Annotated in this window: 77 protein-coding genes and 2 pseudogenes (2 of these 79 cut by a window edge); 35 read left to right on the forward strand and 44 right to left on the reverse strand. The window is 73.9% G+C overall.

Going from position 1 to position 115343, the window contains the following annotated elements; all coding sequences use genetic code 11:
- Together ACZ63J_RS20825 and ACZ63J_RS20830 are read left to right on the forward strand one after the other, a co-directional pair.
- Window positions 1–4303 carry the 3' portion of a type I polyketide synthase gene (locus ACZ63J_RS20825; protein WP_465402400.1) on the forward strand. It extends 15272 nt beyond the left edge of the window, so the window shows 4303 of its 19575 coding nt (coding positions 15273–19575); the start codon falls outside the window, past its left edge; it ends in the stop codon at window positions 4301–4303.
- A gap of 9 nt (window positions 4304–4312) precedes the next feature.
- Window positions 4313–10432, forward strand: a pseudogene (locus tag ACZ63J_RS20830) (SDR family NAD(P)-dependent oxidoreductase); the annotation flags it as partial.
- Between the two features lie 158 nt (window positions 10433–10590).
- Here the strand turns inward: ACZ63J_RS20830 and ACZ63J_RS20835 are convergent.
- On the reverse strand, window positions 10591–11409 hold the full coding sequence (locus tag ACZ63J_RS20835; RefSeq protein ID WP_465402398.1) for a DUF2306 domain-containing protein: 819 nt from the start codon (window positions 11407–11409) through the stop codon (window positions 10591–10593).
- Window positions 11410–11834: 425 nt separating this feature from the next.
- Here ACZ63J_RS20835 and ACZ63J_RS20840 point away from each other — a divergent pair, with 425 nt between their 5' ends.
- Window positions 11835–39185 carry an SDR family NAD(P)-dependent oxidoreductase gene (locus ACZ63J_RS20840; protein ID WP_465439561.1) on the forward strand — a complete coding sequence of 9117 codons (27351 nt, stop codon included), beginning with the start codon at window positions 11835–11837 and terminating at the stop codon, window positions 39183–39185.
- A gap of 412 nt (window positions 39186–39597) precedes the next feature.
- Here the strand turns inward: ACZ63J_RS20840 and ACZ63J_RS20845 are convergent, their stop codons facing one another.
- The gene (locus ACZ63J_RS20845; protein WP_465402396.1) at window positions 39598–42246 is read right to left on the reverse strand and encodes an AAA family ATPase; all 2649 of its coding nucleotides are present in this window, start codon (window positions 42244–42246) and stop codon (window positions 39598–39600) included.
- Between the two features lie 4 nt (window positions 42247–42250).
- On the reverse strand, window positions 42251–43888 hold the full coding sequence (locus tag ACZ63J_RS20850) for a LuxR C-terminal-related transcriptional regulator (protein WP_465402420.1): 1638 nt from the start codon (window positions 43886–43888) through the stop codon (window positions 42251–42253).
- Window positions 43889–44060: 172 nt separating this feature from the next.
- Between ACZ63J_RS20850 and ACZ63J_RS20855 the strand changes: the two genes are divergently transcribed.
- Window positions 44061–44588 carry a hypothetical protein gene (locus ACZ63J_RS20855; protein WP_465402422.1) on the forward strand — a complete coding sequence of 176 codons (528 nt, stop codon included), beginning with the start codon at window positions 44061–44063 and terminating at the stop codon, window positions 44586–44588.
- Between the two features lie 44 nt (window positions 44589–44632).
- Here ACZ63J_RS20855 and ACZ63J_RS20860 read toward each other — a convergent pair.
- Window positions 44633–44992 (reverse strand): annotated as a pseudogene (locus ACZ63J_RS20860) (ATP-binding protein); the annotation flags it as partial.
- A gap of 162 nt (window positions 44993–45154) precedes the next feature.
- Window positions 45155–47977 (reverse strand): ATP-binding protein, encoded by a 2823-nt coding sequence (locus ACZ63J_RS20865; RefSeq protein ID WP_465402394.1) that lies wholly within the window; start codon window positions 47975–47977, stop codon window positions 45155–45157.
- 326 nt (window positions 47978–48303) lie between these two features.
- Between ACZ63J_RS20865 and ACZ63J_RS20870 the strand changes: the two genes are divergently transcribed.
- The gene (locus ACZ63J_RS20870) at window positions 48304–48744 is read left to right on the forward strand and encodes a PTS mannitol transporter subunit IIA (RefSeq protein ID WP_465402392.1); all 441 of its coding nucleotides are present in this window, start codon (window positions 48304–48306) and stop codon (window positions 48742–48744) included.
- A 6-nt stretch (window positions 48745–48750) separates the two neighbouring features.
- Here ACZ63J_RS20870 and fbaA read toward each other — a convergent pair whose 3' ends face one another.
- Window positions 48751–49782: a class II fructose-bisphosphate aldolase gene (fbaA, locus tag ACZ63J_RS20875; protein ID WP_465402390.1), complete on the reverse strand. Its 1032-nt coding sequence runs from the start codon at window positions 49780–49782 to the stop codon at window positions 48751–48753.
- Window positions 49783–50017: 235 nt separating this feature from the next.
- On the opposite strand from fbaA, the gene eno reads away from it, so the two are divergent.
- Entirely contained in the window at window positions 50018–51301 is a 1284-nt protein-coding gene (eno, locus tag ACZ63J_RS20880) for a phosphopyruvate hydratase (RefSeq protein ID WP_465402389.1), read from the forward strand.
- A gap of 33 nt (window positions 51302–51334) precedes the next feature.
- Here eno and ACZ63J_RS20885 read toward each other — a convergent pair whose 3' ends face one another.
- Entirely contained in the window at window positions 51335–51940 is a 606-nt protein-coding gene (locus ACZ63J_RS20885; RefSeq protein WP_465339846.1) for a MerR family transcriptional regulator, read from the reverse strand.
- Window positions 51941–52142: 202 nt separating this feature from the next.
- Between ACZ63J_RS20885 and ACZ63J_RS20890 the strand changes: the two genes are divergently transcribed.
- On the forward strand, window positions 52143–52823 hold the full coding sequence (locus ACZ63J_RS20890; protein WP_465402387.1) for a hypothetical protein: 681 nt from the start codon (window positions 52143–52145) through the stop codon (window positions 52821–52823).
- Here ACZ63J_RS20890 and ACZ63J_RS20895 read toward each other — a convergent pair.
- From ACZ63J_RS20895 to ACZ63J_RS20915, 5 genes are read right to left on the reverse strand one after another with little or no spacing between them, the layout of a single operon-like run.
- Window positions 52799–53890 carry an ATP-binding protein gene (locus ACZ63J_RS20895; RefSeq protein ID WP_465402385.1) on the reverse strand — a complete coding sequence of 364 codons (1092 nt, stop codon included), beginning with the start codon at window positions 53888–53890 and terminating at the stop codon, window positions 52799–52801. The genes ACZ63J_RS20890 and ACZ63J_RS20895 overlap by 25 nt on opposite strands.
- A 28-nt stretch (window positions 53891–53918) precedes the next feature.
- Window positions 53919–54221 carry a hypothetical protein gene (locus ACZ63J_RS20900; protein WP_465339849.1) on the reverse strand — a complete coding sequence of 101 codons (303 nt, stop codon included), beginning with the start codon at window positions 54219–54221 and terminating at the stop codon, window positions 53919–53921.
- A gap of 13 nt (window positions 54222–54234) precedes the next feature.
- The gene (locus ACZ63J_RS20905) at window positions 54235–54600 is read right to left on the reverse strand and encodes a hypothetical protein (RefSeq protein ID WP_465402383.1); all 366 of its coding nucleotides are present in this window, start codon (window positions 54598–54600) and stop codon (window positions 54235–54237) included.
- Window positions 54597–54752 carry a hypothetical protein gene (locus ACZ63J_RS20910; RefSeq protein WP_465402381.1) on the reverse strand — a complete coding sequence of 52 codons (156 nt, stop codon included), beginning with the start codon at window positions 54750–54752 and terminating at the stop codon, window positions 54597–54599. The genes ACZ63J_RS20905 and ACZ63J_RS20910 overlap by 4 nt, the downstream gene beginning before the upstream one ends.
- Window positions 54753–54759: 7 nt before the next feature.
- Window positions 54760–55131 (reverse strand): hypothetical protein, encoded by a 372-nt coding sequence (locus tag ACZ63J_RS20915; protein ID WP_465402379.1) that lies wholly within the window; start codon window positions 55129–55131, stop codon window positions 54760–54762.
- Between the two features lie 163 nt (window positions 55132–55294).
- Here ACZ63J_RS20915 and ACZ63J_RS20920 point away from each other — a divergent pair, with 163 nt between their 5' ends.
- Window positions 55295–56788 carry a LodA/GoxA family CTQ-dependent oxidase gene (locus tag ACZ63J_RS20920; RefSeq protein WP_465439563.1) on the forward strand — a complete coding sequence of 498 codons (1494 nt, stop codon included), beginning with the start codon at window positions 55295–55297 and terminating at the stop codon, window positions 56786–56788.
- A complete protein-coding gene (locus ACZ63J_RS20925) occupies window positions 56785–57846 on the forward strand; it encodes an NAD(P)/FAD-dependent oxidoreductase (protein WP_465402375.1) in 1062 nt (353 codons plus the stop codon). Before ACZ63J_RS20920 ends, ACZ63J_RS20925 begins: the two co-directional genes overlap by 4 nt.
- Here ACZ63J_RS20925 and ACZ63J_RS20930 read toward each other — a convergent pair.
- Window positions 57828–58595, reverse strand: coding sequence for an SDR family oxidoreductase (locus ACZ63J_RS20930; protein WP_465402374.1), 768 nt, complete (start codon window positions 58593–58595; stop codon window positions 57828–57830). The genes ACZ63J_RS20925 and ACZ63J_RS20930 overlap by 19 nt on opposite strands.
- A gap of 72 nt (window positions 58596–58667) precedes the next feature.
- Window positions 58668–59249 carry a TetR/AcrR family transcriptional regulator gene (locus ACZ63J_RS20935; protein WP_465402372.1) on the reverse strand — a complete coding sequence of 194 codons (582 nt, stop codon included), beginning with the start codon at window positions 59247–59249 and terminating at the stop codon, window positions 58668–58670.
- Window positions 59250–59271: 22 nt separating this feature from the next.
- Between ACZ63J_RS20935 and ACZ63J_RS20940 the strand changes: the two genes are divergently transcribed.
- The 3 genes from ACZ63J_RS20940 (at window position 59272) to ACZ63J_RS20950 (ending at window position 62451) form a co-directional block, all read left to right on the forward strand.
- Complete coding sequence (locus ACZ63J_RS20940; RefSeq protein WP_465402371.1) at window positions 59272–60201, forward strand: patatin-like phospholipase family protein; 930 nt, start codon at window positions 59272–59274, stop codon at window positions 60199–60201.
- A 114-nt stretch (window positions 60202–60315) separates the two neighbouring features.
- Entirely contained in the window at window positions 60316–61884 is a 1569-nt protein-coding gene (locus tag ACZ63J_RS20945) for a cytochrome c biogenesis protein CcdA (protein ID WP_465402418.1), read from the forward strand.
- A 15-nt stretch (window positions 61885–61899) separates the two neighbouring features.
- Window positions 61900–62451 (forward strand): cysteine hydrolase family protein, encoded by a 552-nt coding sequence (locus ACZ63J_RS20950; RefSeq protein WP_465402369.1) that lies wholly within the window; start codon window positions 61900–61902, stop codon window positions 62449–62451.
- A 1-nt stretch (window position 62452) separates the two neighbouring features.
- On the opposite strand, the gene ACZ63J_RS20955 is transcribed toward ACZ63J_RS20950, so the two are convergent.
- Window positions 62453–63550 carry an ROK family protein gene (locus ACZ63J_RS20955; RefSeq protein ID WP_465402367.1) on the reverse strand — a complete coding sequence of 366 codons (1098 nt, stop codon included), beginning with the start codon at window positions 63548–63550 and terminating at the stop codon, window positions 62453–62455.
- A gap of 59 nt (window positions 63551–63609) precedes the next feature.
- Between ACZ63J_RS20955 and ACZ63J_RS20960 the strand changes: the two genes are divergently transcribed.
- Both ACZ63J_RS20960 and ACZ63J_RS20965 read left to right on the forward strand, forming a co-directional pair.
- Entirely contained in the window at window positions 63610–64827 is a 1218-nt protein-coding gene (locus tag ACZ63J_RS20960) for an MFS transporter (RefSeq protein WP_465402365.1), read from the forward strand.
- Window positions 64828–64911: 84 nt separating this feature from the next.
- Window positions 64912–65349: an SRPBCC family protein gene (locus tag ACZ63J_RS20965; RefSeq protein WP_465314364.1), complete on the forward strand. Its 438-nt coding sequence runs from the start codon at window positions 64912–64914 to the stop codon at window positions 65347–65349.
- 212 nt (window positions 65350–65561) lie between these two features.
- Here the strand turns inward: ACZ63J_RS20965 and ACZ63J_RS20970 are convergent, their stop codons facing one another.
- On the reverse strand, window positions 65562–66266 hold the full coding sequence (locus ACZ63J_RS20970; RefSeq protein ID WP_465402363.1) for an LLM class flavin-dependent oxidoreductase: 705 nt from the start codon (window positions 66264–66266) through the stop codon (window positions 65562–65564).
- Between the two features lies 1 nt (window position 66267).
- On the reverse strand, window positions 66268–68211 hold the full coding sequence (locus tag ACZ63J_RS20975) for an acetoacetate--CoA ligase (RefSeq protein WP_465402361.1): 1944 nt from the start codon (window positions 68209–68211) through the stop codon (window positions 66268–66270).
- Between the two features lie 130 nt (window positions 68212–68341).
- On the opposite strand from ACZ63J_RS20975, the gene ACZ63J_RS20980 reads away from it, so the two are divergent.
- Window positions 68342–69328, forward strand: coding sequence for an LLM class flavin-dependent oxidoreductase (locus ACZ63J_RS20980; protein ID WP_465402359.1), 987 nt, complete (start codon window positions 68342–68344; stop codon window positions 69326–69328).
- Here the strand turns inward: ACZ63J_RS20980 and ACZ63J_RS20985 are convergent.
- The 3 genes from ACZ63J_RS20985 to ACZ63J_RS20995 all read right to left on the reverse strand — a co-directional run bounded on the left by ACZ63J_RS20985 (window position 69325) and on the right by ACZ63J_RS20995 (window position 72243).
- Complete coding sequence (locus tag ACZ63J_RS20985; protein WP_465402357.1) at window positions 69325–70905, reverse strand: sensor histidine kinase; 1581 nt, start codon at window positions 70903–70905, stop codon at window positions 69325–69327. The genes ACZ63J_RS20980 and ACZ63J_RS20985 overlap by 4 nt on opposite strands.
- On the reverse strand, window positions 70902–71603 hold the full coding sequence (locus tag ACZ63J_RS20990; protein WP_465402355.1) for a response regulator transcription factor: 702 nt from the start codon (window positions 71601–71603) through the stop codon (window positions 70902–70904). The genes ACZ63J_RS20985 and ACZ63J_RS20990 overlap by 4 nt, the downstream gene beginning before the upstream one ends.
- Window positions 71604–71682: 79 nt before the next feature.
- Complete coding sequence (locus tag ACZ63J_RS20995; protein WP_465402352.1) at window positions 71683–72243, reverse strand: TetR/AcrR family transcriptional regulator; 561 nt, start codon at window positions 72241–72243, stop codon at window positions 71683–71685.
- An 81-nt stretch (window positions 72244–72324) separates the two neighbouring features.
- Here ACZ63J_RS20995 and ACZ63J_RS21000 point away from each other — a divergent pair, with 81 nt between their 5' ends.
- Complete coding sequence (locus ACZ63J_RS21000) at window positions 72325–73347, forward strand: NAD-dependent epimerase/dehydratase family protein (protein WP_465402348.1); 1023 nt, start codon at window positions 72325–72327, stop codon at window positions 73345–73347.
- A 47-nt stretch (window positions 73348–73394) separates the two neighbouring features.
- Window positions 73395–74411, forward strand: coding sequence for an SDR family oxidoreductase (locus ACZ63J_RS21005; RefSeq protein WP_465402346.1), 1017 nt, complete (start codon window positions 73395–73397; stop codon window positions 74409–74411).
- A 3-nt stretch (window positions 74412–74414) separates the two neighbouring features.
- Here the strand turns inward: ACZ63J_RS21005 and ACZ63J_RS21010 are convergent, their stop codons facing one another.
- The 7 genes from ACZ63J_RS21010 to efeU all read right to left on the reverse strand — a co-directional run bounded on the left by ACZ63J_RS21010 (window position 74415) and on the right by efeU (window position 80451).
- A complete protein-coding gene (locus ACZ63J_RS21010; protein WP_465402344.1) occupies window positions 74415–75110 on the reverse strand; it encodes a polysaccharide deacetylase family protein in 696 nt (231 codons plus the stop codon).
- On the reverse strand, window positions 75107–76141 hold the full coding sequence (locus tag ACZ63J_RS21015; RefSeq protein ID WP_465402343.1) for a glycosyltransferase: 1035 nt from the start codon (window positions 76139–76141) through the stop codon (window positions 75107–75109). The genes ACZ63J_RS21010 and ACZ63J_RS21015 overlap by 4 nt, the downstream gene beginning before the upstream one ends.
- Before the next feature lie 60 nt (window positions 76142–76201).
- Window positions 76202–77125 carry a M56 family metallopeptidase gene (locus ACZ63J_RS21020; protein ID WP_465402341.1) on the reverse strand — a complete coding sequence of 308 codons (924 nt, stop codon included), beginning with the start codon at window positions 77123–77125 and terminating at the stop codon, window positions 76202–76204.
- Window positions 77122–77487 carry a BlaI/MecI/CopY family transcriptional regulator gene (locus ACZ63J_RS21025; RefSeq protein ID WP_465339867.1) on the reverse strand — a complete coding sequence of 122 codons (366 nt, stop codon included), beginning with the start codon at window positions 77485–77487 and terminating at the stop codon, window positions 77122–77124. Before ACZ63J_RS21025 ends, ACZ63J_RS21020 begins: the two co-directional genes overlap by 4 nt.
- Window positions 77488–77512: 25 nt before the next feature.
- The gene (locus ACZ63J_RS21030; protein WP_465402339.1) at window positions 77513–78418 is read right to left on the reverse strand and encodes an undecaprenyl-diphosphate phosphatase; all 906 of its coding nucleotides are present in this window, start codon (window positions 78416–78418) and stop codon (window positions 77513–77515) included.
- A gap of 63 nt (window positions 78419–78481) precedes the next feature.
- Window positions 78482–79606 carry an iron uptake system protein EfeO gene (gene efeO / locus ACZ63J_RS21035; protein WP_465402338.1) on the reverse strand — a complete coding sequence of 375 codons (1125 nt, stop codon included), beginning with the start codon at window positions 79604–79606 and terminating at the stop codon, window positions 78482–78484.
- Between the two features lie 2 nt (window positions 79607–79608).
- Window positions 79609–80451 (reverse strand): iron uptake transporter permease EfeU, encoded by an 843-nt coding sequence (efeU, locus tag ACZ63J_RS21040; protein ID WP_465402336.1) that lies wholly within the window; start codon window positions 80449–80451, stop codon window positions 79609–79611.
- Window positions 80452–80685: 234 nt separating this feature from the next.
- Here efeU and ACZ63J_RS21045 point away from each other — a divergent pair, with 234 nt between their 5' ends.
- The 3 genes from ACZ63J_RS21045 (at window position 80686) to ACZ63J_RS21055 (ending at window position 83195) form a co-directional block, all read left to right on the forward strand.
- Window positions 80686–81285, forward strand: coding sequence for an Rv1733c family protein (locus ACZ63J_RS21045; RefSeq protein ID WP_465402334.1), 600 nt, complete (start codon window positions 80686–80688; stop codon window positions 81283–81285).
- Between the two features lie 39 nt (window positions 81286–81324).
- Entirely contained in the window at window positions 81325–81957 is a 633-nt protein-coding gene (locus ACZ63J_RS21050) for a DedA family protein (RefSeq protein WP_465402332.1), read from the forward strand.
- A 107-nt stretch (window positions 81958–82064) separates the two neighbouring features.
- Entirely contained in the window at window positions 82065–83195 is a 1131-nt protein-coding gene (locus tag ACZ63J_RS21055) for a phosphodiester glycosidase family protein (RefSeq protein ID WP_465402331.1), read from the forward strand.
- Here the strand turns inward: ACZ63J_RS21055 and ACZ63J_RS21060 are convergent.
- Window positions 83146–84441, reverse strand: a complete 1296-nt coding sequence (locus tag ACZ63J_RS21060) for a sensor histidine kinase (RefSeq protein ID WP_465402329.1) — start codon at window positions 84439–84441, stop codon at window positions 83146–83148. The genes ACZ63J_RS21055 and ACZ63J_RS21060 overlap by 50 nt on opposite strands.
- 97 nt (window positions 84442–84538) lie before the next feature.
- Here ACZ63J_RS21060 and ACZ63J_RS21065 point away from each other — a divergent pair, with 97 nt between their 5' ends.
- Window positions 84539–85216, forward strand: a complete 678-nt coding sequence (locus ACZ63J_RS21065) for a response regulator transcription factor (protein ID WP_465339875.1) — start codon at window positions 84539–84541, stop codon at window positions 85214–85216.
- 73 nt (window positions 85217–85289) lie between these two features.
- Here ACZ63J_RS21065 and ACZ63J_RS21070 read toward each other — a convergent pair whose 3' ends face one another.
- The 5 genes from ACZ63J_RS21070 to ACZ63J_RS21090 form a co-directional block, all read right to left on the reverse strand.
- On the reverse strand, window positions 85290–86348 hold the full coding sequence (locus tag ACZ63J_RS21070) for a YaaC family protein (protein WP_465402327.1): 1059 nt from the start codon (window positions 86346–86348) through the stop codon (window positions 85290–85292).
- Between the two features lie 353 nt (window positions 86349–86701).
- Entirely contained in the window at window positions 86702–88681 is a 1980-nt protein-coding gene (locus ACZ63J_RS21075) for a glycosyltransferase family 4 protein (RefSeq protein ID WP_465402325.1), read from the reverse strand.
- Entirely contained in the window at window positions 88678–89310 is a 633-nt protein-coding gene (locus ACZ63J_RS21080; protein ID WP_465402323.1) for a DUF998 domain-containing protein, read from the reverse strand. The genes ACZ63J_RS21075 and ACZ63J_RS21080 overlap by 4 nt, the downstream gene beginning before the upstream one ends.
- A 56-nt stretch (window positions 89311–89366) precedes the next feature.
- The gene (locus ACZ63J_RS21085) at window positions 89367–90761 is read right to left on the reverse strand and encodes an ATP-binding protein (protein WP_465402321.1); all 1395 of its coding nucleotides are present in this window, start codon (window positions 90759–90761) and stop codon (window positions 89367–89369) included.
- On the reverse strand, window positions 90758–91453 hold the full coding sequence (locus ACZ63J_RS21090) for a response regulator transcription factor (protein WP_465339879.1): 696 nt from the start codon (window positions 91451–91453) through the stop codon (window positions 90758–90760). The genes ACZ63J_RS21085 and ACZ63J_RS21090 overlap by 4 nt, the downstream gene beginning before the upstream one ends.
- Window positions 91454–91604: 151 nt before the next feature.
- Between ACZ63J_RS21090 and ACZ63J_RS21095 the strand changes: the two genes are divergently transcribed.
- On the forward strand, window positions 91605–92060 hold the full coding sequence (locus ACZ63J_RS21095) for a DUF1707 SHOCT-like domain-containing protein (RefSeq protein WP_465402319.1): 456 nt from the start codon (window positions 91605–91607) through the stop codon (window positions 92058–92060).
- Here ACZ63J_RS21095 and ACZ63J_RS21100 read toward each other — a convergent pair.
- On the reverse strand, window positions 91975–92790 hold the full coding sequence (locus tag ACZ63J_RS21100; RefSeq protein WP_465402317.1) for an ABC transporter permease: 816 nt from the start codon (window positions 92788–92790) through the stop codon (window positions 91975–91977). The two genes, ACZ63J_RS21095 and ACZ63J_RS21100, sit on opposite strands and share 86 nt — an antisense overlap.
- Window positions 92791–92840: 50 nt before the next feature.
- Window positions 92841–93515: a phosphatase PAP2 family protein gene (locus ACZ63J_RS21105; RefSeq protein ID WP_465402315.1), complete on the reverse strand. Its 675-nt coding sequence runs from the start codon at window positions 93513–93515 to the stop codon at window positions 92841–92843.
- Between the two features lie 299 nt (window positions 93516–93814).
- On the opposite strand from ACZ63J_RS21105, the gene ACZ63J_RS21110 reads away from it, so the two are divergent.
- Window positions 93815–94459, forward strand: coding sequence for a phosphate signaling complex PhoU family protein (locus ACZ63J_RS21110; protein WP_465314339.1), 645 nt, complete (start codon window positions 93815–93817; stop codon window positions 94457–94459).
- 19 nt (window positions 94460–94478) lie between these two features.
- Here ACZ63J_RS21110 and ACZ63J_RS21115 read toward each other — a convergent pair whose 3' ends face one another.
- Window positions 94479–96137 (reverse strand): AMP-binding protein, encoded by a 1659-nt coding sequence (locus ACZ63J_RS21115; RefSeq protein WP_465402313.1) that lies wholly within the window; start codon window positions 96135–96137, stop codon window positions 94479–94481.
- 68 nt (window positions 96138–96205) lie between these two features.
- Window positions 96206–96826 (reverse strand): TetR/AcrR family transcriptional regulator, encoded by a 621-nt coding sequence (locus ACZ63J_RS21120; protein ID WP_465402311.1) that lies wholly within the window; start codon window positions 96824–96826, stop codon window positions 96206–96208.
- A gap of 69 nt (window positions 96827–96895) precedes the next feature.
- Between ACZ63J_RS21120 and ACZ63J_RS21125 the strand changes: the two genes are divergently transcribed.
- From ACZ63J_RS21125 to ACZ63J_RS21160, 8 genes are read left to right on the forward strand one after another with little or no spacing between them, the layout of a single operon-like run.
- Window positions 96896–98047 (forward strand): acyl-CoA dehydrogenase family protein, encoded by a 1152-nt coding sequence (locus ACZ63J_RS21125; RefSeq protein ID WP_465402309.1) that lies wholly within the window; start codon window positions 96896–96898, stop codon window positions 98045–98047.
- Between the two features lie 8 nt (window positions 98048–98055).
- The gene (locus ACZ63J_RS21130) at window positions 98056–99621 is read left to right on the forward strand and encodes an AMP-binding protein (RefSeq protein ID WP_465402307.1); all 1566 of its coding nucleotides are present in this window, start codon (window positions 98056–98058) and stop codon (window positions 99619–99621) included.
- The gene (locus ACZ63J_RS21135) at window positions 99618–101216 is read left to right on the forward strand and encodes an acyl-CoA carboxylase subunit beta (RefSeq protein WP_465402305.1); all 1599 of its coding nucleotides are present in this window, start codon (window positions 99618–99620) and stop codon (window positions 101214–101216) included. Before ACZ63J_RS21130 ends, ACZ63J_RS21135 begins: the two co-directional genes overlap by 4 nt.
- 4 nt (window positions 101217–101220) lie before the next feature.
- On the forward strand, window positions 101221–103173 hold the full coding sequence (locus ACZ63J_RS21140) for an acetyl/propionyl/methylcrotonyl-CoA carboxylase subunit alpha (protein WP_465402303.1): 1953 nt from the start codon (window positions 101221–101223) through the stop codon (window positions 103171–103173).
- Window positions 103170–103916 carry an enoyl-CoA hydratase/isomerase family protein gene (locus ACZ63J_RS21145; RefSeq protein WP_465402301.1) on the forward strand — a complete coding sequence of 249 codons (747 nt, stop codon included), beginning with the start codon at window positions 103170–103172 and terminating at the stop codon, window positions 103914–103916. Before ACZ63J_RS21140 ends, ACZ63J_RS21145 begins: the two co-directional genes overlap by 4 nt.
- Window position 103917: 1 nt before the next feature.
- On the forward strand, window positions 103918–104697 hold the full coding sequence (locus ACZ63J_RS21150) for a TIGR03084 family metal-binding protein (protein WP_465402299.1): 780 nt from the start codon (window positions 103918–103920) through the stop codon (window positions 104695–104697).
- Complete coding sequence (locus ACZ63J_RS21155) at window positions 104694–106448, forward strand: acyclic terpene utilization AtuA family protein (RefSeq protein WP_465402297.1); 1755 nt, start codon at window positions 104694–104696, stop codon at window positions 106446–106448. The genes ACZ63J_RS21150 and ACZ63J_RS21155 overlap by 4 nt, the downstream gene beginning before the upstream one ends.
- A gap of 10 nt (window positions 106449–106458) precedes the next feature.
- On the forward strand, window positions 106459–107310 hold the full coding sequence (locus ACZ63J_RS21160) for an alpha/beta fold hydrolase (protein WP_465402295.1): 852 nt from the start codon (window positions 106459–106461) through the stop codon (window positions 107308–107310).
- Here ACZ63J_RS21160 and ACZ63J_RS21165 read toward each other — a convergent pair.
- Complete coding sequence (locus tag ACZ63J_RS21165; RefSeq protein ID WP_465402293.1) at window positions 107297–107884, reverse strand: TetR/AcrR family transcriptional regulator; 588 nt, start codon at window positions 107882–107884, stop codon at window positions 107297–107299. The two genes, ACZ63J_RS21160 and ACZ63J_RS21165, sit on opposite strands and share 14 nt — an antisense overlap.
- Window positions 107885–107976: 92 nt before the next feature.
- Here ACZ63J_RS21165 and ACZ63J_RS21170 point away from each other — a divergent pair, with 92 nt between their 5' ends.
- Entirely contained in the window at window positions 107977–108912 is a 936-nt protein-coding gene (locus ACZ63J_RS21170) for an NADP-dependent oxidoreductase (RefSeq protein WP_465402291.1), read from the forward strand.
- Here ACZ63J_RS21170 and ACZ63J_RS21175 read toward each other — a convergent pair.
- A complete protein-coding gene (locus ACZ63J_RS21175) occupies window positions 108909–109043 on the reverse strand; it encodes a hypothetical protein (RefSeq protein ID WP_465402289.1) in 135 nt (44 codons plus the stop codon). The two genes, ACZ63J_RS21170 and ACZ63J_RS21175, sit on opposite strands and share 4 nt — an antisense overlap.
- A 158-nt stretch (window positions 109044–109201) precedes the next feature.
- On the opposite strand from ACZ63J_RS21175, the gene ACZ63J_RS21180 reads away from it, so the two are divergent.
- On the forward strand, window positions 109202–109714 hold the full coding sequence (locus tag ACZ63J_RS21180) for a hypothetical protein (protein ID WP_465402287.1): 513 nt from the start codon (window positions 109202–109204) through the stop codon (window positions 109712–109714).
- Here the strand turns inward: ACZ63J_RS21180 and ACZ63J_RS21185 are convergent.
- Together ACZ63J_RS21185 and ACZ63J_RS21190 are read right to left on the reverse strand one after the other, a co-directional pair.
- Entirely contained in the window at window positions 109633–110133 is a 501-nt protein-coding gene (locus ACZ63J_RS21185; protein WP_465402285.1) for a GNAT family N-acetyltransferase, read from the reverse strand. The two genes, ACZ63J_RS21180 and ACZ63J_RS21185, sit on opposite strands and share 82 nt — an antisense overlap.
- The gene (locus ACZ63J_RS21190) at window positions 110133–110681 is read right to left on the reverse strand and encodes a dihydrofolate reductase family protein (RefSeq protein WP_465402284.1); all 549 of its coding nucleotides are present in this window, start codon (window positions 110679–110681) and stop codon (window positions 110133–110135) included. The genes ACZ63J_RS21185 and ACZ63J_RS21190 overlap by 1 nt, the downstream gene beginning before the upstream one ends.
- A gap of 95 nt (window positions 110682–110776) precedes the next feature.
- Here ACZ63J_RS21190 and ACZ63J_RS21195 point away from each other — a divergent pair, with 95 nt between their 5' ends.
- Window positions 110777–113419 (forward strand): ATP-binding protein, encoded by a 2643-nt coding sequence (locus tag ACZ63J_RS21195; protein ID WP_465402282.1) that lies wholly within the window; start codon window positions 110777–110779, stop codon window positions 113417–113419.
- Window positions 113420–113444: 25 nt separating this feature from the next.
- Here ACZ63J_RS21195 and ACZ63J_RS21200 read toward each other — a convergent pair whose 3' ends face one another.
- Window positions 113445–113864: a MarR family winged helix-turn-helix transcriptional regulator gene (locus ACZ63J_RS21200; RefSeq protein WP_465402281.1), complete on the reverse strand. Its 420-nt coding sequence runs from the start codon at window positions 113862–113864 to the stop codon at window positions 113445–113447.
- Between the two features lie 56 nt (window positions 113865–113920).
- On the opposite strand from ACZ63J_RS21200, the gene ACZ63J_RS21205 reads away from it, so the two are divergent.
- The gene (locus tag ACZ63J_RS21205) at window positions 113921–114430 is read left to right on the forward strand and encodes a DUF6790 family protein (protein WP_465402279.1); all 510 of its coding nucleotides are present in this window, start codon (window positions 113921–113923) and stop codon (window positions 114428–114430) included.
- A gap of 200 nt (window positions 114431–114630) precedes the next feature.
- Here the strand turns inward: ACZ63J_RS21205 and ACZ63J_RS21210 are convergent, their stop codons facing one another.
- Together ACZ63J_RS21210 and ACZ63J_RS21215 are read right to left on the reverse strand one after the other, a co-directional pair.
- The gene (locus ACZ63J_RS21210; protein ID WP_465402278.1) at window positions 114631–114807 is read right to left on the reverse strand and encodes a hypothetical protein; all 177 of its coding nucleotides are present in this window, start codon (window positions 114805–114807) and stop codon (window positions 114631–114633) included.
- A gap of 73 nt (window positions 114808–114880) precedes the next feature.
- On the reverse strand, window positions 114881–115343 hold the 3' portion of the coding sequence (locus tag ACZ63J_RS21215; RefSeq protein ID WP_465402276.1) for an RHS repeat-associated core domain-containing protein. Its footprint extends 2684 nt past the window's final position; only the last 463 of its 3147 coding nucleotides appear in the window; its start codon lies beyond the right edge, outside the window; it ends in the stop codon at window positions 114881–114883.

The following is a 115343-nucleotide window of genomic DNA, read 5'->3' on the forward strand; positions in this document are numbered from 1 at the left end:
CGGACTGTCCACTTCGGACGTCGACGTCGTCGAGGCGCACGGGACCGGCACGACCCTGGGCGACCCGATCGAGGCGCAGGCGCTGCTGGCCACCTACGGCAGTGACCGTGAAGAGCCCCTGCTGCTGGGTTCGATCAAATCGAACCTGGGCCACACGCAGGCCGCGTCCGGGGTCGCCGGGATCATCAAGATGGTGCAGGCCATGCGGGCCGGCTCGCTGCCGCGCACGCTGCACGTCGCCGAGCCGTCCTCGCACGTCGACTGGTCGAGCGGCGCGATCGAGCTGCTCACCGAGGCGCGCGCCTGGCCCGAGCGCGGCCGCCCGCGCCGGGCCGCCGTGTCGTCGTTCGGCATCAGCGGCACCAACGCCCACACCGTGCTCGAAGCGCCACCGGCCTTCGCGGTGCCGCCGCGGCCCGAACCGGCGCCGTCGGTGGTGGCCTGGCCGCTGTCCGGCCGGACCCCGGAAGCGGTGCGGGCGCAGGCTTCCCGGCTGCTCACGCACCTCGCCGGCCAGCCGGGCGACGCGGCGGACGTCGGGTTCGCGCTGGCCACCACCCGGACGCACTTCGCCGAGCGCGCGGTCGTCGTGGGGGAGAGCCGCGAGGACCTCGAGAACCGCCTGTCCGTGCTGGCCCGCGGTGGCACCACCACCGGCCTGGTCACCGGGACGGCGGGGGAGCAGGTGCCCGCGTTCCTCTTCGCCGGGCAGGGCAGCCAGCGGCCGGGCATGGGCCGTGACCTCTGTGCGCGCTTCCCGGTGTTCGCCGAGGCGCTCGACACCGTGCTCGCGCGGCTGGACCGGGAGCTGGACCGGCCCCTGCGCGAGGTGCTGTTCGCCGAGGAGCCAGGCGTGCTCGACGAGACGCAGTACGCGCAGCCCGCGCTCTTCGCCTTCGAAGTGGCGCTGTACCACCTGGTCCGCTCGTGGGGGATCACCCCGGAGTACCTGGCCGGGCACTCGATCGGCGAGCTCGCCGCCGCGCACGTCGCCGGGGTGTTCGACCTCGACGACGCGTGCACGCTGGTCGCCGCGCGCGGCCGGCTCATGCGGCAGCTGCCCGCCGGCGGCGCGATGGTCGCCGTGCAGGCCACCGCCGACGAGGTCCGGCCGCTGCTGGCCGGGCACGAGGACGAGGTCGCGCTGGCCGCGGTCAACGGGCCGTCGTCGGTCGTGGTGTCCGGGGCCGCCGGCCGCGTCGAGGAGATCGCCGCGCACTTCGCCGCCGACGGCCGCAAGACCCGGCGGCTGCGCGTCAGCCACGCGTTCCACTCCCCGCTGATGACCCCGATGCTCGACGACTTCCGCAAGGTCGTCGCCGGGCTGAACCCGGCCGCGCCCCGGATCCCGATCGTCTCGACGGTCACCGGCGACCAGGTCTCCGCCGCGACGCTGGCCTCGGCCGAGCACTGGGTCGAGCAGGTGTGGCGGCCGGTGCTCTTCGGCCCGGCCGTGCGCCGGCTGACCGAGCTGGGCGTCACCGCGTTCGCCGAGCTCGGGCCGGACACCACCCTGTCCGCCATGGCGGCGGAGTCCCTCGGCGCGAACCACGTCGCCGTCCCGTTCCTGCGCCGCGACCGGCCCGAAGCCGAAGCGGTCACCGACGCGCTCGGCCGGCTGCACGTCGCCGGGGTCACCCTCGACTGGGCGGCGGTCTCCGGGCCGGGCGCGCGGGCCGTGCCGCTGCCCACCTACGCCTTCCAGCACCAGTGGATCTGGCCGGGTGGCGGCCTTTCCCAGGCCGGTGACGTGTCCGCGGCCGGGCTCTGGGCCGCCGGGCACCCCCTGGTCGGCGCCGCGGTCGAGCTGCCGGACTCCGGCGGCCTGCTGTTCACCGGACGGCTGTCGCTGGCCGCGCAGCCGTGGCTGGCCGGGCACACCGTCGGCGGAGCCGTCGTGGTCCCGGGCACGGCGCTGCTGGAGCTGGCCGTGCGGGCCGGTGACCAGGCCGGCTGCCCGCGGGTCGAGGAGCTCACCCTGGAAGCGCCGCTGGTCGTCCCGGACGGCGGCCGCGTCGTCGTCCAGGTCGCCGTCAGCGGCGCCGGGGACGACGGCGCCCGCACCCTGCGCGTCTACTCGCGCGACGACGGCGAGCCCGGCGACGCCTGGACCCGGCACGCGAGCGGCACCCTCGTGCCCGCCCTCGACGAGCCGGTCGCGGGCTGGGCCGAGTGGCCTCCCGCCGGCGCGGAAGCCGTTGCGCTGGAAGGCTTCTACGACACGATGGCCGACCGCGGCCTCGGGTACGGCCCGATGTTCCAGGGCCTGACCCGGGCGTGGCGGCACGGCGACGACGTCTACGCCGAGGTCGCGCTGGCCGAGGAGGACCACGAGTCCGCCGCGCGGTTCGTCGTCCACCCGGCCCTGCTGGACTCGGCGCTGCACGCCGCGTCGCTGCTGCCGGTCGGCGGCGGCCTGCCGTTCAGCTGGACCGGCGCGGCGTTCCTGGCCTCCGGCGCGACCGCGCTGCGGGTCCGGCTCAGGCCGATCGACGGTTCGGTCGAGGTCACCGCGACCACGCCGGACGGCACCCCGGCCGTCGCCGTCCGTTCCCTGGCCCTGCGTGCGGTGCCCACCTCGGCCGCCCCGGCGCCGACCGGCTACCGGCTCACCTGGCCGTTGCTGCCCGAAGGCCCGGCGATCCCGGCTGCGCCGCCGGTCGTCCTGCTCCGGGTGCCCGCCGCCGACGGGCCGGTCCCGGCCGCCGTCCGCACGGTGACCGCCCAGGTGCTCGCCGACGTCCAGCGCGCGCTCGACGGTGAACCGACCCTGGTCGTGGTCACCCGAAACGGTGTCGCGGTCGAACCGGCCGAGCACGTCGACCTGGCGCACGCCGCCGTCTGGGGCCTGCTCCGCGCGGCCCAGCTGGAGAACCCCGGCCGCATCGTCCTCGTGGACTCCGACGGTGACGACGTCCCGGCGGAAGCCGTCGCGGGCGCGCTCGCCGCGGGCGAACCCCAGGTGGCCCTGCGCGCCGGTCGGCTCCACACCGCCCGCCTGACTCCCGAGCTTTCCCGGGAAAGCGCCTGGGAGCCCGGCGGGACGGTGCTCGTCACCGGTGGGCTCGGCGGGCTGGGCGCGACCTTCGCCCGGCACCTCGCCGAACGCGGTGTGCGGCACCTGGTGCTGCTCGGCCGCCGCGGCGAGGACACGCCCGGGGCCGGTGAGCTCGTCGCCGAGCTGGCGAAGCTGGGTGCGGACGCCCAGGTCGTCGCGTGCGACGTCGGCGACCGAGATGCCCTCGCGAAGGTCCTCGAAGCGGCCGAACCGACCGCGGTCGTGCACGCCGCCGGCGTCCTCGACGACGGCGTCTTCGACACGCTGACCCCCGACCGGTTCGACACCGTGTTCGCGCCCAAGGTCGACGCCGCCTGGCACCTGCACGAGCTCACCGCACCCGGCACCCGGCTCGTCTTCTTCTCCTCGATCGCCGGGACGCTCGGCGCGGCCGGCCAGGCGAACTACGCCGCCGCCAACGCCTTCCTCGACGCGCTCGCCCACCGGCGGGCCGCCGGCGGCGAGCCCGGCGTCTCGATCGCCTGGGGTGCCTGGAACTCCGGCAGCGGCATGACCGGCGCGCTCACCGACGCCGAACTGGCCCGGCTGAACCGCTCGGGCTTCCCGCCATTGTCCACTGAGGACGGTGTCGCGCTGTTCGACGCCGCGCTCGCGTCCGGCCTGCCCGCGGTCGCGGCCCTGCGCCTCGACCTCGCCACGCTGCGCGGCCAGGACCCGCTCCTGCCCGCCCTGCGCGGCCTGGTGACCGCGACGCCCCGCCGCGCGGCCGCCGTCGAACCCGGCGGTGACCTGGCCGCCCGGCTGGCGCCGCTGCCCGCCGAGGACCGGCTCCCGGTCACGATCGGGCTGGTCGGCAAGCAGGTCGAGGCCGTGCTCGGCCACGACGGCGCGGTCGGCGCCGACGTCGGCTTCACCGACCTCGGCTTCGACTCCCTGACGTCGGTGGAGCTGCGCAACCGCCTGGAGGCCCGCACCGGGCTGCGGCTGCCCGCGACGCTGGTCTTCGACCACCCGACGATCACCCGGGTCGCCGAGTTCCTCGTCGCGACCGCGCTCGGCGACGGCGCGGCCGCCCGCCCGGCGCTGGCCGAGATCGAAAAGCTGGAAGACCTGCTGGCCGCCGTCGCCACCGACGACGACGCCCGCGCCGCGATCACCGTGCGGCTGCAGGCCCTGCTCGTCAAGTGGACCGGCCCCGGCGACACGGGGGAGACCCCGGCCGCCGGCGCGCTGGGCGCCGACGAGCTCCTCGCGTTCATCGACAACGACTTGGGGGTGAAGTGACCCGTGGCGACCGAAGCCGAGCTGCTCGACTACCTCCGCCGGGTGACCGCCGACCTGCAACGCACCCGTGAGCGCCTGGTCGCCGCGGAGTCCGCGGGTGACGAGCCGATCGCCGTGGTCGGCATGAGCTGCCGCTACCCCGGCGACGTCGACACCCCCGAAGCCCTGTGGCGGCTGGTCGACGACGGCGCCGACGCGATCGGCGGTTTCCCGGACGACCGCGGCTGGCCGCTGGCCGACCTGCTCGGCGACACCGGCGGCCCCGGCACCTCCGCCACCGCCGAGGGCGGGTTCCTGCACGGCGCCGGCGGGTTCGACGCGGCGTTCTTCGGGATGAGCCCGCGCGAGGCGCTGGCCACCGACCCGCAGCAGCGGCTGCTGCTGGAAACCGCTTGGGAGGCCTGCGAAAGCGCGGGCATCGACCCGCTTTCCCTGCGCGGCAGCGCGACCGGTGTGTTCGTCGGCGTGATGTACAACGACTACGCGATCGCGCTGCAGGGCGTCACCGAGGACCTCGAGGGGTACCAGAGCAACGGCAGCGCCGGCAGTGTCGCTTCCGGGCGCATCTCCTACACCTTCGGCTTCGAAGGCCCGACCGTCAGCGTCGACACCGCGTGCTCGTCGTCGCTGGTCACCCTGCACCTCGCCGCGCAGGCCCTGCGCCGCGGTGAATGCTCGCTCGCGCTGGCGGGCGGCGTCGCGATCATGTCGACGCCGATGGTGTTCATCGAGTACAGCCGCCAGGGCGCGCTTTCGCCGACCGGCCGCTCCCGCGCGTTCGCCGAGGGCGCCGACGGCACCGGCTGGTCCGAAGGCGTCGGCATGCTGGCGCTGGAAAAGCTGTCCGACGCGCGGCGCAACGGCCACGAGGTCCTCGCCGTGCTGCGCGGTTCGGCCGTGAACTCCGACGGCGCGTCCAACGGCCTCACCGCGCCCAACGGCCCGTCGCAGCAACGCGTGATCCGCGCCGCGCTGGCCGACGCGAAGCTGTCACCGTCCGATGTGGACGTCGTCGAGGCGCACGGCACCGGCACCGCGCTGGGCGACCCGATCGAGGCGCAGGCGCTGATCTCGGTGTACGGCCAGGACCGGCCCGAAGGCCGCCCGCTGTGGCTCGGCTCGCTGAAGTCGAACATCGGGCACACGCAGGCCGCGGCCGGCGTCGGCGGGGTGCTGAAGATGATCCTCGCCATGCGCAACGGCGTCCTGCCGCGCACCCTGCACGCCGAAGAGCCGTCCACCAAGATCGACTGGACCGCGGGCGCCGTCGAGCTGCTGACCGAACCGCGGCCGTGGCCGCGGACCGGGGCGCCGCGCCGGGCCGCCGTCTCGTCGTTCGGGGTCAGCGGCACCAACGCGCACGTCGTCCTCGAACAGGCCCCGCCCGCCGAACCCGCCACGGCCGCCGCGGAGCCGGTCGCGATCCCGTGGGTGCTCTCGGCGAAGTCGCCGGAAGCCCTGGCCGGGCAGGCCGCCCGGCTGCTGGCGCACCTCGACGAGCACCCCGCCCAGCCGCTGTCCGGGATCGCCCGCACGCTGCTGGCCCGCAGCCGCTTCGACCACCGCGCCGTCGTGGCCGGGACCGGCCACGCCACCCTTCGCGAAGGCCTGTCCGCGCTCGCGGCCGGGGTCCCGGCGCCGACCGTGGCCACCGGCACGGTGACGGCGGCGCCCGGCCCGGTGTTCGTGTTCCCGGGCCAGGGTTCGCAGTGGCCGGAGATGGCGATCGCGTTGCTGGACACCGAACCGGCCTTCCGCGCCCGCATCGAGGAGTGCGCCGAAGCGCTCACGCCGTACGTGGACTGGTCGCTGCTGGACGTCCTGCGCGGGGTCGAGGGCGCGCCCTCGGTCGACCGGGTCGACGTCGTGCAGCCGGTGCTGTTCTCCGTGATGGTCTCGCTCGCCCACCTTTGGCGCTCCTACGGCGTCCGGCCGGCGGCCGTGCTCGGGCATTCGCAGGGTGAGATCGCGGCCGCGTGCTTCGCCGGGATCCTGTCGCTGCCCGAAGCCGCGCGGATCGTGACGCTGCGCAGCCGCCTGATCGGCGACCGGCTGGCCGGGCACGGCGGGCTGCTGTCGGTGATGGCGTCCGAGGCCGAAGTCGGCGAGCTGCTCGGCGACTTCGAGGGAAAGCTGTCGATCGCGGCGGTCAACGGGCCGCGCACGGTCACCGTCGCCGGTGAGCCGGAAGCCCTGACCGCGCTGGAAAAGCGGCTGTCCTCGGCCGGGCTGATGCGCTGGCGCGTCGAGGGGGTCGACTTCGCCGCGCACAGCCCCCAGGTGCGCGTGCTGCACGACGAGCTCCTCGACGTCCTGGGCGAGCTGCACCCGGGCGAGACCTCGATCCCGTTCTTCTCCACCGCCGACCGGCGCTGGCTCGACGGCCCGGAGCTGGACGGCGAGTACTGGTACCGCAACCTGGAACACACCGTGCGGTTCGACGCCGGGGTCCTCGCCGCCCTCGACCGGGGCGCGCGCCACTTCGTCGAGATCAGCCCGCAGCCGGTGCTCAGCCTCGGCCTGCAGGCGCTGCTGGAGCAGTCCGGCACCGGCGCGACGGCGTCGGCGACCCTGCTGCTCGGCCACGGCGGGCCGGACCGGTTCCTGGCCGCGCTCGGCGCCGCCTTCGCCCGCGGCGCCGACGTCGGCTGGCGCGTCCCCGACGGCGACCGCGTCGCACTGCCGACGTATCCCTTCCAGCGCACGGACTTCTGGCCCCGCGGCAGCATGCAGGCGACCGGCGACATCACCGCGCTGGGCCTCGCCGCGGCGGAGCACCCGCTGCTCGGCGCCGTGACGGCGTTGCCGGACACCGAAGGCTTCCTGTTCACCTCGCGGCTCTCGGTCGCGACGCACCCGTGGCTCGCCGAACACACCTTCGGCGGCGCGGTCCTGCTGCCCGGCACCGCGTTCCTGGAGCTGGCCGTCCGCGCCGGCGACGAGGCCGGCTGCCCGGTCGTCGACGAGCTGACCCTGACCGTGCCGCTGGTCGTCCCGCCGGGGCAGGCCGTGCGCACCCAGGTGGTGCTCGGCCCGCCGACCCCGGCCGGCCGGCGCACACTGTCGGTCTACGCCCGGCCCGACGCCGGCGACGAGCCGTGGACCTGCCACGCCACCGGCGTGCTGCGGGCGGGCGAGGTCCCGGAGGCGGGGGAGTTCCCGGCCGAGTGGCCGCCCGCCGGGGCCGAGCCGATCGACCTGACCGGCTTCTACGAGCAGGCCGCCGAAAACGGGTTCGGCTACGGCTCGCTCTTCCGCGGGCTCGAAAAGGCTTGGCGGCACGGCGAAGACGTCTACGCCGAGGTCGCGCTGCCGGCGGCCAACCGGCCCGAAGCGGCCGCGTGTGCCCTGCACCCGGCGCTGCTCGACGCGGCGCTGCACGCGGCGTCGTTCACCGGCGAAGGCCGCAGCCGGCTCCCGTTCTCGTGGACCGACGTCGAGCTGTACGCGGTCGGCGCGTCCCGGGCCCGCGTGCGCGTCAGCCCCACCGGCCCCGACGGTGTCCGCGTCGACCTCGCCGACACCACCGGCACGCCGATCGTCTCCGTCGGCTCGCTGCTGCTGCGCGACGCCGGGACGATCGAAAGCGCGCCGGCCCACGGCGACAGCCTCTTCCGCTGGGAGTGGCAGCCGGTGCCGGCCCCGGAACCCGGCCGGCTCGAAGACGGCACCTGGGTCGTGGCCGGGGCCGACGAGTTCGGGCTGACCGGCGCCGTCTACACCCTCGGCCGCGCGGTCGAGACGTTCCTCGGCCTCGGCGCGCTGACCGCCGCGCTCGACGAGGGCCTGCCCGCGCCCCAGGTGATCCTCATGCCGCTGGTGCCGGTGCGGCCGGAGAACGACCGCGAAGCGGCCCGCGACCTGACGAAGTGGGTGCTCGGCGAGGTCCAGGCGTTCCTCGAAGAGGACCGGCTGCGCACCACGCGGCTGGTGTTCGTCACCCGGGGCGCCACCGAAGACGCCCTCGCCGGCGCGACCGCGTGGGGCCTGCTGCGCTCGGCGCAGACGGAGAACCCCGGCCGGATCGTGCTGGCCGACCTCGAACGCGAAGCCGACCAGTCCATCCGTGACCTGCTGCCGTTGCTGCCGGGCCTGCTCGCCTCGGGCGAGCCGCAGGTCGTGCTGCGCGACGGCGTCCCGCACGTCGGCCGCCTCACCCGCGTGCGCGGCGAAGAGTCCACTGTGGACTGGTCGGCGGCGGGAAAGGTGCTCGTCACCGGCGGCACCGGCGCGCTGGCCCGGACGGTCGCCCGGCACCTGGTCACCGAGCACGGCGTCCGCGAGCTGCTGCTGGTCAGCCGCAGCGGCCCGGACGCGCCGGGCGCCGCGGAGTTCGCGGCCGAGCTCGACGCCACTGTGGACGTTCGCGCCTGTGATGTGTCCGATCGGGACGCGCTCGCCCGGCTGCTCGACTCGGAGCCCTCGGTGCGGGCGGTCGTCCACACCGCCGGCGCCCTGGAGGACGGCGTCCTCGGCTCGCTGACCCCGAAGAAGCTCGACACGGTGTTCGCGCCGAAGCTCGACGCGGCCTGGCACCTGCACGAGCTGACCCGCGACCGCGAGCTGACGGCGTTCGTGCTGTTCTCGTCGTTCGCCGGGCTGGCGGGCAACGCGGGCCAGGGCAACTACGCCGCCGCAAACGCTTTCCTCGACGGCCTCGCCCGGTACCGCCGCGGCCTCGGCCTCCCGGCGACGTCGATCGCGTGGGGCACCTGGGCGGGCGAGCGCAGCGTGATGGCGGCCCGGCTCGACGAGACGAGCCGCCGCCGTCAGGAGCGCGGGGGAGCGCTGGCGCTGTCCGCCGAACAGGGGGTAGCCCTGTTCGACGCCGCGCTGGCCCACCCGGCCGAGCCGGTGCTCGCCGCGATCCGGCTCGACCTGGCCGCGATGCGCGCGGCCGGCGAGGTGCCGCGGCTGATGTACGCGCTCGTCCCGCCGCCGTCGCGCCGCTCGGCGGCCACGGCGGAGCAGGACGCGGGTTCGTTCGCCCGGACGTACGCGCAGCTGCCCGCCGGCGACCGGCCGGGCGCGGTGCTGGAGCTGGTCCGCGGCCTGGCCGCCGCCGTGCTCGGCCACCCGGGCGCGGCCGCGGTCCCGGCCGACGGCAGCTTCCCGGAGCTGGGCTTCGACTCGCTGACCGCGATGGACCTGCGCAACCGCCTCCAGACGGCGACGGACCTGATCCTGCAGGTCGGGGTCGTGTTCGACCACCCGACGCCGGAGGAGCTGGCCGCGCACCTGGCGGGCGAGCTGGCCACCGGAACGACGGCCGAAGTCACGAGCACGGTGTCCGTACAGGCCCCGGAGACGATCGCGGGCCTGTTCACCGACGCGCTGAAGGCCGGGCAGCAGGCGGACGCGATCGCGTTCCTGCGCGCGGCGGCGACGTTGCGCCCGAAGTTCCGCACGTCCGAAGAGCTGACCCGGCCGATCCGCCCGCTGCGGCTGGCCCGCCGGTCCCCGGACGCCGAGCCCGGCCCGCACCTGATCTGCGTCCCGGCGCTGGTGGCGATGGCGGGGGTGCAGCAGTACTCGCTGTTCGCGGCGTCCTGCCGCGGCCGCCACGACGTCTCGGCGGTCCCGATCCCGGGCTTCACCGACGGTGAAGCGCTCCCGGCCGACCGCCAGGCCCTGGTCGCGGCGGAGGCCGACGCGATCTCCGCGTACACGGACGGCGAGCCGGCGATCGTGCTCGGCGTGTCCACCGGCGGCCTGCTGGTGCACGCGATCGCGACGGAGCTGTGCCGCCGCGGCACACCCCCGGCCGGCGTCGCGCTGCTGGACCCGTACGCGGTCGACAGCGAGTTCGTCTCGAGTGCCGGCGGCGGGCTGATGCAGGGCCTGTACAAGCGCAACCAGCAGTACACCGAGGTGACGAGCGCGGGGCTGTCGGCGATGGCCTGGTGCTTCGACCTGATGGAGGGCTGGGAGCTGGGCCCGCTGCCGTGCCCGACGCTGCTGGTGCGCGCGTCGGAGCCGATCGTGGCGGCGCAGGAGTCGGTGGACTGGCGCTCGGCGTGGGCGCACGCGGACACGGTGACCGACGTCCCGGGCAACCACTTCACGATCGTGGAGGAGCACATCGCGGAAGCGGTGGCGGCGGTCCAGGACTGGCTGCCGCGGGTGTGAGGGCTCAGCCCCGGGTCGGCCGTCCGGGCTCGTCCACATCCGGATGATCTCCTCGGCCGGCTCGCCCTCGGACAGCCAAGCCGATCGGTGAACGCGAAGAACCCCGGCACCTGGGGGAGTGTGCCGGGGTTCTTCGCCGCGGGAAGGCAGCCGCGAGACTAGGGGACGGGGTCGGGGGCCGGGCGCTCCAGGACCGGCGTCTTCGTGTTCGGCGCCAGCGCCGGCGTGTGGTGCGCGGGCTGGGCGGCCGTGTTCGGCGCCGGATCCTGGGGCACGACCACCTTCGCCGCCGCGCGCTTGGCCGCCTGGCGGCCCAGCGCCTTGTAGCGGGCGCGGTGGTTGAACCACTCCGCGATCAGCAGGTTGACCACCCACGGCACCCACGACGTCAGCGTGGACACCTGGTCCTGCACCGCCGGCGGGCCGTCGACGCCCATCGTGAACACCTCGGGCTCCAGCCACAGGATGGCCGGGCCCAGCCAGAAGCGGGACGCGAGGATCGAGAAGCACAACGCGAAGCTGCGCAGCATCCACTCGCGGTGCTCGACGATCCGGCCCTGGCGCGCCCGGCGGAAGCCGATGATCGTCGTGGCCAGCCAGAGCAGGCCCAGCAGCGCGTTGCCCGCCTTCTGGCCTGGGCCGTGGGTCAGGAACGGCGTGATCGTCAGGATCGCGAGCCCGGCCGGCAGCGCGCCGCCCAGGACGTAGACGCGGCCCGAGATCCGGTGCAGCTTCGGCTTCCGGTTGCGCAGCCACGGCCAGATCTGGATCGACGCCGTCACGAACGCGACCGAGCCGAAGACGATGTGCGCCACCAGCAACGGGTAGTAGAAGGGCAGGTCCAGGCGCGTCGCCGCGGTCGACTTGCTCGGGTCGAAGCCGAGGTAGTTGGGCAACCGGAACGCGAGGAACCCGAACACCAGGAAGTAGAAGGGGATGATCCAGGGGCGTCTCAACGCCCTTCCGATGCGTGTCATGGTCGGCCTTCCTTCGGGGCATCCGGCGCGAAGAGCATGCCTCCGCCGAACCACGGAAAACCGCAGACTTCACGCGCGTTGAGCCCCGCTGCGCCGGCGCCGCTCGGCCGCCGGGCCCGCCGCCCGCGGGATGGGGAGCCCCAGTTCGCCCGGCTGCGCCGCCGAGCTTGGCGCGGGCCATCTCGTCGGACCGCCGACCTGGCCGGGGCTGCTTCAGCAAAACGTCACCTCGCCCCGGCACGCCGACCTGGCCGCAAGCGTGGCGAACATCCGTGCATAGCGTCCGCCCGGACGCCCGGCGCGATCTCTGGGGAAAAACCGGCCCGCGCGGCGGCATAGTCGCCTTCGACCTGAACCCCGGCGGTGGCTCCGGCGTCGTGAGGCGGCCGGGCGCCCGCCCGAACCGGATCACTGGGAGCGCCGCGGTGGATCGAGCCGAGCACGTTGCCCGCGAAGGTGCCGTCGCGATCGTGGGGCTGGCCTGCCGGCTGCCCGCGGCGCCCGCGCCCGGCGCGTTCTGGACCCTGGTGCGCGACGGCGCCGACGGCACCACCGAGGTCCCGCCCGCGCGTCGCGCCTCCGTCCCGCCCGAGACCCGCCGCGGCGGGTTCCTGTCCGAAGTGGACACTTTCGACGCCGCGTTCTTCGGCATCCCGGCCCGGGAAGCCGCGACGATGGACCCGCAGCAGCGCCTCGCCCTCGAACTGGGCTGGGAAGCCCTCGAGGACGCGCGGATCGTCCCGTCGCGGCTGGCCGGCTCGCCGACCGGCGTCTTCGTCGGCGCGAGCGCGGACGACTACGCGACGCTGCTCAAGCGCGGCGGCGCGAACGCGATCGGGCACCACACGCTCACCGGGCAGAGCCGCGCCGTCGTCGCCAACCGCATCTCCTACACCTTCGGCTTGCGCGGGCCGAGCCTGTCGGTGGACACCGGGCAGTCGTCGTCGCTGGTCGCCGTGCACCTCGCCTGCGAGGCGCTGCGCAGCGGCGAGGCCGAGCTGGCGCTGGCCGGCGGGGTCCAGCTCAACCTGGCCCCGGAGAGCACCATCGCCGCCGACCGGTTCGGCGGCCTCTCGCCCGACGGCCGCTGTTACACCTTCGACGAACGCGCCAACGGCTACGTCCGCAGTGAGGGCGGCGGCTTCGTCGTCCTCAAGCCCCTGGCCGCCGCCCTGCGGGACGGCGACCGCGTCCACTGCGTCATCGAGGGCGGCGCGGTCAACAACGACGGCTTCAGCGAAACCCTCACCACCCCCAGCGCCGACGCGCAGGAAGCGGTCATCCGGGCCGCGCTGCGCCGCGCGGACGTTCCCGCCGACGCCGTCCGGTACGTCGAGCTGCACGGCACCGGCACCCGCGTCGGCGACCCCCTCGAAGCCGCCGCGCTCGGCGCCGTCTTCGCACCCGGGCGCGGCGAGGAGCCGCTGTGGGTCGGCTCGGTCAAGACGAACATCGGGCACCTCGAAGGCGCCGCCGGGGTCGCGGGCCTGCTGAAGGTCGCGCTGTCGCTGTCCCACGGCGAAGTCCCGCCCAGCCGCAACCACGAGCACCCGAACCCGGCCATCCGGTTCGACGACTGGCGCCTGCGTGTCGCCGTCGACCCCGTGCCCTGGCCCGGTGGCCGGGCCTACGCCGGGGTGTCGTCCTTCGGCATGGGCGGCACCAACTGCCACCTCGTCCTCTCCGCCGCGCCCCCGGCCGCGGAGCCGCCCCGGCGACCGTCGTCCGACGCCGCCCCCTGGGTGCTTTCGGCCCGCACCCCGGGCGGCCTGCGTGGTCAGGCCCGCGCCCTGACCGGCCTCGACGCCGACCCGCTCGACGTCGCGCACTCGCTGGTCACCACCCGCGACGCGTTCCCGCACCGGGCCGTCGTCCTCGACACCGGCGCGCTGCCCGCGCTCGCGGCCGGCGAGCCGGCGGCGGACGTCGTCACCGGCACCGCGGGCGAGCACCGGCTGGCCGTCCTGTTCCCCGGCCAGGGCGCCCAGCGGCCCGGCATGGGCCGCGCGCTGTACGAGCGGTTCCCGGTGTTCGCCGAAGCGCTCGACGAGATCTGCGCGCGCTGTGACACCGAACGTCCGTTGCGGGACGTGCTGTTCGCGGAGCCGGGCTCGGCCGACGCCGCCGTGCTCGCCGAAACCGGCCACACCCAGCCGGCGCTGTTCGCCTACGAAGTCGCGCTGTACCGGCTGTTCTCGTCGTGGGGCGTCGAGCCGGAGTTCGTCGCCGGGCACTCGGTCGGCGAGATCGCCGCCGCGCACGTCGCCGGGGTGCTCTCCCTCGACGACGCCTGCGTGCTGGTCACTGCCCGCGGCCGGCTGATGGGGTCGCTGCCGCCGGGCGGCGCGATGGTCTCCGTCCGCGCCGCCGCCGGCGAGGTCGAGCCGCTGCTGGGCGACGACGTTGTGCTCGCCGCGGTCAACGGGCCCGAGTCCGTCGTGCTCGCCGGTCCCGAAGAGCCGGTGCTGACGCTGGCCGCCCGGTTCGAGGCCGACGGCCGGAAGGTGACGCGCCTGGCCGTCTCGCACGCGTTCCACTCGCCGCTGATGGACCCGATGCTGGCCGAGTACCGCCGGGTCGTCGAGCAGCTCGACCTGCGCCCGCCGCGGCTGCCGATGGTCTCGACGGTGACCGGCCGCGTAATCCGCCAGGCCCAGCTGTGCTCGGCCGACCACTGGGTCCGCCAGGCCCGGGACACCGTCCGCTTCGCCGACGCCGTCACCACGCTGGCGCACCAGGGAACCACGGCGTTCCTCGAGCTCGGCCCGGACGGCACGCTCACCTCGCTGGTCCGCGCCTGCCTCGGCAACGACCCGGTGACCGTGCGCTCGTCGCGCTCCCGGCGCCCGGAGGACTTCGGCGCGGTCGCCGCGCTGGCCGAGCTGCACGTCCACGGCGTCGGCGTCGACTGGACGGCGCTCACCGACGGCGGCCGGCCGGTCGACCTGCCCACCTACGCCTTCGACCGCGGCCGCCACTGGTTCGACGCGCCCGAGCCCGCCCCGGCCACCGTCCCGGTCGACCGCGACCTGCTCGCGCTCGTGCGGGCCGAGGCCGCCGCGGTCCTCGGCGCCGAGGTCGACCCCGGCACGCCGTTCCGCGAGCTGGGTTTCGACTCGGCGATGAACGTCGACCTCGCCGTCCGCCTCGGCGCGGCCACCGGCCGCACGCTGGCGACGACCGAGCTGTTCGACCATCCGACCGCCCGCGCGCTGGCCGGGCACCTCGCCGGGGGCGCCGCGGCGAGCGCGCCCGCCGTCACCTCGGCCGGGGACACCGACCCCGTCGTGATCGTCGGCCTCGGCTGCCGCTACCCCGGCGGAGTGGCGTCCCCGGAAGACCTCTGGCGGCTCGTCGAGTCCGAAGTGGACGCGATCGCCGCGATGCCCGCCGACCGCGGCTGGCCCGCGTCGGTGCTCGGCACCGGGCGCCCGGGCGGCTTCCTCGCCGACGTCGCCGGGTTCGACGCCGGCCTGTTCGGCATCTCGCCGCGCGAAGCCCAGGCGATGGAACCGCAGCAGCGGCTCGTGCTCGAAGTCGTCTGGGAGACCCTGGAACGCGCCGGCATCGCGCCGTCGTCGCTGCGCGGGACCCGGACCGGTGTGTTCGTCGGCGCCACCGCGCAGGACTACGGCCCGCGGCTGGCCGAAGGCACCGGGGACGCCGAGGGGTACGTGCTCACCGGCACCTCGCCGAGCCTCGTCTCCGGCCGGGTCGCCTACGTGCTCGGCACCGGCGGCCCGGCCGTCACCGTCGACACGGCGTGCTCGTCTTCGCTGGTCGCGCTGCACCTGGCCGTGCGGTCGGTGCGCTCGGGGGAGACGTCGCTGGCCATCGCAGGCGGGGTCACCGTGATGGCCGAGCCCGGCATCTTCGTCGAGTTCGCGAAGCAGGGCGGCCTGTCCGAAGACGGGCGCTGCAAGGCGTTCGGCGACGGCGCGGACGGCACCGGCTGGGCCGAAGGCGTCGGCATGGTCGTCGTCGAACGGCTTTCGCGCGCCCGCGAGCTCGGCCACGACGTCCTCGCGGTCGTGCGCGGGTCCGCGGTCAACTCCGACGGCGCGTCCAACGGCCTCACCGCACCCAGCGGCCCGGCCCAGCAGCGCGTGATCCGCGAGGCCCTCGGCGACGCGGGCCTCACGCCCGCCGACGTCGACGTCCTCGAAGCGCACGGCACCGGCACCCGGCTCGGCGACCCGATCGAAGCCCGCGCCGCGCTCGCCGTCTACGGCCAGGACCGGGAAACCCCGCTGCTGCTGGGATCGGTGAAGTCGAACATCGGCCACACGCAGGCCGCGGCCGGGGTCGCCGGGGTGCTCAAGATGGTCGCGGCGCTGCGGCACGGCACCGTCCCGCGCACGCTGCACGCCGACCCGCCGTCGTCCCATGTGGACTGGACGGCGGGCGCGGTCGACCTGGTCACCGCGGCCCGCGAGTGGCCCGAGGCGGGCCGGCCGCGCCGCGCGGCCGTGTCGTCGTTCGGCATCAGCGGCACGAACGCGCACCTGATCCTGGAACAGGCCCCGGCCGACGTCGCCGCCGGGCCCGCGCGCGAGGTCGTCGCGACCGCCGTCCCGTGGGTCGTCTCGGCGCAGTCCGAAGCGGCTCTGCGCGCGGCCGTGGACCGGCTCCGGACGGTGGCCGCCGACCCGGTCGACGTCGGGCACTCCCTGGTCACCACCCGGTCGTCGTTCGACCGCCGGGCCGTGCTGCTGGGCGGCGCCGAGATCGCGAGCGGCACCGCGCCCGCCGTCGAACCGGCCGTCGCCGCGGTGTTCGCCGGGCAGGGCACCCAGCGCCCGGGCATGGGCCGTGAGCTGGCCGCCCGCTTCCCCGTCTTCGCGGCCGCGTACGCCGACGTCTGCGCGCACTTCCCGGCCGAGGTGGCCGCGGCGGTCGGCACCGGCGACCCGGCCGTGCTCGACCGTACCGGGGTCGCCCAGCCCGCGCTGTTCGCCTTCGAGGTCGCGTTGTTCCGGCTCGCCGTGTCGCTCGGCGTGCGCGTGGAGCGGGTCGCCGGGCACTCGATCGGCGAGCTGGCCGCGGCGCACGTCGCCGGGGTGCTCGACCTGCCGGACGCGTGCGCGCTCGTCGTCGCGCGCGGCCGGCTGATGGAGGCGCTGCCCGAGGGCGGCGCGATGATTGCCTTGCAGGCCACCGAGGACGAGGTCCGGCCGCTGCTCACCGACGGCGTCGCGATCGCCGCCGTCAACGCGCCCGAGTCGCTCGTCGTCTCCGGTGACGAGGAGGCGCTGCTGCGGCTGGCGGCGTCGTTCGAGGAGGCCCGGCGGCTTTCGGTGTCGCACGCCTTCCACTCGCCGCTGATGGCGCCGATGCTCGACGACTTCCGCCGCGTCGCCGCGGAGCTGACCTTCCACGAGCCGGTGCTGCCGGTCGTTTCGACGGTCACCGGCCGCCCGGTGCGACCCGGCGAGCTGACCGACCCCGGCTACTGGGTGCGCCAGGTCGTTGCGACCGTCCGGTTCGCCGACGCGCTGAAGTCGTTGCGGGACGAAGGAACCGGTGCCTTCGTCGAGATCGGCCCGGACAGCACGCTCTCCGGGCTGGTCGCGCGCACGCTGCCCGATGCGGCGCCGGTGCCGCTGCTGCGGTCGGACCGTCCCGAGGAGACGGCGTTCGCGACCGCGCTCGGCCGCCTGCACGTCCTCGGCGTCGAGCCGGACTGGACGGCGTTCTACGCGGGCACCGGCGCGCGCCGGGTCGCCCTGCCGACGTACGCCTTCCAGCACGAACGTTTCTGGGCCACCGCCCGCCCCGCGGCCCGGCCCTTCGACCGCTCCGGCCACCCGCTGCTCGGCGCGCCCGTCGAACTGCCCGGCGAAGACGGCGTCGTGCTCACCGGGCACGTCTCGCCGGACACGCTGCCCTGGCCCGCCGGGCACGTCGTCGACGACCGGATCCTGTTCCCTGGCACCGGGTTCGTCGAACTCGCGCTGCGCGCCGGCGCGGAGGTCGGCTGCGGTGCGCTCGCCGAGCTGACCCTCACCGCGCCGCTGCCCCTGACCGGCGACGGCGTGACCGTCCAGGTCCGCGTCGGCGCCGACGACGACGGCGGCGGCCGCCCGGTCACCGTCCACTCCCGCGCCGGCGACGGCACGTGGACCGGGCACGCGACCGGCCGGCTGGTCCCGGCCGTCCCGGCGCCGGTGCTCCCCGCGGGCAGCGGGCGCGGCGAGCCGATCGACGTCGAGGAGCTGTACCCGACCCTGGCCGCCGCCGGGCTGGACTACGGGCCGGCGTTCCGCGGGGTCCGCGCGGCCTGGCACGAAGGCGACGACCTGTGCGCGGACCTCGTGCTGCCGCAGGAAGCCGGGGATCCCGCGGGTTACCTGCTGCACCCGGCCCTGTTCGACACGGCGCTGCACCTGGTGCCGTTCCTCGGGCTCGACCCGCGCCCGCGCGCCCGGCTGCCGTTCGTGTGGTCGGACGTCGGCCTGCACGCGGTCGGCGCGTCCGCGCTGCGGCTGCGGCTGCGCCGTCTCGGCCCGGACACCGTGACGCTGTCGGTGACCGACCCGGAGGGCGCGCCCGTCGCCACCGTCGGCTCCCTGGTGCTGCGGCCCCCGGCCGACGCGGGCCCGGTGGCGCCGCCCCTGCTGCGCGTCGAGTGGACACCGAAGGACCTCGGCGCCCCCGCGGAGCTGACCTGGGCCGTCGTCGGCGCCGACGACCACGGCTTCGGGGCGCTGCTGGCCGGTCGCCACGCGGTCCCGTCGTCGGCCGACGTCCTGCTCGTGCCGGTCCCGGACCCGGTGGGCCTGCCGTTCCCGGCCGGCGTCCGCCTGGCGACGTCGACCGTGCTGAGCCACCTGCGGGGGCACCTCGAAGACGACACACGACTGGTGTTCGTCACCGGCGGCGGCCCGGTCGCCGCGGCGGCCGAAGGGCTCGTCCGCTCGGCCCAGGCGGAACGGCCGGGCCGGTTCTTCCTGCTCTCCGGCGTGCCCTCGGCGGCCGAGCTGGCCGCGCTGCCGACGTCCGGCGAGACGGAGGTCCGGGTCCGCGACGGCCGCGTCGAGGTGCCGCGGCTCGCGCCGGTCGCCGCCACCGAACCCGCCGCGGTCGACTGGGGTGGCGGCGCCGTCCTGGTCACCGGGGGCACCGGCGGCCTCGGTGGCCACCTCGCGCGTCACCTGGTGACGGCCCACGGCGTGACGCGGGTGGTGCTGGCCGGCCGCCGGGGCGCCGACGCTCCCGGCGCCCGCGAGCTGGCCGACGAGCTGACCGCGCTCGGCGCCGAGGTGGTGCTGGCCGCCTGCGACGTCTCCGACCGCGAGGCGGTTGCGGCGCTGCTCGCCGCCCACCCCGTCACCGGTGTGGTGCACGCCGCCGGGATCCTCGACGACGGTGTGCTCGCCGCCCTGACCCCGGACCGGCTCGCGCGCGTTCTCGCGCCGAAGGTCGACGCGGCCTGGCACCTGCACGAACTGGCGCCGGACCTGTCGGCGTTCGTCGTGTTCACGTCGGTGTTCGGCGTGCTCGGCAACGGCGGCCAGGGCGCCTACACCGCGGCCAACGCCGCTCTCGACGAGCTCGTCCGCGTCCGCGCCGCCGCCGGTTTGCCCGCCCGCGCGATCGCGTGGGGCCCGTGGGCGCGTGACGGCGGCATGACCGGCACGCTGTCCGAAGCCGCCCTGCGGCGGATGGCACGCGCCGGGCTGCCCACGCACTCGGTCGCGGAGGGCCTGGCCTGGTTCGACGCGGCGCTGGCCGGCGCCGAGCCCGTGGTGGTCGCCGCGCACGTCGACCGCGCCGCGCTGCGCGCCCTGGACGTCGTCCCGCCGGTGTTCTACCGCCTGGCGCCGCCCCGCCCGCGGCGCGCGGCCGCGGCGGCGGCCGACTTCGGCGCGCTGGTCGTGGCGACGGTGGCGAACGTCCTCGGGCACGCGTCCGCGGCGTCGGTCGACTCGTCGCTGACCTTCCGCGAGCTGGGCCTGGACTCGCTGACGTCGGTCGAGCTGCGCAACCGCCTCGCCGAAGCGACCGGGCGGCGGCTGCCCGCGACGCTCGTCTTCGACCACCCGACCCCGGACGCCGTCACGGAGTTCCTGGCGGCGGGCGACGAACCGGCCCGGCGCCCGGCCCGGGTGGCGGCGCGCGAGGACGACCCGGTGGTGATCGTCGGCATGGCCTGCCGGTACCCGGGCGGTGTGGCCTCGCCGGAGGACTTCTGGGACCTGCTGACCGAGGGGCGCGACGGCATCACGCCGGTCCCCGCGGACCGCGGCTGGCACACTCCTGGCGCCGGCTTCGAAGGTGGTTTCCTGCACGAGGCCACCGGGTTCGACGCCGACTTCTTCGGCATCTCACCGCGCGACGCGCTCAGCGCCGACCCCCAGCAGCGGCAGCTCCTCGAGGTGTCGTGGGAGGCGTTCGAGCGGGCCGGCATCGACCCCACCTCGTTGCGCGGGAGTGACACCGGGGTCTTCGCGGGGGTGATGTACCACGACTACGCGGCGCTCCCGCAGGATCCCGACGCGCGTGGCTTCGACGTCAACGGCACCGCGGGCAGCATCGCCTCCGGCCGGGTCGCCTACGCGCTCGGCCTGGAAGGCCCGGCGGTCACGGTGGACACGGCGTGTTCGTCGTCGCTGGTGGCGCTGCACTGGGCGGCGCGGGCGCTGCGGACGGGGGAGTGCTCGCTGGCGCTGGCCGGTGGGGTCACGGTGATGTCGACCCCGGCCACGTTCCTGGACTTCGCGCGCCAAGGCGGCCTCGCGAGCGACGGCCGTTGCAAGTCCTTTTCGGACGACGCCGACGGTACCGGCTGGTCCGAAGGGGTCGGCCTGCTGGTGCTGGAGCGGCAGTCCGACGCCGTCCGCAACGGACACCGCGTGCTGGCGGTGCTGCGCGGGTCCGCCGTCAACTCCGACGGCGCGTCGAACGGGCTCACCGCGCCGAACGGCCCGTCGCAGCAGCGCGTGATCCGCGCCGCGCTCGCCACCGCCGGTCTGTCCACTTCGGACGTCGACGTCGTCGAAGCACACGGCACCGGAACGACTCTGGGCGACCCGATCGAGGCGCAGGCGCTGCTGGCGACCTACGGGCAGGACCGGGAAACGCCGGTGCTGCTCGGGTCGGTGAAGTCGAACATCGGGCACACCCAGGCGGCGGCCGGGGTCGCCGGGATCATCAAGATGATCCTCGCCATGCGCCACGGTGTGGTGCCGAAGTCGCTGTGGTCGGGGACGCCGTCGTCCCATGTGGACTGGTCGGCCGGGTCGGTCGAGCTGCTCGCCGACGCGCGGGAGTGGCCGGTCGCCGAGCGGCCGCGCCGGGCCGGGATCTCGTCGTTCGGGATCAGCGGCACCAACGCGCACGTCGTGATCGAGGCGCCGGCGGCCGGTTCCGCGCCCGCGGCCGGGCGTCCGGTGGTGCCGTGGGTGCTTTCGGCGCGTTCGGAAGCCGCGCTGGACGAGCAGATCACGCGCGTCACGGGTGCTTCCCCCGCGCCGCTCGACGCCGGGTTCACCCTGGCCACCGCCCGGGCCCGGTTCCCGCACCGCGCGGTCCTCCTGGCGACCGCCGACGGCGTGCGCGAGGTCGCGCGGGGTGTCGGGGCGCCGGGGGCGCTGGCGTTCCTGTTCACCGGGCAGGGCGCCCAGCGGATCGGGATGGGCCGGGAGCTGGCCGCGGAGTACCCGGTGTTCGCGGAAGCCTTCGACGAGGTCCTGGCGTCGTTCGACCCCGCGGTGCGCTCGGTGGTGTGGGGCGCCGACGCCGAAGCACTGGCGCAGACCGGGATCGCGCAGCCGGCGTTGTTCGCGGTCGAGGTCGCGCTGGCGCGGCTGCTGGCGTCGTGGGACGTCCGGCCGGACTTCGTCGCCGGGCACTCGGTGGGCGAGATCGCGGCCGCGCACGTGGCCGGCGTGCTTTCGCTCGCCGACGCGTGCGCGCTGGTGTCGGCGCGGGGCCGGCTGATGCAGGCCCTGCCGCGCGGCGGCGCGATGGTGGCGGTCGAAGCGTCCGAAGAGGACGTTCGCGCGGCGCTGGTCCCCGGCGCCGGCCTCGCGGCGGTGAACGGGCCGCGGTCGGTGGTGGTGTCCGGCGACGAGGACGCGGTGGCGGCGGTGGCCGCGCGCTTCGCGAAGTCGAAGCGGCTCGCGGTGTCACACGCGTTCCACTCGCACCTGATGGACCCGATGCTGGCGGAGTTCCGCGCGGTCGTGGCGGAGCTGACGTTCACGCCCCCGGTCGTCCCGGTGATCGCGGCGGGCGACGTGACGTCCCCGGAGTACTGGGTCGAGCACGTGCGCGCGACGGTCCGCTTCGCCGACGCGCTCGGCCGCCTGACCGCGGCGGGGGTGACGACGTTTGTCGAGCTCGGCCCGGACGCGGTGCTGTCGGGCCTGGTCGACGAGCCGGCGGCGGTGGTGGCGCCGGTCCTGCGCCGCGGCCGCCCCGAGACCGAGACGGTCCTGGAAGCGTTGGGACGCCTGCACGTCACAGGCTCCACAGTGGACTGGACGGCATGGTTCGCCGGTTCGGGCGCGCGGGTCGTGGATTTGCCGACGTACGCGTTCCAGCATCGGCGCTTCTGGCCGGCGGCCCCGGGACACCCGCTGCTCGGCACGGCCCTCGACCTGTCCGACGGCGGCATGGTCCGCACCGGTCTCCTCACGACGGCGACCCAGCCGTGGCTCGGCGACCACACGGTCCAGGGTGTCCCGGTCCTCCCGGGCACGGCGTTCGTGGAGCTGGCTCTCACGGCGGGCGCGGACCTGGCTGTGGAAGAGCTGACGATCGAGTCACCCTTGGAGCTGACCGCGGACCACGACCTGCAGCTGCGCGTGGCAGCGCCGGACGAGGAGGGCGCACGGGAGTTCACGGTGTCGTCCCGCCCGGCGGGGGCGGACGAGCCTTGGCAGCAGCACGCAAGCGGCCGCCTGCTCCCGGAGACGGCGCTGGTCACGGGCGCGGCCGGGTCCACCTCGCCCGGCGGCGGGCAACCGGGCACGCCGGGCTTCGGGTCGCTCGCCGATGCGGCATCCGGCCCGGCCGACACCGGCCACCCAGGCACGCCGGGCTTCGGGTCGCCCGCGGATGCGGCATCCGGCTCGTCCGGCACCGGCCACCCGGGCGCGCCGGGTTCTTGGCCGCCCGCCGACGCGGCATCCGGCCCGGCCGACACCGGCCACCCAGGCACGCCGGGTTTCTGGTCGCCAGCGGATGCGGCGCCCGGCACCTGGCCCCCCGCCGGCGCCGAAGCCCTCGACCTCACCGATCTCGCCGACCGCCTCGCCGCCGACGGGCTCGGTTACGGCCCCGCCTTCCCCGGCCCCATCTTCGCCTGGCGCCGTGACCACGAGATCTTCGCCGAAGTCGCCCTCGCCGAACCTCAACGCCCCGACGCCGCCGCCTTCGGGCTGCACCCCGCTCTCTTCGACGCCACCCTCCGGCTCGTCTCCCTGCTCGACCCCGGCCACACCGGCGGCGTCCCGTTCTCCTGGCACGGCGTCACCCTGCACGCCACCGGCGCCGCCGCCCTGCGCGTGCGGCTCACCGCGGCCGGCGGCGGCCTCCGGGTCGACGCTACCGATCCGGCCGGGACTCCCGTCGTCTCCGTCGACCGCCTCGTCCTGCGCCGGCCCGGCGCCGCGAAAGCCCCGCGTCCGCTGCTGCGGCTCGAGTGGACACCCGTCACCACCCGGGAACCCGCGCCGGACTTCGACGTCCTTGCCGTCGCCGGTGACCTGGCCGACGTGCTGCGGTCGCTGCGCGAGGTGACCGGCCGCGTGCTGGCGAAGCTCCAGGACACCCTCGCCGGCGAGCGCACCCTCGTGGTCGTAACGCCGCCCGGCGACCCGGTCGCGGCCGCCGCCGGCGGGCTCGTCCGCGCCGCCCAGGCGGAGCACCCCGGCCGGTTTGTGCTCGTCGAGACCGACGGCTCTCTCGAGCCCGCCGAAGCCGTCGCGACCGGCGAACCCGTCCTGAAGATCGACGACGGCCGCGTCCTCGCCGCCCGGCTCGCCCGCGTCACCGAAGCGCCGGCCGGACCCGCCGACCGCGACGGCACCGTCCTCATCACCGGCGGCACCGGCGGTCTCGGCAGCGCCGTCGCCCGGCACCTCGCCGCCCGCGGCTGCCGGGACCTGCTGCTCGTCAGCCGGTCCGGCACCGCCGACCCGGGCTTGCTCTCCGAGCTGGGCGACCGCGTCGAGGTGGCGGTCTGCGACGTCGGTGACCGCGACGCCCTCGCCCGGCTGCTCGAAGGCCGCGACATCACCACCGTCGTCCACGCCGCCGGAGTCCTCGACGATGGCACCCTCGCCGCCCTCACCCCCGAGCGCTTCGACACCGTCCTGCGCGCCAAGGCCGATGCCGCCTGGCACCTCCACGAGCTCACCGCGCCCGGCACCGAGCTGGTCTTCTTCTCCTCCGTCGTCGGCACGTTCGGCGGCGCCGGCCAGGCGAACTACGCGGCCGCAAACGCTTTCCTCGACGCTCTCGCCCGCCTCCGCCACGCCGGCGGCCGCCCCGCCGTGAGCCTCGGCTGGGGCCCGTGGGAGTCCGGCAGCGGCATGACGGCCACACTGTCCGAAGTGGACCTGCGCCGCCTCGCCGAAGCCGGGCTGCCGCCGGTCACCGTCGAAACCGGCCTCGCCCTCTTCGACGCCGCCCGCGGCGCCGGCGAGCCCGCGCTCCTGCCGCTGCCGCTCGACCTCGCCGCCGTGCGGCGGCTGCCCGAAGTCCCGCACGTCCTGCGCGGGCTCGTCCGGCCCGGCCGCCGCCGCGCCGCCGCCGGGTCGGCGCAGGCCGGCGACCTGGTCCGCACCCTCACGCCGCTGCCCGCCGCCGAGCGGGCCGAGGCCCTCGCCGGGCTGGTCGCCACGCACGTCGCGCTCGCCCTCGGGCACGCCGACGCCGCGGCCATCGACCCCGCACGCTCGTTCGCCGACCTCGGCTTCGACTCGCTCAGCGGCGTCGACCTGCGCAACCGGCTCGCCGCCGCCACCGGGCTGCGGCTGCCCAGCACCCTGGTGTTCGACCACCCGACCGTGACCGCGCTCGCCGCGTACCTGCTGGCCGAGCTGGTCGACGCCGGCCCGCCGGCCGCCGAGGTCCGCCGCGCCGCCGCGACCACCGGCGACCCGGTGGTCATCGTCGGCATGGCCTGCCGCTACCCCGGGGGTGTCCGCACGCCCGACCAGCTCTGGGAGCTGGTCCGCGACGGCCGCGACGCCGTCTCGGAGTTCCCCGCCGACCGCGGCTGGGACCTCGACGCGCTCTACGACCCCGACCCCGCCCACGCGGGCACCTCCTACACCCGGCACGGCGGGTTCCTGCACGACGCGGCCGAGTTCGACGCCGAGTTCTTCGGCATGAGCCCGCGTGAGGCCCTGGCCACCGACGCCCAGCAGCGGTTGCTGCTCGAGACGTCGTGGGAGGCCGTCGAACGCGCGGGCTTGGACCCGGCGGCGCTGCGCGGCACCGCGACCGGCGTGTTCGCCGGGGTGATGTACCACGACTACAGCCGCCTGCTCAGCGGCAGCGAAGACGCCGAGGGGTACCTCACCAGCGGCAGCGCGGGCAGCGTGGCGTCCGGCCGGGTGTCCTATGTGCTCGGTCTGGAAGGCCCGGCGGTCACGGTGGACACGGCGTGTTCGTCGTCGCTGGTGTCGCTGCACCTGGCCGCGCAGGCCCTGCGGTCGGGGGAGTGCGACCTCGCCCTGGCCGGCGGGGTCACGGTGATGGCGACCCCGTCGACGTTCGTCGAGTTCTCGCGGCAGCGCGGCCTGTCCGCGGACGGGCGCTGCCGGTCCTTCGGCGACGGCGCGGACGGCACCGGCTGGGCCGAAGGCGCCGGGATGCTCCTGCTGGAACGGCTTTCCGACGCCCGCCGCCACGGCCACCCGGTCCTGGCCGTGGTACGGGGGAGCGCGCTCAACCAGGACGGCGCGTCCAACGGGCTCACCGCCCCGAACGGCCCGGCGCAGCAACGCGTCATCCGCGCGGCGCTCGCGAACGCCGGTCTGTCCCCTGTGGACGTCGACGCCGTCGAAGGCCACGGCACCGGCACGCCCCTGGGCGACCCGATCGAGGCGCAGGCGCTCATCGCGACCTACGGCCGGGACCGGGAAACGCCGCTGCTGCTGGGGTCCGTCAAGTCGAACCTCGGGCACACCCAGGCCGCCGCCGGCGTCGCGAGCGTGATCAAGATGGTCCTCGCGATGCGCCACGGTGTGCTGCCGCGGACCCTGCACGCGGACACGCCGTCTTCACGCGTCGACTGGGAAGACGGCGGTGTCGCCCTGCTCGGCGAGGCCACCGAATGGCCCGAGAGCGGCCGGCCGCGCCGCGCGGCGGTTTCGTCGTTCGGCATCAGCGGCACGAACGCCCACGCCATCCTCGAGCAGCCCCCGGCCGGCCCGGAGACGCCCGCCGCGCCGGTGCCCGCGGTCGTCCCGTGGCCGCTGTCGGCCAAGTCCGAGCCCGCGTTGCGCGCCTGGAACGAAAGCGCGACCGGGCTCGAAGGCAGCCCGCTCGACGTCGGGTATTCCCTCGCCGCCCGGTCCCGGTTCGCGCACCGGGCGGTCGTCCTCGCGGCCGATGGGGACCGCCGGACCGTCACCGGCGTCGCGACGCCGGGGAAGACCGCGTTCCTGTTCAGCGGCCAGGGCGGGCAGCGCGCGGGGATGGGCCGGGAGCTGGCCCGGCGCTTCCCGGTGTTCGCCGAGGCCCACGCCGCCGTGCTCGCGGAGTTCGGCCCCGAGGTGGCCGGCGCCGTGCGCGGTGACGACCAGGATCGCTTGGACCGCACGGAGTTCGCGCAGCCCGCGTTGTTCGCCGTGCAGGTCGCGCTGTTGCGGCTGGCCGAGTCGTGGGGTGTCACGCCCGACGTCGTCGCCGGGCATTCGATCGGCGAGATCGCCGCCGCGCACGCCGCGGGGGTGTTCTCCCTGGCCGACGCGTGTCGGCTCGTGGTGGCCCGGGGCGCGTTGATGCAGGCGCTCCCGGACGGGGGCGCGATGGTCGCGGTCGTGGCGGGCGAGGCCGAGGTCCGGCCGCTGCTGGGCCCGGACGTCGCGATTGCCGCGGTGAACGGGCCGCGCTCGCTCGTCTTGTCCGGACCGGCGGAAGCGGTCGCCGAGGTGGCCGCTCGGTTCGAGAAGACGCGGCGGCTCACGGTGTCGCACGCTTTCCACTCGCCGCTGATGGAGCCGATGCTCGCGGAGTTCGCCGAAGTCCTGAGCGGAGTCACCTTCTCTGCACCGCGCCTGCCGTTCGTGTCCACTGTGGAGTCCGGCGCGGATCCGTCCACGGTGGACTACTGGGTGCGGCACGCGCGGGAGGCGGTCCGGTTCGTCGACGCCGTCACGGCGTTGACGGCGTCCGGGGTGACGCGGTTCGTCGAAGCCGGTCCGGACGGTGTGCTGTCCGCGCTGGTGCCGGACGGGCTCGCGGTGCCGCTGATGCGGCGCGATCGCGGTGAGGAGATCGCGTTCACCGAGGCCGCGGCCCGGCTGTTCGTGGCCGGGCTGGACGTCGACTGGCGGCCCGCGCTGGCCGGCGGCCGGCCGGTGGAGCTGCCCACCTACCCGTTCCAGCGCGAGCGGTTCTGGCCCGCGCCGCGGCCGGTGCGGGCGGCCGGCTCGATCGCGCACCCACTGCTGGACGACGCGGTCGCGCTGGCCGGCTCGGACGAGCACGTGCTCACCGGGCGGCTGTCGACGGCCGCCCAGCCGTGGCTGGCCGAGCACGTCGTCGCGGGGACGACGCTCCTGCCCGGCACGGCGCTGGCCGAACTGGCGATCCGGGCGGGGGACGAGTGCGGCTGCCCGCGGATCGACGAGCTGACGATGGCCGTCCCGCTGGTGGTGCCGGCGTCGGTGCAGGTGCGCGTCGGCGAGCCGGACGAGCGCGGCGCCCGGCCGGTGTCGATCCACTCACGACAGTCCGAAGAGGACTCCTGGACCGAGCACGCCTCCGGCTCGCTGAGCCCGGCGGCGGCGCTGCCCGCGTCCGACCTCGGTGCGTGGCCGCCCGCGGACGCGGAACCGGTGCCACTGGACGACTTCTACGCGGACTTCGCGGCGGACGGGTTCGGGTACGGCCCGCGCTTCCGCGGCCTGCGGGCGGCGTGGCGCCGCGGCGGCGAAGTGTTCGCCGAAGTGGCGCTCGACGCCGAGCACCACGCGGAAGCGGCGGAGTTCGGCCTGCACCCGGCGTTGCTGGACGCGGCCCTGCACGCCCTCACGCTGCGCCCGGGCACCCCGGCGCGGGCACTCCCGTTCTCGTGGCGCGGAGTGTCGCTGCACGCGGCGGGCGCGGTGGCGCTGCGCGTCCACGTCCGCGACGACGGCCTCACGCTGACCGATCCCGCCGGGCACCCGGTCGCCACGATCGACGCCCTGGACCTGCGCGAACACCGTCCGACCGACCAGCGCGCCGACGCGCTGTTCACCCTGGCCTGGACCCCGGTGCCGGTGCCCGCCCCGGCGCCGTCGGCCGTCTTGTGGGGCGAGAACCCGTTCACCCTGCCCTTCCCCACCACGACGGACCTCACCTCGGCGCCCCTGGTGGTGGCGTGTTTCGCCGGTGGCGACGACATCCCGGCCTCGACGCAGGCCCTGACCTCCCGAGCCCTGGACCTGGCCCAACGCTGGGTCACGGAGTCGGCCACGGGCAAGCTGGTGTTCCTGACCCGCGGCGCGACCACGGGAGCGGACCTCCCGGCCGCCGCGGTCTGGGGCCTGATCCGTGCGGCCGAGGCCGAGCACCCGGGCCGCTTCGGCCTGCTCGACCTCGACGAGTCCGTCTCGCCGGAGCTCCTCCTGGCCGCACTGGCCGGCGAAGAACCCCAACTCGCCCTCCGCGCCGGAACCCTCCTCGCCGCCCGGATGACAACCCCCGAGCTTTCACGTGAAAGCTCGGGGTCCTGGAACCCGGAGGGGGCCGTCCTCATCACCGGGGGAACGGGCGGGCTGGGGGCGATCGTCGCCCGGCACCTCGTCACCACCGGGAAGACCCGCCGGCTGCTGTTGGTGAGCCGCCGGGGAGCCGAGAGCCCGGGGGCCGGCGAACTCGTCGCCGAGCTCACCTCGGCCGGGGCCGAAGTCGCCGTCGCCGCCTGTGACGTCGCCGACCGCGCGGCTCTCGAGCTGCTGCTGCGAGGCCGTGACATCACTGCTGTCGTCCACTCCGCCGGCGTTCTCGACGACGCCCTCCTGACCGACCTCACGCCCGAGCGCCTGGCCGCCGTCACGCGGCCCAAGGCCGACGCCGCCTGGCATCTACACGAGCTCACCGCCGACGGCACCGACCTGATCCTCTTCTCCTCCGTCTCAGGCACCCTGGGCCTGCCCGGCCAGGGCAACTACGGCGCCGCCAACGCGTTCCTCGACGCCCTCGCCCAGCACCGCCGCGCCCTCGGCCAGCCCGCAACGAGCCTCGCGTGGGGCCCCTGGGTCGCCACCGCCGGCATGACCGCCGAGCTCGGGGACACCGGCCTCGACCGGCTCGCCCGCGCCGGTTTCCCGCCGCTCGCCGTCGACCAGGGCACCGGGCTCTTCGACGCCGCCCTTGCCGTCGGCGAACCCGTCTTGCTGCCCGTGCGGCTCGACCGGGCGGTCCTGCGCCGGCGTGACGACCTCCCGTACCCGCTGCGCGGTCTGGTCCGCGCCCCGGCTCGCCGGGCGACGGCTACCGCGCACCGACGGCTGCGTGGCCGCGCGGAGGCCGCATCGGTCGTCGCGACCGAGGTCGCGCACGTCCTCGGCCACCGCGGCACCGGGCGGATCACCCCCGACCGGTCGTTCGCCGACCTCGGCTTCGACTCGCTCACCGCCGTCGAGCTGCGCAACCGGCTCACCGCCGCCACCGGGCAGCGGCTGCCCGCGACGCTTGTGTTCGACCACCCGACCGTCGGCGCCCTGGTCGACCACCTCGCCGGGGACACCCCGGCCGAAACCGCTCCCACCACGAAGGCCGTCGACGGCGACCCGGTCGTCATCGTCGGCATGGCCTGCCGCTACCCGGGTGGGGTCGCCTCGCCCGAGGACCTGTGGCGGCTGGTCGAGCGCGGCGGCGACGCCGTCACCGAGTTCCCGTCGAACCGCGGCTGGGACCTCGCCGCGCTCTACGACCCCGACCCCGCGCACCCCGGCACGTCCTACACACGCCACGGCGGGTTCCTGCACGACGCCGCCGACTTCGACGCCGGCTTCTTCGGAATGAGCCCGCGCGAGGCCGTCGCGACCGATGTCCAGCAGCGCCTGCTGCTCGAAACGTCCTGGGCGGCCGTGGAAAGCGCCGGGGTCGACCCGTCGGCGCTGCGGGGCAGCGCCACCGGGGTGTTCGCCGGGGTGATGTACGGCGACTACAGCCGCCTGCTCGACGGCGGTGAGGACGCCGAGGGGTACAAGACCAGCGGCAGCGCCGGCAGTGTCGCCTCCGGCCGGGTTGCGTACGCGCTCGGGCTCGAGGGCCCCGCGGTCACCGTCGACACCGCGTGCTCGTCGTCGCTGGTCGCGTTGCACTGGGCCGCGCAGGCCCTGCGCGCCGGCGAGTGCGACCTCGCCCTCGCCGGCGGCGTCACGGTGATGTCGACGCCGACGGCGTTCGTCGAGTTCTCCCGCCAGCGCGGCCTCGCCGCCGACGGCCGCTGCAAGCCCTTCTCCGCCAGCGCCGACGGGGTCGGCTGGTCCGAAGGCGTCGGCATGCTGGTCCTCGAGCGGCTCTCCGACGCCGAGCGCCACGGCCACGAGATCCTGGCCGTGGTCAAGGGATCCGCGGTCAACTCCGACGGCGCGTCCAACGGCCTCACCGCCCCGAACGGCCCTTCGCAGCAACGCGTCATCCGCGCCGCGCTCGCCACCGCCGGACTGTCCACTTCGGACGTCGACGTCGTCGAGGCGCACGGCACCGGCACGACCCTGGGCGACCCGATCGAGGCGCAGGCGCTGCTGGCGACCTACGGCCAGGACCGCGAGACGCCGCTGCTGCTGGGTTCGGTGAAGTCCAACATCGGGCACACCCAGGCGGCGTCGGGCGTCGCCGGGATCATCAAGGTGGTGCAGGCGATGCGCCACGGCGTCGTGCCGCGGACGCTGCACGTCACCGAGCCGTCCGGGCACGTCGACTGGACCGCCGGCGCGGTCGAGCCGGCCACCGCCGCGACGGCCTGGCCCGACGCCGGGCGCCCCCGCCGCGCCGGGGTGTCGTCGTTCGGGATCAGCGGCACGAACGCCCACGTCATCCTGGAGCAGCCCACGCCGCTCGTAGTTCCCGAGCGGCCCGAGGCGCCCGAGGTGCCGTGGCTGCTCAGCGCCAAGACGCCGGAAGCGTTGCGCGCCCAGGCGAACCGGCTCAGCGTCCACATCGGACAGCACGACCCACGCGACGTCGCGTGGACCCTCACCCACGGCCGGGCCCGCTTCGACGAGCGGGCCGTCGTGTTCGGCGAAGCCGCGCTGACCGCGCTCGCCGCCGGCCGCGAGCACCCGGACTTCGTCACCGGCGTGGTCACCCCCGGCCGGACGGCGTTCCTGTTCTCCGGACAGGGATCCCAGCGCCTCGGCATGGGCCGCGAGCTGGCCGCCGACCCGGTGTTCGCCGCCGCGCTCGACACGGTCCTCGCCGAGCTGGACCCGGCGGTCCGCGACGTCATGTGGGGCGCCGACGCTGCGGCCCTCGACCGGACCGAGCACACCCAGGCGGCGTTGTTCGCCGTCGAAGTCGCGTTGTTCCACACCTTGGCCGCGCGGGGCGTCCGCCCGGACTACGTCGCCGGGCACTCGATCGGCGAGCTGGCCGCCGCGCACGTCGCCGGGGTGTTCTCCCTGGCCGACGCGGCCCGGCTGGTCACCGCCCGCGGCCGGCTGATGCAGGCCCTGCCCGCCGGCGGGGCGATGGTCGCCCTGCGCGCGGCCGAGGACGACGTCCGGCCGCGGCTCACCGGCGGAGCCGCTCTGGCCGCCGTCAACGGGCCGCGCTCGGTGGTCGTCTCCGGTCCGGAAGCCGCCGTCGCGGCGGTCGCCGCGCACTTCGGCGACGCCAAGCGGCTCCCGGTCTCGCACGCCTTCCACTCGTCGCTGATGGACCCGATGCTCGCCGAGTTCGGCGAAGTCGCCGCCGGGCTGACCTACCACGAACCGACGATTCCCGTGGTGGCGAACGGAAGTGTCACCGATCCCGCGTACTGGGTGCGCCAGGTCCGTGACACGGTCCGCTTCGCCGACGCCCTGCGCGCCCTGCGGGCGTGGCACGTCGACAAGTTCGTCGAGGTCGGCCCGGCCGCGGTCCTCGCCGGGCTCGCCGCGGGCGACGACGACGCCCTCGTCGTGCCGGTGCTGCGCCGCGACCACGACGAACCCCGCGCCTTCCGCACCGCGCTCGCCCGCCTCTTCGCGGCCGGCCTGCCGGTCGGGTGGGACGGCCTCGCCGACGGCCGCGCGGTCCCGCTGCCGGGGTATGCCTTCCAGCACGAACGGTTCTGGCCGGCGGCACGGCAGGCCACCGGCGACGCCGCCGGCCTCGGGCTCACCGCGGCCGCGCACCCGTTGCTCGGCGGCACGGTCGACCTTGCCGACGGCGCCGGGCAGCTGTACACCGGCCGGATCTCCCCGGCCGCCCAGCCGTGGCTGGCCGACCACACGGTCCTCGGCACGACCGTGCTGCCCGGCGCGGCCTTCGCCGAACTGGCGTTGCACGCCGGCGCGGCCGTGCGCGAGCTGACCGTCGTCGAGCCGCTCGTCGTCCCGGCGGACGGCGCCGTGCACCTGCAGGTCCGCGTCGCCGCCCCGGGCGAAGACGGGCTGCGCGACTTCGACGTGTTCGCCCGGGCCGAAGGGGACGGCGGGGCCTGGACCCGGCATGCGACCGGCGTCCTCGAACCGGACACCGCCGCCACGACCGGGACCGTGGTGGTCCCGGCCGGCGCCGAACCACTCGACCTCGGTGACGCCTACGACCGGCTGGCCACGCTGGGCCTCGGATACGGTCCGGCGTTCCAGTGCCTGCGCCGCGCCTGGCGCCACGGCGACGAGGTCTTCGCCGAGCTGAGCCTCGGTGACGAGCCGCCCGCGGCTTTCGGGATCCACCCGGCGCTGCTCGACGCCGCCCTGCACGCCGTCGCCCTCACCGCCGGGCACGCCCGGCCGCACGTGCCGTTCAGCTGGCGCGGGATCCGGTTGCACAGCAAGGGCGCGTCGCTGGTGCGCGTCCGGATCACCCCGGCCGGCGAACACGCCGTCTCACTGTCCTTTGTGGATGGTGACGGCCATCCGGTCGCGGCCGTCGACGCGGTGACCTTCCGGCCGGCGACCGCCGCCCGCACCCGCGCCCAGGAGGCGCTTTTCCGCCTCGGCTGGGTCCCGGCCACCCCGGCCCGCGGCGACCGCCCGGAGCGGGTCGTGGTCACGGCCGACGGCCCCGCGCGGGCCCTGGAGCTGGTCCGCGACTGGCTCGCCGAACCCCGCGACGCCGAGCTCGTCTTCCACACCACCGGCGCCACCGACGGCTCCGACCTCGCCGCGGCCGCCGTGTGGGGCCTGATCCGGGCGGCGCAGTCCGAGCACCCGGGCCGGTTCGTGCTCGTCGACTGCGCCGACCCGGCCGACATCGACCTGGTCGCCGGGGAGCCGCAGGCCCGGGTGCGCGACGGCGTCGTCGAGGTCCCGCGGCTCGCGAAGGCCGCCGCCGAACCCGCCCCGCTGGGCTGGGACCCCGACGGCACCGTCCTCATCACCGGCGGCACCGGCGGTCTCGGCCGCCTGCTCGCGAAGCACCTGGTGACCGTGCACGGCATGCGCCGGCTGCTGCTGCTTAGCCGCGGTGGCCGGGCCGACGTCACCGACCTGACCGACGCCGGGGCCGAGGTGACCGTCGCCGCGTGCGACGTCACCGATCGCGCCGCGCTCGCCGCGGTCCTCGAAGGCCACCGGCTGACCGCCGTCGTGCACGCGGCCGGTGTCCTCGAAGACGGCACCGTCGAGACGATGACCGACGCCCGGCTCGACCGCGTCTGGCGCCCGAAGGCCGAGGCCGCGTGGCTGCTGCACGAGCTGACCGCGGACCTCGCCGGGTTCGTGCTGTTCTCCTCGGTCGCCGGCACGATCGGCGGCGCCGGGCAGGCCAACTACGCCGCCGCCAACGCCTACCTCGACGCGCTCGCCGAGCACCGCGCCGCCCGCGGGCTGCCCGCCGTCTCGCTCGCCTGGGGCCCCTGGGCGGGCGTCGGCGGCATGACCGCGGAGCTGGGCGACGCCGAGGTGGCGCGGATGGCGCGGGCCGGGATCACGGCCCTGACCGCCGAGGACGGCCTCGCGCTGTTCGACACCGCCGTCACCGCCGGGATCCCGGCCCTGGTGCCGGTCCGCCCGGCCGCCACGGCCTCGGGCGAGGTCGCCGCGCCGCTGCGTGGCCTGGTCCGCGCGACCAGCCGCCGGGCCGCCGCCGCGGGCGAGCTGGCGGCGCGGCTGGCGGAGCTGCCGGAAGCCGGCCGCCACGACGTCGTCGTCGACCTGGTCGCCACGCACGTCGCGGCGGTGCTCGGGCACGCCGACCGCACGGCCGTCGAACCCGGCCGCGCGTTCTCCGCGCTGGGCTTCGACTCGCTCACCGGGGTCGAACTGCGCAACCGGCTCGCGACCGCGACCGGGCTGCGGCTGCCCACCACCCTGGTGTTCGACCACCCGAACAGCGCGGCGCTCACCGCGTTCCTGCTGACCGAGCTGCTCGGCGGGGACGCGCCCGCGGCCGAGGCTCGCGCGGTCCGCGCCGCCGACGACGACCCGGTCGTCGTGGTCGGCATGGGCTGCCGCTACCCGGGCGGCGCGGCGTCGCCCGACGAGCTCTGGGAGCTGGTCGCCGCCGGCCGCGACGCCATCGGCCCGTTCCCCGCCGACCGCGGCTGGGACCTGGCCGCGCTCTACGACCCGGACCCGGACCACCCGGGCACGACCTACGCGCGGGCCGGCGGGTTCCTCACCGGAGCCGCGGACTTCGACGCCGCGTTCTTCGGCATGAGCCCGCGTGAAGCCGTCGCGACCGACGCCCAGCAGCGCCTGCTGCTCGAGACGTCGTGGGAGGCCCTGGAACACGCGGGCATCGACCCGGCGACGCTGCGCGGCAGCGCGACCGGGGTGTTCGCCGGGGTGATGTACAGCGACTACGGCGGCCTGCTGGCCGGCAGCGGCTACGAAGGCCAGCAGGGCAACGGCAGCGCGCCGAGCGTCGCGTCCGGCCGCGTCGCCTACACCCTCGGGCTGGAAGGCCCGGCGGTCACCGTCGACACGGCGTGCTCGTCGTCGCTGGTGGCGCTGCACTGGGCGAGCCAGGCGCTGAAGTCCGGCGAGTGCTCACTGGCGCTGGCCGGCGGGGTGACGGTGATGGCGACCCCCGCGACGTTCGTCGAGTTCGCCCGGCAGCGCGGGCTGTCCCCGGACGGCCGGTGCAAGGCGTTCTCCGACGACGCCGACGGCACCGGCTGGTCCGAGGGAGTCGGCCTGCTGGTCCTGGAGCGGCGGTCCGACGCGCTCCGCAACGGCCACCGGATCCTGGCCGTGGTGCGGGGGAGCGCGGTCAACCAGGACGGGGCGTCGAACGGCCTCACGGCCCCGAACGGCCCGTCGCAGCAACGGGTCATCCGCACCGCGCTCGCCGGCGCCGGACTGTCCACTTCGGACGTCGACGTCGTCGAAGCACACGGCACCGGCACCGCGCTGGGCGACCCGATCGAGGCGCAGGCGCTGCTGGCCACCTACGGCCAGGACCGCGAAACCCCACTGCTGCTCGGGTCGGTGAAGTCGAACATCGGGCACACCCAGGCGGCGGCCGGGGTGGCGGGCATCATCAAGATGATCCAGGCGATGCGCCACGGCGTCGTCCCGGCCAGCCTGCACAGCGGCACGCCGTCGTCCCAGGTGGACTGGACGGCAGGTGCCGTGGAGGTGGTCGCCGAAGCCCGCGACTGGCCCTCGGCGGCGCGGCCGCGGCGGGCCGGGATCTCGTCGTTCGGCATCAGCGGCACGAACGCCCACGTGATCATCGAGCAGGCCGCTGAAACCCCCGCGCCGGCCGAGGAGCCGGCCGGGCCCGTTGTCTGGCCGCTGTCCGCGCGTTCGACCGCGGCGCTGCGCGCGCATGCGGCCCGGCTTGCGTCCACAGTGGACGCACTGCCCGCGGCGGCGGTGGGCCGGGCGCTGGCCCGGCGGCCGAAGTTCGCGCACCGGGCCGTCGTCGTCTCCGAGCGGCCCGCCGCCGCACTGGCCGCGTTCGCCGCCGGGGAGCCGTCCGCCGAGGTCGTCGAAGGGGTGGCCGGCGCCGGCTCGACCGCGTTCCTGTTCTCCGGGCAAGGTGCGCAGCGGCCGGGCATGGGCCGCGAGCTGGCCGCGCGGTTCCCGGTGTTCGCGGCGGCGTTCGACGAGGTCCTCGGCCGGTTCGCGCCCGACGTCCGGGCCGCGCTCGCCGACGACCGGGTGCACCGCACCGAACACACCCAGCCCGGCCTGTTCGCCTTCGAGGTCGCCGCGGCGCGGCTGCTCGAGTCGTGGGGGGTGCGGCCGGACTTCGTCGCCGGGCACTCGGTGGGCGAGATCGCGGCGGCGCACGTCGCCGGCGTGCTGACCCTCGACGACGCCTGCACGCTGGTCTCGGCCCGCGCCCGTCTGATGGGCGCGCTGCCCGAGGGCGGCGTGATGATCGCCGTCCAGGCCGGCGAAGCCGACGTCCGCCCCTTCCTGGGCGACGGTGTCGACCTCGCGGCCGTCAACGGGCCCGCGTCGGTGGTGCTGTCCGGGCTCGAAGACGCCGTCACCGCGGTCGCGGGCAAGTTCGGCAAGCAGCGGCGCCTGCGCGTCTCGCACGCGTTCCACTCGCTGCTGATGGACCCGATGCTGGCCGGCTTCGGGGACGTCGTCGCCGGCCTCACCTTCACCGAGCCCCGCATTCCGATGGTCGCCGCGGGCGACGTGACCGACCCGGCGTACTGGGTGCGGCAGGTGCGCGACGCCGTGCGCTTCGCCGACGCGCTCGAGCGGCTCGCCACGGCCGGGGTCACGCGGTTCGTCGAGGTCGGCCCGGACGCCGTGCTGTCCGGTCTGGTCGACGTGCCGGACGCGGCCGTGGTGCCCCTCGCCCGCCGCGACCGCGCCGAGGACCGGACGTTCCTCACGGCGCTGGCCCGGCTGCACGTCTCCGGCGTCGACGTCGGCTGGCCCGCCGACGGGCCGCGAGCCGACCTGCCCGCGTATCCGTTCGAGCACCGGCGGTTCTGGCCGCCGGCGCGGGCGGCCGCGGCCCCGCGCGGGGACGGGCACCCCGTGCTCGGAGCGGCCGTCGAGGTGGCGGGCACCGGGACGCTCGTCAGCACCGGCCGGCTGTCCGCTTCGACGCAGCCGTGGCTGACCGACCACGTCGTCTTCGGGACGAACCTCGTGCCCGGCACGGTGTTCCTCGAACTGGCCCGCCACGCCGGCGCCCAGGCGGGCTGCGCGCGCGTCGGCGACCTGACCCTGCTCGCGCCACTTGTCCTCACCGACGGCGTCACCGTGCAGGTGGCCGTCGGCGCGCCCGACCCGAGCGGCCACCGCCCGGTGGAGATCCACTCGTGCGGCGACGACGGCTCATGGACCCGGCACGCGACCGGCGTGCTCACCCCGGACGCGGCGCCGGACTTCGCGGTGGGGGACTGGCCGCCCGCGGACGCGATCGCCGTCGGAGTGGCCGGTGCCTACGATGCTCTGGCCGACCGCGGGTTCGCCTACGGCCCGGCGTTCCAGGGCCTGAAAGCGTTGTGGCGGCGCGGCGACGAGCTGTTCGCCGAGGTCCGCGTCGACGACGCCGGCGGTTTCGGCCTGCACCCGGCGCTGCTCGACGCCGTGCTGCACGGCAAGCTGATTGCCGATCCGGACGCGCCGCCCGCGCTGCCGTTCACCTGGCGCGGGGTGTCGGTGCACCGGCCCGGGGCGACGGACCTGCGCGTCCGGCTGGCACCGGCCGGGCCGGACAGCGTCGCGCTGGAGATTGCCGACAGGTCCGGCGCGCCGGTGGCCTCCGCCGAGGGACTCACGGTCCGCGAAGCCGGGCAGCTGCGGGCCGCGCACCTCTACCGGCTGAACTGGACACCGGTCGCCCCCGCGCCCGCCGACGTCGTCCGGGTTTCCGGGTACGCCTTGGCCGAGCTGCCCGTGGTGGGCGAGTTCGCCGAGGTGGCCGTCCCGGCGGGAGCCGACCTGCGCGCCGTCACGGCCGACGTGCTGGCGCTCGTGCAGACGTGGCTGGCCGAGGCCCGGTTCGCCGGCTCGAAGCTGGTGCTGCGGACCCGTGGCGCGCTCGACGGCGAAGACTTCGCCGCGGCCGCCGTCTGGGGCCTGGTGCGCTCCGCGGAGCAGGAGAACCCGGGCCGGTTCGTGCTCGTCGACTCCGACGGATCACTGTCCACACAAGACTTCCTCGGGTGCGGGGAACCTGAGCTGTCCATTATGGACGGAATGGTTTCGGTTCCGCGGGTCGGGCGGGCCACGCCGGGCGAAGCCGGCGCCGAATGGGACCGGGACCGCGCGGTGCTCGTCACCGGCGGCACCGGCGGCCTCGGCGCGCTGGTCGCGCGTCGCCTGGCGGCCGGCGGGCACCGGCACCTCGTGCTGGTCAGCCGGTCCGGGCGGGCCGAGCCCGGGCTCCTCGACGACCTGGCGGAGCTGGGCGCGCGAGCCGAGGTGAAGGCGTGCGACGTCGGCGACCGCGCCGCGCTCGAGGCGGTGCTGGCCGAGCTCGACCTCACCGCCGTCGTGCACGCGGCGGGGGTGCTGGACGACGGCGTGGTCGGGTCGCTCTCGCCGGAGCGGTTCGACACCGTGCTGCGGCCCAAGGCCGACGGCGCCCGGCACCTGCACGAGCTGACGGCCGGGCGCGACCTCGCGGGGTTCGTGCTGTTTTCGTCGCTGGCGGGCACGTTCGGCGGGGCCGGCCAAGCGAACTACGCGGCCGCGAACGCCGTCCTGGACGCGCTGGCCGTCCACCGGCAGCGCCGCGGCCTGCCCGCGGTGTCGCTGGCGTGGGGCCCGTGGACGGCCGAGACCGGCATGACGGCGGCCCTGCCCGAAGCGGAGATCCGGCGGCTGGCCCGCGCCGGCGTCGGGCTGCTGGCCCCCGAAGACGGTCTCGCCGCGTTCGATGCCGTGCGGGCGGGCGCGGACCCGCTGGTGATTCCGGTGCGTCTCGACCTTCCGGCGTTGCGGGCGCTGGACGAGGTGCCCCCGGTGCTGCGGGCGCTCGTCCCGGTTCGGCGGACCCCGGCCGCCGCCGTCCCGGACCTGGCGTCCCGGCTCGCCGGGCTCGGCGGGACGGAGCGGATCGAGCTGCTGCTCACCGTCGTCGCGGACGCGGTGGCGGTGGTGCTGGAGCACGGCGACCAGGACGCCGTCGGCCCGGACCAGGCGTTCTCGGAGCTGGGCTTCGACTCCCTGACGGCGGTCGAGCTCCGCCGCCGCCTGAGCGCGGTGACGGGGCTGGCCCTGCCGGCGACGGTGGCGTTCGACCAGCCGACCCCGCGCGAGCTGGCGGGGTACTTGGCGGAGTTGTTGGCCCCGGACGACAAGCCGGAGCAGGCAATCCTCGCCGACCTGGCCCGGCTGGAGGAGGCGTTGCGCGACACGGTGATCGACGCGGAGGCCCGCGAGGAGATCACGGCCGGTTTGGATCGGGTCCGCGGCACGTGGACCGCCCGAGACGACGTGACGGAGGTCGACTTCACCGACGCCAGCGACGACGAGATGTTCGCGCTGCTGGACGAGAAGCTGGGCGCGGAGGACTGAGCGGGGTGGGTGCTCGAGCGCCCGGCTGGGCTGCGCGGAAGGGTCGGTCGCTCGCGGGCGAGTGGTCAAGAACGCGCCCAGCCGAGCTGCGTGGAAGGGTCGGTCGCTCGCGGGCGACCGCCCCCTTCCGCCCGCTGCCGGGCGAGTGTTCAAGAACGCGCCCAGCCGAGGTGCGCGGAAGGGGTCGGCTGCTCGCTACGGGCGGCCGTCCCGCTCACCCCGCGGCCGGGCTGCGCGGAAGGGGCCGGTTACTCGCGGCGGGTGACCCTCGCTTTCAACCCGTGGCCGGCCGGGTGGCGCCCAGCTGGGCTGTGCGGAAGGGGTCGGCTGCTCGCTGCGGGCGGCCGTCCCTCTCAACCCGCGGCCGGGCTGCCCGGAAGGGTCGGTCCCCCGCGGCGGCCGACCGCCCCGCTCACCCCGCGGCCGGCCGAGCGCTCAACACAGCCCCCAGCTGCGCGCGTCCATCGATCTCCAACTTGCGATACAAACTCGTCAGATGCTTCTCCACCGCGCGGCGGCTGATGCTGAGCTCGTCGGCGATCTCGGTGTTCGTGCGGCCGCCGGCGGCCAGGCGGGCCACCGTGGCCTCGCCCGCCGTGAGCTCGGCCGGCGGGCGGGGGCGGTCCGCTTGGCGGAACGTGCCGTCCTCGCGGGCTTCCAGGCGGCCCGCGCCGCAGCTTTCGGCCAGCTGCTGGGCGCGGGCCAGCAGGCGGCGCGCCGCCTCGGGGTGCGTCGTGCGCAGGCGCGTGCCCAGGTCGGCGCTGGCCTTGGCCGCCTCGAGCTCGTCCGGGGCGCCGTCGAGCAGGTCCACGGCCTCCCGCAGCAGCTCCACCGCGCGCCGCGGCTCGGCGAGGACCGCGAGGATCCGCAGTGACCGGCCGAGGATCGCCGGCGCGCCCCACGCGACGGAGTGGCGGTGGTGCTCCTCGGCCAGCTGCCGGGCCTGCTCCGCGTGGCCGAGCCGCCGCGCCAGCAGCGCCGCCGAGCCGCGCCACGCGTAGATCGCCGGGTTGCGCCAGCCCGCCCGGTCCAGCAGCCGGCCGCGGTCGAGGAACTGCGCCAGCGCCGCCTCCGGGTCCTCGCGGGCGGCCAGCATCCCGAGCAGCCCCCGGCGGACCGCGAACACCGCGAGGTCGTCGTCCTCGGGCAGCCCGTCGAGCACCTGCCGGGCCAAGTCCCTGCTGCGCGCGGAGTCCGCGACCAGCGCCAGCGTCGTCGCGGGCAGCGCCAGCACGTCGTAACCGCCCGGGTCGGCCGCCCGGAACGCCCGTTCCGCCGGCTCCCCGGCCTCGGTGAACCGCCCGCGCGAAAGCAGCGCCAGCGCGCGGTGGACGTCGACGAGCACCCGGGTCGCCGCCGTCGCCCGCGGCCCGCCCGCCGACGCCAGCCACGGCGCGACGGCGTCCGGACGGCCCGCGGCGGTCAGCACGAGCGGGACGATCCGCAGCGCGGTCCCGGCGCGGACCGTCCGCGCGGGCTCGTGGTCCAGCAGGACCGCGGCCTGCCGGGCGGCTTCGGCGGCGGTGATCCGGCCGCCGAGCGTGGCGGCCAGCAGCACCACGGCCCGCAGCTCCCGTTCACCGCCGCCGCCCGGCCGGGCCGGCAGCTCCCGCAGCCGGTCCGCGGCCGCGGCGAGCCGGGCCGGGTCCTCGAGGGCGGTGAACCACCGCCGGGCTTCCAGGCGGTGGGCCAGGTCGGAGCCGTCCGGGACGGCCGCGTCGCCGACCGTCCGGACCAGTTCGGTCACCAGCGGTCCGCGCGCGGCCGCGGTCAGCGGGATCCGCGCGACCGCCTCGGCCCGCTCTCGGCCGGCGGGCAGCAGCGGCGCCGCCTGGACCAGGTGCCGCACGGCGGCGCGGGGATCCGGCTCGGCGGCGGCCAGCTCGGTCAGCAGCCGGGCCCGCCCCGGCTGCCCGGGCGGCACGTCGAGCAGCGCCCGACGCAGGTGCCGCGCCGCCCACGGGAGAGTGCCGCGGGGCGGGTCGGCCCCGGCCACGTCCTCGGGCGGAAACCCTTGCGCTGTAAGCAAAGCCGCCGCGGCCCGGTGCGCCTCGGCGGCGCCGGCCGCGGACCACGCCTCCTCGACCACCCGCACCAGCGCGGGCTCCGGCACCAGCCGGCCGTCGGCCGCGGTGTCCAGCCAGGTCCCGCCCAGCAGGGCGCGGGCTTCGGCGCACGCGGCGTCGTCCAGCCCGGCCAGGTTTGCGACGAGCGCGGGCTCCGCGTGCCGGCCCAGCACCACCACCGCCCGCGCGAACGCCTCGACCGCCGGCTCGCGCCGGACGAGCAGCCGCAGCCGGTCGCGGTGCGCGGCGGCGCCGAGCTCGCGCAGCCGGGCGCAGTCTGCGGCCGCGCCGGTGAGGCGGTCGGCGAACGCGCGGTCCAGCAGCCGGCCCAGGTCCTTCGGCCGGCCGCCGGTGAGGTCGTGGCAGGCAGCGGCGAACTCCGCCGCGGCGCCGGCGCCGATCCGCGCGTCGGTGACAATGCGCGAGCCGGCGGGGGACAGGGGCAGCGCGCGCACCCGGCGCCGCGCGGTCCGGTCGAGCTCACGCAGGACCGGCGCCCGCGGCGTGTCCGGCAGCACGACCCCGAGCAGCACCCGCGTCCCGCGCAGCCGGCCGGCGAGGAAACCCAGCGCGCGCACCGAAAGCGCGTCGGCCCACCGCAGGTCGTCCACGACGACCACCACCGGCTCGCGCTCGGCCAGCGAAGCCAGCAGGACGTGCAGGCCGTGGAGCACGGGAACCTCGTCGACGCCGTCCGGGACCGGACCGGCCAGCGTCCGCACCATCCGCCCGGCGAGCGCGGGCAGCGCGGCCCCGCACGGGTCGTCGAGCAGCGGCAGCACGAGCTGGCGCACCACCCCGAACGGCAGGTCCCGCTCGGCGGGGGCGCCCCCGGCGCGCAGCACCCGCGCGCCGCGGTCCGCGGCCGTGCGGCCCAGCCACCGCAGCAACGCCGAGCGGCCGGCGCCGGTTTCCCCTTGCACCGCAACAACTCCGCCGGCTTCGCGCACGGCGTCGTCCAGCAGAGCCAGCTGGCTTTCGCGTTCGACCAGCACCGGATCAGCCTCCCGGCGCCCGGGTGGTCCAGCGGTCCGCGAGCGCGGTCCGGCCCTTGAGCCCGAGCTTGCGGTAGACCTTGGTCAGCCGCAGCTCGACGGTCCGCAGCGCGATCGACAGCTCCCGGGCGATCTCGCGGTTGGCGAGCCCGCGCGCCGCGAGCTCGGCGACGTCGCGTTCGGCGGGGGAGAGCGTGTCCGGCCGCTGCGGGAACCGCGGCGCGGGCAGCGGGTCGGCGGGCGGGCGCGGCGAGGGGACGGCACGGCGCGGGCCGGCGGCCGCGCGGTCGCGCAGCGCTTCGAGCGCGGCGGCGGTGCCCCAGCGCTCGGCGAGCTCGATCTCCTCGGTGACCAGCGCGACGGCCGCGGCGGTGTCCCCGAGACGGCGCAGCGCCAGGGCCGCCGTCGTGCGCCACCCGGCGACCATCGGGTTGACCCAGCCCCGGGACCGCAGCACGCGGCCGCATTCGAGGACCGCGGCGAGCGCGGTCTCGGGGTCGTCGTCGGCGAGGGCGAGCTCCGCCTCGGCGTGCAGCAGGAACGCCGTGGACACCCCGTGACCGTCGCCGCGGAGCTCCTCGGCGGCGACGTCGCGGGCTTGGTCGAGCCGGCCGAGCCGCAGCCGCGCGGTGAGCTCGACGGCGAGCCGGAACGGGACGGCGGCGGGGTGCCAGCACCGCACGGGCAGCTCCCGGTCGGCGGCGGCGAGATCGGGCAGGGCGTCCTCCGGCCGGTCGGCCCGCAGCGCGGCGGCGGCGCGGTCCACGAGGGCCCGGGCGGCGGCGGCCCGCGCGTCCCGCCGGCGCGCGGCCGCGACGACGACGGTGAGCCCGTCGACGGCCGCTTCGACCGCCCCGGCGCAGAGCAGCGCCCGGCAGGCGGCGACGCGCGGCATCAGCGGCGCGTCTTCCCGTACGACGAGGGCGTGTTCGGCGAGTTCGAGCGCGCGGGCCCGGTTTTCCCCGCGTACGGCCAGCCGGAACGCGGCGGCCCCGGCGACGGCGGGATCGTCGTCTTCGCTGCCGGGCCACTCGGGTTCGACCGCCGCGTCTGCCCGGGCGAGCCACGCGAGGGCGGCCCGGGCGGGTTCGCCGGTGACCAGCCGGTGCACTGTCTCGCCGTCACCACGGGCCAGGAGCAGGTCGGCGGCCGTGGTCGCGGCCGGCAGGTGCGGCAGTTCGGTCAGCACCTGGACGAGCCGCCGGTCGGCGTGCCCGGGTTCGCGGCGGACCACCGCCGACGCCAGCCGGAGCAGAACGGCGGCCCGGTCCGCGGGTCCGCCGGGCTCGGCCAGCGCGCGGCGCAGGGCCTCGGCGGCCGCGGGGGCGTCGCCCTGGGCCGCGGACTGTTCGGCGGCCTCGACGAGCACCGCCCGCGCCCAAGGTTCCCCGACGGGCGGAGCCCCCCACAGCAGATCCGCGGCGACGAGCGCCCCCGCCCCGCTCCGGTGAGCCAGCTCGGCCGCCCGCCGCAGCAGCGCGGCGCGGTCCGGGCCGGTCAGCTCGGCGAGCACATCGGCCGGCCGCGGGTCCTCGACAAGGCCGCCGGCGTCGAGGGCGCGCATGGCCGCGGGCACGGCGTCGGGAGCGAGCCCGGCGAGCGCCGCGGCGGCGCCGGCGCCGAGCCGCCCGGAGACGGCCATGCCCCGGAGGAGAGCCAGGGCATCGGGGGGAAGGCCCCGGCGGATCCGGGCGGCACGAGCGGCGGCCAGTGTTTGTCCGGTCGCGGCGATCCGGTCCGGGCGCCAGTGCGCGGGCGGTTCGCTCGCTTCCGCTGCCCACTTCGCGGCTGGGCGTGCGGTTGCGGTTCCGTGCGTGGCCATGCCGTGCGTGGCCATGCCGTGCTTGGTCGCCGCTGAGGCTGAGGTCGATGCCGATGCCGATGCCGATGCCGATGCCGAGGTCGCCGCTGCGGTCGATGCCGGTGCCGGTGCTGAAGTCGCCGCTGGGGTCGATGTCGGTGCCGAGGTCGCCGCTGGGGTCGATGCCGGTGCCGGTGCCGGTGCTGAGGTCGCCGCTGCGGTCGATGCCGGTGCTGGTGCCGTTGCTGGGGTCGAGGCCGATGCCGTTGCCTGTCCCGAGGTCGGCGCTGGGGTCCATGCCGATGCCGAGGCCGATGCCTGTCCTGCATCCGCCGCCCACTCGGCAGCCAGCTCCCGCAGAACCGCCGGCCGCCCCCGCACCACATCCAGGACCGCCGCCATCACCTCCGGCGGCAGCTCACCCAGCACCTCCCGCACCAGCACCGCCGTCTCGTCCTCGGTCAACGGCGCCAACGGAATCCGCCGCCCGAAAGCCAACGGCTCGTACCCCGTCGCCAGCAGCAGGATCCCTCGGTCGTGAGTCCGCTCCGCCATCGCCGCGAACCAGCGCAGCGACCACTCGTCCGCCCACTGCAGGTCGTCGAGAGCCAGAACCAACGGCCGTCCGCCGGCCAGCGACGTGAACGCGTCGCACAGAACAGCGGCCGCCCGTTCGCGGTTGTCCAAGCACTCGCTCAGCAGCTCGGCAAAACGGGCCGGCGGCCACAAAACCGCCATCAGCTGGGTCACCGCGCCGAACGGGACGCCGTCCGGGACGCAGGATGCCAGGGCGGCCGGGCGGGCCCACTCCAGCAGGGCCGTCCGGCCGGTGCCCGGGGCGCCCGAGATGCCCGCGGTCGCGCCGCGGCCGCGGGCGAGGTCCGCGACCAAGTCGCCGAGCGCGGTCGTCGCGCGTTCCCGGCCGACGAGACGCGGTTCGCGCACGGGACGACCTCCTCCGCCGGCCGGTCGACGTCGACCTGGGGCTGGACCGCAGCCTAAGCCGCCGCGGGAGCGACGGCGGCGAGCCGTCGAGCGGGGCCGGGAGCTCTGCCCGCTTGACCAGGATTCGCGGGCACAGCCGGGCAAACCGCGACCAACCGTGACTCAGTGGTCGCGCAACGCTTCCGCCAGTTCGGCGCGGCCGCCGATGCCGAGCTTGCGGTACGCGCTCGTCAGGTGGACCTCGACCGTGCGCTGGGTGATGAACAGCGACTCGGCGATCTCGCGGTTGGTCGCGCCCTCGGCCGCGCGCTGGGCGACGCGCCGTTCGCTGCCGCTCAGCGCGTCCGACGGCGAGCCCGTGCCGTGGCGCATCCGGCCGCCCGCTTCGGCCAGCGCCGGCAACGACAGCCCGAGCTGCTGCTTGTCCCGGCTGAGCACGGAAAGGTCGATCGACCGGCGCAGCCGCTCGCGCGCGCCCTCGGCGTCGCCGCGTGCCAGCAGCCGGCGGCCGAGCAGGTATTCCGCTTTCGCCTGCTCCACCTTGGCCGGTGAGTCCGCCAGCAGCCCGGCCGCCGTCCGCAGCCGCTCGATCGCCGCGTCGCCGTCGGCCAGCGCCCCGCGTGCCGTCTCCAGCATGCCCAGCGCCCGGTTCGTGCCCCAGCGGCGGACCGCCGGCTCGACGGAGTCCAGCACGGCCTCGCCCTCGGCGGTGCGGCCGAGCCCGGCCAGCAGCTCGGCCGACTCGTACCACCACGGCGCCAGCACCGGATTGCCGATCCCGTTGCCCGCCAGGCTTTCCCCGCAGGTGCGCAACCCGGCGAGCGCGCCGTCGACGTCGCCCAGTGCGGCCCGGGCCCGCGCCTTCGCCACCAGGTACCAGTGGTACTCGAGCGTGAAGTCCTCGAGCCGCGGCCGGACGATCGCGGCGAGCGCCGCCTCCGCGCCCGCCGGGTCGCCCTGGCGCACCAGCAGCGAGCCGAGCGCGGTCTGCGGCATGGCGATGCCCGGCGCCCAGCGCTCCTGGGTGATGACGTCGAACGAGTACTGCGCGTCGGCCAGCGCGTCGGCGAGGTTGCCGGAGAACTGGTGGATCAGCGAGCGGATGGTGGTGCCCAGGACGTAGGTCCAGGCCTCCCCGCGGCGCTGCGCGTGGCCGAGCACCCCGGTGATCGCGGCGAGCGCGGGCTCGGGGTGGTCGGCGAGGTAGAGGGTGAGCACGGCGCTCAGCACGGCCCAGCCACCCGGGGCGACGTCGCCGATGCGCAGCACCTGGCCGGCCTGCGCGACGACCTCGGCGGCGGGACGGCCCTGCAGCGTGCCCAGCGACGAAAGCATGCCGAGCAGGTCCCGCTCCTCGGCGGTGTCACCCGGCGGCGAGACGACGTCGCGGAACCGCTCGCCCACCGGCACGACGGTGGCCTTCTCGTCCAGGCCGGACAGCAGCAGCGCCGACTGGCTGACCATCCGGAGGGCCCGGTCGGCCGCCGTGGGCGCGGGTCCGATCACCGCCTCCAGCGCGTCGGCCACCTCGGTGGCCAGCGCGTAGGACCGCTGGGCGTTCTGCGCGCTCAGCGACACCATGACGTACTGCATCACGATCGGCACCCGGCGTCGCGGGTCGCCGACGAGCTCGAGGGCGCGCTCGAGGTGCCGCAGCGACGTCGCCGGGTCGATCTGCCCGAGCACCCGCGCCAGGTGCACGAGCACGGGCACCTCGTCCTCGTGGGCGCGCAGCACCCGGCCGAGGTAGCGGGCGGCCGCGGCCGGGGCGCCGCGGCTCTCGGCGGCCGCGGCGGCCTCCCGCAGCACCGTGACCATCCACGGCCGCGGCGGCCCGTCGAGCGCCAGCAGGTGGACGGCGACCTCCTCGCTGGAGCGGCCGCTGTCGTTGAGCAGCGTGGCCGCGCGTTCCCGCAGCCGGGCCAGCTCGGCCGGGTCCGCGGTGGCCAGCGCGGCCGCGCGGATGAGGTCGTGGGTGTAGTCCAGCCGCTCCGGCTCGAGCAGCTCGCCCTCCCGCAGCGCCCGCACGGCGGCCCCCGCCGGCCCGGGCCGCGTGCCGGCGAGCGCGGCGATCGTCTCGAGGTCTTCGCCGCCCAGCACGGCGATCGCGCGCGCGACGGCGAGCGCGCCGGGGGAGAGCCGGTCCAGCAGCGGGCGCGCCACGGCTTCGCGGCCGAGCTCGTCCACCGCGCCGACGTGCTCCGCGTCCGGGGGCACGTGGCCGCGCAGGGCGCCGATGACGCGGTCGAGCAGGAACGGGTTGCCGCCGGAGACCTCGGCCGCGCGGCGGGTGAACTCGGGGTCCGGGACCGCGCCGAACCCGCTCGCCAGGATTTCGGCGACCGCGCCGGCGGCCAGTGGCGCGAGGTCGACGGACAGGCAGTTCGCGGCGGCGCCGAGCTCGGCGAGCTCCTCCGGCCCCGGCTCGCCGGGGCCGGTGCGCTGGGCCGCCAGCACCAGCACCGGCAGGTCTTCGGCGCGGCGCAGCAGGAAACCGAGCCAGCGCAGGGAGGTCTCGTCGCACCACTGGACGTCGTCGACCGCGAGGACGACCGGGCCGCGGGCGGCGAGGCCGGCCACGAGCCAGGACAGGCCGTGCATGACCGAATAGGTGTCGGACGGGCTGTCCCCGCTGCCGGGCACGAGCGCGGGCAACGCGAGGTGGGCGCTTCCGGTCAGCAGGCCGGACTCCCCGGCGCCGCCGTCCGGCCACAGTGGAGCGAACAGCGCGCGGACCACTTCGTAGGCGGCGACGGCGTCTTCGGCGCAGGTCACGGTGAGCACGGTGGCCGCGGTCCGGCCCGGCTCGGCCAGCGCGGTCGCCAGCAGCCGCGTCTTGCCGATGCCGGCGGGCCCGCGCAGCAACACCGCTTGGCCTTCGCCGAGGGCGGCGGCCCGGGCGCGCCCGGCGAGCACCCCCAGCTCCCAGTCCCGGCCGGCCAGTCCCGGCCGGGCCGATCCCCGCAAGCCACTCCGAAGAGCCACGTCTCTCCCGTCTCCGCGCGGACGCCGGGACGAGGGGCCGTGCCGGCGCCTCCAGCCTGGCTCATCCACCCGGCGCGCGCGGCACCGGGCTCGGCGCGGGAGCGGTTCGTGCCCGGCCGGGCGGTTCCGGACCCGGTTTTCCGTGGAAACCGGCGGAATCGCTTGACAACGGCGAAAAGATTCATTGCGGGGGAAATTCCCATGAGCCGGGAATGGTGTGACGCGCGCCCGGCTCGCCGCCGGATCTTCTTCCCGTGACGTACGGTGTGTGCGCACGACGACGTGACCCTGACCGTCCGTTCCGGATTCCCGAAAGAACGAAACCCATGCCGAACGAAAAAGCGCTGCCCTTCTCCGTGTGCTCGGTGGACCTCGGCGTCCGCGCCGGAAGCCGCTGGGAAGCGTTGGCGCACATAGGGAAGTCACTCGAAGAGACCGGGTCCGTCCACACGGGATACCGTGACTCGCTGCACGCGCGCGAACGCCGGGCGTCGACGTACCTCGGGCACGGAATCGCGGTTCCGCACGCCCTGCACGTCCACGACTACCTGCTGGTGAACCCGTCCCTGTCGTTCACGCGGTTCGCTACTCCCATTCCCTGGGAAGACGAAGAAGTTTCACTCTGTATCGCGATCGCCGCGTCGGCCGCCGAGCACGTCGAAATCCTCTGCCGGATCACCGCGCTGCTCGTCCACCCCACCCACCTCGACGTCCTGCGCGCCACGGAGGACCCGGACGAGATCACCCGGATCCTCCGTGAAGCGTGAACCCGGCTACTTCAGGCGGGTGCCGGACGAACCGAGGGCTTCGCACGCCTCGACGATCCGGGCGGCCATCCCGCCCTCCGCGGCCTTCAGGTACGAGCGCGGGTCGTAGACCTTCTTGTTGCCGACCTCGCCGTCGATCTTCAGGACGCCGTCGTAGTTCTTGAAGAAGTGGTCGACGATCGGGCGGGTGAACGCGTACTGCGTGTCGGTGTCGACGTTCATCTTCACCACGCCGTAGGACACCGCCTCGCGGATCTCCTCCGGCAGCGAACCCGACCCGCCGTGGAAGACCAGCTCGAACGGCTTCGAGCCGGCGTCCAGGCCGAGCTTCTTGGCCGCCGCTTCCTGGCCGCCCTTGAGCACGTCCGGGCGCAGCTTCACGTTGCCCGGCTTGTACACGCCGTGGACGTTGCCGAACGTCGCCGCCAGCAGGTAGCGGCCGCGGTCGCCGGACCCGAGGGCGTCGATCGTCTTGAGGAAGTCGCCTTCGGCGGTGTAGAGCTTCTCGTTGATTTCGGCTTCGACGCCGTCCTCTTCGCCGCCGACGACGCCGATCTCGACCTCGAGGATGATCTTCGCGGCGGCGGTCTTGGCGAGCAGCTCCGTGGCGATCTCGAGGTTTTCGTCGAGGTCGATGGCCGAGCCGTCCCACATGTGGGACTGGAACAGCGGGTTCTGGCCGTTCTTGACCCGTTCGGCCGAGATCTCGATCAGCGGCCGGACGAACCCGTCGAGCTTGTCCTTGGGGCAGTGGTCGGTGTGCAGCGCGACGTTGACGTCGTAGTGCGCGGCGACGACCTGGGCGAACTCGGCGAGGGCGGTCGCGCCGACGACCATGTCCTTGACCTTCTGGCCCGAGGCGAACTCGGCGCCGCCGGTGGAGAACTGGATGATGCCGTCGCTCTCCGCCTCGGCGAACCCGCGGATGGCGGCGTTCACGGTCTCGGACGAGGTCACGTTGATGGCCGGGTAGGCGAACTCGCCTCCCTTGGCCCGGTCGAGCATCTCTCGGTAGACCTCGGGGGTGGCGATGGGCATCGTCGGGCTCCACTTCGGACTCGGGGGTGGGTTTCCGGCGGAACGCTAGCCCAGCGGCCGGGCCCGGCGGTGCTCGTGCGGGGTGATGCTGGGGTTTTCCCCAGTGGCGGCCGGGTAGACAGGGAGTACCGGTCCGGCCGGTGGCAGGTGACGACGTCGTCCCGGCCGTGCCGTGTTCGTCCCGCCGGCCTTCCCTGGAACCGAAGTACGACTCCGTCGTGCGCTGAGGAGAGAAATGACTGCCATCGTCCAAGTCACCGGCCGGGAGATCCTGGACAGCCGCGGCAACCCGACCGTCGAGGTCGACGTCGAGCTCGCCGACGGTTCGTTCGGACGGGCGGCGGTGCCGTCGGGCGCGTCGACCGGCACGCGGGAAGCGGTCGAGCTGCGTGACGGTGATCCGCACCGCTTCCTGGGCAAGGGGGTGTCGAAGGCGGTCGCCGCGGTGAACGGCGAGCTGGCCGACGCGGTCGAGGGGCTCGACTCGCGGTCGCAGGCCGCGGTGGACCGCGCGATGATCGAGCTGGACGGCACGCCGAACAAGGCCCGCCTGGGCGCGAACGCCATCCTCGGGGTTTCGCTGGCGGTGGCGAAGGCGGCCGCCCAGGCGCACGTGCTGCCGCTGTACCGGCACCTCGGCGGCGACGACGCGAACCTGCTGCCGACCCCGATGATGAACATCGTCAACGGCGGCGCGCACGCGGACAACGGCATCGACTTCCAGGAGTTCATGATCGCGCCGGTCGGCGCGTCGAACTTCGCGGACGCGGTCCGCATGGGGGCCGAGGTGTTCCACACGCTGCGCGGGATCCTGCGCGACGCCGGGCACAACACGAACGTCGGGGACGAGGGCGGGTTCGCCCCGCAGCTCGACACGGCCGACGAGGCACTGGGGTTCGTGGTGCGGGCGATCGAGCAGGCCGGGTACGTGCCTGGGGACGACGTCGCGCTGATGCTGGACCTGGCCGCGTCGGAGTTCTACCAGAACGGCGTTTACCACTACCGCGGCGAAGGCGTGAAGCGGTCGGCGTCCGAGCACGCCGGTTACCTGCGCGAACTGGTGGCCCGGTACCCGATCGCGTCCATCGAGGACGCGATGGCGGAGGACGACCTGGCCGGCTGGCAGCTGGTGACCCGGGCGCTGGGGGAGGAGGTGCAGCTGGTCGGGGACGACGTCTTCTGCACCAACGTCGGCCTGCTGTCCGACGGCGTCGCGCAGGGGGTGGCGAACGCGATCCTGGTGAAGGTCAACCAGATCGGCACGCTGACCGAGACGCTCGAAGCGGTCGAGGTCGCTTCCCGGGCCGGGTACGGGGTCGTGCTGTCGCACCGGTCCGGCGAGACCGAGGACACGACGATCGCCGACCTCTCCGTGGCCACGGACTGCGGGCAGATCAAGACCGGGTCGCTGTCGCGGACCGACCGCACGGCGAAGTACAACCAGCTGCTGCGGATCGAGGAGGACCTCGGGCGGTCGGCGCGGTACGCGGGCCGCGCGCCGCTGAGCCGGCAGCGCTGAGCCGGGCCGGCGCCGGGACCGCGGGTCCCGGCGTCAGGCCTGCGCCGGCGCGGCGAGCACGTCGACGAGGGCGACATGGCGCAGCCCGGCGAAGAGCCGTTCACCGAGCAGGGTCGTGATGAGCGCGGTCTCGCCGGGCCGCCGGGCCGGGCCGACGTCGTTGATGAGGGCGGCGTCGACGGCGGCGACCGCGCGGGCCAGGTCGGCGTACTCGGCGAGCCGGCCGGAGATCGCGCCGTGGTCGAGGCCGTGGCAGACGGCCAGGACGGTGACCAGGTTGGCGACGGCGGGGTCGGTGTCGTCGACCGGCGCGCCCAGCAGCTCGGCGACGCGGCCGAGCGCCCAGTCGCGCGCGGTCTCGGCGACCGGCCGGACGTGCACGCGGCCGTCCTGCGCCACACCGAGCACGACGGGAGCTTCCCGGCCGGCGTCGAGCGCCGCGAGAACGTCCGCGACCTCGGCCAGCGAGAGCCCCCCGATCTCGCGCAACGCGCAGACGAGCCGCAGCCGTTTCACGTGCTCGGGGGAGTACTGCGCCTGGTTGTGCCCGACCCGCCGCCCGGCGGGCAGCAGGCCTTCGCGCAGATAGTACTTGATGGTCGCGACCGGAACACCCGATTCCGCGCTGAGTTCAGCCATCCGCATGGTCGCCGGTACCCCTTCTCGCACCCGTTCGCACGGGAGAGCCCAGTGAACCGCGCGCGGCCCGCGATGGCCCAGCGCAGGTCGCGAAGTCTGGTGGGATGACCACATTTCGCGGCGCGCTGCAGCAGCCGGGAGGGGTCCCCGGCGCTCCGTGAGAGTCTTCTCGTCAACCCGGGTCTGGCCGAGAGGATGTCCGATGCGTCGGGTCGTGCGTGCTCGCGGTCGCTGGAGTGTGGTGCTCGCCGGCCTGTTCCTGGCCGCGAGCGTCGTCACCGCATGCGGGACCGAGGAGCCGCCGGCACGCCCGTGTCCCGGACCCTCGGAGCAACCGGCGCCGTACAACAAGGACGGTGCGTCCTTCCCCGGCCCGGGGACTCGCTTCGCCACCCTGATCAAGGCGACGTCCGGTTATCCCGACCCGCGCGACGGCCACCGGCTGCTGTGGGGCTCGTTCGCGCCGAAGCTTCCGGCGGCGTGGGAACCGGTGCCCGAACCCAGCTCGGATCCGAGCGGACGGCAGGTTCAAGACGGCCGCCACGGTGCCATCTACGCGGCGAAGGTGCAGCTGGTCGTGTGCGAGTACCCGATCTCCGTCGACGCCCGGAGCGTCGGCTACAGCTGCGGGCCGTACCAGGGCGGCGTCGGCGCGATCGCCGTGTACCGCCTGCGATACCGCTACGAAGTGCGGCAAGCGCGCACCGCCGCCCTGGTCGGCAGTTTCGAGCTGGACAGCAGCGCCTACCGCACCCCGGTCGACCTGTTCTGCCCCGACCGGGTCGACCCGGCGGCGCCGGAAGACGCCGCGGTCGCCGAGGTCGTGGCGGACGAAGACCTCGCGACGGCGTTGCGTCCCTACGTCGCCCCGTCGCGGCCCTGAGCCCGGCTGGCCAGCCGGGCGTCGATCTCGGCTTTGGTCGCCGCCAGGTCGACGGAGCTCGACGGGATTTCCTCGGCGCCGGCGGACAAGCGTTGCCGGACGTGCGTGGTCAGCAGATCCATCGGCAACGCCGGCAGTCCGCGCCGGGCCGCCGCGACGGCCGCGCGCAGGACGGCTTCCTTGATGTCCCGGCCGGTCACCCCGTCGATCTTCGCGAGGGTGTCCACGTCGACGTCCGCGGCGAGCGGAAGCTCGTCCGGGAGGTGGTTGCGCCAGAGGGCTTTCCGGGCTTCCGGCCCGGGCAGGCCGAAGTCGACGTGTGTGAGCCGGGACGAGATCGCCGTGTCGTAGCTGCCCTGGAGGTTCGTGGCGAAGATGACCAGGCCTTCGAACGAGTCGAGAGCCATGAGCAGTTCCGTCCGCATGGAGTTGATGGCACTTTCGGCCGCCTGGTCGGGCTGGGAGAACCGGCGGGACAGCAGGGACTCGGCCTCGTCGACGAACAGCACGGCGTTCTGCGTGGCGGCGGACCGGAACAGGTTCACCACGTTCTTGGGGCCGTCTCCGTGGTACTTGCTCTCCAGGTCGGACAGCCTGCTCGTGATGATGCCGCGGTTCAGCCGGTGGGCCACGGCGTGCGCCGCCATCGTCTTCCCGGTGCCCGGCGGGCCGCGGAAGTTGATCGCGACCGAAGGGTTCGGCTCGATCGACCGGAGGTTCCACCGGTCGAAGATCGTCGGCGCGACCTCGACGAAGGCGACGCAGTCGAGCAGCAGCTCGGTCGTCTCCCCGGGCAGGACCAGCTGGTCGAACCGCCACTTGGGCTGGGCGGGGGTCAGGACCGCGGCGCGGGGTTCGGTCTTCGGCGCGGCCTGGGCGCGCTCGGGCGGGGCCGGAGCAGGCTGCCGGGACCCGTATCCGGCCGTGATCGCGAAGGGGCCGGTCCGGTTCCGGCGGGCCATGGTCGAGATCAGCTCGAACAGCCGCACGCGGAACATCGCCAGGTCGGTCGGGCCGGCGTTCGGAATCGTGCCCTCGAAGAAGAAGTCGGACGATCTCGGTTCCACCTGGGCTCTCCCGTCTTCCGGACCGCGGTCAGGTCCTGATCGTGATGACATTCGTGCCACCGAAGCGGTTGTGCAGGGCCGGGTCGAGGGTCTGCGCGTCCCACGACTGCGTGGCGACCTTGACCCCGAGCGGGGAGAAGACGCCGACGACCACCTGGTACCGGCCGGTCGCCAGCCGGTTCTTGATGATTTCGGCCGAGCCCCTGGCCGCCGACCGGGACGCGATGTAACTGTCGACCGCCCGCCAGGACAGGATTTCGACGACAACGGCGGCCGCCGCGGTCCCGGCGCCGGCGAGCAGAGCGAGCAGGATGAGTGTGATCGGTTCCATTTCCCCCGGCTTTCTAGGTGAAGACGATCATTCCGTCGCCTTCGTTCGTCTTCCTGATCAGGTCCTGGTCGGAAGTGGCCGGGGAAGAGACCGCCCGCGCGTCGAGCACCGTGCCGTTTCGCCGGTCGTAGATCGCCTGCACGATCTGGGTGCTCGCGCTGGTGCGGGAAAAGACGCCCGGCACCTCCACGTAGTTGCGGTTGTTCAGCCGTTTGGCCAGGACGACCCCGATCACATCGCGGTCGCGCTGCGGGATACGCCGGCGCGCCGTGAACCAGTCGACGATCTTTCGGAGGGTCAAAACCACGAGAGCCACGACGACCGATCCGACGAACGACGCGATCGCCAAGCTGAGTGAAATGGGTTCCATCACCGTCATCCCCTTCGCCGGAACCATGACTTGAGACCGGCCAGGCTGACTCTCCTGGCGGCCCTTCTTCGTTTTGTGGTCAGCAGGAACACCAGGAACATCAGCGCCAGCGCCGCCCCGGCGCCGACGGAGATGGACACGGCGATCGTGGTTGTCGACATAGTGGTCCTATCGGAAGATGACGAGGTCGGCTTCGGCGAGCCGCCGGCCGAGCTCGGGGCCGAGGGACTTCGCAACCAGCCGCCGGCCGTGCGGATGACCGCTTTCGTCGAGGCAGATGCGGTCGGCGTCGTCGAGGAAGATCTGGAAGAGCAAGTGGCCTTTGGGAAAGGGCAGCCGGAGCAGCGCGCCCGCGGTGATCTTCGGGTCGCCCGGATGGTTCTCGACGAAGTACCGGATGATTTCCTCGAGGTCGACGACCTTGACGCTCCGCGGCCGCGGTCTGATCTTGATGCCGTCGAACATCCTGGTCAACCACCGCAAAGTCTCGTGCAGCATCGGATCGCCGACGCCGACGACCCGGTGACCACTGTCGGTCATGCTCTCTCCTTCGCCGGTCCCTGTGCTTGGTCAGAGCCGCGGGCGGCGCCGCTGATACAGGCCGGTTCGGCCGATGTAACGTTCCCGCCCGGCCGCCGACTCAGGGTTTCGAAGAAGCAGCGCGTCGAATCGTTTCCGATGATTTTCTTTCGAGGTGTGCGCCGTGAACATTACCGAGATTCGAATCCATCCCGCCATCGGTATCGCCCGGGTGGGAAACAGTGAAACCGGATTCTTCGTCGGTCCCGAACGGAAGTGGGACACCGGGGCGCCGGCGGACGGGAAATACAAGGACGAGTGGGGCCGGATCAAGCGCCAGGCCGCGCGGTTCCGGTTGTTCGCCTTCGACGAGCACCACACGGCGTTCGAGCTCGTCGCGGGGGCCGGGGTCGAGATCGAATGGACCGTGCACCTGGTCAACGCCAAGGCGGCGGCCCGGAAGTTCGATTCCGCGTCGACCCGGAACAGTGGCTATTCGGATGACGAGCTCAAGGATCTGGAGATCGACCCCGGGTCGCGAACCGTCAGGGGGACCGGGCAGGAGGCGCTCTTCGACACCGGGGTGTTCAAGCTCAAAGGCCACCGCGCCGAGCGGGTCCCGCTGGGCGCGATCCGCACCGACGAGGCGGGCCGGTTGCTGGTGCTGGGCGGGTTCGGCGCCGCCGGCTCCCCGTCCGGAGCACCGCTCGCTCCCAGCGGCGACAGCGACGACTGGTACGACGACATCTCCGACGGCCCGGTCACCGCCCGGGTGAAGATCGAGGGCAAAGCGCACGACGTGGCCGGCGCCTGGGTGATTGTCGCGCCACCGAAGTTCGCTCCGCCGGTCATCCACGCGGTCCGGCTCTGGGACGTAATGCTCCAGGAACTGGCTCCGCCGGCGGCGTCCGCCCGGCATTCCTACGTCGACGACATCTATCCGATCATCCAGGCGGCGATCGACGCGGGCGGGGTCAACGCGAGCGCGTACAGCACCGAAGACCACGGCAAGACCCGGCTGCACCACGTTTTCCGGCACCCGGTCGACGGACCGGCCAAGGCCGCCATCGCCAAGCGGGTCGACCAGATCGGGACCGGGCACATGCCGATGCTGAGGTCGAAGCTCGACCCGGCCGACCTGGACCTCGAGTTGACACTGACGCAGAAGTGCATGGTCGCGAAGTGGGCGCGGGGAGACAAGGAGGCCAGGCCCCGGTGGAACGCTGCCTGGACCGGCGGGCCGCCGGTGTCGGGTCCGGTCACCCCCGAGGGAATGGACAAGGCAGCGCTGGAGAACTGTGTCGGCGGCCCGCTCTGCCCCGGGATCGAGGCAGGAAAGTTCCTGTTGCAGCCGAAAAAGTACGAATCGGTGCGGACACTGGACGGACGGCCGTCGTTCCGGCTCCGCCAGGGCCGCGCAGTCCTGCCCGGTGAGGTCACCGCGAACATGACGTTGCCGTGGCAGGCCGACTTCGAAGCCTGCGAACACTTCTGGTGGCCCGGCGCCCGGCCGGACGAAGTCAGGGTGGCGGGCTCGCCGGCGGCGGCCCCACGCGAAAAATGGAGACGCGGGTTCAGCCGGGCGGAGTTCGTCGCCGATGGCTGGACGAAGCTGGGGTTCGTCATCCGGCAGCACGACGGCCTGGTCGAGACCGAACGCGCTCCGGACGACCGATGAAGTCCCTGGAGGTCGCGGTGGTCGGCGGCGGCCCCGCCGGCGCGGTGACCGCGCTCCGGCTGGCCCGCCGCGGTGTCGACGTCGGGCTGTACGCACCTCCGGCGGACGACCGGACGCGCGTGGCCGAAACCCTGCCGCCGTCGGTCAATCCGGTGCTGCGCGAGCTGCGGGTCTGGGCCGAGTTCACGGCGCTCGAAGCCGTGGCGTCCTACGAAACCACGGCCGTCTGGGGCGCCGACGAGGTGTCGGCCCGGTCGTTTCTCTTCTGCCCCTACGGCAACGGCTGGCACGTCGACCGGGCGCGCTTCGACCGGATGCTCTCGGACGTCGCGAAGGAGAGCGGGGTGGCGGTGTTCCCGGCCAAGGTGCGCCGGGTGTGCCCCGCGCCGGGCGGGTTCCTCATCGACGCGGCGATCCCGGCCCGGGCGGACGTGGTCGTGGACGCCACCGGGCGCGCCGCGCGGATCTCACGAGGGCTCGGCGCCCGGCAGATCCGGTCCGACCGGCTGGTCTGCGCCGCGAGGACGTTCCCGACACGGCTGGGCGAGCTGCCCGGCGACACGTTCGTGGAGGCGGTGGAACACGGCTGGTGGTACGCGGCCCCCCTGCCGGACGGCCGGCGCACGGTGGCCTGTTTCACCGACGCACCGATAGCGGCGCGGCTGGCGCTGGGCACCCCGGCCGGGTGGACGGCCGCGGCGGCGGGCGCGAGCCACGTCCGGCAGGTCGTGGCCGGCCCGGCGGCGGGTCCGGTCCACGTGGTCACGGCGGCGGCCCACCGGCTGCACCCGTGCACGGGCCCGGGCTGGCTGGCGGTCGGCGACGCGGCGCTGGCCATGGACCCGCTGTCTTCCGGCGGCGTCACCTCGGCCCTGCGGACCGCAAACGCGGCGGCGGACGCACTGCTCACCGGTGACCGGTCGGGGTATGCGGACCTGGTCGACGACCTTGCCGCGGACTACGCCCGGCAGTACTCGGCGGTCTACGGACGGGAGACCCGGTTTCCGCGCGCCGAGTTTTGGGAAGCCCGCCGCAGCGGTCACCAGTCGAGGTCGTAGGGCAGGAAGATCTCGTTCTCGGGGGCGGCCTTGCGGGCAGCCAGGACCTTCGCGGCGGACGGCCCGGCGGTCACGCGCAGCGGCGGGTTCTCCCGCTCGATCGTGTCGGCGACGACCGTCGCCACCTCCTCCGGGGTGACAACTTCACCGCGGGTCTTGACCAGCTCGTCGAACAGCGGGCCGTACGGGTCGTCGGGGGTGCGGTACGTCCTGGCCTTCGCGCCGCCGTTGGTCGTCACCACTCCCGGCTGGACCAGGCTGACCTTCACGCCGAAGTGGCCGGTTTCGATGGCCAGTGCCTCGGCCATCGCCTCCACCGCCCACTTGCTCATCGCGTACGGGCCGATGATCGGCAGCACCATCCGGCCCTGGATGCTCGACAGGAACACCAGGTGCCCGGAGCCGCGTTCCCGCATGCCGGGCAGGGCGGCCTGGACGACACGCAGCGCACCTAGGGTGTTCAGGTCGAAGAGCCGGGCGACCTCGGCGACCGGGACCGTCTCCAGCGGGGCGCGCATGGTCTCGCCGGCGTTGTTGACGACGACGTCGATCGGGCCCGCGGCCTGGATCGCGGCGTCGACGCCGGCCTGGTCGGTGACGTCGAGCCGGAGCCGCTCGGCGATCGGGAGGTCGGCCAGGCTTTCGGGATCGCGGGCGGTGCCGATGACGTGGTGACCGCGGCGGGCGAGCTCCAGGGCCGTGGCGCGGCCGATTCCCTGGGAGGCGCCGGTGATGAGGATCGAAGGCATGAAAACCACGCTAGCACGTATGTATGTCGGCCGACATAATTTGAAGACTGGCGACCGGGCGACTCGGGAAAATCAGCCGCGGGTGAGCGTGTGGGCGCGGCTCGCCAGGACGTCCCGGACCGCGTCGAACGGCTCGGGGCCGCGCAACGCGCGTGAGGTCACCAGCGCTCCCTCGACGCCCGCCACCGTCGCGTGCGCCAGCTCGCGGGCGCCGGCCGGGTCCGCGCCGAACACCACGAACCGGAGCGCCAGGGTCTCGACCATCAGGAAGAACGCGCGCCGGCTGACGGCGCCCAGTTCCTCGGAGGACTCGCCGACCTCGATCACCAGCGGGGCGATCGTGCAGCCGCGGCCGTAACCGCTGTCCTGCATGCCTTTGCGGGCCACCTCGACGTAGGCCCGGACCAGGTCCTCGGCCGTGTCCGCTTCCTCGGCGAGCCGGTTGATCAGGTCGACCTGCTCCCGGGTGTGCTCCTCGGCCGCCTCGGTGGCCATCTGCACCTTGCCCTCGGGAAAGTGGTAGTAGATCGACCCGCGCGGCGCGGCGCTGCGCTCGACCACGTCGGACAGCGCCATCGAGCTGTAGCCGTGTTCGCGGATGAGCTGGCGGGCGGCCCCGACCATGCGCTGCTTGGTGTCCGTACGTCGAGCCATGGCCGAAGTGTACTCTGCGGGCATGTATGACGGACGACATAGTCAGCGATCGTCGGCTTCCCCGGCGCTCGTCCTGGGCGGCGGTGGGCCGGCGGGGGCGTCGTGGACGTCGGCCCTGCTGACCGGGTTGCGCGCGGCCGGGGTCCCGCTGGACGACTCCGATGTGCTCGGGACGTCGGCCGGCTCGGTGGTCGGCGCCTGGCTGACGGGCGAACCGGACGGCCTCGCGGAGGTGCCGGCCCTGATGCACCAGCGCGCGGCCTGGCACGCGGGCAACACCTCGGCCGGGCGTCCGGACACCGGCCTGTTCACCACGCTCGTGGCGGGCACCCGGACGGGAGCCGGCCCCGCCGAGGAGATCGGCCGGGCCGCCATCGCGGCGATGCCGCCGATTTCCGCCGAGCAGGCCGCCGACCTGTGGCAGGCGATGCTGCCCGCGGGCGCGTGGCCGCCGCGGTTGCGGATGACGGCGGTGGACGCCGGCACCGGCCGGGTGCGGGTGTGGTCGGCCCGGGACGGCCTTCCCCTGGCCGTCGGGGTCGCGTGTTCCACCGCGGCCCCCGGGGTCGCTCCGCCGGTCGCGGTGGCGGGCGGGATCTGGCTGGACGGCGGAGTGCGGAGCGGCACCAACGCCGACCTGGTGGCCGGGAACACCGCGGGACCGGGCCGGGGGCTGGTCGCGGCGGCCGGGGACCTCGGGCGGGAAGAGGCTTTCCTGGCCGAGCGTGATCACCGGGTGCTGGTCGTGGCACCCCCGGCGGCTGGGGACCTCGGGCGCGAAGAGGCCTACTTGGCCGAGCGTGGTCACCGGGTGCGCGTCGTCGTCGCGGAACCCTTCTTCTCCGCGCCGATGGATCTGATCGATCCGCGGTTCATCGCCATCGCGGCCGACGCGGGCGCGGCGCAGGCGCGTGCACTGGCGCCGGAACTGCTGACCTGGTGGCACGACTGAGCCGGACCGGAAGCGAGTCTTACGAATCCCTGACCGCCGCCGCGGGACCGGCCGTCGCGACCCGGCATCGGCCTACGCTCGGCCGGGACAGAGGAGGTCACCCTGATCACGTTGGTGCTGATCGGTCTGGTCGGCGGGCTGATCACCGGCATCTCGCCGTGCGTGCTCCCGGTGCTGCCGGTGCTTTTCATGACCGGCGGCACGGGCGCGGCGGCGGCCGCGCCCACCCGGCGCCGGCCGTTCCTCATCGTGGCCGGGCTGGCCTTGAGCTTCAGCCTCGTCACGCTCCTCGGCACCCTCGTGCTCGCCGCGCTGCACCTGCCCGGTGACGTGCTGCGCTGGACGGGACTCGTCGTGCTGGTGGTGCTCGGGATCGCGATGATGGTCCCGCGGGTGCAGGACCTCCTGGAACGGCCGTTCGCCCGCCTGGGCCGCAAATCCGTGCCGGGCGACCGCGGCGCGTTTGTGCTCGGGCTCGCGCTCGGCACCGTCTACGTGCCGTGCGCGGGGCCGGTGCTCGCGGCCATCACCGTGGCCGGCGCGACCCACACGATCGGCGCCGGGACGATCGCGCTCACCGTCGCTTTTGCCGTCGGCACAGCGGTTCCGCTTCTCTTCTTCGCGATGGCGGGCAACCGCGTCGCCGAGCGGGTGAAGGCATTTCGCACCCGGCAACGGCAGGTGCGCGTCGCCGCGGGTGTGGTGGTCATCGGGCTCGCCGTCGCGCTCACGTTCAACCTCGCCGACGCCCTGCAGCGCGCCATTCCCGACTACACCGCGGGACTGAACCAGGCCCTCGGCACGGACAAGGTCGGCGGCGGCAGCCTGCAGGCGTGCGACCCGTCCGACGAGCTGCAGGACTGCGGCACCGCGCCGCAGCTCGCCGGGATCGGCCAGTGGCTCAACACCCCGGGGAAACCTCCGGTGCTGGCCGGAAAAGTCGTGCTCTACGACTTCTGGGCCTACTCCTGCATCAACTGCCAGCGCGCCATCCCGCACGTCGAGGCGTGGTACCAGCGCTACCACGACGCGGGCCTGGAGATCGTCGGGGTGCACACGCCGGAGTACGCGTTCGAGCACGTCCCGGCCAACGTCGCGGCCGGCGCCGCCCGCCAGCACATCACCTACCCCGTGGCGATCGACAACGACTACGCCACCTGGAACGCGTTCGGCAACCAGTCCTGGCCCGCCGAGTACCTCGCCGACGCCGCCGGGCGGGTCCGCCACGTCTCGATCGGCGAAGGCGACTACGACGGCACCGAGTCGCTCATCCGCGAGCTGCTCACCACCGCCGACCCGGCCCGGACGCTGCCCCCGCGCACCGACGTCGCCGACGACACGCCCGCGAACCCCGCGCAGAGCCCGGAAACCTACCTCGGCTCCGAACGCGCCGGCGACGGCGGCGCCCCGGTCGACCTCCACGGCGCGTGGACCACGACCCCCGAGTACCTCACCGCCGGCGACGACGCTTCCCTGACGCTCACCTACAACGCCTCGGTGGTCTACCTCGACGTCGGCGGCACGGGCACAGTCACGGCGACCGCCGGTGGTGTCACGACGGCGATCCCGGTGTCCGGCAGCCCGGACATCCACGCGGTCGTCCAAGCGCCGAATCCGCGGCAGGGCACGGTGACCGTGAAGCTGAGCAAAGGGTTGCAGGCGTATTCCTTCACGTTCGGCTGACGGTAGCCTCGTCCCGTGAAGACGGCTCTGATCGTCGGTGACCTCCAGCGGGGCATCACCGGGAACCACGACTTCGCCGCGGCCGTGCTGCCGCGGGTCGCGGACCTCCTCCCGCGAGCACGCGCCGCCGGGACGCTCGTGGTGTTCATCCGCACCGCTTTCCGCGTCAACCGCGCCGACCTGCCGGACGACGACCCGTTGTTCGCCGGGTTCTTCGACGCCGGCGACTCGTTCCACGAGGGCTCGGCCGGCGCCGAGCCGGCCCTGCCCGTGCACGAGGCGGACGTGGTCGTGCTCAAACGCCGCGCGAGCGCGTTCGCAGGCACAGACCTGGACGTCGTGCTGCGGGCGCGCGGGATCGGCGCGGTGGTCGTCACCGGGGTCGCCACCAGCGCGATGGTCGCCGCCACCTGCTACGACGCCGCCGACCGCGGTTATCGCGTGTCGGTGCTGGCGGACGGGTGCGGTGACGCCGACCCGGAGGTGCACGACCTGTTGGTGCGCAAGGTCTTCCCGGGCCGCGGCTTCACCGTAGGCGCCTGCGCGGACTGGTCGCCGGAAACCTGAGTCACCGGCTCGCCGCCGCGGGCTCGCGGGGCCGGGTCGGGTCGGGGAGGCCGTAGCGGGCGTTGAGCACCTGCATGGCCGCGCCGGCCGCCACGACGTCCGTGCCCAGCGACGTCAGGGAGACGTCCACGGTGAGCCACTCGGCGCCCGGCACCTGGGTGCGCACGGCGTGGTCGACGGCTTCCCGGTAGAGCTCGCCGTGGGGGAGCAGGTCCGCGCCGCCGAGGACGATGTGGCCGAGGTCGAGGGTCTGCAGGAGGTTGACGACGCCGGTCGCGAGCACGGCGGCGGCCGCGGCGGGGTCGGGAGCCTGCTCGTGGACGGCTTCCAGGCAGCCGTGGCGGCCGCAGGCGCAGAGCGGTCCGTCGAGCTGGACGACGGCGTGGCCGAACTCGCTGGCGTTGGTGTGCGCGCCGCGGTGGGCGGCGCCGCCGAGCCACAGCCCGGCGCCCACGCCGGCGTCGACCACGACCAGGGCCGCGTTGCGGAAAGCCGTTCCGCGGCGCCAGGCTTCGGCCGTGACCCCGGCGGTGACGTCCTTGTCCAGCACGACGGGCAGCCCCAGCCGCTGTTCGGCGAGGGCGGCCAGCGGGACGTCACGCCAGTGCCGCAGCCGGTGGGCGCCGCGGACGGTGCCGGTCGACTGGTCGAGCGGCCCGATCATGCCGATCCCGACCCCGGCGAGCTCCGGGCCGGCCAGACCGTGCCCGGCGATCATCGCCGTGACGCCGGCCGCCAGCTCGTCCAGCAGCTGCTCCGGGGTGAAGTCGGCCGGCAGCGGTGTCGCCGTCGACGCGCGGACGTCACCGGCCAGGTCGGCGAGGACCAGGCGCAGCTCGCGGCGGGTGACGTGCGCGCCGATCGCCCAGCGGCTGCCGGGGACCAGGCGGTAGACCGCCGCCGGTTTGCCCCGCGGCGGGCGTCGCACGCCGGCGGGCTCCAGCAGGCCTTCCTCGACCAGCCGGGCCAGCACCTTCGACACGGCCTGCGGGGTCAGCCCGGTGACCTCGGCGACGGTGCCGCGCTCGAGCGTGGGCACGGTCCGGGCCAGCGCGATCACCAGCGCTTCGTGGTAGTCCCGCAGGAAAGCCAGGTGCACGGCGTAACCCTACCGCCGGGCCCTGGTATTAACGCAACAGCGTTGCTAAAGTCGCCGGAATGGACGACCTCACCCGTCGGCGCCGCTGGGCGGCCCTGCTCGCCCTGGCCCTCGGCTCGGTCGCGATCGGGCTGACCGAGTTCGTGCCGGCCGGGCTGCTGCCGGACATCGCGCGCAGCGTGCTCGGCAACGCCGAACCGGACTCGGTCGCGCGGGCCGGCTGGATGATCACCGCGTACGCCCTCGGCGTGGTCGTGGGCGCGCCCGTGCTCGCCACGATCACCGCGCGGATGCGGCGCAAACGGCTGGTGCTCGGGCTGCTGGTGCTGTTCGTGCTCGGCACGGTCGCCTCCGCGGTGGCGTCGACGTTCGGCCTGGTGCTGGTGGCCCGGTTCGCCGCGGGCCTGCCGCACGGCGCGTACTTCGGGGCCGCCGGCCTGCTGGCGGCGACGCTGATGGGGCCGGGCAGCGAGGGGCGCGGGTTCGCCGTGGTGCTCAGCGGGCTGACGGTGGCCAACGTCGCCGGGGTCCCGGTGATCACCCGGCTCGGGCAGGCCGTCGGCTGGCGGCCGGCGTACCTGGTCATCGCCGGGGTCTTCCTGCTCGCGCTGGTGGCGGTGGCGGTCACGGTGCCGGACGCGCCGGCCGCGGGCGGGTCGCCGGCCGACGAGCTGCGCGCGTTGCGCCGGCCGCAGGTGTGGCTGGTGGCGGTGACGGCGTCGATCGGGATCGCCGGGTTCTTCGCCGTCGACAGCTACCTCGCGCCGATCACGACGTCGGTCACCGGGCTGTCGCCGGGCGCGGTCCCGTGGGCGCTCGTCGCGGTCGGGCTCGGCATGACGGTGGGCAACTTCCTGGGCGGCTGGCAGGCCGACCGGAACCTGCGGCGCGCCATGCTGGTGGGCTTCGCCGCGGTGATCGCCGCGAACGTCTACTTCGGACTGACCGTGGGCTCGGCGTTCGGCCTGTTCACCGGCGCGTTCCTGATCGGCGGGACGATCCTGTTCCTGGGCCCGGTGCTGCAGGCCCGGCTGATCGCGGTGGCGCCGGGCGCCCAGCTGATGGGCGCGGCGCTGAACCAGTCGGCGTTCAACACGGCCAACAGCCTCGGCGCGGCGCTGGGCAGCGTGGTCATCGCGGCCGGTCTCGGCTACCGCGCGACGGCGTGGGCCGGCGTGGTGGTGAGCGCGATCGGGCTCGGGCTGGCCGTGGTGGGGTTCGTGGTGGACCGCCGCAAGGCCGAGCGGCGGCCACCGGCCGAGTTGATGGCCGGTTGAGATTCCGTTGTGAACGGCGTGAGACGCTGCGATGATCCGGAAGGTCCCGGCGCCGGGACCGGTGGACCGACACTTGGAGAGACCATGCCGCGTCCCTACGCCAGCGGAGTTGTCGCCGCGCCCGTCGACCAGGTCTGGGCCCGGGTCCGCGCCTTCGGCGACCTGCCCGACTTCCTCGGCGCGATCGGGCACTGCGAGATCGTCGAAGGCGCCGACGGCCACGTCGGAGCCGTCCGCCGGCTGACCCTCGCGGCCGGCGGCGACCCCTTCGACGAGCGGCTGCTCGTCCTCGACGACCCCGCGCGCACCCTCACCTACGCGTTCACCGGGGCGAACCCGTTCGGCGTACGCCGCTACGTCTCGACGATCCGGGTCAGCCCGGTCACCGACACGGGCGAGTCGTTCGTCGAGTGGTGGGCGGAGTACGACGCCGACGCGGACCAGGAAGAGGCGCTCGACCGCACCTTCGCCCAGGACGTCTACGGCGGCGGCATCGCGGGCCTGCGGCAGCTGCTCACCTAGAGGTAATGCCAAGGGAGGCTGGTCGGCTGGGTGACCGGCGGCTTGCCCGCCGCGACGTTTCCCACGGGTAGAAGCAGACGTTGCCCCAGCCTTCGGCCAAGGTCCGAGGGAAGCGTTCCTGGAAAGCTCCACTTCACCTCCGGAGGCCTTCACCTGTCTGCACGACAGGACGTCTACGGCGGCGGCATCGCGGGCCTGCGGCAGCTGCTCACCTAGAGCAGGGCCCTCACCCGGGCGGGATCGGGCCCGTCCGGGCCGAGCACCACCACGGCGTCGTCGAAACCGGCCTCCGCATACCGTCGCAGCGTCTCGCCGACCGGGCCGAGATCGTCCTTTGTGGACACCGTGATGGCGCAGACGATCGCCCGCCGGCCACCGGCGGCGCGGAACCGGTCGTGGGCGGTGATGATCTGCTCAGCCGTGCGGCGGTGGGCCGCCGCCAGCCAGCCGTCGAACTCGCGGGCCGCCCGCTCGACGTTGGCGCCCCACGAGCCGAGGAGCAGCGGTGGCCGTTCGTAGCCGAGCAGGTCCCGTAGCCGCGGCACGTTCTCGCGGAAGGTGCGGAAACGCGCGGTGTAGTCCCGGTCGAGGAGGGCGTAGTCGAGGTCGGTGGACCCGGGGCTGACGCCGAGCGTCAACCGGTTGCCGCACACCGACTTCAGCGACCGGACCCGGTGGGCGAGGTCGGCGGGGTGGTGCAGCGGAACCTGCACGGTGGCCGTGCCCAGTTCCACGTCCTCGGTGGCCGTGGCGGCGACCGCCAGCGTGACGAACGGGTCCGGCACGAAGAAGCCGCGCCCGACTATCTGCGGTGTCCACAAGCTCTCGAAACCCGCGCCCGCCAAGCGTTTCGCCCACTCGGCCACCGCGATCGGCGGGCCGGGGGAAAGGCGGGCGAGCGTCGCTCCCAAACGCATGTCAGCGGGCCCGGTCCGCGGCGAACCGCGCGTACCAGCGCAGCGCGTCCGGATCGTCGACCGACGCGATGTTCGCGGCCTTCTCCAGCGCGCGTCCGGCCAGCAGCTTCTTGATCGGGACCTCCAACCGCTTGCCGCTCAAGGTGTGTGGGACGGCGGGCGCCTCGACGATCTCGTCCGGGACGTGCCGGGCGGTGAGCCGGGTCCGCAGGGTGGTGACGATCTTCTCCTTGAGCGTGTCGTCGAGTGCGTGGCCGGGTGCCGGGACCACGAACAGCCCCAGCCAGTAGCCGTCGTCGGGCCGGTCGACCCCGATCACCAAGGTCTCGGTGATCTCCGGCAGGGTCTCGAGCACGTCGTAGAAGTCGCTGCTGCCCAGCCGGACGCCCTGGCGGTTGAGCGTCGAGTCGGACCGGCCGTGGATGGAGACGCTGCCGTCGGCGTGCATAGTCACCCAGTCGCCGTGGCGCCAGACGCCGGGCCAGGTGTCGAAGTAGGACTCGGTGTAGCGGGCGGCGTCCGGGTCGTTCCACAGGGACACCGGCATCGACGGCATCGGCTGCGTGATCACGAGGTCCCCGACTTCGTCGACCACCGGCTCGCCGTCGGAGTCCCAGGCCGCGCAGTCGACGCCGGCGAGCCGCCCGCCGATGCGGCCCACCCGGACCGGGGTGTACTCGTTGGCGCCGACGAACGAGCCGGAGATGTCGGTGCCGCCACTGGTCGAGTCGATCCGCAGGTCCGGGCGGACGTGCTCCATCAGCCAGTGGTAACCGGCCGACGGCAGCGCCGAGCCGCTGACCATCACGTGCCGCAGCCGGCTCAGGTCGTGCCGGCCCCGGGGCGAGACGTCGGTGTTGGCGGTGACCACCGCGGCGCCCAGCAGCATGACGTCGGCACGGACCCGGGCGGCGACCTCCCAGACCGCGCCCGCCGGGTGGTGGGGCGCGCCTTCGTAGAGCGTGATGGCCGCGCCCTGGGTGAGCGCGCCCAGCTGCATGTTCCACAGCGCCCAGCCGGTCGAGGTGTAGGTGAACATCCGCTCGCCGGCCTTCAGTCCACAGTAGAGCCCGGACCACTTCAGCCCTTCCAGCGTGATGCCGCCGTGGCTGTGCACCAAGCCTTTCGGCAGCCCCGTGGTGCCGGAGGAGAACAGCACCCACAGCGGGTGGGAGAACTCGACCGGCTCGAACTCCGGCGGCGCGTCCTGGGCCAGCAGCTCGTCCCACGACGTCGAGCCGTCCGGGTGCGGCCGGTCGAAGACGTACGGGACGTGGACGAAGTGCCGCAGGGTCGGAAGCTCCTCCCGCAGCCGCGTGACGACGTCGGCGCGGTCGATTTCCTTGCTGTTCCAGTGGTAGCCGTCCGCCGCGATCAGCACGGTGGGTTCGAGCTGCGCGAGCCGTCCGATGGCGCCGTCGGCGCCGAAGTCGGGGGAGCAGCACGCCCACACCGCGCCGACGGCGGCGGTCGCGAGACAGGCGATCACCGCGTGCTCGGTGTTGGGCAGGTAGGCGCCGACCCGGTCGCCGGGGCGCACCCCCGCCCGGCGCAGCCAGCCGGCCGCGGCCGCCACCGACCGGCGCAGGGCGCCGAAAGTCGTCTCGCGCGCGGGCCCGCCACCCTCCTGGACGCAGACCAGCGCGGTGGTGTCGTCCGCCCCGCGGCGCAGCGCGTGCTGCGCCCAGTTCAGCCGTCCGCCGGTGAACCAGCGGGTGTGCGGCATGGGATCGGCGGTGCGCACGCGTGTCCACGGCGTGCTGAACTCGACGTCGTAGTAGTCGACGATCGAGGTCCAGAACCGGTCCAGGTCCTCGACCGACCAGGCCCAGAGTGTGTCGTGGTCGGGGAACGGCCGCTCCTCGCGGCGCTCCAGCCAGTTCAGGTACGCGCGCAGCGGGGAGTTCTCGATGCGGTCCGCCGCCGGGCTCCAGAGCACGTCCATACCGGAAACATAGAGACAGTTCGCCGCGCGCCCCGGCGCCGTTGACGGGGATTTGAGAATCGCGTGTGATCGAGTTGAGCCGGCCGGCGCACGATCCCTGGGACGACGACGTCACGAGGAGGCCGGACGCATGAAGCTCGCCCTGTACCTGCCCAACTTCCGCGACGAGGTGACGCTCAAGGAGCTCGAGGACCTCACGGCGCTGGCCGAGGACCTCGACTTCGACTCCGTCTGGACGCTCGACCGGATCGTCGTCCCCGAATCGTCCGACCGTGCCGAGCTGCAGTACCCGTTCGGCATGATGACCGACCTGCCCAACGCGCTGCCGGTGATCTCGCGCGGCAAGTGGTTCCAGGGCATGACGCTGATCCCGTGGCTCGCCGCGAAGACCACGAAGGTCCGGATCGGCATGAGCATCATCGACACGCCGTACCGCTCGCCCGGCGTGCTCGCGGCCGAGCTCGCCACCCAGGACCACCTCTCGGGCGGCCGGCTCAACGTCGGCATCGGCTCCGGCTGGATGCCCGAGGAGTTCGCGGCGGCCAGCGTCCCGCAGCTGTTCCCACGCCGGCACGCCCATGTCCGCGAGACGATCGAGATCATGCAGGGCATCTGGTCCAACGAGCTGTTCGAGTACCACGGCGAGTTCGCCGACTTCGAGCTGTCGGGCTTCGGGCACAAGCCGATCCAGCAGCCGCCGCCGATCTTCTTCTCCGGCCTGAAGGACCCGAAGCGCTCGGCCAAGCGCATCGCGAAGTACGGCCTGCAGGGCTGGATCGGCATCCAGGACACGCCCGAAGACATCAAGCGCTGGAAGGGCGAGATGGAGCGCGAGCTGGGCGAGCTCGGCCGCGGTTTCCCCGACGGGTTCGAGATGTGCAGCATGATCTGGTTCGTCATCACCGACGAGCCGATGGACCAGACCCCGGCGGGCAAGGGCACCAACCTGCTGGCCGGCAGCGCCCAGCAGATCGAGGACATCCTCAAGCGCTACAAGGAAGCCGGCCTGACGATGCCGCTGCTGTGGCCGCCGTTCCGCGACGTGCCGACGTCGAAGACCCTCGACGACCTCAAGCGGCTGACCGAGGAGATCATGCCGAAGGTCAACGCCGCCTAGCGCGGCAGCCGCACCTCGACCGTCGTGCCCTGGCCCACGACGGTCGAGACGGCGAGCCGGCCGCCCATCGCCTCGGTGAGGCCCTTCGCCAGCGGCAGTCCCAGGCCGACGCCCTGGTCGGTGTCGACGCCCAGCCGGTCGAACGGCGTGAACAACCGCGTCAGGTGCTCCGGCGCGACGCCCCGGCCGGTGTCGGTGACGGTGACGACCACGGCGTCGGCCTCGGTGCGGGTGGTGATCGTGACGGTGCCGCCGGTCCGGTTGTAGCGGACGGCGTTGCCCGCGAGGTTGAGCAGGACCTGCTTGAGCCGGCGCTCGTCGCAGCACACGGTGGCCGGCCCGCTCTCGTCGCGGAGGCGGACCCCTTCGGCGTCGGCCAGCGGCCCCAGCAGGTTCAGCACCTCGGTGACCACCGCTGCGACGTTGATGTCCGCCGGGTGCAGCTGGAGCGCCCTGGCCTCGATCCGGGCCACGTCGAGGACGTCGTCGACCATGGCCAGGATGTGCCCGGCCGCGCCGGTGATGTGTTCCAGCGCCGCCCGCCGGCGTTCCGGGGGCAGGTCGAGCGAGCCCAGCAGCTCGGTGAAGCCGGTGATGGCCTGCAGCGGTGTCCGCAGCTCGTGGCCGAGGGCGGCGACGAAGTCGGTCTTGGCGCGGCTGGCCTGCTCGGCCGCCTGACGGGCCACCTCGGCTTCGCGCCGGCCACGGCGTTCGCGCTCGGCCGCCCGGCGCTGGGTGACGTCGAGGACGTTCGCGATCAGCCGGACCGGGAGCCCGTCGGGCCCGGCGACCGGCGACACCGAGACGACGACGTCCAGCGTGCGCCCGTCCGGGTGGCGCAGCGTCGCCTCGTAGGGCGGTGCCCCGGCCGGGGTGAGCAGCTCGTCGAGCCGGGCGCCGATCAGCTCGTACTCGGTGCGCCCGAGCAGGTCCCGCAACGCTTCGTTGGTCCGGGTGACGGCGCCGTCGGGCTCGGTGATCGCCATGCCGATCACGTTGTCGTCGAAGGCACGGCGGAACCGCTCTTCGCTGTCGGCCAGCGCGCCGAAGAGCGTGTTGTGGTCGATGGCCACCGACGCCAGGTGGGTGAGGCGGTCGACCAGGTCGCGTTCGCGGGGCGCGGGCTGGTGGGTCCGCTCGTGGTAGACGGCGAAGGTGCCGACCACACCGTCCCGGCCGCGGATCGGCGTCGACCAGCAGGACCGCAGCCGGTGGGCGCCCGCGAGCGCGCGGAACTGCACCCAGCGCGGGTCGGTCGTGACGTCCTCGGCGACGACCGGCACACCCAGGTAGGCCGCCGCGCCGCAGGACCCGGCGTCGCGGCCGATGGGGAGGCCGTCGATGCCGGCGGAGTAGGCCGCGGGCAGCGACGGCGCCGCGCCGTGGTGCAGCGTCGCCGTTTCCAGGTCGAGCAGCAGGATCGAGCAGTGGCAGCCCGGCATGAGCCGTTCGAGGGCGGTCGCGACCTCGGTCAGCACCTCGGCCAGCGGCGCGCCGCCCGCGATGCGCTCCAGCACGCCGGACTGGGCCCGGAGCAGAGCCTCGGTGTCGCCGACGGTCTCTTGGACGTTCGTCATGGCTCGAGCCGGTAGCCGACGCCGCGGACGGTCCGCACGAGCCGTGGCCCGAGCTTCTGGCGCAGGCGGTGGACGTGCTCGGTGACGGTCGCCTCGCTCTGCCACTCGGCGGCGCTGGCCCAGACGCGTTCGAGCAGCTGGGCGCGGGTGAACACCTGCCGCGGGTGCGCGGCCAGGAAGGCGAGCAGGTCGAACTCCTTGGCCGTCATGGTGATCTCGCGGCCGTCGAAGAAGACCTCGCGGGCGGCGTGGTCGATCCGCAGGCCGGCGGCGGTCGTGGGCGGCGCGGGCGCGACCCGCCGCAGCACCGAGCGCACGCGGGCGGCCAGCTCGCCGGGGGAGAAGGGCTTCACGAGGTAGTCGTCGGCGCCGAGGTCGAGCCCGACGATCCGGTCGGTCTCGCCGCTGCGGCCCGACAGGACGATCACCGGCAACGCGGCGTGCACGCCGTCCCGCAGCCGCCGCAGCACGTCCAGGCCGCCGACGCCGGGCAGCGCGAGGTCCAGGATGACGAGGTCCAGCTGCTCGCGTTCGATGGCCTCCAGCGCCCGCCGGCCGTCGGGCGCCTCGGCGACCCGGAACCCTTCGGCCTCCAGCTGCCACGTCACGACGGTCCGCACCCGCGGGTCGTCGTCGACGACCAGGACGAGCCGCCCGGGGGCCGCGCGGCTGCCGGGCAGGGTCGCAGGGGCGTCCATCGAGGGCTCCTTCGCCGACGTCCGGCCGCCACACCGCGGCCGTCCTCCATGGTGCCCCACCTGCGGCGCAGTGGCCAGATCAGCGGGAGCGCAGGTCGCCGACGACCCGGCGGCACAGCCGGGTGAGGGTGGCGCGGAGGTCGTCGTCGGAGAGGTGGTGCAGGCGGCGGTTCACCACGCCGAGGTCGCTGATGAGCCAGTACGCCGCCTGCTCGTCGAGGGTGGGCTCGGGCCCGAACATCAGGTGCAGGCCGCGCTCGCTCAGCACGGTGAGCTCACGGCTGATCCGCTCGTGGCGGCGCACGATCGGGTCCTGGCGGCTCATCGGCGCCAGCGTGCGGTACGCCGTCACGACCTGCTCGACCCACGAGGTGATCAGGTAGTCGACCCGCTCGTCGCGGTCGGTGATGCGCTCGGCCGTGTCCAGCCGCTCGGTGAGCGACTCGACCGTGGGGGCCAGGAGCGCTTCGAGGATCGCGATCTTGGTCTTGAAGTAGTAGTAGACGTTGGCCTTCGTCACACCCATCGTGTCGGCGATGTGCTGCAGCGACGTGGCGTCGAAGCCGTGTTCCAGGAACAGGTTCCGCGCAGTGTCGAGCACCGCCTGCCTGGTCCGCTCGGCCTGGGCCGCCCTGGTCATCCCGCTACGTTAGCCGATCGGCTAACGGATGTGCTAGCTTGAATTCGTTAGCCGCTCGGCTAACGACGTGAGGAGGCGACCATGACCGAGACGGTGCTCGTGACCGGCGGAACCGGCTACGTGGCCGGCTGGTGCATCGCGGAGCTGCTCGGCCGCGGCTACGACGTCCGCGCCACCGTGCGCGACGAGAGCCGGGGCGAACGGGTCCGGCGCGCGGTTGCGACGGTGTCGGACCGGGCGGACCACCTCGAGTTCGCCGTCGCCGACCTGACCGCCGACGACGGCTGGAAGGCCGCGATGGACGGCTGCGCCTACGTCCTGCACGTGGCGTCGCCGCTGAGCGCGGACCCGGACGCCGGCGACGAAGAGCAGGCGCTGCTGGTCCCTGCCCGCGACGGCACCGTGCGGGTGCTGCGCGCCGCCGCGGCGGCGGGGGTCCGCCGGGTGGTGATGACCTCGGCCGCCAACACCGCGAGCCCGGCCTCCTACACCACCGACGGGGTCACCGACGAGACACTGTGGACGGACCTCTCGGCCCCGGACCTGCCCGCCTACCGGCGGTCCAAGACCGCGGCCGAGCTGGCGGCGTGGGAGTTCATGGACTCCTGCGAAGGACCGATGACGCTCGCCAGCGTCCTGCCCGGCGCGGTGTTCGGGCCGGTGCTCGACCCCGGCACGCTCGGCTCGGTGCAGATCATCGCGCGCATGCTGTCCGGCGCCATGCCGGGGATTCCCCGCATCGGCCTGGAAGTCGTCGACGCGCGCGACCTCGCCGACGTCCACCTCCGCGCCATGACCGCTCCGGAGGCCGCCGGACAGCGGTTCCTCGCGACCGGCGAATTCCTGTGGATGCACGACATCGCCGTCATCCTGCACGAGGCCTACGGCGAGCAGGTCTCGACGCAGGAGGTGCCGGACGACCTCGTCCGCGCCGCGGCCGAGACCGACGAGTCCCTGCGCGGCGTGCTGCCGGGCCTGGGCCGCCGCAGCACACACAGCACGGCGAAGGCCGAGCGGATGCTCGGCTGGTCACGCCGGCCGGCCGGGACCAGCGTCCTCGACTGCGCGCGCAGCCTCGTCGCCCACGGCGTCGTGACCGCGTGAGCAGCCGCTGAAGACCACTTACCGGATTCGAAGAGAAAGTCGGCGACATGGCGGAAGTACTGGTGACCGGCGGTTCCGGGTACATCGGCAGTTTTTGCGTGCTGGCACTGCTGGCCGACGGGCACTCGGTGCGCACGACGGTGCGGGACCTGAAGAAGGAACCCGAGCTGCGGGCGATGCTGCGGGCGGGCGGGGCCGACGACACGAAGGTCACCGTGGTGGCGGCGGATCTGCGGCGGGACGCGGGCTGGCGGGAGGCCGTCGAGGGGTGTGACTACGTGCTGCACGTCGCCTCGCCGACGTTGACGAGCCTGCCGCGGCACGAGGACGAGATGATCGTCCCGGCCCGCGAAGGTGTGGTGCGCGTGCTGCGCGAGGCCCGGGCGGCCGGGGTGAAACGAGTCGTGCTGACGTCGGCGTTCGGCGCCGTCGGCTACGGGCACCCCGAGGCCACGCGGGTGTTCACCGAGGCCGACTGGACCGATGTGGACGGTGGGATCGCGCCGTACCAGAAGTCCAAGACGCTGGCGGAAAAGGCGGCGTGGGAGTTCGTCGCCGACGGCGGGCCGGAGCTGGCCGCCGTCAACCCGGTCGGGGTGCTCGGTCCGGTGCTGGGGCGGGACTACTCGCCGTCGCTGGGGCTGGTCCAGCGGATGCTCGACGGCGAGATGCCGGCGCTGCCCCCGTTCGCCAGCGGGTTCGTCGACGTCCGTGACGTCGCGGACCTGCACCTGCGGGCGATGACCGACCCCGCCGCGGCGGGTGAGCGGTTCCTCGCGACCGCCGGGCACAGCCTGTGGGTCCGCGAGGTCGCGGCGATCCTGCGCGACCGCCTCGGCGAGCGGGCGGCGAAGGTGCCGACCCGTGAGCTGCCCCTGTGGGCAGCGCGGGGCCTCGCCCGGTTCAACCCGGGTATGCGCTCGTTGCGCCCGCAGCTGGGCAAGAACTTCGACGCCACGTCGGAGAAGGCCCGGCGCCTGCTGGGCTGGTCGCCGCGGCCGGTCCAGGACACGATCGTCGACACGGCGGAAAGCCTGCTGGCGCTGAAGGCCGCGACCGGCTGATCGTCACCGTCGAGGAGTCCCGAAGGTGAGGCCACGACGACGGCAGTCGTCGATGATGCCGGGGAGCGCGCCGAGCGTGGCGCGCCAGGCGCCGTTGCCGGTGGTGGTGTCGCTGTCGTGCAGGAGGATCGTGCCTCCGCCGCCGAGGTTGCCCGCGACGCGGCGGCGGATCGAGCCGGGTGTGCAGCCTTCGGTCCAGTCGAACCCCCAGGTGCTCCACAGGAGCGGGCGGAGCGCCAGGTGCCGGGCCGCGATCAGCGACGCCGTGCTGAAGACGCCGTAGGGCGGGCGGAACCAGCGCGGTGCCGTTCCGGTCAGGCGGTGCAGGAGATCGCGGGCCGCGCGCAGGTCGCGGTGCGTCGCCCGCGGTGACCGGGCCAGCAGGCAGCGGTGCTCCCAGCCGTGCACGCCGACCTCGTGTCCCGCCGCGGCGATGGCGCGCACGACGTCCGGGGCCTGCTGGGCCTCGGCGCCGAGGAGGAAGAACGTGGCCCGGACGTCGTGCTCGGCCAGGACCCGCAGGAACTGCGGTGTCGAGACGGGGGACGGGCCGTCGTCGAAGGTCAGGGCGACCTGCCCGGGCGCCGTCGTGCCGGCCAGGCGGGGCAGGAGAGCGCGCCGGGGGCCGGGCAGGAACGCCGCCGCCGGGGCGGCGTGGGCGGCGAGGGTGATCGTGGCGAGCGCGACGGCGGTCTTCACACGAGCTCCATCAGCTTTTCCAGCAGTGGCACGGCATCCTGGGCTTCGTCGAGCCGGTCGTGCGGACGGGCGGCGGCGAGCGCCGGTCCGAGGTCGCGGCGGCGGCGGATCCACGGGACCGCCCCGATCCGGTCGAGCACGGCGGCGTTGGCCCGGCCGTGGCCGGGCAGGCAGCGGTAGGTGAGCACCGGCAGCCCGGCCGCGAGCGCCTCGGACGTCGTCAGGCCCCCGGCGTTCTGGACCACGACGTCGGCCGCGCGCAGCAACCGCGGCATGTCGTCGACCCAGCCGAACACGTGCCGGTGCCCGGCGGCGAGGAGCTGGTCGCGCAGGGCCGTGTTGCGGCCGCACACGACGACCGGGACCGCCGTGCCGGACGCCGTGACGTCGTCGACGGTCTCGCGGACCTGCCCCACACCCCAGGACCCGGCCACCACGAGCGCCAGGCGCCCGCGTTCGGGAAGGCCGAAGGCGTGCCGGGCGCCGTGGCGTTCGCTCGGCCCCGCCCGGCGGAAGGCCGGCCGGACCAGGGGCGCCGCGACGGCGACCTCGGCGGCGCCCAGGGCCCGGGCTTGGTCCGCCGCCCGGTGGTTCGGGGCGATGTGCAGGTCGGCGCCGGGGTGCACGGCCAGCCGGTGCACGGCGGGATCGGTCAGGTAGGCCGCCAGGGGAGGTGTCTCCGCGGTCCGCAGGACGCCCAGCGCCTGCGTGGCCAGGGGGTAGGTCGAGGTGACCAGGTCCGCGCCGCGGACCAGCGCGGTCAGCCCCGGCCGCGCGAGGGTGGCGGCCCGCGCCGCCAGCCCGGCACCCCAGGCCGTCCCGAGCACGCTCAGGGTCCAGTCCCAGCTGCGGGGCGCCATCTCGAGCTGGCGGTGGTAGCAGGCGCACAAGCGGTGCCCGAGCGAGCCGGGCAGGAGGTCCAGGTAGTCGTGGACTTCGACGGCGTGGCCGGTCAACCGGTCCGCCAGAGCGTGAGCCGCTCCGTCGTGCCCGGCGCCCACGCGGGCCGAGACGATCACGATGCGCGCCATGCCCGCTCCCTTCTACGACAACTTAGTAGAAGTTCTACACGAGCGTAGATTAAGGCGGGGTTATCGGCCGGCGTTCCCGATCTGCGCGACTTCGATGCCGTCGTGCAGGTCGGCCGCGCTGTCCAGGGCGGTTTCGGCCGACAGGCCCGCGATGCCGAGGATCAACGCGCTCAGCACCACCACCGGGACGCGGCCGCGGACCCGCGGTGCGGGCGCCAGCAGCGCCGACACCCGCTGCGGGACCGGGCCGCCGGTGGCGGCGAGGGCGAAGCCGGCGTGCGCCCGCCCGGCGAGCGCGGCCTTGGCCACGGCGTGCGCGACCACCGTCCGGTCGCCGACCCGGTGGGCCGCGGTTTCGTCGGCCCACCGTTCGAGGGCGAACCGCGACGCCGTACAAAGCGGGCGCAGCAACGGATTCAGTGTCGAGGACACCGTCAGCACGATCAGGAACAGGTGGTGGCGCGAGGCCAGGTGCGCCCGCTCGTGGGCCAGCAACGCGGTCCGTTCGCGCGAGCTCAGCGCCGCCAGCATGCCGCGCGAGACCGCGATCCGGCCCCCGCGCCCGGGCGCGGCGAACGCCACGGCCTCCTCGCCCGGCAGGACGAGGATCCCGTCCCGCCCGTGCTCGTCGAGCTCGCGCGACAACCGCCGAGCCCATCGTGCGTACCGGACGGCGGTGCGCGCCAGGAGAACCAGCAGCACGCCCAGCACGACGCCGGCCGCGATCGACGTCGGGACGTCCACGCCGCTCAGCGTCCGCAGCTCCCGCGGCGACCAGTGCCCGAGGTCGGCGACGACCGGGACCAGCGACAGCCCGGAGAACGCCAGCAGGGCCAGCGCCGCGGTGCTTCCGGCCGCGAGGACGAGGCAGGCGCCGGTGAGCAGCCAGCTCGCCGGCCGCGGGGGCAGCCGCGGCGCGACCAGGCGCGCGGCCGGCCACGCGAGCAGGGGCAGCAGCAGCGGGATCAGCAGGTCGGTGGTCACGGCGAGCCGCGCAGGAGATCTCGCAGCACCGCTTCGTCCGAATCCGACAGCTGGGTGACGAAGCGCGCCAGGACACTGCCGCGGTCGGGCTCGCTGTCGAGGACCTTCGTCATCTTCCGCGCCGCCAGCCCGGCTTCGTCGTCGACGGCGGAGTAGTGGAACGCGCGCCCGTGCTTCTCCCGTGTCGCCATGCCCTTGTCGTGCAGGCGGGTGAGGATCGTCACGACCGTCGTGTACGCGAGGTCGTCCTCGAGCCGGGCCTGGACGTCGGTGGGGGAGAGGGGTTCCCCGGCGCTCCACAGCATGCTCAGCACCTCGGCTTCGAGCGTTCCCGGGGCGCGCCGCGCCGGTTCCTTCCGCATGCTTCGAATCTACACGGCTGTCGTATCAGCGGAGGGTCAGCACGGCCAGCGCGCCGGCCCCGGCGAGCACGCAGTAGAGCGCGAACGGCGTCAGCGTCCGGGTGTGGAAGTGGCGGGTGAGGAACCGCACGGCGAGGTAGGCGCTGACGAACGAGGCGACGCTGCCGACCAGGACCTGGCCGTGGATGCCGGCGCCGAGCGGGCCGAAGAGGTCCGGGATCTTGAGCACCCCGGCGGCCAGGATCACCGGAGTGGCCAGGAGGAACGAGAACCGGGCGGCGTCTTCGTGGGAGAGGCCGCGCAGCAGCCCGGCGACCATCGTGACGCCGGAGCGGCTGATCCCGGGCAGCAGGGCCAGCACCTGGGCGCTGCCGATGAGGACACCCCGGCCGAAGGACATCCGCGAAAGGCGTTCGTCCGCCGCGACGTCGGTGTCGACGGCCGCTCCGGGAGCGTCGGCGGGCACCGCGGTCGCGTTCGCCTTGCGCCGCAGGAGCTCGCCGCCGTAGAGCACGACGCCGTTGGCGATCAGGAACGCCGCGGCCGGGACCGGCTTGCCCAGTGTGGTGCGGAACAGGTGCTCCAGCAGCAGTCCGCTCACCCCGACCGGGATGGTCGCGAGGACGATCAGCCACGCCAGCCTTTCGCCGGAGGTCCGCACCCGGCGGTGCCGGATCGAGCTGAAGAACCCGCCGATGATCCGGACCCAGTCCCGCCGGAAGAACACCAGCAGCGCGGCGGCGGTCGCCACGTGCAGGCCGACGATGAACGCCAGGTACGGCGACTCCGGCGTCGACACGCTCAGGTCCTGCGCCCACTTCCCGCCGACCACCGCGGGGATCAGGACGGAGTGCCCGAGGCTGGAGACCGGGAACAGCTCGGTCACGCCCTGGAAGGCGCCGACGACGATCGCTTCGAAGTAGTCCAGCACGGTGCCTTCCCGGGGTGTATTACTACGCTGATGTAGAAATACTACCTGACTGTAGAAGTCGCCCTACTTCGCCACGACCTCCGCGACCTTGCTCAGGGGTTCGGACAGCGCGTCCACGGCGGACGCGAACGCCTTGATCTGGTCCTTCGTCAGGTCGGTGTAGAGCTTGAAGGTGTCTCCGGTGCGCTGGGCGTCGAGGAGCTTCTGGACGTCGGCGAACCGGCCGTCGATCGTGGCCACCAGCGCGGGGTCGCGCTGGGACAGGACCGGGCGCAGCGCCTGGATCGCCGCCTTGGAGCCGTCCACATTGGCCTGGAAGTCGGAGAGATCCGTGTGGGAGAAAGCTTCCTCCTCGCCGGTGATCTTCCCGGTGGCGACCTCGTCGAGCAGGCTCTTGGCGCCGTTGGCCAGGTCGAGCGCGCTCAGCTGCAGCGCGCCGGCCTTCCGGCCCAGCGTGGTGACGTCGGTGACGAGCTGGTCGGCGACCGCGGCCGAGTCCGGCTGCAGGCCGGTCACCCACAAGTCCTTCTCCAGCCGGTGGAAGCCGGTGAACTTCTGCCCGGGCTCGAGGTCGGCTTCGCGGACGTCGAGCGCGGGGTCGAGGTCGCCGAACTTGGCCGCGACCGGTTCGATCCGCTCGTAGTACACCCGGGTCCGGGCGTACTGGGCCCGGGCGCCGGCGACGTCGCCGGCCTTGACCGTCGCGGCGAACTTCTTCGATTCGTCGGCGAACGCGCCGGTCTGGCTGGTGACGTACCGCGCGTAGCCGCGCGCGGCATCGGCCAGTTCGGCGTTCACGTCGGTGCCCTTCGCCGCGCCTCCGGTGACGGTGAACGCGCCGCGGATGCCGGCGCCGGCCATGCCGGGCTTGCACGCGGTCTGGTACGCGCCGCCGCCGGCGACCTCCACGATCAGCCGGCGGGAAATCCCGGGCGCGATGTTCTCCACCTCGCCCATGATCCGGTCGCCCTCGCCGTAGAGGTAGAACTCGGTGACTTTGCTGCCCTGGTTGGAGATCTGGAACGTGATGGTCCCCGCGGGGGCCGTGCTCGCCGAAACCTGGCAGCCCGTGTCGGTCGCGGTGACCGAGATCGGCCCGCCCGGGGCGGCGGCCGGGGGCTGGGCGTCACACGCCGTCAGGAGGGCGAGTGCGGTGAGCGCGGCTCCGGTCCGCAGTGCGGTCGCCATGGTCACTCCTTCGGTTCGGCGATGACGGTGGTGGTGGCTTTGGCTCGCGCCGGGCGCAGGAAGAGCGGGAGCACGATCCCGACGTAGGCCACCCAGGCGATCGCCTGCAGGAGCGTGGTCTGCTGGGAGTAGTTGAAGATGCCCTTGAGCAGCGTGCCGTACCACGAGGTCTCCGGCAGGACGCCGGAAGCGTCGAAGGCCAAAGTGGACAGACCGGGGAGGAACCCGCCCTCCTGGAGGTCGTGCAGGCCGTAACCCAGCACGCCGGCGGCGACGAACACAAGCAGCACACCGGTGATCCTGAAGAACTTCCCGAGGTCGAACCGCAGCGCGCCGCGGTAGAGCAGCCAGGTCAGCGCGACGGCGATGAGGATCCCGATGGCGAAGCCGAGCAACGGCAGCGCGGTGTCACCCTGGGCGGTCTGGACGGAGGCGTAGAAGAAGACGGACGTCTCCAGGCCCTCGCGGCCGACGGACAGGAACGACACCAGCACAATCGCCAGTGGGCCGAGCTTCAGCGCATTCTCCATCTTCCCGCGCAGTTCCGCGGAGATGTGCCGGGCGGCCGTGCGCATCCAGAAGATCATCGCGGTGACGAACGCGACGGCGACGATGGAGAGTGTGCCGCCGACCAGCTCCTGGTGCGCGAAGGTCAGGTGGGCGGTGGTGTAGGTGAGGACCGCGCCCACGGCGACCGAAAGCAGCACCGCGGCGGCCACCCCGGGCCACACCCAGCGCAGCGCCGATCGCCGGTCGGTCTTGACGAGGAAGGCCACGAGGATGCTCACGACGAGCGCGGCCTCGAGTCCCTCCCGCAGGCCGATCAGCAGGCTGGAGAACAACAACGCGCGGCTCCTTGACGATCCGGTGACGACGGGGACCGCGCAAGCATTAGGTAAGGCTCACCTCCGAATCCAGGAACCGGCGGTAAGTTAGCCGAACTTTAGGAACGGACAAAACGGTCAGCGGTGCCGATTGTGCTGCTCGGAGCGGCTCGGCCGGCAAGCATCTTCCAGTGCCGGGCAAAGGCGGGGTTAACGGCGCTGCGGCGGGCGAACGCGGCGGCGCACGCTGGGGTCATGGGCACTTTCTGGAGGGTGGGCGCCGTCGCGCGGCGTCTCCGGCTGCTCAAACCGATCTTCCTGCGGTCCGCGCGGGGGACCGACCGGCTCGAGGCGGTACTCCTGCTCGTGGTGAGCCTGCTCGTCGTCGGGTCGGTCGCGGTGATCTGCCGCCAGGTCATGGCCGACTACGACCGGCTGGCGGCCTCGGCTGTGGTCGAGGGCCGTACGCGCCACCTGGTGACAGCGACCGTGCGCCCGGACATCCCGGTGCCGGCCGGCTCGGCGTCGGCCGGTGGTGAGCTCGTCCCGGTGACCGCCACCTGGCTCGCGCCCGGCGGCCGGCTCCGGCAAGGCGTGGTCGACGTGGGGGCCGGCCCGGCGCTGCCGCAGCACGTCCCGGTGTGGATCGACCAGTCCGGCGGGCAGGTGGTGCCGCCGCTCAGTGGCGCCGAGGCGTTCACGACGGCGATCCTCGGCGGTCTCGTCTGGGAGAGCGTGGTGCTCGTCGTGCTCGGCGGTGTCTACCTGGTGCTGCGTCGGGGGTTGGATCGGCGCCGGGCGCGCTCGTGGGACCGCGAGTGCGCGCGAGGCGGGTGGCGGTCAAAAACGACATAGGTGTAGAACTACTACGTAGCTGTCGAAGAAAGGTGGCCGATGAACCCGTTGAGCGCGACGTCGTGGTTGTCCAGCCTCGGCACGGCCGGGGTCTTCCTCGTGCTGTTCGCCGAAACCGGCCTGCTGATCGGGTTCTTCCTGCCCGGGGACTCCCTGCTGTTCACCGCCGGCCTGTTCTGCACCACCAGCGCCACCGCCACGGTGCACCTTTCGCTCCCGGCCGTGCTGGTCGCGTCGGTCGCCGGGGCCCTGCTGGGGGCGCAGACCGGGTTCCTCCTCGGCCGGCGCGGTGGACGTCCACTGCTCGCCAGGTCGCGGAACGCCCACCTCCATCGCGGCATGGCCCGCGCGGAGGAGCTCTTCGGCCGGTACGGGCACGCCAAAGCCATCGTCCTCGCGCGGTTCGTCCCGGTCGTGCGGACCGTGCTGAACCCGCTCGCCGGAATCCTCGCGGTGCCCGCGCGGACCTTCACGATCTGGCAGGTCCTGGGCGGGCTCCTGTGGGCGGTCGGCGTCACGCTCGCCGGGTACGTGCTCGGCTCCAGCATTCCCGGGATCGACCAGTACCTGCTGCCGATCGTCGCGCTCGTGGTCGTCGTCTCGCTCATCCCGCTCGCCCTGGAAATCCTGCGCGGCCGCAAGCGAAACGCCGAAACCCGCGACCGCGCTTAACTGTTCGCTAGCAATTCGATGGACTGGCTCGAACCGCGGGATCGTTACCGTGAAATATGGTCGACGTAGCCGGTAAAACCGGAGTCCCGCCCTTTCCCCGGCCGCCGGTGAAACGCCGTCGAAAGCGTTTCAGGCGAGCACTGGTCGTCTTTCTGCTGCTGATCGTCTACCCGGCCGTCACGTACGTGCAGGCGCTCACCGCGCCGGGCGCGGCGACCTTCGCCGCGCGGACGGCGGACTGGGCCCGGCAGATGGGCGCCGGTCCGGTCGTGAATGCCGTCGAGAACTGGTACTACACCCGGCATCCGCCGGGCGGCGGCAGTCCCGACGCGAACGCGCTGCCGGCGCCGGTGTCGGCACCGGTGTCGTCGGACAACACGGCGAACGCGCCCGCCGCGCTGCCCACCCCGCCCGGCGCCCTGCCGGGTGAAGGGCAGTGGGTGCCGGGCGCGCGGATGGCCGGTGGCCAGCCGGCGGACTACACGACGTTCGTCCGCCCCGACCCCGGCCACGCCAGCGTGGTCGCCGCGGTGGTGGCGTTCGACCAGAAGTGGACCGGCCTGCACCTGATCGCCGGGACGAAGGAGCCGGGCGGGCAGTGGCCCGAGGGCGCGCAGGTGCCCGACACGCTGCGCTCGTCGCTGCTGGCGACGTTCAACTCCGGGTTCAAGTTCCGCGACACCCCGGGCGGCTTCTACGCCGACGGGCGGTCCGGCATCCCGCTCAAGAACGGGATGGCCTCCCTGGTCGTCGACAAGTCCGGGGTGGCGACCGTCGGCGTGTGGGGGCGGGACGTCCACCTGACCCCGGACGTCGCGGCGGTGCGCCAGAACCTCGAGCTGGTCGTCGACGGCGGGAAGCCGGTGCCCGGGCTGTCGGGCAACCCGGCGGGACAGTGGGGGAGCGCGAAGAACCAGTTCCAGTTCACCTGGCGGTCCGGCATCGGCGTGGACGGGCAGGGCAGGCTGGTCTACGTCGCCGGGAACCAGCTCACCCTCACCGCGCTGGCGGACGCGCTGTCGAGCGCGGGCGCGGTCCGGGGCATGGAGCTCGACATCCACGGCGGGATGGTCAGCGCCAACCTCTTCCGGCCGGACCTCCCCGGCTCGTCCCCGGTCACGCTGACCCGGGACATGCCGACCGCGCCGGACCGCTACCTGGCGCCGGACCAGCGTGACTTCTTCGCGGTCACGGTGCGGGCGGGTGCGCTGCACGGGCCGACGGCAGCAGCAAGGTGAACGTCGTGGGGGCCGGGCTGCCGAGCCGCAGCCGGCCCCCTTCGGCCTCGGCCAGGTCCCGGGCGAGGGCGAGGCCGATGCCCGAGCCGCCGGCGCCGCTGTGACCACGGGTGAACATGTTCGCCACGTCCGCGGCGTCCCGGCCTTCGTCCGCGACGTCGAGGACGAAGGCGTCTCCGGCGTCGCGGGTCGTGATGGTCACCGTGCCCCGGCCGTGGATGACGGCGTTGTCCAGCAGAACGCCGAGGATCTGCCGCACGGCGGCCTCGGCCGCGCGCGGCCGGCCCGTCGCCTGAGGGTCGATCCGCAGCCGGCGGCCCCGGGCGGCGAGCAGCCCGCGCCAGCCGGCGACGACGTCGCGCAGCAGGCCGTCCGGCTCGATCACCCCGCGGTCCTCCGGCGGCCGCGCGGCGAGCATGACGAGGTCGTTGATCGTGGTCTCCATCCGGTCCGCCGTGCCGAGGGCGGCCTCGACCGCGGCGGCCAGGTCCTGACCGGGCGGGTCGAGGGCGGATTCGAGCTGCAGGCGCAGTCCGGCCAACGGCGTCCGCAGCTGGTGCGAGGCGTCCGCGGCCAGGGCGCGCTGACGGTCGAGGGCGTCCCCGATCCGGACCGCGGCCTGGTCGAGCGCTTCGGCCAGCTGGTCGATCTCGCCGATGCCGCTGACGGGCGCCCGGACGGTGAAGTCGCCGCCCCCGAGCCGCGCGGCCGCGCCGGACAGCTGTTCGAGGGGGCCCGCGACCCGGGCGGCGAGCCGGGCGGCCAGCAGCCAGGTCAGCGCGAGCGCGGCGACGCCGAGCCCGGCCATCGCCAGCCAGGAGACCGCGACCTTCTGGTACCACTCGGTGTGCGGCGTCGACGCGCGCACGATGCCCTGCAGCTGCGAGTCGTGCAGGATCGGCACGGCGACGACGAGGTCCGAGCCGACGTCGCCGGTCGCGACCTCGCCGGCCCGGGCCCGCTGCACGATCGGGTCGCCGACAGTCGGTCCCTGACCGGTCAGCAGCGTCCCGCTCGGGGTGTACAACCCGGTCGTGTCCTCTTCGGACCCCGGGAACCGCGGCAGGCTGACGTGGGTGAGGACGTCGTCGGCGATCGACAGGGCGGCCGCGTCGGCGGTGCGTTCGAGCTCGGTGCGCTCGTCCTGCGCGAAATAACCGGCGACGCCGATCGCGAGGGGCACCCCGAAGAGCGTCGTCGCCAGCAGGGCCGCGGCGACGGCGAGCAGGATGATGCGTCTGCGCATGACTTCAGTCTGCCCGCCGGGCGGCGATTTCCCGGTGGTGAAGGTTAGCGTTCGGCTAAATCCGGTTTCCGTGATCGGAAACCGGATAGAATTCGTCATGGCCGCAGTTCTCCTCGTCGAAGACGACGAAACCATCGGGAGCCTGCTCGAATCGGCGCTCCGCATGCACGACTACGACGTGATGTGGTCGCGCACGGGCGGCGACGCGCTCCGCCGGATGCAGCTCGACGAGTACGACGTCGTCCTCCTCGACCTCGGGCTGCCGGACCTGGACGGCATCGAGGTCTGCCGGCGGGCGCGCGGCATCACCCCGAACGCCCTGATCATCATGATCACGGCGCGGACGCAGGAGATGGACGTGGTGGTCGGCCTGGAGGTCGGCGCGGACGACTACCTGACCAAACCCCTGCGCCTGCGCGAACTCCTGGCGCGGCTGCACGCGCACCTGCGTCGCGGGACGTCGTCGAACGTGCTGCCGCTGCGCGTGGGGGAGCTGGTGGTTCAGGTGGCCGCCCGCCGCGTGACCCTGTCGGGCGACGAGATCGTGTTGCGGCCCAAGGAGTTCGACCTGCTGCACCGCCTGGCCCAGGAGCCGGGGTCGGCGATCAGCCGGGACACGTTGATGGCGGACGTGTGGGATACGCATTGGCGCGGGTCGACCAAGACCTTGGACGTGCACATCGTGACGTTGCGCCGGAAACTCGCCGAGGCGGCGAGTGAGGCGCCTACGATTACCACGGTGCGCGGATACGGTTATCGGCTCGAAACGCCGTGAATGTTCTTGACCCGCTCGTGTGCTGGCGGACTGACCGAGTTCTTGCGGAACGGACGTCCTGAACGCGTGAGTTCTAGGGGACCTTAAGGCATTCGGAAATCCGGGCCGGGAGGCGCTCCTCGGCGATGTCGAGGACCTGTTCAAGAGGTACGGCGAGCTCGGACGCGTCGAGGTCGATCGCCGCGGACCATGCCGCCGGCTCGTACCTGGTGAGGCTGGAGAGCCCGAGCAAGAGCGCCCACCAGAGCATGAGCGGATGCGGAGAAGGCGAGCCGGCTACTTCCGGAAGCGCATAGCCCACTTGGTCCGGAGCGCCGTGGTTCCCGTTCTCCAGGTCAGGCTCGATGATCGAAGCGAACGCGCGCGTCCTGTCCCACAGATCGCCCATGGTTGTCACCGGAGGGCAAGTCCGCCCGATGGCGGTGACCCGATCCGGCCGGTTTTCATTGCGAAACACGGCCTCCTCAGGGGCAGCCTCCTCCAGGCCATTCGGACCTTGCTTCGCCGCCGATGCGTCGCGAAGCGAAGGGTAACTTGCGATTGCTTCGGTGATGTCCTTTGCGGTGTTCCCGGGCAGGTCGACCGCCATGGCGACAAATCCACCTGTGTGAACCTCGATCGCCTCATAGCCATCGGCAGAGCCCGCCGGGGGCCGCAGGTCTCCCAGCTGAAGGACGATCGGACGACGCCAGGTCACGGAAGTCCCGGGAATCCGCACGTTCGAGAGATCCGGGTTCGCCGCCCAGAGTTCGCCGAGCTGGGCCGAACTGACCAAGACCGGAGATTGGATCGCCATGGACGTCCCGTGGTACGAGTCCTGCGAGCCCTGCAGCGGTTTCACGATGCTTTCGACGATCCGGCTCGGATTCGATCGCACCGTGAGGCCGTGCCCGCGAAGTTGCCAGGGATCTGCCAGCCGCGCGGCCGCAATCGCTCGCCCCGCCTGGCTCAAGGCGTAGAACAGCGGCAACGCCTTCGTTGCATAGCTCGCCGATGCCGCCGCTTCCGCGAGTTCCTCCGCCTGCCGCAGGGCCGCGACGAAGGTGCTTCTCCGATCCGCGTCGTGCGCCGCCTTGCCTGGCGGGGTCGCCCGTAGCGCTCGGAGGTCCTGCCAGCTCGTCAGCCGTGTCATCGGCGCATCTTCGCACGATCATGCCGGGTCAGGCGTCCGGCAACGCCGAGACCAACACGTGCGATCTCGAGTCGGCTTCGGTGACCGCCTCACGGGATTCCGAGACTGGTTGATGATGGGGTCACCGCGGCCCTCGGCGATCACTATGTCCATTGTGGCCTGCACGGTGCCTTCACCGCACGCGGCCAGATCGGTCAGGCTCGCTGCAACGCGTTCATCGCGTGCCACGCGGCGAACGTCAGTGATCGGCGAGGTCTGCCGGCTTCGCGCAATCTCCGTGGGACATGCCGCACTGTCACACGAATCGGGTAAGCGCCCGGCCAAATCAGTCCGCCGAGCGCCCACCCGCCCCATCACGCGGCTTGCCCGGCCATCGACGGCGTCGAAACCCCCGCGAGAATCCGGTACTGGCTCTCGAAAGTCGCGAGCGCGCCGTTGATGTCGTGCCGGGCGACCAGAGTCCGGGACGCCTCGCCCATCCGGGCCCGCAAGTCCGGATCCGCCGCCAGCTCGGCGATCCACCGGGAGATCGTCGTGATCGCTCCCGGTTCGAAGAGGAAACCGTTGTCGCCGTGGTGGACCAGGTGGGGCAGGGCCAGTGCGTCGGCCGCGATGACCGGGAGACCCGCCGCCATCGCCTCCATCGTGGCGAGGCTCTGCAGCTCCGCCGTGCCGGGCATGCAGAAGACGTCGGCCCGGGCGTAACGGTGGACGAGCTCGGCGTCCGGCACAAAACCGTGGAACGTCACGCGGTCGCTGACCTGCAGCTCGCCCGCGAGCGCCTCGAGCTCGTGGCGGCGGGTGCCGTCGCCGACGAGGTCCACGCGCACGTGTGGCAGCGGGGCCAGGGCGCGCAGCAGCTGGTCGATGTTCTTCTCCGCGTCCAGCCGGCCCACGAACAGGACCGACATCGGTCCTTCGGCGGGACGCGCGGCCGGTGCGGCGTAGTGCGCGAGGTCGATGCCGCAGGACACGACCTGGGCCGGCCGGTCCAGCCCGATCCCGGCCAGGACCTCGGCCGCCCGCGGGGTCGGGGTCGTGACGATGCGCGCGTCACGGTAGACGCGGACCAGGTCCTTCCACGCCCAGCGCGCGATCGCCGCCTTCACCCGGCGCGGGAACGGCGTGTAGCCGAGCAGGTTGTCCGGCATGAAGTGGTTCGTGGCCATCCCGGGGACGTCCCGCTCGGCCGCCGCCTCGAGCAGCGCGCGCCCGACGCCGAAGTGCGCCTGGACGTGGACGACGTCGGGGCGGAGCCGGTCCAGGAGCGGTCCGACTTCCTTGCGGGCGCCGCCGGGGGTGCAGAACCGGTAGTCGCCGTGGAACGGGATCGCGCGGGACCGGACGCGGTGGATCGTGTACCCGTCACGCTCTTCGGTGCGGGCCGGGCCGTCGTCGGACGGGCAGACGACGTGGACGTCGTGGCCGCGGCCGGCCAGTCCGCGCGCGAGCCGCTCGGTGAAGAACGCGGCGCCGTTGATGTTGGGCGGGAACGTGTCGGCGCCGATCAGGACGCGAAGACCGGTCGGGTGCTCGGGCACGGGGTTCTCCTCGGTGGTCGGAACGGCACCGGCGAGCACACGCACGCCGGCGAGAGCGACGACCGCGGCGATGGCGGCCGCGGGCTTCGGGGCCTCGCCGTAGGCCAGCGCGGCCACGGCGACGGCGGTCAGGGGATCCAGCACGGTCGTGGTGCCGACGACGACGGCGGTCGAACCGGCGGCGTAAGCGCGGTGCAGGAGCACACCGCCCGCGCCGAGCAGCAGCAGCGCCTGCCCGCCGAGCAGGAACGCCGTGCCGAGCGGCTGCGACGCGGCCGCGTGCACCACCGACGAGCCGAGTCCGAAGAGGACCGCCGCCGCGGCCGCCAGCGCGGCACAGCCCGCCCGGGCGAACCAGGCGAGCGCCGCGATCACGAGCCCGATGACGGCCACGGTCTCGGCCGTGCCCGCGCTGATCACCGCGGTCGAGGTTCCCGAGGCCGCGAAGGCCACGAACCCGGCGACCCCCGCGACGACGAGCACGACGGCCGTGAGCGTCCGGCGGGTGCGGACCCGGCGTCCGAACAGGACGGTCAGGACCAGGCTGACCACGCCGAGCGGCTGCACGACCGGGAGCGGGGCCAGCGACAACGCGACGACGTGCAGCAGGCTGCCGCCGACGGCCAGGGAGGTGCCCGCCCACCAGCCGGGTGAGCGCAGCAGCCGGGACAGGGTGCGCAGCCCCGGCGTGCCCCGGGTGCCCAGCCCGGTCACTTCGGCGTGCTGCCGGGTCGCGGCCAGCGCGAACAGCGCGGCGGCGAGCAGGGCGCACACGATCGCGAGCGCGGTCATCGGACGGCCTCCGGCACCCGGCGCAGGGCCGTCGCCACCGTCGCGACGATCAGGAACTCCGCCAGCAGCGCGACCCGTTCGAGCAGGCCGATCGGCAGCCAGCCGACCACCTGCGCGGTGCCGAACGCCGCCGCGGTGACGACTCCGGCGACCGCGCCGCGCCGCAACGCCGGGGCGACGCCGAGCCATCGGGGTTCGGCGCGCAGCCGGGCGCTCAGCGCCCAGGCCGCGAGCGGCAGGCTGGCGAACAGCACCGCCCCGCCGGCGCGGTGGATCTCCCCGGACACCGTGGGGTCCGCGGCGCTGAGGTTGCTGCGGAAGACCAGGACCACCACGAGCCCGGCCGTCCAGAGCAGGAAGAGGGTGCTCGCCAGCGGGCTGCGCGGCAGCGCGGCGAGGCGGGCCGCGACGGCGAGCATCGCCGCGGCGACCAGCAGGAGCACGATCGCCGCTTCGAACAGCAGCCGGCCGCCGCGGTGCCAGGCGTAGTCGCTGACCGGGTCACGCCAGGGGCTGACGTTCCCGGCGAACCCGAGGGTCAGCCCGGCGATGATCACCTGCGCGACGGCGGCCGTGACCAGCGTCAGCGTCGCCAGCGGCGTGGGCGAAAGCGCGGTCCGTGGGGTCACCCCTCAGACGGTGGTGCGCGTCCATGAGAGTTCGATGAAGATCGCGCGCGGTTTCCTTAAGAAGCGGCCAGCGGGAGCACGAGGTCGAACCGCGCGCCCCCTTCGCCGGCCCGGGCCGCCGAAGCATGCCCGCCGTGCTGGGTGAGCACCTGCTCGACGATGGCCAGGCCGAGCCCGGAGCCGGGCAGGGCGCGGGCGGCGTCGGCCCGGTAGAACCGCTCGAACACGTGCGGCAGGTCGGCCTCGGGGATCCCCGGTCCTTCGTCGTCGACGCGCACGCGTACCGAGCCGTCCGCCACGCTCATGGCGACCCGCACGGTCCCGCCGGGCGTGGACCACTTCGCGGCGTTGTCGAGCACGTTCAGCACCGCGCGTTCCACCGCGGCGGGCCGCGCGACGACGTCGGCCTGGGCCAGCTCGGCCTCGAACGTGACGGCCGGCCACCGCGACCGGGTGCGCTCGACCGCCGAGCCGACGACGTCGGCCAGGTCGAGGCGTTCGGTCTCCTCACTCGGGCGTTCGCCGGTGGAGAGGTCGACCAGCTCGCCGATCAGCGCGGTCAGCTCGACGGCCTGCGTGTCGAGGTCGGCCAGCAGCCGGGAGCGGTCTTCGGCCGACAGCTGCCGCTGGGGGTTGGCGTCGGCGTGGATGAGCAGCTCGATGTTGGTGCGCAGGCTCGTCAGGGGGGTGCGCAGCTCGTGCCCGGCGTCCTCGACCAGCCGGCGCTGCTCGTCGCGGGAGCGGCTCAGCGCGGTCAGCATCGCGTTGAACGACGTGGCCAGCCGGCCGATCTCACCGGACGCGGTGACCTCGATCGCCGCGGACAGCTCCTGCGTACGGGCGACGTTCTCCGCCGCCGACGTGAGGTCGTCGACCGGGCGCAACGCCGAACGCGCGATCGCGCGGCCGACCAGCGTGGCGCCGAGGACACCGGCGACGGACACCACCAGGAGCCAGAAACCCAGCCGCGTCAAGGTGTCTTCGACGTCTTCGGAGTCCTGGGCGACCTGGACCGCGCCGCCGTCGGAGCGCTGGGCCGTCCACACGCGGAACCGGTCGCCGTCGATGCGCCGGACGTCGGAGGCGCGCCCGGTGGTGCCTGCGGCGACCGGCGCGTCCACCGGCGACGGCGGGATCTCCGGCTTCGCTCCCGCGGTTCCGGTGACGGCTCCGGTGGCCGAGAGGAACTGCACGGTCAAGCCGCCGTTGTGGCCGAACCGGGGCCGGTCCTCGGCCGACTGCAGGGTCGCCAGCGCCTCCTCGGGCGAGGCGGTCTTCGCCGCGAGCTGGGCGTAGGACTGCAGCCGGGCGTCGAACTGGTCGTACAGATCGGCCCGGGTGATACTCCAGGACAACGCCGACACGGTGACCACGGCGACCGCGACGGCCCCGGCGACGAGCACGCCGAGCCGGGCCCGCAGGGAGAGTTTCTTCCAGCGCAGGCGTTTCACAGCGGTTCCTCGCGCAGGACGTACCCGACGCCGCGCACGGTGTGCAGCAGCCGCGGCTCGCCCTCGGCTTCCAGCTTGCGGCGCAGGTAGCTGACGTAGACGTCGAGGCCGTTGGAGGCGCTGCCGAAGTCGTAACCCCAGACGTGCTCGAACATCACGGTACGGGTGAGCACGATCCGGGGGTGCCGCAGGAACGTCTCGAGCATGGCGAACTCGGTCCGGGTCAGGTGCAGGCCGCGGTCGCCGCGGAAGACCTCCCGCGTCGCCGGGTCGAGGGTGACGTCGCCGAACCGCAGCGCCGCGGGGGCGGGCGGCGTGGCCGGGGCGTTGTACTCGGTGCGGCGCAGCAGAGCGCGCACGCGGGCCAGCAGCTCCTGCAGCGCGAAGGGTTTGACGAGGTAGTCGTCGGCGCCCGCGTCGAGGCCGGCGACCCGGTCGGTCACCCCGGTCCGCGCGGTCAGCATCAGGACCGGCACGGTGTTGCCCTCGGCGCGCAGCACCCGGCAGACCTCGAGGCCGCCGAGCACCGGCATCGTGACGTCGAGCAGCACGCCGTCGGGACTCTCGTCGCGGATCATCGTCAGCCCCGCCGCGCCGTCACCGGCGATGGAGACGCGGTAACCCTCGAACCGCAGCGTGCGCGAGAGGGAGTCCTGCACCGCCGTCTCGTCGTCGACGATCACCAAGTGCACTCCGGAGTCCCTTCACTCGGTGTTGATGACACAGGGTAACTGTAGTTGAGTTCGGCGCGACCGGGGCGAACTCTCATCGAAGATTAACGTTCGCCGGGTTTTCCGCGGTTAGCCTCGGGAGAAGTGCTTTCCCGGAACGAAAGAGGAAACGATGAGCGAGAACGCACCTGGCACGACGATGCCCGAGGGGATTCGCTGTTCGGATGCGGAACGTGAACAGGTCCGAACCGCCCTCTACGCGGCGGCCGGCGAAGGCCGGTTGACGATGGACGAGGTCGAGGAACGCCTCGGGCAGCTCGAGTCGGTCCGCTTCCGGCACGAACTGGCCACGCTGACCGCGGATCTGCCCGCGACGTCGCCGGATGCGCCGAAGGGGTGGCGGCAGATCCTGTCCGCCGCGGGCGCCGCACTGGCCGCCGACGTCGCGGTCCTGCGCGGCCGGGCCGCGGAGCCCACTCCGGGCCGCCGCCGGCTGCTGATCATCGTGACCGTCCTCATCGGACTCCTGATCGCGGCGGCGATCATCGCGGGCGCGGTGCACGGCTTCGGCGCAGAAGGCTTCGAGGGCCACGAGGTGGGCGCTCTGGAGCACGGTCACGGCGGCTGAGCTTGCCCGCCGCGACAAGCTGGACCGTCACCAGGATCGACACCGCTTCCGCGGCCAGCAGCCCGATGAGCACCAGCACCTGCGTCATCCCGGCCTGAAGCGGTCCGGCACCGCCGAGCAATACACCGACGTACGCGCCCGGGAGGGTCACCAGGCCCACCGTGCGGGTCTGGTCCAGGGCCGGGATCAGCGCGTGGCCGGCCGAGGGGCGGCAGATCTCGAGCGCGGCCGGGCGGGGGGTGAACCCCAGCGCCAGGGCCGCCTCGTACTCGCCGTGGCGGGACTTCAGCTCGTCGAGGGCCCGGCGGGCCGCCTGCGACGTCGCCGTCATCGCGCCGCCGATGATGATGCCCGCGATCGGGACCAGCGCGATCGGCTTCGGCGGGACCACGCCGGCCCCGATGACGAGCGCCAGCACCGGCGCGACGCCGGCCGCGAGGGCCGCCGCCGTCCACGGCAGGTTCGCCCAGCCGCCCACGCGGCGCGCGGACGTCACCGCCGCGATCGTGAACATGAGCAGCACGAAGAGGCCGGTGAGCGGGACCGAGCGCAGCACGGCGGTGATCACCAGCGACACGAGGGCCAGCTGCGCGACCGCCCGCACGGCCGCGACCAGCACGGCCCGGCCCTGGCCGAGCTCTCCCCAGCGCACGACGGCGGCGCCGGCGACGGCGAGCAGGACCAGCACCACCACGAGGGCCGGGCCGAAAGTGATCGCGGCGTTGTTCACGGTGTTGATTGTGGCCGCCGGTCAGCGATCGCCGCAGGCCGGAGCGGCCGTCATCCGACGAGCTGTTCGTTCGCTTCGCGTTCGTCGATGCGCTGCAGGACCAGGGCGCCCGACAGCCAAGCGGTGGCGAAGGCGAGGCTGCCGAGCACGTCGGTGGGCCAGTGCACGCCGAGGTAGACGCGGGTCCAGGCGATCGTGAGCGCGTAGGCCGCCGCGACGAGCCAGACCAGCCACCGCGGGGCACGAGCGAAGCGGCGGACGACCAGCCAGGCGATCAGGCCCGCGGCGAGTGTCGCGTCGGAGGTGTGTCCCGACGGGAAGGCCAGCCCGCCGGCGTCGACGGCCCAGTCCGCCGCCGGTGGCCGGGGCCGGGCGATCAGCTCGGAAATCGCGTAGCGGGTGAGCACGGCGAACAGCATCAGCACGAGGACGAGCACGGCTCGGTTGAGCCGGGCCCGCACCGGCCCCGGAGTCAAAACGGCGGCGACCACGAAGACCAGCGGAGCGGTGAACGCCGAGGACGCGGTCGTCGTGAGCACCGCGGCGAACGACGTCAGGCCCGCGCCGCGGTCGGTCACGAACCACCGGTGGACGGCGAGGTCGAAGCCGCCCGCCCAGGGCAGCAGGTCACTCGCCGAGGCGAGCAGCGCCAGGAACACCACCAGCGCGACCACGGCGGCGGCGAGGGGTTTCCGGGTGCTGAAGACGGCGGGCGTGGACGACACCGCGCCGACGTTAGGACCGCCGTGGTCAGCGGCCGGTTCGACGGAGGTTAAAGCCCGTTAACCCGGGGAGTCCACTGTGGATGAAGGCGACCTCGGGCAGCGCCGTGCGGCCGGGGACGCGGGCCGGCGGTGAGGCGGGCCCGGCCGTCGAGGGGGAGGGAGCGGCCGGACCCGCGAGACGGGACCCTAGCGGAATCCGTGCCGGAGAACGAGTGTTACCACGATAATCGTCGTGAATGTCCGCGGACTTCGGGAGCGCGCGCCCGGTTTCGCGGGGTGGAGGGCGCTAGCATGCTTCGATGCGGGAAAGGTTTCACGGCGAGTTGACCGAGCTGGGCGAGCGGCTGGCGTACATGTGCGGCTTGGCGGGGGAGTCGATGCGGCTGGCCAGCCAGGCGCTGCTGACCGCTGATCTGCGGCTCGCCGAGCGGGTGCTCGGCGCCGACGCCGTTCTCGACCGGGCGTGCGGGGAGTGCGAAGAGCGAGCTCAGGCGCTGCTGGCGTTGCAGGCGCCGGTGGCGGGGAACCTGCGGGCGATCCTCGCGGCGGTGTACTCCGCGGAGAAGATCGAGCGGATGGGCGACCTGGCGGCGCACATCGCCGACACCGCCCGCTTCAACCATCCCGAGCCCGCGGTTCCGGCGGAGCTCGAGGCGGTGTTCGAGGAGATGGCCGCGACCGGGGCGGGCATGGCCGACCGGCTCGGCGAGCTGATCGCCGGGGACGCGACGGGCGGGTTCGCCGAGCTGGACGACACCGACCACGCGGTCGACGCGTTGCACGCCGAGGTGCTCAGGCGGATCACCGGCGACGACTGGCGGCACGGCGTCCAGTCGGCGACGGGGTTGGCGTTGCTGGCGCGGTTCTACGAGCGGTTCGCGGATCAGGCCGTCTCGGTGGCGAAACGGCTGGAGTTCGCCGAAACGGGGACGGCGCCCTCCTGACCAGGCCGTCGGCGAGCGGCTAGTGGTACAGGTCCGCGTGCCGTTCGCGCAGCTTGTACTTGAGGACCTTGCCGCCGACCGTCTCCGGGAGGGCGTCGGCGAACACGATCGCCTTCGGCGTCTCGTACCCCGCCAGGTGCTCGCGGCAGAACGCGATCAGCTCGTCTTCCGACGCGGACGCCTCCGGGCGCGGGACCACCACCGCCGTCACCGCTTCGCCCCAGTGGGCGTGGGACAGCCCGATCACCGCCGCGCGCAGGACCGCCGGGTGCTGGTGCAGCACGGCCTCCACCCGCATGCTCGAGACGTTCTCCCCGCCCGTCTTCACGATGTCCTTGTAGCGGTCGACCATCACGCGCAGGCCGTCGGCGTCGACCACCGCCGAGTCGCCGGAGTGGAACCAGCCGCCGCGGAACGCCTCGCGCGTCGCTTCCGGGTCGCGGTAGTAGCCGGCCGTCATCACCGGTGAGCGGTAGACGGCCTCGCCGGGCACCCCGCGGACCGGCTCGCCCAGCTCGTCGACGACGTCGGACGCGAGCAGCCCGCTCGGGACACCGACGTAGTTCATCGCCGGCGCGGTGCGCGCGTGCACCTCGGGCCACGCCGACGGCCAGAACCGGTGGCAGGCAATGGCTTCCGTCTGGCCGAAGATCCCGACCGCGACGAACCCCGGCGCGGTCCGGGCCTCGAGCCGCCGCATGAGCGCGGGGGAGAGGGCGCCCCAGCCGTAGACGAGCGTCGTCAGCGAAGACAGGTCCAGCGCCGGGTCGGCGTCGACCGCGTCGGCCAGCGCGGCCGCGAACTGCGGCGAACCGGCCCACACCGCGGTGGCCCGCGTCCGCGCGAGCGTCTCGGCGACCGGGCCGGGCACCGGGCGCCGGCCGAGGACCAGCGTGCCGCCGGAGAGGAACGTCGAGTAGGTGAACAGCGCGTCGCCGACGTGGTAGATCATCGGCAGGAACGTGCAGACGCGCAGGTCGGTCTCGTGGCGCAGGCCGCGCGTGAGCGACAGCGCGAAGTTCAGCCCGGCCAGGTGCGCGTAGCTGTGGGACAGCATCACGCCTTTCGGCATCGCCGTGGTGCCCGAGGTGAACAGCAGCTGGAAGATGTCGTCGCCGTGGATCTCGACGTCGGGCTCGATGTCCGGGTGCCCGGCGAGGAACCCGCCGAACGACGGTGTCCCGCCGACCGGGCCGCCGCCGACCGTGATGGTGGCGCCGACCCGCACCCCCGGGACGCTTTCCAGCCGTGGCCACAGTTCCGCGTCGACGATGGCCAGCCGCGGTTCGGTCAGCCGCACGAGGTGCTCGAGGACGTCCGGGGCGAGGCCGGGGTTCAGCGGGACGGCGACCATGCCCGCCTTGGCGATGCCGATCTTGGCGAGGAACGCCTCGACGGTGTTCTCGCAGAACAACAGCACACGATCACCGGGCTCCAGGCCCGCGGCGGACAGGGCGTGCGCCAGCTGGTTCGCGGCGACGTCGGCCTCCCGGTAGGTGACCGACGTGAACCGCTCTTCACCGTGGGCGTCCCCGGCCGAGGCGATCGCGACCTGGTCCGGACGGCTCCAGGTGAGCCGCTCGAAGACGTCCCCGACGGACGTCCGTTCCCAGCGCCGGACCGCGCGGCGGCCGCGCAGGGTTTCGACGTCGATGGCGCTCTCGCTGGTCGTGGTCATGCCGGGCTCCTTCGCCGTCGCCGACGCGCTCAGCATGCCGTGAGCCAGGTCACCAATCAAGAGGAAAGTTATTCGCCATTCACTGACGCGAGTGGTGTCGACGGGACGCCGAGGCAGGCGTGCGCCATCTCGCCGAGCAGCGCCGCCAGCCGGTCGGCGGCGAGGCCGCTGCGGAAGAACAACGTCGACTGCACCGCGCCGATCGCCGCGTGCACGGCCAGGCGCAGCTCGCCGTCGGCGAGGTCCGGGCGCAGCGGGGCGAGGACGTGCACCCAGTCCTCGAGGTAGTGCCGCTGCAGCCGGCGCAGCCGCCGCCGGTCCTCCTCGGGCAGGTTGTGGATCTCGCGGTGGTAGACCGCCAGCACGGTCCGGTCCTCGATGGCGACCCGGACGTGGTCCCCGATCAGGCCGGACAACGCGGCCGCGTCGCCGGGCGCGTCGGCGAGGATCGCCGCGGCGCCGTCATGCAGCCGGGCCATCACGCGGTCGAGCAGCGCGACCAGGATCGCGTCCTTGTTCTCGAAGTGCCGGTAGACGCCGGATCCGACGATGCCCGCCTCCGCGCCGATGTCGGCCATGCCGATCGCGTGGAACCCGCGCCGCGCGGTGAGCTCGGCGGCGGCGGTCAGGATCCGCTCGCGCCGCTCGGGGTCGCGCCGGCGGCGGGTGGCCGGAGAGGGTGCCGTCATCTTGTGATCCTCGCAGACGGGCGCTACGGTGCGCTATAAGTGAATCAAAAATCACTAAGGAGCGTCGGCGTGGACGTGTTCGAGAGCGACGAGGCGCGCGACCTCCGGGCCGCGGTCGGCGCCGTCGCCGCCCCGTTCGGGGGCAAGTACTACGTCGAACACGCTCGTGAAGGCCGTGAGTGCACCGAGCTGTGGCACGCGCTCGGCGACGCCGGCTTCATCGGCGTCAACATCCCCGAGGAGTACGGCGGGGGCGGCCGCGGCCTGGCCGAGCTGACCATCGTGATCGAGGAGAGCGCCGCGAAGGGCGCGCCGATCCTGCTGCTGCTCGTCACCGAGGCCATCTCGGCCGAGGTGATCACCGAGTTCGGCACGCCGGAGCAGCGCAAGGAATGGCTGCCGGGCCTGGCGAGCGGCCGCGCGAAGGTCGTCTTCGCCATCACCGAGCCCGACGCCGGCTCCAACACCCACAAGCTGACCACGACCGCCCGCCGCGACGGTGACGACTGGGTGGTCGACGGCGAGAAGTACTACATCTCCGGCGTCGACACCGCCGAGGCGCTGCTGCTCGTGGCCCGCACCGGCCGCGACGCCGACGGCAGCGCCCAGCTCTCGCTGTTCCTCGTGCCCACCGACGCCCCCGGGCTCACCGTGACGCCGCTGCCGGTCGACGTCATGCTGCCGGAGAAGCAGTTCACGCTGCACTTCGACGGCGTCCGCCTGCCCGCCACCGCACTGGTCGGCGACGAGGGGGACGGCTTCCGCCAGGTCTTCCACGGCCTCAACCCCGAACGCATCACCGGCGCCGCGCTCTGCGTCGGCATCGCCCGCTACGCCCTCGACGTCGCTTCGCGGTACGCCCGGGACCGCGTGGTCTGGGACCGGCCGATCGGCGCCCACCAGGGCGTCTCGCACGCGCTGGCCAAGGCGAAGATCGAGACCGAGCTGGCCGCGCTGATGACACACCGGGCCGCAGCCCTCCATGACGCGGGTCAGCCGGCGGGGGAGGCGTCGAACATGGCCAAGTACGCCGCCGCCGAGGCCGCGCTGGCCGCGGTCGACGCCGCCATCCAGACCCACGGCGGCAACGGCGTCTCGGCGGACTTCGGGCTGCTGCCCTACTGGGGCCTGGCCCGCCTGCTGCGGATCGCCCCGGTGAACCGCGAAATGATCCTCAACTTCGTCGCGCAGCACAGCCTCGGGCTGCCCCGGTCCTATTAGGAGGACTGATGACGGATCGCACCCTCGCCCAGCGGGTGAACGTCGGCGACGCGCTGACCCGCGTCGCGTTCGCCCGCCCGGAAACGCTTGCCGTGGTCGACGGCGAGCGCCGCTGGACCTACGGCGAGTTCGACACGTGGGTCAACCGCCTCGCCAACGGCCTGACCGACCGCGGCTACACAACCGGTGACGTCCTCGCGCTCGCCTCGGCCAACAGCGCCGAGTTCCTCGCCGTCTACTACGCCTGCGCCAAGCTCGGGCTCGTCTGCGTGCCGGTCAACCTTGGCTGGCGCGGCGACGAAATCGCTTACGTGCTCGGGCATTCCCAAGCCCGCGGCATCGTCGTGGAGCGGCAGCTGTTCGGCGCGATCGCCCCTGCCGTCGCCGAGGTGCCGGGGGTCGCGGACGTGTTCCTCGCGCCCGGCACCGGCGGTGACGCCGAGGGGCTGGACCTCGACGCCGTCCTGTCCGACACCACGACGTCGCCCGAGGTCGTCATCGCCGACCGGGCGCCACTGTCCTATTTGTACACTTCCGGCACGACGTCGTTCCCGAAGGGCGTGGTCGGCACGCACCTGACGATCCACCTGGAGTCGATGTCCGCGGCGCTGGACTCCGGCTGGCGCGCCGACGACCGGTTCGTCGCCATGATGCCGATGTTCCACACCGCCCAGCTCAACGCCTTCTGCACGCCCGCGATCGTCGTCGGCGCGACGATCTTCGTGCACCGAGGCTTCGATCCGGACCGGTTCCTGACCACGATCGAACGCGAAAAGATCACGCAGGTCTTCGGCCTGCCGATGATGTACCGCGCGGCGCTGGACCACCCGTCGTTCGCCGGGCGCGACCTGACTTCGCTGCGGCGTGCGGTCTACGCGATGGCGCCGATGCCCGAGGCGCAGATCAAGGCGTGCCTCGACGGCTTCCGCTGCGACTTCGCCCTGCTGTTCGGCCAGACCGAGATGAGCCCGATCACCACGCTGTTCCGGCCCGAGCACCAGCTTTCCCACGTCGGCGCGGTCGGCACGCCGCTCACCGGCGTCCAGGTCGGGATCATGGACCCCGACGGGAACCTGCTGCCGCGCGGCGAGCAGGGCGAGATCGTCTACCGGGCGCCGTCGACCATGCAGGAGTACCTGCACAACCCGGAGGCGACCGAGGAGGCGTTCCGGCACGGCTGGTTCCACTCCGGCGACGTCGGCCGGTTCGGGCCGGACGGCGTGCTGTGGTTCGCCGACCGGTTCAAGGACGTCATCAAGACCGGCGGCGAGAACGTCGCCTCGATCGAGGTGGAGCGGGCGATCTACGACACCGAACCGGACGTCGCCGAGGTGGTGGTCGTCGGGCTGCCGCACGAGCGCTGGAGCGAGGCCATCACGGCCGTCGTCGTGCCGAAGCCGGGCACCACGATCGACGCGGACGACCTGCGGACCCGGCTCAAGGAACGGCTCGACGGCTACAAGGTGCCCAAGGCCGTCATCGTCGCCGACGAGCTGCCGCGCACCTCGACCGGCAAGATCCAGAAGAATGTCGTCCGCGAGCGGCACGCCGGTCACTACGGGGCCGCCCGATGACCGTGCTCAAGTCGCAGCTGGACGTCTCCGCCGAGGTCTACACGGCGAACCGCAAGAACCAGCTGGAGCTGCTGGCCCGGCTGGAAGAGCAGCTGGAGCTGGCCGTCGCCGGCGGCGGTGAGCGGTACACGCAGCGCCACCGCGACCGCGGGAAGCTGCCGGTGCGGGAGCGGCTGGAGCTGCTGCTCGACCCGGACAGCCCGTTCCTGGAGCTGTCCGCGCTCGCCGCGTGGGGCACGGACTTCACGGTCGGCGCGTCGGTGCTCACCGGCATCGGCGTGGTGTCCGATGTGGAGTGTGTGGTCATCGCGCACGACCCTACCGTGCGCGGCGGGGCGATGAACCCGTACTCGCTGCGGAAGACGTTGCGGGCCTTGGAGATCGCCCGCGTCAACCGGCTGCCGGTGGTCAACCTCGTCGAGTCCGGCGGGGCCGACCTGCCGACGCAGGCCGACCTGTTCGTGCCGGCCGGGCGGATCTTCCACGAGCTGACCGAGCTGTCGTCGATGGGCGTCCCGACGCTGGCCATCGTGTTCGGCAACTCGACCGCCGGCGGTGCGTACGTGCCCGGCATGTGCGACTACGCGGTGCTGGTCGACCGCCAGGCCAAGGTGTTCCTCGGCGGCCCGCCGCTGGTCAAGATGGCCACCGGCGAGGAGGCCGACGACGAGTCGCTCGGCGGTGCGGACATGCACTCCCGCGTTTCGGGCCTGTCCGACTACTTCGCGGTCGACGAGGTCGACGCGATCCGGCTGGGCCGCCGCGTGATCTCGCGGATCAACTGGCGCAAGCTCGGTCCGGGACCCACACACCGGCCGGAACCCCCGCGCCACGACCCCGACGAGATCCTCGGCCTGGTGCCGCCGGACTCCAAGGTGCCGTTCGACCCGCGCGAAATCCTCGCCCGGACCGTCGACGGCTCGGACTTCGACGAGTACAAGCCGCTCTACGGCACCTCGCTGGTCACCGGCTGGGCGAGCATCCACGGTTATCCCGTCGGCGTACTGGCCAACCACCGCGGGGTGCTGTTCAGCGAGGAGGCCAAGAAGGCCAGCGAGTTCATCCTGCTCGCCAACCAGACCGACGTCCCGCTGGTGTTCCTGCAGAACACGACCGGCTACATGGTCGGCACGCGCTACGAGCAGGGCGGGATCATCAAGGACGGCGCCAAGATGATCAACGCCGTCACCAACAGCACGGTTCCGCACCTGACGGTCAACATGGCTTCGTCGTTCGGCGCCGGCAACTACGGCATGTCCGGGCGCGCCTACGACCCGCGGCTGATGTTCGCCTGGCCCGGCGCGAAGCTCGCGGTGATGGGCGCGCCGCAGCTCGCCGGGGTGATGTCGATCGTCGGCCGCGCTTCCGCCGCGTCCCAAGGGAAGCCGTTCGACGAGGACGCCGACCGCGCGCGCACCGCGGCGATCGAAGCCCAGATCGAAACCGAGTCGCACGCCTTCGCCGTCACCGCCCGGCTCTACGACGACGGCATCGTCGACCCGCGCGACACCCGGGACGTGCTCGGGATGTCGTTGTCCGCCGTCCACTCCAACCGCGTCGAGGGCCGTCGCGGCTTCGGCGTCTTCCGGATGTGAGCCGATGATCACGAAGCTGCTGGTCGCCAACCGCGGCGAGATCGCCGCCCGGGTCATGCGCACCGCTCACGACCTGGGCATCTCGACGGTCGCGGTCTACTCCGACCCGGACGCGGGCGCGCCGTTCGCGCGGCTCGCCGATGAAGCCGTCCGGCTGCCCGGTTCGTCGCCGTCCGAGACGTACCTGCGCGGTGATCTGGTGATCGCCGCGGCGAAGGCGACCGGCGCCGACGCCGTCCACCCCGGGTACGGGTTCCTCTCCGAGAACGCGGGCTTCGCGCGGGACTGCGCCGAAGCCGGGCTGACGTTCGTGGGTCCGTCGCCGGAGGCCATCGCGTCGATGGGCTCGAAGATCGAGGCCAAGGCTTTGATGGAGGCGGCGGGGGTGCCGGTGCTGCCGGGGACGACCGTCACCGACACGACCGACCTCGCCGCGGTGGCCGCCGAGATCGGTTTTCCGGTGCTGGTCAAGGCCGCGTTCGGCGGTGGTGGCCGCGGCATGCGCGTGGTCCACGACTCCGCGGGGCTCGAGGAAGCTGTCGTGAGTGCCCGGCGGGAGGCCGCGTCGGCGTTCGGCGACGGGACGGTGTTCCTCGAACGCTTTGTCGTCGACCCGCGGCACGTCGAAGTCCAGATCCTCGGTGACACGCACGGCGAGGTGGTGCACCTGTTCGAGCGGGAGTGCTCGATCCAGCGGCGCTACCAGAAGATCGTCGAAGAGTGCCCGTCGCCGGCGGTCGACGACGCGCTGCGCGCCGAGCTGGGCGCCGCCGCCGTCGCCGCCGGCAAGGCGATCGGGTACACCGGTGCGGGCACGGTCGAGTTCGTGTTGGACTCAGACGGCAAGTTCTTCTTCCTCGAGGTGAACACGCGGCTGCAGGTCGAGCACCCGGTCACCGAGCTGGTCACCGGCCTGGACCTGGTCGAGCAGCAGCTGCGCGTGGCCGAAGGCGAGTCGCTGCCGCCGTCGGTGACGGGCGCCCGCATCACCGGGCACGCCATCGAGGTCCGGCTCTACGCCGAGGACGTCCCGGCCGGGTTCCTGCCCGCCACCGGGACCCTGCACCGGTTCCGGATCCCCGCGCTGCGCGGTGTCCGGGTGGACTCCGGTGTGGTCGACGGCTCGGTGGTGAGCCCGCACTACGACCCGATGCTGGCCAAGGTGATCGCGCACGGCGGCACCCGGCGCGAGGCCGCCCGGACCCTCGCGCGGGCCTTGCGGCAGGCCGAACTGCACGGCGTGACGACCAATCGTGACTTGCTCGTCGGGATTCTGGGGGAGCCGGAGTTCCTGGCCGGGCACACCGACACCGGCTACCTGACCCGGCACGAGCCGTCCACTTTGGGCAGTCCTGTGAGTGGCGCCCGGCAGGCGGCCGCGGCGGCGCTGGCCCGGCAGGCCCGGCATCGGCGGGACGCGCGGGTCGTGCCGGAGATGCCGTCCGGGTGGCGCAACGTCGGGAGCGTGCCCCAGCGGGTCGCGTACACCCTGGGCGCGGAAACCCTCGAAGTCGCGTATGCGCTGCGCCGGTCCGGACTGCGGCTCACGGTGAACGGCGCGCCGCTCGGCGAGGCCGTCCGGGTGGTTTCCGCCGAGCCCGAACTCGTGGAGCTGGAGATCGACGGCGTCCACCGCACCTACCACGTCCACACCCGTGGTGATATGTCCTATGTGGACAGCGCGGAGGGGTCGGCGACCCTGGCCGAAGTTCCGCGCTTCCCGGATCCGTCCGCCGCTACGGCCGCCGGGTCGCTGCTCGCGGCGATGCCGGGCGCGGTGGTGCGGGTCCTCGTCGCCGCCGGGGACACCGTCACCGCCGGGCAGCCGCTCGTGGTGCTGGAGGCGATGAAGATGGAGCACACGGTCACCGCCCCGGTCGACGGCCTGGTCGCGGACCTGCGCGTCGGCCAGGGTGACCAGGTGGACACCGGCCAGGTGCTGGCGGTGGTCTCGTGAGCGTCACCTACGAGGTCGACAACGGTGTTGCCTGGCTGACGATCAACCGCCCGGAAGCCCGCAACGCACTGTCCAAAAAGGTCTGTGACGGGCTCTGGGCAGGCACCCGGCGGTTCATCGCCGACGACTCCGCCGCGGTGCTCGTGCTGACTGGCGCGGGTGACAAGGCGTTCTGCGCGGGCGGCGACCTCAAAGAGATGGCCGAGACGGCTTTGGAAGTCCCGCCGCCGGACTTCCTGCCGCAGTTCGGCCGGAACGTCGACGTGCCGAAGCCGACCATCGCCGCCGTCAACGGCGTCGCCTACGCCGGGGGTTTCCTGCTGGCCCAGCAGTGTGACCTCGTTGTGGCCGCTTCGCACGCGCGGTTCGCGGTGACCGAGGTCAAGGTGGGCCGCGGATCGCCGTGGGCCGCGCCGTTGTCGTGGCTCGTGCCGCCGCGGATCGCCATGGAGATCCTGCTGACCGGCGACCCGATCGACGCGGACCGCGCTCGTGAGATCGGGCTCGTCAACCACGTCGTCCCATTGGCCGACCTGCGGTCTCGCGCTCAGGAGCTGGCTCTGCGGATCGCGGCGAACGCGCCGCTGTCGGTCCGCGCGGCGAAGCAGACCGCCTACCTCCAGCGCGACGACGTCTACGACCGCGCCGAGGAGATCTGGGAGCCGGTGTACCGCTCGCGGGACGCCCAGGAGGGTCCGGCGGCTTTCCGGGAGAAGCGCGCGCCGGTCTGGGAAGGACGCTGACATGCCCGTCTCGCTTGACGCCCTGCTCGACGACCTCGTCGCCGAGACCACCGACGTCGACACCCTGCTCGCCCCGCTCGACGACACGAACATCGCGCAGCCCACCCCCGCGGCGGGCTGGGATATCCGCGACCAGGTCACCCACCTGGCCTTCTTCGACGAAGCCGCGACCCAGGCGGTGGTGGATCCCGACGGCTTCCGGCGTGCCGCCGCCGCGCTCATGGCCGACGGCATGGACTTCCCGGACCGGGTGGCCGCCGAACACCGCGGGCTGGGCGCCGACGACGTCCGGACCTGGTTCGCCCGGACGCGCTCGGAGCTCGTCACGGCGTTTCGCGGGCGGGACCCGCGGGCCCGGCTGCCCTGGTTCGGGCCGGACATGAGCGTCGCGTCTTCGGTGACCGCGCGGATCATGGAGACCTGGGCGCACGGCCAGGACATCGCCGACACCCTCGGCGTGACGCGCGTGCCGACCGACCGGCTCCGGCACATCGCCCACCTCGGCGTCTCGACGACGGCGTTCAGCTTCGGGCTGCACGGGCGTCCGGCGCCGGTCGTCCCGATCCGGGTCAGCCTGCTCGCGCCGTCGGGGGAGCGGTGGACCTGGGGCGACGGGGCCGCCGCCGACCGTGTCGAAGGGACGGCGCTGGACTTCTGCCTGGCGGTCACCCAACGCCGTCGCGCCGAGGAAACCGGCCTGGTCGTGCGCGGGCCGGTGGCCGAGGAGTGGATGGGCATCGCCCAGGCCTTCGCCGGCGCGCCCGGCCGGGGACCCGCGTGAGCCGCCCGGTCCGGATCGCGAACTGCTCCGGCTTCTACGGCGACCGCCTCGAAGCCGCGCGCGAGATGGTCGAGGGCGGCCCGATCGACGTCCTCACCGGCGACTACCTCGCCGAGCTGACCATGCTGATCCTCTGGAAGGCCCGGCGGAAGAACCCGGCCGCGGGGTACGCGAAGACGTTCCTCACCCAGCTCGAGCACGTCCTGGGGACCTGCCTGGACCGCGGCATCCGGATCGTCTCGAACGCCGGCGGCCTCAACCCGCCGGGCCTGGCCGCCGAGATCACCGCGCTCGCCGAACGGCTCGGGCTGCACCCGAAAGTCGCCCACGTCGACGGCGACAACATCCTCGGCGGGCTGCCCGACCTCGTCCACCTCGACACCGGCCGCAAGCTGTCCGAAGCCGGGGTGACCCCGTTGACGGCCAACGCTTATCTCGGCGGCTGGGGCATCACCGAGGGCCTCGCCGCCGGGGCCGACGTCGTGGTCACCGGGCGGGTCACCGACGCGTCGCTGGTCGTCGGACCGGCCGCGTGGTGGCACGGCTGGGCGGCCACGGACTTCGACGCGCTCGCCGGCGCGATGGCGGCGGGCCACGTGATCGAGTGCGGGCCGCAGGCCACCGGCGGCAACTACGCGTTCTTCGACGAGATCACCGACCGGCGCTACCCGGGTTTCCCGATCGCCGAGGTCGCCGAGGACGGCTCGAGCGTCATCACGAAACACGCCGGCACCGGCGGCCTGGTCTCGGTCGGCACGGTCACCGCACAGCTGCTCTACGAAATCGCCGAGCCCGCGTACGCCGGGCCGGACGCCGTGGCGCACTTCGACACCCTGCGTGTCGAGCAGGCCGGGCCCGACCGGGTCCGGATCAGCGGAACCCGCGGCAGCCCACCCGGCGGCTCGCTGAAGGTGGCGCTGAACCACGACGGCGGCTACCGCAACACGATGACGCTGGTGCTCACCGGCACCCGCATCGAGGAGAAGGCCGCGTGGGCCGAGCAGCAGCTGTTCGAGCTGCTGGGCGGCAAGGAGCAGTTCGCAGAGGTCGACGTCACGCTGCTGCGGTTCGACCACCCGGACGCGCCGGTGAACGCCGAAGCCACCGCCCACCTGCGGATCACGGTCAAGGACCCCGACCCGGCCAAGGTCGGCCGGCGCTTCTCCAACACGACGATGGAGCTGGCGCTCGGCGGCTATCCCGGCTTCCACACGACCACCCCGCCGTCCGCGGAGAGCGCGTTCGGCGTGTACTGGCCGGCGCTGGTCCCGGCGGACGGGGTCGAGCACCGCGTCACCCTGCCGGACGGGACGGTGCGTGTCCTCCCGCACCCGCCGTCGGGCCCACCACTCGTGACGGTTTCCCCTGCCACGCAACCACCCCGCGAGTTCGGCCCGACCCGGCGCCTGCCGCTCGGCGCGGTCGCGGGCGCCCGCTCGGGGGACAAGGGCGGCAACGCCAACATCGGCGTGTGGGCCCGGGCGGACGCGGAACACGCGTGGCTGCGCGGTTTTCTCGACGAGGACCGCCTCCGGCAGCTGCTCCCGGAGTCGGCCGATCTGGACATCCGCCGGTTCGAGCTGCCGAACCTGCGCGCGCTCAACTTCGTGGTGGTGGGACTGCTGGGGGAGGGCGTCGCCTCGGCGACCCGCCCGGACCCCCAGGCGAAGGGACTGGGGGAGTTCCTGCGCAGCCGGGTCGTCGACGTCCCGGCGAGGTTCGTCCGCGATGCCGCACAATGGACCGACTGAGGAGGCGACGATGCCCGATGCGACGTTCACCCTGCCCGGAGCCGTGACGGCGTACCGGTGGGACCCGGTGGGGAAGCCGGCCGGGATTCTGCAGCTGACGCACGGGATGGGGGAGCACGTCCGGCGCTACGAGCGGGTCGCGCGCGCGTTCGCCGAGCGTGGGTTCGCCGTGTTCGGGCAGGACCACCGCGGCCACGGCGCGTCGATCACCGCGGAGCCGGGCGACCTCGGCCCGGACGGCTGGGCGGCGCTGGTGGCCGACATCGGGGTGCTGACCGCCCATGCGCGTGCGGAGTTCCCCGGGCTGCCGGTTGTGCTGCTGGCGCACAGCATGGGGTCGTTCGCGGCGCAGCAGTACCTGCTTGACCACTCGGCGGACGTCTCGGCGGTGATCCTGACCGGGACGGCGGCCCTCGACGTCCTCGAGCCGGCGCTGGACCTGGACCAGCCCCTCGACCTGGCGATGTTCAACGCGCCGTTCCAGCCGCCGCGCACGGACTACGACTGGCTCAGCCGCGACGAGTCCGAAGTGGACGCTTATGTCGCGGACCCGTTGTGCGGCTTCGGGATCGACCCGGCGAACACCAAGGCCATGTTCGTCGGCGCGCGCCGGCTGTCGGACCCGGCGGAGGTGTCCCGGATGCGGCCGGACCTGCCGCTGTACCTCGCGGTGGGGGACCAGGACCCGGTGAACGGCAACCTCGCGTTGTTCGACGTCCTGGTGCAGCGCTACCGCGACGCGGGTCTCGAGGACGTGACAACGCGGGTGTACCCGGGCGCGCGGCACGAGATCCTCAACGAGACGAACCGCGCCGAGGTGGTCGGCGAGCTGCTGGCCTGGGCCGAGCTCAAGCTTCGCTGACCCGGGCCGAGCCCGGGCGGAGGCCGTCCATCAGGAGGTTCAGCAGGCGCCCGGCCTGGGCTTCGTGCCCGGGCCGCGGCGCCACGGTGAAGATGCCGATGAGGGATGCGGCGACGTCCTCGGCGGTGACGTCGGCGCGGAGCTCGCCCGCCGCGCGGCCGGCGTCGAGGATCGTCGAGATGGCCGTCAGCAGCTCGGTCCTGGTCTGCGCGTGGGCGATCTCGCCGGCGTCGATCATCGCGACCAGGGTGTCGAGCATGCCGTTCTTGGTCGCGATCCAGTCGCCGAACAGGTCCATCCAGCGCCGCATCGCCGCGGCCGGGGCCAGCCGGGCGAGCAGGTCGCGGGCGCCGGTCGTCAGCCGCACGACCTGGTCGCGGTAGACCGCGTCGACCAGCGATTCGCGGGTGGGGAAGTGCCGGTAGAGCGTCGCGATGCCGACCCCGGCTTCGCGGGCGATGGCCCGCATCGACGGCTCGGCGCCGGCCACGAACACGCGGGTCGCCACCGCGAGCAGCTGGTCGCGGTTGCGGGCGGCGTCGGCCCGTGGCGGACGCGTCTCTGCCTCAGACAAAACGGAACACGCTCCGATTGTGCTAGGGTCGGTCGGGTAACCGGAGCATAGTCCTTTTCGACGTGCTCCCCGGGCCGAGGAGACAGGTTTCCATGCCACAAGACCAGAGCAGGGCCGTCCGGCTCGCCGTGTTCGGCGGCCCCGAGGCCCTGGACGTCCAGGAGGTGCCCGCTCCGCAGGCCGAGCGGGGCCAGCTCCGGGTGCGGGTCACCGCGGCCGGGCTGAACCCGATGGACTGGATCATCACCGCCGACGCGGACACCGCCGCCCGGTTCGGCCTGAGCCTCCCGGTCGGCTTCGGGACCGACTACGCGGGTGTTGTTGACCAGGTCGGCGCCGGGGTGACCGGCTTCGCGCCCGGCGACCGGGTGTTCGGCGGCGCCCTGTCCCGCGCGGTCGCCGACTTCGTCGTGGTCGACCTGGCCGAGGGGGCCGCGGCGAACGAGGCTCACCACACCCCCGACGGCATCGACGACCGCACCGCCGCCACCCTCGCGATCGCCGGCCGCACGGCGTCCGCCGCCCTCGCCGTGGTCGACCTGGGCCCGGAGGACACGGTGCTGATCGGCGGCGCGGCGGGCGGGGTCGGGGTGTTCGCCGTCCAGCTGGCCCGGATCGCGGGAGCGCGGGTGCTCGGGACGGGATCGGCGACCTCGGCCGGCTTCCTGCGTGAGCTCGGAGCCGAGCCGGTCGCTTACGGCGAAGGCCTGGCCGACCGGGTCCGAGCCCTCGCGCCCGGTGGCGTCACCGCCGCCATCGACCTGCACGGGACGGAGACGGTGCACACCGCGAGAGAGCTCGGCGTGCAGGACGACCGCATCTGCACCATCGCCGCGCAGGTCGACGGCGTTTCGGCGGCCAACGGCGCGAACGCCGCTCCCGGCGCCCTGGAAGAGATCGCCCGCCTGGTCGCGGAAGGCCGCCTCCGGGTGCCGATCGCGGCGAGCTTCCCGGTCGAGCGGATCCGCGACGCGGCCGAGCTCCAAGCCGGCCGGCACGTGCACGGCAAGGTGGTCGTCGACCTCTAGTCCGAAGTGGACCGGGTGGCGATGTCGAAGGTCTCGACGAGCTCTTCCGCGTAGGCGTCGAGATCGAGCTCGGGGCGGGTTTCCAGGAGGAACGCCAGGCCGTCCACCGAGCGCTGCACGAGTGATCCCATGACGAACGGGTCGAACGCCGGTCCTCCTGGCCCTCGCGCAGGATCCGCTCGACGGTGCCGATCGCGCCCTGGTCGGCGTCGGCGTCGTAGGTGGGGCTGGTGCCAGCCTCGTCGCGGAAGCTCACGAAGATCGAGGCCAGCGCGTGCATCGCGGTCCGGTGCCCGGCGACGAACTCCACCACCGCGCGGAGGTACGCCGCGAGCCGGTCGCGGGGGCCGGTCGCCGCCGCGAGCCGGGCGTCCAGGTGGTTCTGCAGCTGCTGGTACACGTGGGCCACCGTCGCGTGCATCAGCTCGTCGCCCGGCTGCCGCGCCCGCTCGTCCTGGTCACCGTCGCCGGGCTCACGCCGATCGTGTTCCTCCTGCTGCTGTTCCCGCTCGGCCACGAAGTCGGCCGCCCCGCGGTCGGCCACGGCGGCTGGGTGGCGATCCCGATGGTGGTCGCGCCGGCGCTCGCCGTCGTGGTGGGCCGGCTGGTCGGCGACCGAGGGGTGCACCGACCACCACCGGATCCTCCTCATCGGCAGCGCGCTGGTCGGGCATTCACTCTTCGCGGTCGCGAGCGGCGTGACGGTGCTGCTCCTTCAGGTCATCCGGGGATCCGCCGGTTCGAGAAGTACGGCTTCCGGAACGGCAGGTCGTGGGCCAGCCAGTGTTTCAGCGCCTCGTGAACCTTCGGGTAGTACTCGCGGTCGTACGCGTCCGGGGTCACCCACCAGCTGACGTCGACGTCGTGGTCGAGCAGGTCCTCGGTGAGCTTCGTGCGGCCGCCCATCGGGTACAGGTAGCAGCACCCCAGGTAGCCGCCCGCCGGGTCGCGCAGGACGTAGGTGTACGAGCCGCCGTCGCGGAACTCGCACTCGTGCCACACCAGGTCGACGTAGTTGTACTCCTCGGTGACTGCCTCGGTCGGCCAGCTGCCGCCGCGGGTCTGCCGGATGAGGTCGAGGCTCGCATTGATGCCCGCGACGTCGTCGGCCAGGTCGGCGCGGGTGATCGCCCGGGCGACCACGTCGCCGTGGGTCAGCTCCGCCGGGACCGTGACGCCCTCCGGCAGGACCAGTCTCTTGACGAACCCCTGGTAGTCCATCAGCGGACCTGGTAGCCGAGGATCACGATGCCCGAGTCGAGCTTGGTCACCGTGTCCAGTTCGAGCTGGGTCAGGGAGCCCTCGCGGAACAGCAGGTCCCGCGGGCCGCCCTGGCGCACGAGCAGCGGGTGGAACCACAGGCGGAGCTCGTCGAGCAGGCCGTGCTCCAGCAGCGCGTGCGTGAGCTGCCCGAAGCCGTACTGGATGATGTTGGCCCCCGGCTCGCCCTTCAGCTTCTCGATCGCGGCCACCGGGTCACCGGTGACGACCGTCGTGTTGGTCCACTCGGGATCGGTGAGGGTCCGGGAGACCACGTACTTGGGCATGGCGTTGATGTGGTCGCTCGCCGGGTCGCCCGACCGGGTCGGCCACACGGGCGCGAAGCCCTCGTAGGTGCGTCTGCCCATGATGAGCGCGTCGGACGAGAGCAGCAGCTCGGTCTGCACGGCCTCGCCCTGGCCGCCGTCGGGGCCGCTCGAGGGCCAGTGGTGCGGGCTCTCGATCACGCCGTCGAGCGAGATGTACGTCGAGTTGATGATGCGTCGCATGGGGTGCCTCCCGTGGCCGGTTCGTCCGATGGGGAGAGCCTGCGCCACGCGGCCCGTCCGGGCATCCGTGCTCACCACGGATCGGGTACGGAATCATGTCCGGGGTGGGTGCGCTGCCGTGGGGAGAGATCTCGGCCAGGGAGGTCGAGGTGCTCGCGGCCGTCGGCGAGCACCTGACGAACGCGCAGATCGCCGGCCGGCTGCACATCTCCGCCCGCACGGTGGAAAGCCACGTGTCGGCGCTCCTGCGCAAGAGCGGCGCGACCGACCGTCGCGAGCTGGCCACGCTCGCCGCCGAGGCGGCCGAGCTAGGGGCGCGGGCCGAAGACGCCGTGTTGCCGGAGGCCCGGACCAGCTTCGTCGGCCGCGAAGAGGAGCTCCAGGCCGTGCGGGCGGCGATCGACACGACCCGGCTGGTGACCCTCACCGGGCCGGGCGGGGTCGGCAAGACCCGGCTCGCCGTCACGGCGGCCGCGGCCGCGCGGTTCCCGGCCGGCGTCGTGTACCTCGACCTCGTCCCGGTCCCGCCCGGGCAGGTGGTGGCCGCCGCGGCCGCCGCGCTCGGCGTCACCGAACGCCCGCCGCGGCCGCTGCTCGACAGCGTCGCCGACCGGGTCCGCGGCCGGGCGATGCTGCTGGTGCTGGACAACTGCGAGCACGTGCTCGACGACGTCGGCGAGCTCGTCGAGGCCCTGCTGCGCGCGGGCGGACGGCTGCGGATCCTCGCCACCAGCCGGGAACGGCTCGGTGTCACGGGCGAGGAAGCGCACGCGGTGCCGCCGCTGCCGCTCGGCTCGGCCGCCGAGACGCTGTTCCTCGACCGCGCCCGCGGCGCCGACCGCACGTTCGCCGCCGCTCCCGCGCTGGTCACCGAGGCGTGCGCCCGGCTCGACGGGCTGCCGCTGGCCATCGAGCTGGCGGCCGCGCGGGCCGCCGCCCTCGGCGTCGACGGGCTTCTCACCGCGCTCGAAGACCGGCTGCGGGCGGTGGCCGGCGGCCGTGGCGGCGAGGCACGGCACCACTCGCTGGGCGACGTGCTCGGGTGGAGCTACGACCTGCTGGAGCCCGCGGAACGCGCGGTGTTCCGGCGGCTCTCGGTGTTCGCGGCGGGCTTCGACCTCGACGCCGCGGCGGCCGTCTCGCCCCGTGAGCGCCCGAGCACGGTCGCGCACCTGCTCGGCCGGCTGGTGGAGAAGAGCCTGGTGGTGCGGCGCGGCGGTGACCGCACGCGGTACCGGCTGCTGGAGACGGTCCGGGCGTTCGCGCTCGAGCACTTCGCCGCCGACGCGGACCGCGACGACGTCCTGCGGGCGCACCTGGAGTGGGCGAGCCGGGTCGCGGGGGAGCTGGAAGCCGGGCTCGACGACGACCGCGCGGCGCGCTACGACGAGGTCGTCGACGACCTGCGGGCGGCGTTCGCCCGGACCGGCGCGGAGCCGGATCCCGTGGCGCACCGGCTGGGCCGGGCGCTGGCCCACCTGACGTTCGCCCGGGGTTCGTTCGTCGAGTCCCGCGCGCACTACCGCGCCGCGGCCGACCGGGCCACCGCGCCCGCCGACGCCGTCCGGGACCTGCGCAGCGCGTCGGAGGCCGCGCAGTCGCTGGCCGACGGCGACGACGCGTTCGCCCTGCTGCTCACCGGCGCCGACCGCGCGGGTGACGAGCGGGACCGGGCCGTGCTGCTGGCGCTGGCCGTGACCCTCGCGACGCGCTTCGTCGGAGACTTCCGCCATGCGGTGCCCGCGGCCCGCCGCGCCGACCTGCTGGCGCGGGCCGAGCGGATCCCGGTCGAGGACCGTGAGCACGCGGCAGTGCTCGCCACCGCCCAGGCGTGGCACGCCGGGGCCGACCCGGCCGCCGCCGTCGAAGCCGCGCAGGACGCGGGTGATCCGACGCTGCTGCAGGGTGCCTTGGACAGCGCCAACTCGGCGGCCGCGCGCCAGGGCCGGCTGCGCGAGGCCTACCGCATCGCCCGCGAGCGGCTCGACTTGCTGCCCCAGCTCAGCCGGCACCGGCCGGCCGACGGTATCGAGATGTTCGACCTGTTCCACTCGGTCTCGGTGTGCGCGCTGGCGGTGGGCGACCTGCCGGGCGCGCTGGCCATCGCCGCCCGCGCCACGGAACAGGACCCGGTCAACGGCGACTACCCGTTCGTGTCGCGTCTCAAGTACCTGGCGCCGCTCACGCTGTCCGGCCGGTTCGACGAGGCCGTCGAGCTCGGCGAGCGGGCGTTGGCGGAGTGGCGCGCGGCGGGGGCTCCGCTCCTGGCGTGGCTGGCGCTGTCGGTGCAGGTGCTGGAGCTGGCGTCCGGTCTGCGTGGTGACCACGGGCTGTGGCGGGCTCGCACGCTGGAGTTCGCCGGTCACCCCGAGCCCCGCTCGGGCCGCCTCGCCGCCACCACGGCCTTCGTGGAGGCTCGGCTGGCCGTCCACAACGGACACTTGTCCGACGCGGATCGCCTGGTGCGCAACGCGTTCCAGGAGTTCCCGCAACTGTGGTACCGGGCGTACGCGAACGCGGCGGGTGCGGAACTGGCCGTCGTCGCTCAGCTGCCTGATGCGGAGAGACGGCTGGAGCAGGCTGAGTCGACGGCCGAGGAGAACGACTGGGCGGCGGCGTGCGTCGCCCGGGCGCGCGGCAGGTTCGGCGACGTCGCTGCTTTCGAGCGGTCCTTGGAGCTCTGGGAGCGCATCGGCGCGCGGTTCGAGCTGGAGTACACGCGGGAAGTGGCGGGCTGAACGGCCCGGGCCGCCGGCGGTGTGGTCAGTCGGATTCGAGGAGCTCCGCCAGCCGGAGGGTGTCTTCGAGGTAGCGCTCGTACGGGAACCCGGCGGCGACCAACCCGGCGCGGAACTCGTCGTAGAGCGGTTTCCCGTTGACGTGGAAGGCTTTCCGGCCGGTCTCGGTGAGCGTGACCAGTCGTCGCCGCGCGTGGGTGGGGTCGATGACGATCTGGACCAGGCCGTCCGCTTCGAGGGGGCGTAGCGCTCGGCTGATCGCCGGGTCCGACACCGACAACGCCTGCGCCAGCCGATGCTGCGTCGCCGGTTCGATGTCCTCCAGCGTGCCGAGCAGCCGGATCTGACTGTAGGTCAAGCCGTCCTGGCCGTCGGTGCGGCGCCGGGCCGCGTCGCCCAGCAGCATGACCACGCGGTGCAGCAAGTCTGCGAGTCCTTCGTCCACGGGGTCAGCCTAGCAGAGTGTTGACGCGTTAATGTTAACTATGCAAGACTCAGGGCATGGACAACTTCGGTTACATCGCCCAGTCAGCCTTCCCCCTGGTCTGGATCGTGGTCCCGGCCATCGGCGCCTACCTGCGCGCCCGCCACGCCACCTCGGCCCGGGAGCGGCTGGAGATCTGGCAGCGCTGGTGGGCCATCGGCGCCTTCGGCATCGGCAGCCTGTGGATGACGGTGGCGTTCCTCGCCTTCCCGGACGTGATGGCCACCGCGATCGGCTTTCCCCGGACGCCGTTCCTGTTCGAGATCGCCTTCGCCAACCTCGGGCTGGCCATCATGGGCTTCCGCGCCGCTTCGGCGTCCGCCCGCGAGCGCATCACCATCGGACTCGGCGGCGGCATGTTCCTGTGGGGAGCCATCATCGGCCACCTCTACCAGTGGTTCGCCAACGGCGACCACGCCCCGGGCAACACCGGCGGCGTCCTCGTCACCGACCTGCTGATCCCGGCGGTCATGATCGTCCTCGCGGTGCGGTCGCGGCGTCTGGCCGCCAGCCCCGTCGCGGTCTGAACCCGCGGGAGCCGGCCACCAGGGAAACCCGCCACGGCACCAGAACCGGCGAAGCGCGAACGGCTGACTGGCTCACCATGTTCGCCGACGCGATGACACGACCGGCGCGATGCCGGGCTCCGCACCGGCCCACGGCAAGGAGTACCTGGCCTTCGCGCTCAGGTCCCGCTGTCGTTCCTCACCGGCCGGATCCTGGGTCGTCAGCCCGCCCGGCGGGACAGCAGCGGGGCCAGGCACGCGACGGCCGCGCAGAAGAACCCGATGGCCACGTACTGCAGGAAAGCCGGCCCGGCGGTCGCCGCGACGACCGCGCACACCACCGCGACCAGCGCCAAGAGCCCGCTGACGAGATATGTCTTCTTCCGGTTCGCCGGCACCGCGGCCACCTCTCCGATCGACGGCCGGTCTCCTGGCCCGGACCGGCACGGCCCGGGCCAGGAGACCGCATGGTCACTTGTTGTAGGGCGAACCCACTGCCTTGCCCAGTTTGCCGAGGCCGAACCCGACGAGCCCGGTGGCGGCCCCGATCCCGCACCCGGCGGCGAGGTTCGACTTGTCCAGCGCGGCCGTGGCGAGGCCGCCGACGCAGCCGCCGATGACCGCCCCGCCGAGCGGGCCGAGGGGGCTCGCGCTGAGCACGAACGTCACCGCGCCACCGATCAGCGCACCGGCCAGCGAATGCAGGAAACTGTCCCCGTCGGGGTCACTGTTGTTGATCGGGTCGCTGTCGCCGTAGGCATAGGCGTTGTCCTCCTGTCCGGTGGGATCGGGCTGGGTGAAGCGGGCGTAGACGGGGCTGTAGTGCCGGTAGCCGGTGAGGTATTCGCTGCTGGCGAGCTGGTAGCTGCCGAGCCAGCGCAGCCGGTTCGCCGAGCCCGCCGTGCCGGTGATGCTGGTGTTGAACCCGTAGGGC

Source organism: Amycolatopsis sp. NPDC104863, from assembly GCF_055582965.1.

Bases quoted from the DNA above. Each gene is read 5' to 3' on its own strand.
- ACZ63J_RS20835 (WP_465402398.1), bottom strand. From the start codon at position 11,409: ATGACACGCATCGGAAGGGCGTTGAGACGCCCCTGGATCATCCCCTTC.
- ACZ63J_RS20850 (WP_465402420.1), bottom strand. From the start codon at position 43,888: ATGGCCGTCTCCGGGCGGCTCGGCGCCGGCGCCGCCGCGGCGCTCGCC.
- ACZ63J_RS20870 (WP_465402392.1), top strand. From the start codon at position 48,304: ATGCCGAACGAAAAAGCGCTGCCCTTCTCCGTGTGCTCGGTGGACCTC.
- fbaA (WP_465402390.1), bottom strand. From the start codon at position 49,782: ATGCCCATCGCCACCCCCGAGGTCTACCGAGAGATGCTCGACCGGGCC.
- eno (WP_465402389.1), top strand. From the start codon at position 50,018: ATGACTGCCATCGTCCAAGTCACCGGCCGGGAGATCCTGGACAGCCGC.
- ACZ63J_RS20885 (WP_465339846.1), bottom strand. From the start codon at position 51,940: ATGGCTGAACTCAGCGCGGAATCGGGTGTTCCGGTCGCGACCATCAAG.
- ACZ63J_RS20890 (WP_465402387.1), top strand. From the start codon at position 52,143: ATGCGTCGGGTCGTGCGTGCTCGCGGTCGCTGGAGTGTGGTGCTCGCC.
- ACZ63J_RS20900 (WP_465339849.1), bottom strand. From the start codon at position 54,221: ATGGAACCGATCACACTCATCCTGCTCGCTCTGCTCGCCGGCGCCGGG.
- ACZ63J_RS20905 (WP_465402383.1), bottom strand. From the start codon at position 54,600: ATGACGGTGATGGAACCCATTTCACTCAGCTTGGCGATCGCGTCGTTC.
- ACZ63J_RS20910 (WP_465402381.1), bottom strand. From the start codon at position 54,752: ATGTCGACAACCACGATCGCCGTGTCCATCTCCGTCGGCGCCGGGGCG.
- ACZ63J_RS20915 (WP_465402379.1), bottom strand. From the start codon at position 55,131: ATGACCGACAGTGGTCACCGGGTCGTCGGCGTCGGCGATCCGATGCTG.
- ACZ63J_RS20925 (WP_465402375.1), top strand. From the start codon at position 56,785: ATGAAGTCCCTGGAGGTCGCGGTGGTCGGCGGCGGCCCCGCCGGCGCG.
- ACZ63J_RS20930 (WP_465402374.1), bottom strand. From the start codon at position 58,595: ATGCCTTCGATCCTCATCACCGGCGCCTCCCAGGGAATCGGCCGCGCC.
- ACZ63J_RS20935 (WP_465402372.1), bottom strand. From the start codon at position 59,249: ATGGCTCGACGTACGGACACCAAGCAGCGCATGGTCGGGGCCGCCCGC.
- ACZ63J_RS20940 (WP_465402371.1), top strand. From the start codon at position 59,272: ATGTATGACGGACGACATAGTCAGCGATCGTCGGCTTCCCCGGCGCTC.
- ACZ63J_RS20960 (WP_465402365.1), top strand. From the start codon at position 63,610: ATGGACGACCTCACCCGTCGGCGCCGCTGGGCGGCCCTGCTCGCCCTG.
- ACZ63J_RS20965 (WP_465314364.1), top strand. From the start codon at position 64,912: ATGCCGCGTCCCTACGCCAGCGGAGTTGTCGCCGCGCCCGTCGACCAG.
- ACZ63J_RS20970 (WP_465402363.1), bottom strand. From the start codon at position 66,266: ATGCGTTTGGGAGCGACGCTCGCCCGCCTTTCCCCCGGCCCGCCGATC.
- ACZ63J_RS20975 (WP_465402361.1), bottom strand. From the start codon at position 68,211: ATGGACGTGCTCTGGAGCCCGGCGGCGGACCGCATCGAGAACTCCCCG.
- ACZ63J_RS20980 (WP_465402359.1), top strand. From the start codon at position 68,342: ATGAAGCTCGCCCTGTACCTGCCCAACTTCCGCGACGAGGTGACGCTC.
- ACZ63J_RS20985 (WP_465402357.1), bottom strand. From the start codon at position 70,905: ATGACGAACGTCCAAGAGACCGTCGGCGACACCGAGGCTCTGCTCCGG.
- ACZ63J_RS20990 (WP_465402355.1), bottom strand. From the start codon at position 71,603: ATGGACGCCCCTGCGACCCTGCCCGGCAGCCGCGCGGCCCCCGGGCGG.
- ACZ63J_RS20995 (WP_465402352.1), bottom strand. From the start codon at position 72,243: ATGACCAGGGCGGCCCAGGCCGAGCGGACCAGGCAGGCGGTGCTCGAC.
- ACZ63J_RS21000 (WP_465402348.1), top strand. From the start codon at position 72,325: ATGACCGAGACGGTGCTCGTGACCGGCGGAACCGGCTACGTGGCCGGC.
- ACZ63J_RS21005 (WP_465402346.1), top strand. From the start codon at position 73,395: ATGGCGGAAGTACTGGTGACCGGCGGTTCCGGGTACATCGGCAGTTTT.
- ACZ63J_RS21015 (WP_465402343.1), bottom strand. From the start codon at position 76,141: ATGGCGCGCATCGTGATCGTCTCGGCCCGCGTGGGCGCCGGGCACGAC.
- ACZ63J_RS21025 (WP_465339867.1), bottom strand. From the start codon at position 77,487: ATGCGGAAGGAACCGGCGCGGCGCGCCCCGGGAACGCTCGAAGCCGAG.
- efeO (WP_465402338.1), bottom strand. From the start codon at position 79,606: ATGGCGACCGCACTGCGGACCGGAGCCGCGCTCACCGCACTCGCCCTC.
- ACZ63J_RS21045 (WP_465402334.1), top strand. From the start codon at position 80,686: ATGGGCACTTTCTGGAGGGTGGGCGCCGTCGCGCGGCGTCTCCGGCTG.
- ACZ63J_RS21050 (WP_465402332.1), top strand. From the start codon at position 81,325: ATGAACCCGTTGAGCGCGACGTCGTGGTTGTCCAGCCTCGGCACGGCC.
- ACZ63J_RS21060 (WP_465402329.1), bottom strand. From the start codon at position 84,441: ATGCGCAGACGCATCATCCTGCTCGCCGTCGCCGCGGCCCTGCTGGCG.
- ACZ63J_RS21065 (WP_465339875.1), top strand. From the start codon at position 84,539: ATGGCCGCAGTTCTCCTCGTCGAAGACGACGAAACCATCGGGAGCCTG.
- ACZ63J_RS21070 (WP_465402327.1), bottom strand. From the start codon at position 86,348: ATGACACGGCTGACGAGCTGGCAGGACCTCCGAGCGCTACGGGCGACC.
- ACZ63J_RS21075 (WP_465402325.1), bottom strand. From the start codon at position 88,681: ATGACCGCGCTCGCGATCGTGTGCGCCCTGCTCGCCGCCGCGCTGTTC.
- ACZ63J_RS21095 (WP_465402319.1), top strand. From the start codon at position 91,605: ATGAGCGAGAACGCACCTGGCACGACGATGCCCGAGGGGATTCGCTGT.
- ACZ63J_RS21110 (WP_465314339.1), top strand. From the start codon at position 93,815: ATGCGGGAAAGGTTTCACGGCGAGTTGACCGAGCTGGGCGAGCGGCTG.
- ACZ63J_RS21115 (WP_465402313.1), bottom strand. From the start codon at position 96,137: ATGACCACGACCAGCGAGAGCGCCATCGACGTCGAAACCCTGCGCGGC.
- ACZ63J_RS21120 (WP_465402311.1), bottom strand. From the start codon at position 96,826: ATGACGGCACCCTCTCCGGCCACCCGCCGCCGGCGCGACCCCGAGCGG.
- ACZ63J_RS21130 (WP_465402307.1), top strand. From the start codon at position 98,056: ATGACGGATCGCACCCTCGCCCAGCGGGTGAACGTCGGCGACGCGCTG.
- ACZ63J_RS21135 (WP_465402305.1), top strand. From the start codon at position 99,618: ATGACCGTGCTCAAGTCGCAGCTGGACGTCTCCGCCGAGGTCTACACG.
- ACZ63J_RS21140 (WP_465402303.1), top strand. From the start codon at position 101,221: ATGATCACGAAGCTGCTGGTCGCCAACCGCGGCGAGATCGCCGCCCGG.
- ACZ63J_RS21150 (WP_465402299.1), top strand. From the start codon at position 103,918: ATGCCCGTCTCGCTTGACGCCCTGCTCGACGACCTCGTCGCCGAGACC.
- ACZ63J_RS21160 (WP_465402295.1), top strand. From the start codon at position 106,459: ATGCCCGATGCGACGTTCACCCTGCCCGGAGCCGTGACGGCGTACCGG.
- ACZ63J_RS21170 (WP_465402291.1), top strand. From the start codon at position 107,977: ATGCCACAAGACCAGAGCAGGGCCGTCCGGCTCGCCGTGTTCGGCGGC.
- ACZ63J_RS21175 (WP_465402289.1), bottom strand. From the start codon at position 109,043: ATGGGATCACTCGTGCAGCGCTCGGTGGACGGCCTGGCGTTCCTCCTG.
- ACZ63J_RS21185 (WP_465402285.1), bottom strand. From the start codon at position 110,133: ATGGACTACCAGGGGTTCGTCAAGAGACTGGTCCTGCCGGAGGGCGTC.
- ACZ63J_RS21190 (WP_465402284.1), bottom strand. From the start codon at position 110,681: ATGCGACGCATCATCAACTCGACGTACATCTCGCTCGACGGCGTGATC.
- ACZ63J_RS21195 (WP_465402282.1), top strand. From the start codon at position 110,777: ATGTCCGGGGTGGGTGCGCTGCCGTGGGGAGAGATCTCGGCCAGGGAG.
- ACZ63J_RS21205 (WP_465402279.1), top strand. From the start codon at position 113,921: ATGGACAACTTCGGTTACATCGCCCAGTCAGCCTTCCCCCTGGTCTGG.